General features: G+C 56.3%; 91 protein-coding genes and 5 pseudogenes (2 of these 96 only partly in view). 60 read left to right on the forward strand and 36 right to left on the reverse strand.

Going from position 1 to position 115343, the window contains the following annotated elements; translation table 11 throughout:
• The 3 genes and pseudogenes from FS819_RS19095 to FS819_RS19105 all read left to right on the forward strand — a co-directional run.
• On the forward strand, positions 1 to 1957 hold the 3' portion of the coding sequence (locus FS819_RS19095; RefSeq protein WP_197434036.1) for an amino acid adenylation domain-containing protein. 1055 nt of this gene lie to the left of the window's left edge; only the last 1957 of its 3012 coding nucleotides appear in the window; its start codon lies off the left edge, out of view; the stop codon is at positions 1955 to 1957.
• 90 nt (positions 1958 to 2047) lie between these two features.
• Positions 2048 to 2155, forward strand: a pseudogene (locus FS819_RS19100) (IS6 family transposase); the annotation flags it as partial.
• Positions 2156 to 2265: 110 nt separating this feature from the next.
• Positions 2266 to 2925, forward strand: coding sequence for an IS6 family transposase (locus FS819_RS19105; RefSeq protein ID WP_409050025.1), 660 nt, complete (start codon positions 2266 to 2268; stop codon positions 2923 to 2925).
• Positions 2926 to 3228: 303 nt separating this feature from the next.
• On the opposite strand, the gene FS819_RS19110 is transcribed toward FS819_RS19105, so the two are convergent.
• Complete coding sequence (locus FS819_RS19110; RefSeq protein ID WP_156547172.1) at positions 3229 to 4107, reverse strand: LysR substrate-binding domain-containing protein; 879 nt, start codon at positions 4105 to 4107, stop codon at positions 3229 to 3231.
• Positions 4108 to 4345: 238 nt separating this feature from the next.
• Between FS819_RS19110 and FS819_RS19115 the strand changes: the two genes are divergently transcribed.
• The 8 genes and pseudogenes from FS819_RS19115 to FS819_RS19150 form a co-directional block, all read left to right on the forward strand.
• On the forward strand, positions 4346 to 5563 hold the full coding sequence (locus FS819_RS19115) for a sedoheptulose 7-phosphate cyclase (RefSeq protein WP_197434035.1): 1218 nt from the start codon (positions 4346 to 4348) through the stop codon (positions 5561 to 5563).
• Positions 5560 to 6582, forward strand: a complete 1023-nt coding sequence (locus FS819_RS19120; protein ID WP_156547174.1) for an ROK family protein — start codon at positions 5560 to 5562, stop codon at positions 6580 to 6582. Before FS819_RS19115 ends, FS819_RS19120 begins: the two co-directional genes overlap by 4 nt.
• Positions 6579 to 7721, forward strand: a complete 1143-nt coding sequence (locus FS819_RS19125) for an alcohol dehydrogenase catalytic domain-containing protein (RefSeq protein ID WP_156547176.1) — start codon at positions 6579 to 6581, stop codon at positions 7719 to 7721. The genes FS819_RS19120 and FS819_RS19125 overlap by 4 nt, the downstream gene beginning before the upstream one ends.
• Positions 7718 to 8464: an SDR family NAD(P)-dependent oxidoreductase gene (locus FS819_RS19130; protein ID WP_081341718.1), complete on the forward strand. Its 747-nt coding sequence runs from the start codon at positions 7718 to 7720 to the stop codon at positions 8462 to 8464. Before FS819_RS19125 ends, FS819_RS19130 begins: the two co-directional genes overlap by 4 nt.
• Complete coding sequence (locus FS819_RS19135) at positions 8461 to 9303, forward strand: sugar phosphate isomerase/epimerase family protein (RefSeq protein WP_141748660.1); 843 nt, start codon at positions 8461 to 8463, stop codon at positions 9301 to 9303. Before FS819_RS19130 ends, FS819_RS19135 begins: the two co-directional genes overlap by 4 nt.
• 203 nt (positions 9304 to 9506) lie before the next feature.
• Positions 9507 to 10685, forward strand: coding sequence for an MFS transporter (locus FS819_RS19140; protein WP_156547178.1), 1179 nt, complete (start codon positions 9507 to 9509; stop codon positions 10683 to 10685).
• Positions 10686 to 10778: 93 nt separating this feature from the next.
• Complete coding sequence (locus FS819_RS19145) at positions 10779 to 11867, forward strand: MDR/zinc-dependent alcohol dehydrogenase-like family protein (protein WP_156547180.1); 1089 nt, start codon at positions 10779 to 10781, stop codon at positions 11865 to 11867.
• A gap of 125 nt (positions 11868 to 11992) precedes the next feature.
• A pseudogene (locus FS819_RS19150) lies at positions 11993 to 12644 on the forward strand (IS3 family transposase); the annotation flags it as partial.
• 51 nt (positions 12645 to 12695) lie between these two features.
• Here FS819_RS19150 and FS819_RS19155 read toward each other — a convergent pair.
• From FS819_RS19155 to FS819_RS19170, 4 genes and pseudogenes are all read right to left on the reverse strand, one after another.
• Positions 12696 to 13497 (reverse strand): annotated as a pseudogene (locus FS819_RS19155) (IS6 family transposase).
• Between the two features lie 275 nt (positions 13498 to 13772).
• Positions 13773 to 14933 (reverse strand): annotated as a pseudogene (locus FS819_RS19160) (Tn3 family transposase); the annotation flags it as partial.
• Between the two features lie 189 nt (positions 14934 to 15122).
• A complete protein-coding gene (locus tag FS819_RS19165) occupies positions 15123 to 16166 on the reverse strand; it encodes a DUF4158 domain-containing protein (RefSeq protein WP_234625129.1) in 1044 nt (347 codons plus the stop codon).
• 5 nt (positions 16167 to 16171) lie between these two features.
• The gene (locus FS819_RS19170; protein WP_156547187.1) at positions 16172 to 16795 is read right to left on the reverse strand and encodes a recombinase family protein; all 624 of its coding nucleotides are present in this window, start codon (positions 16793 to 16795) and stop codon (positions 16172 to 16174) included.
• Between the two features lie 280 nt (positions 16796 to 17075).
• Between FS819_RS19170 and FS819_RS19175 the strand changes: the two genes are divergently transcribed.
• The 7 genes and pseudogenes from FS819_RS19175 to mgrA all read left to right on the forward strand — a co-directional run bounded on the left by FS819_RS19175 (position 17076) and on the right by mgrA (position 25383).
• Complete coding sequence (locus tag FS819_RS19175) at positions 17076 to 17792, forward strand: IS6 family transposase (RefSeq protein WP_156547189.1); 717 nt, start codon at positions 17076 to 17078, stop codon at positions 17790 to 17792.
• Between the two features lie 268 nt (positions 17793 to 18060).
• Positions 18061 to 19140, forward strand: a complete 1080-nt coding sequence (locus FS819_RS19180; protein ID WP_156547191.1) for a nucleotidyltransferase family protein — start codon at positions 18061 to 18063, stop codon at positions 19138 to 19140.
• A gap of 219 nt (positions 19141 to 19359) precedes the next feature.
• Positions 19360 to 20076, forward strand: a pseudogene (locus tag FS819_RS19185) (IS6 family transposase).
• A gap of 212 nt (positions 20077 to 20288) precedes the next feature.
• Positions 20289 to 21692, forward strand: a complete 1404-nt coding sequence (locus tag FS819_RS19190; RefSeq protein WP_156547193.1) for an LLM class flavin-dependent oxidoreductase — start codon at positions 20289 to 20291, stop codon at positions 21690 to 21692.
• A 35-nt stretch (positions 21693 to 21727) separates the two neighbouring features.
• Entirely contained in the window at positions 21728 to 22996 is a 1269-nt protein-coding gene (locus tag FS819_RS19195) for an SfnB family sulfur acquisition oxidoreductase (protein WP_156547195.1), read from the forward strand.
• Between the two features lie 9 nt (positions 22997 to 23005).
• Positions 23006 to 24268, forward strand: a complete 1263-nt coding sequence (locus FS819_RS19200) for an SfnB family sulfur acquisition oxidoreductase (protein ID WP_156547197.1) — start codon at positions 23006 to 23008, stop codon at positions 24266 to 24268.
• A 71-nt stretch (positions 24269 to 24339) separates the two neighbouring features.
• The gene (mgrA, locus tag FS819_RS19205) at positions 24340 to 25383 is read left to right on the forward strand and encodes an L-glyceraldehyde 3-phosphate reductase (RefSeq protein ID WP_156547199.1); all 1044 of its coding nucleotides are present in this window, start codon (positions 24340 to 24342) and stop codon (positions 25381 to 25383) included.
• Between the two features lie 174 nt (positions 25384 to 25557).
• Here mgrA and FS819_RS19210 read toward each other — a convergent pair whose 3' ends face one another.
• The 4 genes from FS819_RS19210 to FS819_RS19225 are packed head-to-tail and all read right to left on the reverse strand — an operon-like array spanning position 25558 to position 30433.
• The gene (locus FS819_RS19210; protein ID WP_156547201.1) at positions 25558 to 26805 is read right to left on the reverse strand and encodes an LVIVD repeat-containing protein; all 1248 of its coding nucleotides are present in this window, start codon (positions 26803 to 26805) and stop codon (positions 25558 to 25560) included.
• 25 nt (positions 26806 to 26830) lie between these two features.
• The gene (locus tag FS819_RS19215; protein WP_156547203.1) at positions 26831 to 27874 is read right to left on the reverse strand and encodes a substrate-binding domain-containing protein; all 1044 of its coding nucleotides are present in this window, start codon (positions 27872 to 27874) and stop codon (positions 26831 to 26833) included.
• A 31-nt stretch (positions 27875 to 27905) separates the two neighbouring features.
• Positions 27906 to 28952 carry an ABC transporter permease gene (locus FS819_RS19220; RefSeq protein WP_156547205.1) on the reverse strand — a complete coding sequence of 349 codons (1047 nt, stop codon included), beginning with the start codon at positions 28950 to 28952 and terminating at the stop codon, positions 27906 to 27908.
• Positions 28952 to 30433, reverse strand: a complete 1482-nt coding sequence (locus FS819_RS19225; protein ID WP_156547206.1) for a sugar ABC transporter ATP-binding protein — start codon at positions 30431 to 30433, stop codon at positions 28952 to 28954. Before FS819_RS19225 ends, FS819_RS19220 begins: the two co-directional genes overlap by 1 nt.
• 370 nt (positions 30434 to 30803) lie before the next feature.
• On the opposite strand from FS819_RS19225, the gene FS819_RS19230 reads away from it, so the two are divergent.
• A complete protein-coding gene (locus tag FS819_RS19230; protein WP_156547209.1) occupies positions 30804 to 31850 on the forward strand; it encodes a substrate-binding domain-containing protein in 1047 nt (348 codons plus the stop codon).
• Between the two features lie 75 nt (positions 31851 to 31925).
• On the opposite strand, the gene FS819_RS19235 is transcribed toward FS819_RS19230, so the two are convergent.
• Positions 31926 to 33248: an O-acetylhomoserine aminocarboxypropyltransferase/cysteine synthase family protein gene (locus tag FS819_RS19235; RefSeq protein WP_156547211.1), complete on the reverse strand. Its 1323-nt coding sequence runs from the start codon at positions 33246 to 33248 to the stop codon at positions 31926 to 31928.
• Positions 33249 to 33591: 343 nt separating this feature from the next.
• Here FS819_RS19235 and FS819_RS19240 point away from each other — a divergent pair, with 343 nt between their 5' ends.
• The 11 genes from FS819_RS19240 (at position 33592) to FS819_RS19290 (ending at position 45736) form a co-directional block, all read left to right on the forward strand.
• A complete protein-coding gene (locus tag FS819_RS19240) occupies positions 33592 to 34605 on the forward strand; it encodes a sugar ABC transporter substrate-binding protein (protein ID WP_156547213.1) in 1014 nt (337 codons plus the stop codon).
• 71 nt (positions 34606 to 34676) lie between these two features.
• Complete coding sequence (locus FS819_RS19245; protein WP_156547215.1) at positions 34677 to 36230, forward strand: sugar ABC transporter ATP-binding protein; 1554 nt, start codon at positions 34677 to 34679, stop codon at positions 36228 to 36230.
• The gene (locus tag FS819_RS19250) at positions 36220 to 37281 is read left to right on the forward strand and encodes an ABC transporter permease (protein WP_156547217.1); all 1062 of its coding nucleotides are present in this window, start codon (positions 36220 to 36222) and stop codon (positions 37279 to 37281) included. The genes FS819_RS19245 and FS819_RS19250 overlap by 11 nt, the downstream gene beginning before the upstream one ends.
• Positions 37282 to 37288: 7 nt before the next feature.
• Positions 37289 to 38290: an ABC transporter permease gene (locus tag FS819_RS19255; RefSeq protein ID WP_197434033.1), complete on the forward strand. Its 1002-nt coding sequence runs from the start codon at positions 37289 to 37291 to the stop codon at positions 38288 to 38290.
• A gap of 84 nt (positions 38291 to 38374) precedes the next feature.
• Positions 38375 to 39454, forward strand: a complete 1080-nt coding sequence (locus FS819_RS19260; protein WP_156547218.1) for an LLM class flavin-dependent oxidoreductase — start codon at positions 38375 to 38377, stop codon at positions 39452 to 39454.
• Positions 39455 to 39623: 169 nt separating this feature from the next.
• Positions 39624 to 40460: a transporter substrate-binding domain-containing protein gene (locus tag FS819_RS19265; protein ID WP_156629721.1), complete on the forward strand. Its 837-nt coding sequence runs from the start codon at positions 39624 to 39626 to the stop codon at positions 40458 to 40460.
• A 147-nt stretch (positions 40461 to 40607) separates the two neighbouring features.
• Positions 40608 to 41354, forward strand: a complete 747-nt coding sequence (locus FS819_RS19270) for an amino acid ABC transporter permease (RefSeq protein WP_156547220.1) — start codon at positions 40608 to 40610, stop codon at positions 41352 to 41354.
• Positions 41351 to 42133: an amino acid ABC transporter permease gene (locus tag FS819_RS19275; RefSeq protein WP_156547222.1), complete on the forward strand. Its 783-nt coding sequence runs from the start codon at positions 41351 to 41353 to the stop codon at positions 42131 to 42133. Before FS819_RS19270 ends, FS819_RS19275 begins: the two co-directional genes overlap by 4 nt.
• Positions 42134 to 42145: 12 nt before the next feature.
• On the forward strand, positions 42146 to 42931 hold the full coding sequence (locus FS819_RS19280) for an amino acid ABC transporter ATP-binding protein (RefSeq protein WP_156547224.1): 786 nt from the start codon (positions 42146 to 42148) through the stop codon (positions 42929 to 42931).
• An 8-nt stretch (positions 42932 to 42939) separates the two neighbouring features.
• Positions 42940 to 44301, forward strand: a complete 1362-nt coding sequence (locus tag FS819_RS19285) for an MmgE/PrpD family protein (protein ID WP_156547226.1) — start codon at positions 42940 to 42942, stop codon at positions 44299 to 44301.
• 133 nt (positions 44302 to 44434) lie between these two features.
• Positions 44435 to 45736 (forward strand): LLM class flavin-dependent oxidoreductase, encoded by a 1302-nt coding sequence (locus tag FS819_RS19290; protein WP_156547228.1) that lies wholly within the window; start codon positions 44435 to 44437, stop codon positions 45734 to 45736.
• 84 nt (positions 45737 to 45820) lie between these two features.
• Here the strand turns inward: FS819_RS19290 and FS819_RS19295 are convergent, their stop codons facing one another.
• The 6 genes from FS819_RS19295 to FS819_RS19320 form a co-directional block, all read right to left on the reverse strand.
• Positions 45821 to 47002: an acyl-CoA dehydrogenase family protein gene (locus FS819_RS19295; RefSeq protein ID WP_156547230.1), complete on the reverse strand. Its 1182-nt coding sequence runs from the start codon at positions 47000 to 47002 to the stop codon at positions 45821 to 45823.
• A 51-nt stretch (positions 47003 to 47053) separates the two neighbouring features.
• A complete protein-coding gene (locus tag FS819_RS19300) occupies positions 47054 to 48157 on the reverse strand; it encodes an LLM class flavin-dependent oxidoreductase (protein WP_156547232.1) in 1104 nt (367 codons plus the stop codon).
• A 72-nt stretch (positions 48158 to 48229) separates the two neighbouring features.
• The gene (locus tag FS819_RS19305; RefSeq protein ID WP_156547234.1) at positions 48230 to 49951 is read right to left on the reverse strand and encodes an ABC transporter ATP-binding protein; all 1722 of its coding nucleotides are present in this window, start codon (positions 49949 to 49951) and stop codon (positions 48230 to 48232) included.
• Positions 49930 to 50712, reverse strand: coding sequence for an ABC transporter permease (locus FS819_RS19310; RefSeq protein WP_234624481.1), 783 nt, complete (start codon positions 50710 to 50712; stop codon positions 49930 to 49932). Before FS819_RS19310 ends, FS819_RS19305 begins: the two co-directional genes overlap by 22 nt.
• 62 nt (positions 50713 to 50774) lie before the next feature.
• On the reverse strand, positions 50775 to 51785 hold the full coding sequence (locus tag FS819_RS19315) for an ABC transporter permease (RefSeq protein ID WP_156547237.1): 1011 nt from the start codon (positions 51783 to 51785) through the stop codon (positions 50775 to 50777).
• Positions 51786 to 51809: 24 nt separating this feature from the next.
• Positions 51810 to 53462, reverse strand: a complete 1653-nt coding sequence (locus FS819_RS19320) for an ABC transporter substrate-binding protein (protein ID WP_156547239.1) — start codon at positions 53460 to 53462, stop codon at positions 51810 to 51812.
• Positions 53463 to 54206: 744 nt separating this feature from the next.
• On the opposite strand from FS819_RS19320, the gene FS819_RS19325 reads away from it, so the two are divergent.
• From FS819_RS19325 to FS819_RS19335, 3 genes are all read left to right on the forward strand, one after another.
• Positions 54207 to 57242 (forward strand): autotransporter domain-containing protein, encoded by a 3036-nt coding sequence (locus tag FS819_RS19325; protein ID WP_197434032.1) that lies wholly within the window; start codon positions 54207 to 54209, stop codon positions 57240 to 57242.
• Positions 57242 to 57769 carry an invasion associated locus B family protein gene (locus FS819_RS19330; RefSeq protein ID WP_156547243.1) on the forward strand — a complete coding sequence of 176 codons (528 nt, stop codon included), beginning with the start codon at positions 57242 to 57244 and terminating at the stop codon, positions 57767 to 57769. Before FS819_RS19325 ends, FS819_RS19330 begins: the two co-directional genes overlap by 1 nt.
• 236 nt (positions 57770 to 58005) lie before the next feature.
• Positions 58006 to 58668, forward strand: a complete 663-nt coding sequence (locus FS819_RS19335) for a LuxR C-terminal-related transcriptional regulator (RefSeq protein WP_156547245.1) — start codon at positions 58006 to 58008, stop codon at positions 58666 to 58668.
• Here the strand turns inward: FS819_RS19335 and FS819_RS19340 are convergent.
• Both FS819_RS19340 and katG read right to left on the reverse strand, forming a co-directional pair.
• Positions 58639 to 60258 carry an ATP-binding response regulator gene (locus FS819_RS19340; protein ID WP_156547247.1) on the reverse strand — a complete coding sequence of 540 codons (1620 nt, stop codon included), beginning with the start codon at positions 60256 to 60258 and terminating at the stop codon, positions 58639 to 58641. The genes FS819_RS19335 and FS819_RS19340 overlap by 30 nt on opposite strands.
• A gap of 525 nt (positions 60259 to 60783) precedes the next feature.
• Positions 60784 to 62967, reverse strand: a complete 2184-nt coding sequence (katG, locus tag FS819_RS19345) for a catalase/peroxidase HPI (RefSeq protein WP_156547249.1) — start codon at positions 62965 to 62967, stop codon at positions 60784 to 60786.
• 491 nt (positions 62968 to 63458) lie between these two features.
• Here katG and FS819_RS19350 point away from each other — a divergent pair, with 491 nt between their 5' ends.
• The gene (locus FS819_RS19350; protein ID WP_070163481.1) at positions 63459 to 63653 is read left to right on the forward strand and encodes a hypothetical protein; all 195 of its coding nucleotides are present in this window, start codon (positions 63459 to 63461) and stop codon (positions 63651 to 63653) included.
• Positions 63654 to 63790: 137 nt separating this feature from the next.
• Here FS819_RS19350 and FS819_RS19355 read toward each other — a convergent pair whose 3' ends face one another.
• The 3 genes from FS819_RS19355 to FS819_RS19365 all read right to left on the reverse strand — a co-directional run bounded on the left by FS819_RS19355 (position 63791) and on the right by FS819_RS19365 (position 66691).
• Positions 63791 to 64270: a NanQ anomerase/TabA/YiaL family protein gene (locus FS819_RS19355; protein WP_156547250.1), complete on the reverse strand. Its 480-nt coding sequence runs from the start codon at positions 64268 to 64270 to the stop codon at positions 63791 to 63793.
• An 88-nt stretch (positions 64271 to 64358) separates the two neighbouring features.
• On the reverse strand, positions 64359 to 65300 hold the full coding sequence (locus FS819_RS19360; RefSeq protein ID WP_197434031.1) for a dihydrodipicolinate synthase family protein: 942 nt from the start codon (positions 65298 to 65300) through the stop codon (positions 64359 to 64361).
• Between the two features lie 77 nt (positions 65301 to 65377).
• Complete coding sequence (locus FS819_RS19365; RefSeq protein WP_156547252.1) at positions 65378 to 66691, reverse strand: MFS transporter; 1314 nt, start codon at positions 66689 to 66691, stop codon at positions 65378 to 65380.
• A gap of 298 nt (positions 66692 to 66989) precedes the next feature.
• Here FS819_RS19365 and FS819_RS19370 point away from each other — a divergent pair, with 298 nt between their 5' ends.
• The 9 genes from FS819_RS19370 to FS819_RS19410 all read left to right on the forward strand — a co-directional run bounded on the left by FS819_RS19370 (position 66990) and on the right by FS819_RS19410 (position 77769).
• Positions 66990 to 68066, forward strand: coding sequence for a LacI family DNA-binding transcriptional regulator (locus tag FS819_RS19370; RefSeq protein ID WP_156547253.1), 1077 nt, complete (start codon positions 66990 to 66992; stop codon positions 68064 to 68066).
• Between the two features lie 520 nt (positions 68067 to 68586).
• Positions 68587 to 69582, forward strand: a complete 996-nt coding sequence (locus FS819_RS19375; protein WP_156547254.1) for an MsnO8 family LLM class oxidoreductase — start codon at positions 68587 to 68589, stop codon at positions 69580 to 69582.
• Positions 69583 to 69603: 21 nt separating this feature from the next.
• Positions 69604 to 70947 (forward strand): LLM class flavin-dependent oxidoreductase, encoded by a 1344-nt coding sequence (locus FS819_RS19380; protein ID WP_156547255.1) that lies wholly within the window; start codon positions 69604 to 69606, stop codon positions 70945 to 70947.
• 122 nt (positions 70948 to 71069) lie between these two features.
• Complete coding sequence (locus FS819_RS19385) at positions 71070 to 72281, forward strand: M20 aminoacylase family protein (protein WP_156547256.1); 1212 nt, start codon at positions 71070 to 71072, stop codon at positions 72279 to 72281.
• A 3-nt stretch (positions 72282 to 72284) separates the two neighbouring features.
• Positions 72285 to 72839: a GNAT family N-acetyltransferase gene (locus FS819_RS19390; RefSeq protein WP_156547257.1), complete on the forward strand. Its 555-nt coding sequence runs from the start codon at positions 72285 to 72287 to the stop codon at positions 72837 to 72839.
• Positions 72840 to 72884: 45 nt separating this feature from the next.
• Positions 72885 to 74651 carry an amino acid ABC transporter permease/ATP-binding protein gene (locus FS819_RS19395; RefSeq protein WP_156547258.1) on the forward strand — a complete coding sequence of 589 codons (1767 nt, stop codon included), beginning with the start codon at positions 72885 to 72887 and terminating at the stop codon, positions 74649 to 74651.
• 66 nt (positions 74652 to 74717) lie between these two features.
• Positions 74718 to 75656 (forward strand): ABC transporter substrate-binding protein, encoded by a 939-nt coding sequence (locus FS819_RS19400; protein ID WP_156547259.1) that lies wholly within the window; start codon positions 74718 to 74720, stop codon positions 75654 to 75656.
• 56 nt (positions 75657 to 75712) lie between these two features.
• Entirely contained in the window at positions 75713 to 76648 is a 936-nt protein-coding gene (locus FS819_RS19405; RefSeq protein WP_156547260.1) for an ABC transporter substrate-binding protein, read from the forward strand.
• A gap of 41 nt (positions 76649 to 76689) precedes the next feature.
• Positions 76690 to 77769, forward strand: a complete 1080-nt coding sequence (locus tag FS819_RS19410; RefSeq protein ID WP_156547261.1) for an LLM class flavin-dependent oxidoreductase — start codon at positions 76690 to 76692, stop codon at positions 77767 to 77769.
• A gap of 73 nt (positions 77770 to 77842) precedes the next feature.
• Here the strand turns inward: FS819_RS19410 and FS819_RS19415 are convergent, their stop codons facing one another.
• Both FS819_RS19415 and FS819_RS19420 read right to left on the reverse strand, forming a co-directional pair.
• Positions 77843 to 79165: an ATP-binding protein gene (locus FS819_RS19415; protein ID WP_156547262.1), complete on the reverse strand. Its 1323-nt coding sequence runs from the start codon at positions 79163 to 79165 to the stop codon at positions 77843 to 77845.
• Positions 79158 to 79883, reverse strand: a complete 726-nt coding sequence (locus FS819_RS19420; protein WP_070167919.1) for a response regulator transcription factor — start codon at positions 79881 to 79883, stop codon at positions 79158 to 79160. The genes FS819_RS19415 and FS819_RS19420 overlap by 8 nt, the downstream gene beginning before the upstream one ends.
• Before the next feature lie 242 nt (positions 79884 to 80125).
• Between FS819_RS19420 and FS819_RS19425 the strand changes: the two genes are divergently transcribed.
• The 3 genes from FS819_RS19425 (at position 80126) to FS819_RS19435 (ending at position 85256) form a co-directional block, all read left to right on the forward strand.
• Positions 80126 to 81202 (forward strand): efflux RND transporter periplasmic adaptor subunit, encoded by a 1077-nt coding sequence (locus FS819_RS19425; RefSeq protein WP_156547263.1) that lies wholly within the window; start codon positions 80126 to 80128, stop codon positions 81200 to 81202.
• The gene (locus FS819_RS19430) at positions 81199 to 84303 is read left to right on the forward strand and encodes an efflux RND transporter permease subunit (protein ID WP_234624480.1); all 3105 of its coding nucleotides are present in this window, start codon (positions 81199 to 81201) and stop codon (positions 84301 to 84303) included. The genes FS819_RS19425 and FS819_RS19430 overlap by 4 nt, the downstream gene beginning before the upstream one ends.
• A 176-nt stretch (positions 84304 to 84479) precedes the next feature.
• Positions 84480 to 85256, forward strand: coding sequence for a DUF3313 domain-containing protein (locus FS819_RS19435; RefSeq protein WP_197434047.1), 777 nt, complete (start codon positions 84480 to 84482; stop codon positions 85254 to 85256).
• Positions 85257 to 85354: 98 nt separating this feature from the next.
• On the opposite strand, the gene FS819_RS19440 is transcribed toward FS819_RS19435, so the two are convergent.
• The gene (locus tag FS819_RS19440) at positions 85355 to 86290 is read right to left on the reverse strand and encodes a helix-turn-helix domain-containing protein (RefSeq protein WP_156547265.1); all 936 of its coding nucleotides are present in this window, start codon (positions 86288 to 86290) and stop codon (positions 85355 to 85357) included.
• Between the two features lie 218 nt (positions 86291 to 86508).
• Here FS819_RS19440 and FS819_RS19445 point away from each other — a divergent pair, with 218 nt between their 5' ends.
• Together FS819_RS19445 and FS819_RS19450 are read left to right on the forward strand one after the other, a co-directional pair.
• Entirely contained in the window at positions 86509 to 87894 is a 1386-nt protein-coding gene (locus FS819_RS19445) for an NtaA/DmoA family FMN-dependent monooxygenase (RefSeq protein WP_156547266.1), read from the forward strand.
• A 58-nt stretch (positions 87895 to 87952) separates the two neighbouring features.
• A complete protein-coding gene (locus FS819_RS19450) occupies positions 87953 to 88462 on the forward strand; it encodes a flavin reductase family protein (RefSeq protein WP_234624479.1) in 510 nt (169 codons plus the stop codon).
• A gap of 226 nt (positions 88463 to 88688) precedes the next feature.
• Here FS819_RS19450 and FS819_RS19455 read toward each other — a convergent pair whose 3' ends face one another.
• From FS819_RS19455 to FS819_RS19470, 4 genes are all read right to left on the reverse strand, one after another.
• Positions 88689 to 90179 (reverse strand): MFS transporter, encoded by a 1491-nt coding sequence (locus tag FS819_RS19455; protein WP_156547267.1) that lies wholly within the window; start codon positions 90177 to 90179, stop codon positions 88689 to 88691.
• Between the two features lie 85 nt (positions 90180 to 90264).
• Positions 90265 to 91710, reverse strand: coding sequence for an acyl-CoA dehydrogenase family protein (locus FS819_RS19460; RefSeq protein WP_234624478.1), 1446 nt, complete (start codon positions 91708 to 91710; stop codon positions 90265 to 90267).
• Between the two features lie 188 nt (positions 91711 to 91898).
• A complete protein-coding gene (locus FS819_RS19465) occupies positions 91899 to 92420 on the reverse strand; it encodes a hypothetical protein (RefSeq protein WP_234624477.1) in 522 nt (173 codons plus the stop codon).
• Positions 92421 to 92900: 480 nt separating this feature from the next.
• Complete coding sequence (locus tag FS819_RS19470) at positions 92901 to 93524, reverse strand: TetR/AcrR family transcriptional regulator (RefSeq protein WP_156547268.1); 624 nt, start codon at positions 93522 to 93524, stop codon at positions 92901 to 92903.
• Between the two features lie 205 nt (positions 93525 to 93729).
• On the opposite strand from FS819_RS19470, the gene FS819_RS19475 reads away from it, so the two are divergent.
• Positions 93730 to 95019 carry a D-arabinono-1,4-lactone oxidase gene (locus tag FS819_RS19475; RefSeq protein ID WP_156547269.1) on the forward strand — a complete coding sequence of 430 codons (1290 nt, stop codon included), beginning with the start codon at positions 93730 to 93732 and terminating at the stop codon, positions 95017 to 95019.
• Positions 95019 to 96185 (forward strand): alanine racemase, encoded by a 1167-nt coding sequence (locus FS819_RS19480; protein ID WP_156547270.1) that lies wholly within the window; start codon positions 95019 to 95021, stop codon positions 96183 to 96185. The genes FS819_RS19475 and FS819_RS19480 overlap by 1 nt, the downstream gene beginning before the upstream one ends.
• A gap of 119 nt (positions 96186 to 96304) precedes the next feature.
• Here the strand turns inward: FS819_RS19480 and FS819_RS19485 are convergent, their stop codons facing one another.
• The 3 genes from FS819_RS19485 to FS819_RS19495 form a co-directional block, all read right to left on the reverse strand.
• On the reverse strand, positions 96305 to 97486 hold the full coding sequence (locus tag FS819_RS19485) for an OmpP1/FadL family transporter (protein ID WP_156547271.1): 1182 nt from the start codon (positions 97484 to 97486) through the stop codon (positions 96305 to 96307).
• Positions 97487 to 98021: 535 nt separating this feature from the next.
• Positions 98022 to 99452: a coniferyl aldehyde dehydrogenase gene (locus tag FS819_RS19490; protein WP_234624488.1), complete on the reverse strand. Its 1431-nt coding sequence runs from the start codon at positions 99450 to 99452 to the stop codon at positions 98022 to 98024.
• A gap of 20 nt (positions 99453 to 99472) precedes the next feature.
• The gene (locus FS819_RS19495; RefSeq protein WP_234624476.1) at positions 99473 to 100525 is read right to left on the reverse strand and encodes an MFS transporter; all 1053 of its coding nucleotides are present in this window, start codon (positions 100523 to 100525) and stop codon (positions 99473 to 99475) included.
• A gap of 527 nt (positions 100526 to 101052) precedes the next feature.
• On the opposite strand from FS819_RS19495, the gene FS819_RS19500 reads away from it, so the two are divergent.
• The 9 genes from FS819_RS19500 (at position 101053) to FS819_RS19540 (ending at position 110686) form a co-directional block, all read left to right on the forward strand.
• Positions 101053 to 102084 (forward strand): AraC family transcriptional regulator, encoded by a 1032-nt coding sequence (locus FS819_RS19500; RefSeq protein WP_070167932.1) that lies wholly within the window; start codon positions 101053 to 101055, stop codon positions 102082 to 102084.
• Between the two features lie 130 nt (positions 102085 to 102214).
• Positions 102215 to 103813: a xylulokinase gene (locus FS819_RS19505; protein ID WP_156547273.1), complete on the forward strand. Its 1599-nt coding sequence runs from the start codon at positions 102215 to 102217 to the stop codon at positions 103811 to 103813.
• Positions 103806 to 104459 carry a class II aldolase/adducin family protein gene (locus FS819_RS19510; protein WP_070167934.1) on the forward strand — a complete coding sequence of 218 codons (654 nt, stop codon included), beginning with the start codon at positions 103806 to 103808 and terminating at the stop codon, positions 104457 to 104459. The genes FS819_RS19505 and FS819_RS19510 overlap by 8 nt, the downstream gene beginning before the upstream one ends.
• Before the next feature lies 1 nt (position 104460).
• Positions 104461 to 105921, forward strand: a complete 1461-nt coding sequence (locus FS819_RS19515; protein WP_156547274.1) for an aspartate aminotransferase family protein — start codon at positions 104461 to 104463, stop codon at positions 105919 to 105921.
• Between the two features lie 7 nt (positions 105922 to 105928).
• Complete coding sequence (locus FS819_RS19520; protein WP_156547275.1) at positions 105929 to 106576, forward strand: hypothetical protein; 648 nt, start codon at positions 105929 to 105931, stop codon at positions 106574 to 106576.
• Between the two features lie 102 nt (positions 106577 to 106678).
• Positions 106679 to 107845 carry an alpha-hydroxy-acid oxidizing protein gene (locus tag FS819_RS19525; RefSeq protein ID WP_234624475.1) on the forward strand — a complete coding sequence of 389 codons (1167 nt, stop codon included), beginning with the start codon at positions 106679 to 106681 and terminating at the stop codon, positions 107843 to 107845.
• Positions 107846 to 108029: 184 nt separating this feature from the next.
• The gene (locus FS819_RS19530; protein ID WP_156547276.1) at positions 108030 to 109079 is read left to right on the forward strand and encodes an NAD-dependent epimerase/dehydratase family protein; all 1050 of its coding nucleotides are present in this window, start codon (positions 108030 to 108032) and stop codon (positions 109077 to 109079) included.
• A gap of 57 nt (positions 109080 to 109136) precedes the next feature.
• Positions 109137 to 109937 (forward strand): SDR family NAD(P)-dependent oxidoreductase, encoded by an 801-nt coding sequence (locus FS819_RS19535; protein ID WP_234624474.1) that lies wholly within the window; start codon positions 109137 to 109139, stop codon positions 109935 to 109937.
• A gap of 86 nt (positions 109938 to 110023) precedes the next feature.
• Positions 110024 to 110686, forward strand: coding sequence for an HAD family hydrolase (locus FS819_RS19540; RefSeq protein ID WP_156547277.1), 663 nt, complete (start codon positions 110024 to 110026; stop codon positions 110684 to 110686).
• 109 nt (positions 110687 to 110795) lie between these two features.
• Here FS819_RS19540 and FS819_RS19545 read toward each other — a convergent pair whose 3' ends face one another.
• The 5 genes from FS819_RS19545 to FS819_RS19565 all read right to left on the reverse strand — a co-directional run bounded on the left by FS819_RS19545 (position 110796) and on the right by FS819_RS19565 (position 115128).
• A complete protein-coding gene (locus FS819_RS19545) occupies positions 110796 to 112019 on the reverse strand; it encodes a DUF1501 domain-containing protein (RefSeq protein WP_156547278.1) in 1224 nt (407 codons plus the stop codon).
• A 3-nt stretch (positions 112020 to 112022) separates the two neighbouring features.
• Positions 112023 to 113597 carry a DUF1800 domain-containing protein gene (locus tag FS819_RS19550; protein ID WP_156547279.1) on the reverse strand — a complete coding sequence of 525 codons (1575 nt, stop codon included), beginning with the start codon at positions 113595 to 113597 and terminating at the stop codon, positions 112023 to 112025.
• Positions 113598 to 113673: 76 nt separating this feature from the next.
• On the reverse strand, positions 113674 to 114123 hold the full coding sequence (locus FS819_RS19555) for a periplasmic heavy metal sensor (protein ID WP_156547280.1): 450 nt from the start codon (positions 114121 to 114123) through the stop codon (positions 113674 to 113676).
• The gene (locus tag FS819_RS19560) at positions 114120 to 114557 is read right to left on the reverse strand and encodes a hypothetical protein (protein ID WP_156547281.1); all 438 of its coding nucleotides are present in this window, start codon (positions 114555 to 114557) and stop codon (positions 114120 to 114122) included. The genes FS819_RS19555 and FS819_RS19560 overlap by 4 nt, the downstream gene beginning before the upstream one ends.
• On the reverse strand, positions 114550 to 115128 hold the full coding sequence (locus FS819_RS19565; protein ID WP_156547282.1) for an RNA polymerase sigma factor: 579 nt from the start codon (positions 115126 to 115128) through the stop codon (positions 114550 to 114552). The genes FS819_RS19560 and FS819_RS19565 overlap by 8 nt, the downstream gene beginning before the upstream one ends.
• Before the next feature lie 83 nt (positions 115129 to 115211).
• Between FS819_RS19565 and FS819_RS19570 the strand changes: the two genes are divergently transcribed.
• Positions 115212 to 115343 carry the 5' portion of a hypothetical protein gene (locus FS819_RS19570; protein ID WP_156547283.1) on the forward strand. Its footprint extends 96 nt past the window's final position, so only the first 132 of its 228 coding nucleotides appear in the window; it begins with the start codon at positions 115212 to 115214; its stop codon lies off the right edge, out of view.

Here is a 115343-nt window from a genome sequence, read left to right on the forward strand (position 1 = left end):
TGATCTCGATGCAGACCGGTTCGTTGCGTCAGCAACCGGAGGCACTCTCGAATATCGAACTGGAGATATGGTTGAGGAGCGCTCGGATGGAACTTTGGGATATGTCGGAAGGAAAGATCGACAGGTTAAGCTCAACGGCTTCCGTATCGAGCCGGGCGAAATTGAACACGTCCTCAATGCCTTACCCGGCGTTGCTCAATCCGCGATAAAATTGGCCGAAGATAACCGGGCCAACAAGCGCCTCGTAGCCTACGTCGTCTCGAATGAGGCAATACAAGACACGCAGGCCCTCGAAAACTGGGGATCGGTATGGGACGCCTCATACACTCTACAGCGGGGATCTGGTTTAGCTGAGGAAACGGGATACACATCCTCCTTCACAGGTAAGCCAATCGAAGAGGAGGCGGTTAGAGCCTGGGCAAGCGCTACTGCAGACCGTGTTCTTCAATCATCTGTGGACAGCGTGCTTGACGTAGGATGCGGTGTCGGATTGCTTGGCGAGTACTTACTGAATACTGGCGTGTCAAACTATCATGGATGCGATCTGTCTGGCGCTGCCATAGAGGCGGCGCACGGTCGATTAACCGACCGCATCGGATCATCGCAGCGATGGACATTGAGTTGTGTGCCGGCACATGATCTCCGTGCGAACATGTCCAAGCCTGTTGATTTGGTGGTACTGAATTCGGTCGTCCAGTATTTCCCCGACAAAAGCTACCTGTCGCTCGTTCTGAGCGAAGCCGTCGATGCGTGCAGGACCGGCGGGAAAATCATAATCGGTGATATCCCTGCCGTCTCCCTCAGGCCCAGTATAGCAGCCGAAATGCGGCTTGCGCATCCTAAGCTGTCGGATGAAGTTTTCGCCAGCCGGGCGAACGAAATCGGCCGGGGGGAATTATGGCTCGACCCTGCTGAAATTGATAATATCGTCCGGAAGATGAAGCGTGTTGCTGCAGTCGAGATCGACTTACGTCTCGGCGATGGCGAAGACGAAATGACTCGCTTTCGCTACGACGTGATCTTGCATCTTGATACCGACGATCGCAAGCGTGACGACAGTGGAGAAGTGTTCAAATTTGATGAGCTTGCGTCAAGCGGCATCCGGCTGTCACAATGGCTTGCTTCCGCCCCAGGCTCATTCATACTGAAAAACATTCCCAATCGTCGTCTTCGCGCAAATCTGCCACCTTCAAACAACAAAATCTATGATGGGATTGCCAGTGACATTTCATATGTGGCCGCCGATTTTGGCCCTCATGAGATCCGGACCTGGGCGAATGAGAATCACCGTTCTGTTTGCATCAGATGGAGCGAACCTGTTTCGGGCGCGAAGATCGATATAGCCGTTACATCTCACGGCAGCGTTTCAACTGCATTTGAGAGCCCACGCCAGTCCCTGACCGACGAGAAGGATATAACACCGTTTAAGTGGTACGTCGACCGCGCACGCGACGAGAAATTTCGGGCGGCGCTCCTGGCCAGCCTTCCCCAATATATGGTCCCCTCGACATTCGTTTACCTTTCTCGGATGCCGCTCACCCACAACGGAAAGGTCGACTACTCGGCGCTACCGGTTAGCCTTTCTCCAACACCAATAAAAGCAACAAAGGAAATCACCGGAAGTGCGCGCGATCGTATCGCGTCCGTTTGGTCTTCCATCCTTGATGTTCCAGATCCGCCGCTGGATCGACCGTTTCTCGCTGCGGGTGGATCCTCGATTTTGGTGACTGAACTTGCGCGGCAGCTCTCAAGTATGTTCGGTGTGAAAATTCCGATCGTCGATTTCTTTGTCCATACCACTGTCACGTCGCAAGCCGCCCACATAGAGGGTTTGGTGAGTGGTACAACAGCCGGATCGCCACCTGAAGCAAATATTCATTTGCTAGCGCAAGCGGAGAGGCGTCACCAAGCCCTGGCTAAAGCCAGGTCGCGACGCAACGCCATCCACGAGGAATAGTTCAACCGGGCCTGTCGCAAATTTCTGCGCTTAACGGTATGTTGCCCATCGGGAGAGAAATTCCCGCTCCAGATGTTGTGGAGCGTAGCGATGATTGTGAATACGATTACCCAAAAACTGAAGCGTCAATCGAAGGATGATTTCAAAGGCAGGCATTTCGAGGCATGGCTGATCGTTCAAGCGATCACCTGGTATTTAATACCAAGTCTCTGACATGCTCACGCATCCTCGACTTAAAAAATTTCGAATATCTCAAATGCATCAAGGGCTTGAGATATTCGAAAGTGGTATACGAAGAGTCATTTTCAATGACTCTTCGTATAAGATATCCGCTGAGCTATCGAGATCTCGAAGAAATGTTCGAAGAGTGCGGCTTCGAGGTCATCACCGCACCATTCAACCGGTGGGTATTGGCTTGCGCGCCTGTCATCGAGACGCGTCTTCGCCAGTTCCGCCGGCCGCATTGCGGATCGGTTCGGATTGACGAGACCTACGTCAAGATCCGCGGCAAATGGCGCTATCTGTACCGAGCCATCGATAAGCATGGCAACCCGGTGGATTTCCTGCTGACCGCAAAGCGTGATCTGGACGCCGCCAAGCGGTTCTTCTGCAAGATGCTGAAAGATCAGCCCTTGTTGTCGCCGAATAAGATCGGCACAGATGGTGCCAATACCTTCCCCTCGGCGATCAAAGCGTCGGTTGAAGACGGGCTTCTAAATCCCGATCCCGTCCATTATGTCACCAAGCATCTTCAACAAGGCATTGAGAGCGACCATTTCCGTGTGAAGAAGAACATGCCGAAGATCGACGGCTTCCAATCTTTCAACACGGCGCGGCGAAGGATTGCCGGTTTCGAGGCAATGCTGTGGTTGAGGAAAGGCTTCGGCTTTTCCAGCGGCTGGACAGTTAACGATCAGAATGATCTGGTTGCGCGTCTCTTTGGACTTACAAAGGTTAACAAAACATGAAAGTGGCATCGTTCAAGGGATAGCCCCGACCTCTGTGGAGGTGTGCGACAAGCCCCGTGGCGCTGCTCGCCCAGAATCTCAAAAGTCAGACCGCTTGACGAAGTAGGTTGGGGAATTTCATTGCTATTTGAAATCTTTGCAACAGAGCCCTTAAAAGAACGCTTGCTTGTGGGAACCCGAAATCCGCTCAATGCAAAGCCTCGACGGCAGCGACCAAATAAACGGCCTATCAAAGACCAAATGATGACCTGTAGCTGAGCGCTGCACCGATGCGTCTCGCAATCAGATGAATGTCAAGGGTCATTAGATCTGTATATTTTTTAAGTAGTCAATTAACAATCGTTGGCGTAGAGAATACCTATGAGCATAAGGCCAAACCGCATGTATTGGCACCCTGGTATCTGTAATTTGATCGTCAAGGATCGTACAAAGTTCGCCCGTTTCCAGATGCATATTGATGGAAACAGCCGGTAAATAGGCTATTCCAGCACCTTTAACCGCAAGTTTTATACGAGTATCAATGTCATTGCATATAATTGAATGAGGAAGATCAAGTGAGCGCTTGCTTGCAAGCGGCCAAGGTTGAATTAAGCCTGAGTTTTTTGAGCGATAGTGTATCAGTTTGTGTGATAATAAATCATCTTCATTTACAATATTACCAAAATTACTTAAATAAATTGGACTTGCTACAATAACATTGACCATATCTCCTATTTGATGGCAGCGAACATTTCCATCTTGTTTGTGACCTATACGGAGAGCTGCATCAAAATTTTCGCCAACGAGATCAACAAATCTATCGGAAAAATCAAATTCGATGTCGATATTTTTGTATTTTTCTAAGAAACCATAAAGTTTATCAATAAATAAATTTGGCACCGGAGCTATGCTAATTCTAATTTTTCCATTCGGCTCCTGATTGGCAGAGTGCATTGCATTCTGCATCTCTTCAATCTCCTCAACGATCCGCAATGCGTGACCGAGAAAACGCTCCCCGTCATACGTTAACGAAATCCGCCTGGTGTTGCGTTGCAGCAATTGCGTCCCAACTGAGCTTTCAAGGCTTGTTACACGCTTCCCGACTGCGGACGCACTTAACCCCAATGCGCGACCTGCCGAGACAAAACTCCCCATTTGAGCGACTTTCACGAACACCGAAATTGCCGAGAGAGACTCTATCATACGTTACTCCAATCCTGCGCATTACAACCATATTAGGCATCAGAGTCCGGAGCTTCAAGATGGTTATGCTGCACGGCAATAAGTTGTAAAAGTGACCCGCGCCAAACAAGATGCCATCTAAAAGAGTGTATCTTGGTTTCAGGCTCTCAATTTCAATGCAATGCGCGGCATGCATATTCCTGTACGCTAACATACAATTAAATTAAAGAATTTCAGGATTGATCTTTAAGAGGTGCAAATGAACATCCAAACGTCTAGCGCAATTTCCAAGGATCTCAATTTACCCCTAGCAAAGCATAGCGATATTACTTGGCGTATGCATGCGACCCAAGATGTCAAATATAGTGTCTCCATTGTGAACGAAATTCTAAATCCAAACAATCCATCTCTGGCCCATGCGTGCCATAAGTACGTAAAATCTGGAGAAAAGACAAAACGATTGGTCGTAATTGACGAATTAGTTTATAATTTATATGGGGAAGAATTTAAAAATTACTTCAGCAATTGGAATTTTGATATTCGCTGGAAGATCATTATCGGCGATGAAATTAACAAGAATATGGATGCCGCAATTACCGTTGCTGAGGCGATGGCCGAGGCCGGACTGTTGCGGCGTGGTGAGGTAGTCATCGGAATTGGTGGCGGTGTTCTCTTGGATGTTGTTGGCTTCGCATCCAGTCTTTATAGGCGAGGCATTCCTTATGTTCGAATCCCGACAACGCTCATGGGGCAGATTGACGCCGGAATAGGAATAAAGACAGGCGTTAATCACGGAGACCACAAGAATCGACTTGGTACCTATTTTGCGCCGTCTTCAGCTCTTATCGATACCAGTTTTTTACGTAGCCTGAGCAAGCGTCATATCTCAAATGGCGTCGCTGAAATTATTAAAATGGCACTCATCAAAGACTTTGCTTTGTTTGAATTGCTCGACAATCTCTCATCTGAGATGACAGCCGAGCTATTTTCCTCCGATAATGCCATAATTAAAGAAATTATATCTCGCTCAATTGTCGGGATGCTAGAAGAGCTTGAGCCAAATCTTTGGGAAGCTGAATTGTCGCGTTGTGTTGATTATGGCCATACTTTCAGCCCATCGTTGGAACTTATAGCAACACCGGAACTCCTGCACGGTGAAGCAGTTGCCGTTGATATGGCCCTGTGCATCGCGTTGGCGAGAGGTAGGTCACTCCTCAGCGAGGAAGAAGCCAACAGAGCCATTGCGCTTATAGCCAAATCCGGCTTGCCCGTGAGGCATCCATCTTTCAAGCATGAATTGCTTGAAAAGGCTCTGTCCGATACGGTGAAGCACCGCGATGGCCAACAAAGAATACCATTGACTGATGGCCTCGGCGCGGTCACGTTCGTTAACGATCTGACCTCTGCCGAGTTGGCTGCGGCGCTTGAATTTCTTGATGAGCGTCAGCATATGTTCAGCCAAGCGATCACAGTATGACGCGCACAGCCACAGTGATAGACGTGGGGGGAACCCACGTCCGTTGGGCGAAGTGGAGTCCGGCGGGAGGTGTTTATGATCGACGCAGTTCCCCCGCGCCCAATTTTCGTCGTCACCCCGAGTTGTCAGGACTTCAGCTTCAGGAGCGGCTGATTAACTCGATTTGTGAGCTTGCGCCAGATCAGCCGAATTCGGTGGTAGCGATTTCGTTTGGCGCGGCCTTAAATCAACTGAACGGAACGGTGTATGCTTCTGCGCCATTATGGGGTGACTATGACGCGCCTCTCCATTTATCCGCTGCCTTGTCTGATAGAAGACCAGATGTTCAATGGCATGTGGTAAACGATGTGACCGCAGCGTTGCTGCATGTTGCGTCATTGCCCCTTTGCCGGCAAGATCGAAAGGTCATGTTGGCAACGATAAGCACCGGGATTGCGGCCCGCACGATTGATCGTTCCACAATGCGGATTCCCCTTGATGCCAATGGATTACAGGGAGAGATCGGTCACTTACCAGCGTCTGCAAATCTCTTCGCTCAGCCATTTGTCCTGAACTGCGATTGTGGCAAACAGGGCCACCTCGCGGCCTATTCGTCAGGCCCTGGCATCGAACGGGTGGCAAATATCCTGCGGGAACAATACCCACAGGATTGGGATAGGTCGTTGCTTGCCCTCCATATACAGGATGGCGCATCCTGGGAGCATGCATTCAAGGCTTCCGTCATCGCTGGAGACAGCTTGGCTACGAATTTGCTTGCCGTGGTGACCGCGCCCGTCGCAGATGTCCTGCGAACCGCGCTTTGTCTAGACCCAGATCTGGACCGGATTGTGTTGACTGGTGGTGTCGCAGTGGCGCTCGGCGACCACTACAGAAATGCAATTTTACAACATCTTAGCAATCAAGGTCTCTATCTGACCAGCAAGTATAATCCGAATTGGGTCGCGGACCGGATTGTCGTCTGGGATGCGGATTGTCTTTTTGGTGCAGGAATTGCCGCGCAGATGGCGGGCGCGCAATGACAGCTTCTCATCGCGCAGTGGTCAGGGCAAATGGCACAACCTCTGTATTGGATCGCCAAACATCTACCCCAAACGACCACGAACTGCTGGTGGCTCCACTCCACGTGGGGTTATGCGGCACTGATATCCAGATGTTGCGAGGACTTCGTTCCGACCCCACGCCTGTTATTGGGCACGAAGGGGTGTGCAGGGTTGTCGCAGTTGGCAATGATGCACCTGAATGGATCACTCCGGGAACTCTCGTCTGTATTAACCCTACTCACCGTGATGATCCATCCTTCCTTCTTGGTCACAATGTCGAAGGCTTGTTGCAGGAGCGGGTGCTTATCCCCAGCACTGCGGTGCTGGGTGGGCTGGTACTCCCTCTTAGCGAAGCCATGAACGCTGAAATTGCGACATTAATTGAGCCATTGGCAGTTGTTCATTATGCGCTGCACCTTCTCGCAGAGCACAAGCCGGATACAATCGTTATTTTCGGCGACGGTGTGATTGGGCAAATTGCAGCACGTGCCGCTACCGACATACTGGGCGCGGACGCGCGTATCGTGCAAGTGCACCACACGGCGAGGGGGATCGAATGGAGCGCCAACCATGCCGTTTCCACTGTTCATCGCATATTACACGACAAAGCGGGAGCACAATATCTGGCGAACCTCCCTTCGAATGCGCGAGTGGCGGTCCTCCTCGCGACACCAAGAGATGCAACCTTGTTATGCCTTGATACGGCACTTCAAAATATACGTGGCGAGCTTGCAATTAACTTACTCGGAGGCTTGCCACCAAACGCGGCGAGCCCGTTATTGCCGGAGGTAGACCTTAATGTGATCCGTGCTGCGAATTGTGCAGGTGCGCCAAACCCACCCCTAAGGTTCAGCCTGTCAACAATTACCGGCAAGACAGTATCCCTCATGGGTCACAGAGGCGTCGCCAACCGGCATCTCAAAGGTGCCGTTGCCGAATTGGCTGAGTTCCCATCACGCTATCAAGAACTCATTACACATGTCGCCACGTTGGACGAGGCCGCGACTATCATGCAACAGCTGGCGACGTCCCGAGACCGCATCGTAAATGGTCGCCGACTTATCAAATTGGCGGTGCAAATCGAACCGAAACAACGCAGACTAAGAGGTGACCTATGACTTCGCTAACAGGTCGTCGAGGCCTTGTTGTCGGTGGCTCTACCGGTATTGGCAGAGCTATCGCTGATGCTTGGTCCGAAGCTGGCATGGATGTCCTTGTGCTTAGCCGATCGCGACCGAGAGAGCAGGGCAAGTTACGTTGGTCAGCTATCGACTTAGCAGACCAAGTATCAGCCATTTCAGTGCTGGAGGAGGCAAGTAGAGAGCCGTTGCATGCGGTTAGTTTTGCTGCAGTGCATTATGGTGATCGACGCACGCGATTTTCCGAGACGCCATTATCCCAATGGCGTCAACAGCTTGAGGTAAACCTCAACGGAATGTGGCTAACGTTGGCAACGACGTTACCCGCACTGCGTAAGTCTGGGCCGGGTTTATTTTTAAATGTCTCTTCAGAGGTCGTTTTCAACGGTGGCCCAGGGCGTGCTGGCTATGCAGCGACGAAGACGGGATGCGCATCGTTACTTGAGTCGGTTTATCAGGAGGAAAATCCGGACGAAGTCCGTATCGTATCCGTGTTGCCAGCAGGCATGGTTGACTCGCCAGGTATTCGCCGTCGCCGTCCCGCCGACTTCGACTACTCCGAATACATGCGCCCCGATTGCTTCAGGTCAATCGCCGTTGAATTGGCCGAGACTGTGGGCGAGCATTATCATGGTGATAGTCTCATCGTAGAGGGTGATGGTAGCTGGCATTCTGTGAGAAAAGGCGTCCCCACATCGCAAACTGATCGGAGCCGCATGTGAGTGCCGTTCGCGTTGGCCTGGTTGATTGGCGATTACCCGTAAGCGGCCCACTTGCTGTGATGCTTGCTGCGCAGCTTGGCGTGGATGGCATTCAACTCGACCTAGGCGGTCCTCGTCGCGCACCGTGGTTGGACGAGCCAAAGCGGCTGCATGAACTCCAATTGACACTGGCTGGTTCGGGGCTGGTGCCATTGGCTATCTCTGCCAACGTACTCAATGATCTCGGGTTGACGGCAAAGGAGGGCACCAGTTTAGCCAACGATGTCCGAAACGTGATTATCCGCGCATTGAATGTGGCGGCTGAACTCGGCGTTGATCTTGTTTTTCTTCCAAGTTTCCGGCGCAGCGCCATCACCGATCCACCGACGTTGACAAGGACGGCGGAGATCTTGCGATGGGCATGTGACGAAGCAAGCCAACGGAAAATACTCTTAGCGACCGAAAATGTGTTGGCGCCAAAACAACTACGCACTTTGATGGCATTGGTGGACTCGTCAAATTTTCGAGTTGTACTCGATACCGGAAATATTTCGAACCTAGGCGCGGATCCAGTGGCCATTTTGCGCACTGCCGGCGCAGCCTTGGCCAGACAGGTTCATATCAAAAATACCAACGATCAGCAGCCACTACGCGCACCGGCCCCTGCCGTCTTGAACACGCTCGCCGAACTTCGTCAATCAAGCGTCCCCATTAATGCAATGATACTGGAAAACGACTATCGCAATGGCGAATTGAACCGCATCACGGCGGATATAGGCTGGCTACGGGACCAACTCGCCGCCCAATCGAACAATTCCATGGCCGCTTCACAGAACAAAATTGAAGCATCTGTTCAATAAAATAACCAACAGATTCAACACTTAAACAAAGTAAAACCAGGAAATCACATGTCGATTCCGCTTTATTACTTATCACTGTCGCCAGTCGTAATTTCCGAATTTTGACGCTCATTTTATTAAGGTGGCAATCCGCGGAACCATTTTCCCAGGGTTGCAGCTTGAATTTCAAACCCTTCAGTTTCTTTCGAATTTAGAGGATACCTATGCCCATAATTCTCTTTGCATTAATGCTTGGTGTGTTTTGCGTTGGTACCGCAGAGATTGTCGTTTCCGGGCTTTTGCCGATCGTGGCTAGCGATCTCTCTGTCTCCGTGCCTGAAGCCGGTCTACTCGTCACTGGCTACGCACTGGGAGTCACAATCGTTGGCCCGTTTGTGACCTTGTTCACCACCAACGTGCCGCGCAAAATGCTCGTGCTTGGATTGATGATACTGTTCGTCCTCGGCAACATTGCTTCCGTATTTGCCCCTGATTATCGTATGTTGATGTTGGCCCGCGTATTCACCTCCCTCAGTCACGGCACATTCGTCGCAGTCGCGTTTAACCTCGCGGCAAGTTTGTCGCCCGCAGATAAGCAGGGGTCCGCCATGGCAAAGATCGCTCTGGGTTTCAACATGGCAAACGCCGCTGGCGCACCATTGGGAGCATTTATCGGCCAAAATCTGGGTTGGCGTGCAACATTTGTCGCTATCATTTTGGTCGCTGTGGTTACTGTTGCTCTGATAGCAATGTTCATGCCCGCAAGTTTACCTCGCTCTAAACAAGCAAAAAAAGGGTCATTGCGCCAAGAACTTAGTGTATTAGGCCACTCAAATGTCCAGTTCGCAGTGGTGGCCACTGTACTTGCTCAGGGCGCAGTCTTCACTGCATCAACGTATATTGTACCGCTCCTGACCGACGTGAGCAATTTTAACCCAAATGCCATAGCGGCGTTGCTTGTCGTATTTGGTCTTGGTGCGGTAATTGGTAATTTTGCTGGCGGTCGGCTTGCAGACGGCAACGTTATGCGCGGCATCACCGTGGTTTTGACCAGCTTGACCCTGGTGCTGGCCGTATTTTGGCTGAGCAGCGTCACGCCTCTTCTGTCGGCCATCACACTATTCTTTTTCGGCGCTATTGGGTTTTCTATTATTCCATCGCTCCAGGCCCGCATTCAATCTGTCGCCTTGGCTGCGCCTACATTGGCCCTTTCGGTTAATGTATCGGCCTTCAATCTGGGTAATGGCCTGGGTGCCTGGTTGGGTGGGGCGGTCATTGGGCATGGGTTCGGTGTACGCGCAGTCCTCCTGGCAGCATCTGCATTGGCTGCGACAAGTTTAGCTATCATACTTTTGTCTTGGTACTTGGAACGTCGCAACAAACCAATCACCACAACGACGTGACAGAGTAACAATACCTCCACGCTCAGCGGCTTGGCGCGCTGGCGCGCGCCTTCCAAACCAAATTAGCAGCAGATTTGATTATTTGGAGTTTAAATGACGGAATTTCCATCCACTTACACAACTGCTGAGCTTGTCAGTGGAGCAGTTACCATCATCGAGAAAACCTTTCCTAGGGAAAGGCTCCTTGAAGACGTCGTTGTAATACGGCCTGATTACATAGGCATTTGTCGCGCTGACGTTAAAGAAATCGGTGGCTCCCGCGATATTCCAACTGATCGCGGTCCATTGTTCGGACATGAGCTTGTCGGTTCTGTGTCTTTTGCGGGAACTCAGAGTGGATTTCAAAAAGGTGATTTAGTGACATTCAACCCGAATATCACACCCATTCGCACTACTGGGTTTGCCGAATATGTGTTCATTCAAGGCACAACGGATCAACTAGACCAAGCCGTCGTGCGCGTCCCTGAGCCTGATATTCTCCAAAACGTTTGGATGCCTGAACCGTTCGCCTGTATTGTGCACGCGACCAAGAAACTACTGGAACTGACAGAGCTTGTGTCGTTCCACGGAAAGAAGGTCGGAATAATAGGTGCTGGCTGTTCAGGCATCATGTTTGCGATGTACGCGAAGCATCTTGGCGCTTCGGTTGTTGTGTTCAATCGTGGTGAAATGCGGCGCACCTTCGCGCAAGACCAAGCGCTTTTAACCAAGGAAGAAGTTCTTCCCCTCACAGAAATTGATAATCACCGCGATACATTTGATGTCGTCATTGTTGTTCCGACCATTGTGACGGCAGAGATTTTACTCGCCGCCGCGAATATCGCATCTCATCAAGGAATTCTGCATATCTATGGTGGCACGCGCAAGGGGGACCGTTTCCCCTCAACCCAAGTCGATATTGACACTATTCGACGGCAAGAAGGAGTTAGTGAGACGGAGTACATGGGAAAAGAAATTAAGATAGCTGGCGCCTACGGGTGCTACAAAGAAGACTATGAGGAAAGCTTTAGGTTGCGCTCAGAATACTCTACTCAATTTCCTCTGGAAAAGTTGATCTCGAAAGAGATAGTATTCGAAAAATTTTCTCAGCTTATTATGGATGTTGCGAAGGGAAATAAAGATTTCCCTGGTAAGGTTGTTATAAAAACCAATTCTACGGATACCAATATGATTAGGGTGTGAATCCGACGCCGTTGAAACGGGCTGTGTTGGACTTGCATCGGAAAAGTGTAGAGGTTTTCTTGAGTTGCAAGGGAACCGGAATGCCGAAGCAGAGGATTTTTACGAAGGAATTTGAGACGTAAGCTGTGCGCCTGGCACAGGCGAGCGGGCGGTCTCAGCGCGAGATCACCCAGGACCTGGGCGTCGGCCTATCAACGCTGGTGCGCTGGATCGGTCGTCGCCGTGATCAGACAATGGATGCGCCGACAGGGTCCAAGACCACGGAAGACATGGTGGCCGAACTGAAGCGTTTACGCCGGGAGAACGAAATCCTGCGGCAGGAGCGCGAGATACTGAAGCGTGCCGCAACTTTTTTCGCCAAGGAAGGAAGCCGATGAAGTTTCGGTTCACCGATCAGGCGAAAGAAGAATTCCCCGCATACCGTCTCTGCAAGGTTCTGGGCGTCAGCCAGAGCGGCTACTTTGCCTGGAAAGACCGGCCTGCAAGCCATCGCAGCCCGAGGACATGGTGATGCTGGCGCATGTGCGCTCGGCCTACGCCCTGTCTCACGAGACCTATGGCAGCCCACGCATGACGCGGGAATTACAGGACAGCTGCTTTGCCATCGGCCAGAGGCGAACCGCCCGGCTGATACGCGAGAATGGCCTGCATGGCCGGCAGAGGCGGAGGTTTAAACGCACCACGGATAGCCAGCATGCCTTCCCGGTTGCGCCTAACATCATCAATCAGGACTTCGCAGCAACCGCTCCCAATCAAAAATGGGGTGTTGATATTTCCGGCTCTGTTGCAAAGATTTCAAATAGCAACGAAATTCCCTAATGTACTTTGTCAAGCGGACTGACCTTCGAGATTCTGGGCGAGCAGTGCCACGGCTTCCGTGAGAGCGCCCGGTCCGACGCCAAAAGCCCGTTCAACGATGCGAGCTTCACCACGGATATCGCCGGTCAGGTTGAAAATCGCAGCCTGCCCCTTGCGTAAAGCCCGCATCACCTCGAATCCCTTGATCGTAGCATCGGCCGTTTTCAGCGTCTTGAATCCTCTCACGGGTCTGATCAGTTGTTTCCGCTTACCATGATCGGCCTCGACAACATTGTTCAGATACTTGACTGCCGATGGACCAACTCTTTTGGGCATTTGTCATTTGTCATTTGTCATTTGCCATTTGCCATTTGCCATTGGCCTTCAGTTCTGCGATCGCGATCCCATAGGTTGGTGCCTTGTCGGTGTTGATGACCGTTGGCTTTTCCCAATCTTTCAGGCCGTTCAGCGCCTTGCCCAGGAATCTCTTGGCCGCTTTGGAAGCGCGGGTCGGCGACAGATAGAAGTCAATCGTGCTGCCGAATTTATCGACGGCCCGGTAAAGATAGGTCCACTTGCCGCGAACCTTCACATAGGTTTCATCGACCCGCCAACTCGTCGATTGCGGGCGACGCCAATGCCAGCGCAGCCGCTTTTCAATCTCGGTCGCAAATTTCTGAACACAGCGATAGATCGTGGAATGGTCGACCAGCACGCCCCTTTCAGCCATCATCTGTTCAAGATCACGGTAGCTCACCCCATAGCGGCAATACCAGCGAACTGCCCAAAGAATGATTTCACCCCGGAAATGACGCCACTTAAAATCGCCCATCAAAAATCTCGCTAAAAATTGCCAGAGTCTTTTTTGAGCATCATCGGAATTTTTGCAACAGAGCCAGATCGAGTGCGTGGTTTTGTGCGAGGCTGAGATCCGACATGTGAGGCTCCATCCGGTGGCGGGGCCAATCCCCGCTCGATGGCGCCCGTTTGATCCGGACCTGGCCGCGGTCATCTCGGCGGCGTAGCCGGAGAGGTCGCAGCTTGCTCGCGAACCCCTTGCGGGTTGACCGTCCAAGGTCGGGACTGGATTAGGGATGCCAGACAAGAGAGCGACCCGGCGAGGCGCAACAGATCATCCCAGTGCTCCAAAATCAGCTTCATATTGATTTTGTTCGAGGCGAGTTCGTCGAGTATGCCATAGTGGACTTTCCCATCGACGCGCCAGAACCTCGCGCCGCCGACATCGGCGATGCGCGGGCTGAACTGGTAACCCGGCAGGTGGAATATTCCAAAAATCGTGTCTGTATACCCGGCAGTGTCGGTCATGATCTCCGTCGGCTGAAGTTCGGTCTCCTGTTCGAGAACGACGGCGAGGAGATTGAGGCTGTCGCGCAATGTGCCGGGGACGGTCACAGCATTGAGACCGGTGAACTGGTAGGAGGCAAGATTGTACCATGTGATGCCGCTCTCCTGCCCGAAGTACCGTGGATTTGGCCCGGAATGGATGGTGCGGACCGGTACGACGAAACGCAATCCGTCGGCGGAAGCAACTTCGCCACCACCCCAATGCCTTGCCAGCGGTACCGCGTTCTGAGCCGCGACGAGCGCGGCGTTGGCGATTGTCAGCGTCTCGGCGCGCAGAAAATTCTGCTTGACCCAGCTCAGCCGCGACCGTCTGAGCGCCGGCGCATCGAGACGGACCAATGGTTCGAATCCGGTGTTGGTCGCCTCCGCCACAAGCACGGCGCAAACGCTTGTCGCGATGTCCTCGGCTCTGGCGCTGCCTTCACTGGCATGTGTGAAGAGGTCGGCAAACCCCGTCCGCGCGTGCATTTCCAGGATCAGCTCAGGCAGATCGAGCCTGGGCAGTCGGGCATCGACTGCCATGCGGAGCGCGATCAGGCTCGCGGGCTCGTCGATCTTTTCCAGGCGCTCTACGGATAGGTCGGGACCGGCTGCGGTGCTGACGATCGTCACCGCCGTGTTCTCCGGCACCCTCCCGGCTGTTTCTCGGTATGCGAGATCGAGCCTGCGCGCCAATTTGCCGAGTTCCTCGTCGGCCGAGGCCGATACACCAACGGTGCGGCAGATCGCAGGTCGGGCGGCCTCCCACACCGCTCCCGATAGCAGACCCTTTCTCGGGTCGGCATAGCGAAGCGACCGAAAACGTCGCGTCGGCGGATTGCGCGGCGAAGCCCGTCGAGAACGCAGAGCCGGTATCCGGTCATGTCCAGAGAACCGTCCGGGTTCTTCAACTGATCCTGCCATGCTTTCGGCGCAAAGGAGATTGGCACCGGACCTGAGCGCTTGCGGCCGGAATGCACGACGCGGAGATATTCGACAGCTTCAAGCAATGACCGACCCGCTGGCGCTGCGCCGAGATCAAGACCGGCAAGCAGCGCCGGCGTATAGGCGATTTTGCGAGGATGCTTTCTGAGTTCGGTGAAATAGGTGTCGTCATGGGGCTCGGCAAGCGTCCCGACGCGCTCGGCCGCCGCGGAGCTTCAGTGCCGCGGCGTCAAGGTCCCGCAGAGAGCGTAGCCTGGCCTCCTTCGAGGCCGTCGCCGCTTGCGCGAACATCGATGTCGTGACTGCATCGAACAGATCAATCACATCATCTCCGGCTGATGCCTCCAGGGTCTGGATGAAGGCTAACAGCGTGGCGGCGCGCCGATCGGGTGGCAGACGCGCAACCGCTTGTGCCTTTGCTGCGACCGCGAAACGCGCCAAAGACGAAACTTTGCCCGGCGGCAGCCGATCGGTCGAGGGAAGCTCGTTGGTGATGGCACGAATTTCTGCCAGACGTGCAAGCGCGCGGCTGATTTCCCGGCCGCTCTGTATATACGGCCCGTCCCGCAGTCGATCGAGCGGGCTCTGCCTCAGGCTCTCCGGAACTTCCACAAGATTGTCGAGGCGCGCGCGCTGATCGGGCGTCAATGCCTCGATCAGCAAGCGATGCAGACGGGCGTTCGCACGCGTCCGCACCCTTGCCACGGCGCGTTCGAGAACGGATAGGCCTGGAAGCAGAACCTTGGCGTCAAGCAGCCAGGCGACCGCCCGGTCAAATATAGCCGAAGGTCGGTCCGATCCTGTCCAACACAGGGCATATAGGAAGCGGTTGCGCCGGAAGCCGACGCCGCGATCGGCGTCGGTTCGGTAGCCATAGCGCTGGCGAATTCGGATTGCATGTCGCCAGCGCCCCTCGCTTCGTGCATATTCGGCGATCAGTTCCTCATGGCCGGGGAGCGAAAGCTGGTGGGCGGTGAAGCGCAGGGCGGGGTCCGGCACCTCTCTCGGATTTTCGAGAAAAATCCCGAGCATGCGTAGCGATCCGAGCTGAACGGCAACACCCAGGCGATTGTGGTCGCCGCGGTGCGTGGCGACGAACGCGCAATCAACGTCGTCGAGATGAAAATAGCGGGCCAGTTGATCCGGCGTCGGCTCTCCAGTGAAGCGGCCATACTCCCTGGCCTGGCTTTCGGTCAGGAAACCAACCGGCATGGTCTTTAAACCTGTGCGGCAGTTTCGCGCTTCGCACGGCGCTTGGTGAGGAGTTCGTTGGCCCGTTCGCGCGGCTTTCCTTTCGCATCGACATAGGCATAGAGCGTCGACAACGACATGCCGAGCTGTGCGGCGACATCGCGCGCAGCATTGTCCTGGTCGGCCATCATCGCCATTGCCACTTTGAGTTTTTGCAGGGTCATCACACGCGGGCGTCCACCGGCTCGCCCACGTGCACGGGCCGCCGCCAGTCCCGCCATGGTGCGTTCGTATATGAGATCACGTTCGAACTCCGCTAGCATCGCAAAGATACCGAAGACGAGCCTACCGGTCGTGGTGGTCGTGTCCACGTCGCCGGTTAGCACCTTGAGCCCGATCCCGCGCTTTTGTAGATCACTCACCAGACCGACCACGTGAGGAAGCGAGCGGCCGATGCGATCGAGCTTCCATACCACAAGCGCGTCGCCCGCCCGGCTGATCTCAAGCGCCTTCGCAAGGCCAGGTCTTTCGGTGGAGCGCCCCGAGCAGACATCCTCGTAGATCTTCTCGCACCCGGCACGCTCCAGCCCGTCGCGCTGAAGATCGAGATTTTGCTCACTGGTCGAAACGCGCATGTAGCCAATTAGCATGTTCACTCCCCTACTTCATATTAACTTAGGCGAATGGGAGTTTATAGGCTATAGGTTTATGGATGGGTATTTATGAAATTCGATGGCTTTTCCGGCGGCTTTGCGATCGGCTCCACATCTTCGCATCAAACCGGGGTTTGTTGGAATAGCAGCTTGCGAGATCACTACCGACAAGCCGTTCGACATCAACGCACGCATCTATTTCGGTCAGGAGACCCCACGCCTCCGTTAGGCATCGTAACGTTAACCGGACATCGATCAAAATGTGGGATCTGGCTGCATGACCAGATCCAGCCGTGATCCCCTTTATCGTCGCCACCGATTTCCCGGCGGGGTGATTGCCCATGCAGTTTGGCTGTATTTCCGGTTTCCGCTTAGCCTGCGGATGGTCGAGGATCTGCTGGCAGCGCGTGGCATCATCGTCTCTCATCAAACCGTGCGGCTCTGGGCTGAGAAATTCGGTAGACATTTTGCCAATGATATCCGCAAGCGCTCAGCCGGCAGGCTCGGTGACAAATGGCATCTCGATGAGGTTGTCATCACCATCGGTGGAAGGAAACACTGGCTTTGGCGCGCCGTTGATCAGGATGGCTTTGTTCTCGACGTGCTGGTGCAAAACCGCCGCAATGCCAAGGCGGCAAAACGTTTGATGCGCAAGCTCCTGAAAGCCCAAGGCCGTGCGCCGCGTGTGATGATTACCGACAAACTACGATCCTATGGTGCAGCAAAGCGGGAGGTCATGCACGGCTTTGAGCATCGTTCTCACAAAGGATTGAACAATCGGGCAGAAAACTCGCATCAGCCCGTCCGACGACGGGAGAGGATCATGAAGCGCTTCAAGTCAACACGACATCTTCAGCGTTTCGTTTCCATCCATGACCCGATCACCAACCTTTTTCACATTCCCCGCCACGATATTCCATCCGTCCACCATCGCGAACTGCGAACAGCTGCCATGCAAGCATGGCACCAAATCGCGCGCCTTCACGCCGCATGAACTAATTCATCACGCCAAGATGTTGCGTTCAAGGCGATAAGTTTACAGTGCCGCTGCGATCGGTGTCGCTATTCTTAACCGAATGCTCGCCTGCGGACGCCCGAAATCCGCTCAACGCCAAGCCTCGACGGGAGCAACCAAATAAGCGTCCCATCAAAGACTGAATGATCACCTGTCGCTGAACGATGCACCAACGCCACATTTAATCAGATTTGCCAAAATCAACAAGCTATACTAGATTTGAGGAAATGTTATAGGACGCCTTCAGATGAAACAAATCGATCTCATGTTCCGGACGATGGTTGCGGAGTTGCAGCAACGGTCTTTCGATGCGCAATGGTCGGCCGACTTTCCGCCAACGGGACGTTTCGTCAAGATGACGGTGGATAATCGCGCATACTGGTATTTCGATCAGCCGAACGGAGAAGGCGGTCAGAAACGCCGATATGTCGGGCCCGTCGATGATGAGGAAATCACGGCTCGGGTCGAGACCTTCCGAGGCGAAAAGGACAATTACCAGAACCGCCGAAAGATAGTGGCGGCTCTCACTCGTGAGGCTGGTTTGGTTGCTCCTGATCGCTTCACTGGTGCGGTCGTTGAAACCCTTGCTGCGGCAGGTCTTTTCCGGCTTCGAGGTGTCCTTGTCGGCACGGTCGCATTCCAGTGCTACGCCGCCCATCTCGGTATCAGATTGCCAATGGCAGCGATCCTCACAGGTGATGCGGACCTCGCTCAAGATTATGCGATCTCCAGCGAGGTCGAAGATTCGATTCCGCCAATCCTTGATCTCCTTCAGGGCGTCGATCCGTCCTTCCGAGCACTACCCCATATTTCCGGTTCCCCTCACTCTAATGCATTCCGAAATTCGTCTGGTTATCGGGTCGAGTTCCTAACGACAAATCGGGGAGCTGAAGAATATTCGGACCAACCGGCTCAGATGCCAGCACTTGGTGGGGCTGCGGCCGAACCGCTGCGGTTCATGGATTTCCTGATCCGTGACCCGGTGCGAACGATTTTGCTGCATGGTGCCGGTGTCTCGGTCGTGGTGCCCGATCCATGCCGGTATGCCGTCCACAAACTGATCGTCGCCGGTCGTCGCCAGAATGATGCCGGGGGCAAGGCAAAGAAGGATAAGGATTTGCGGCAAGCTGGAATGCTGTTCGAGGCATTGCAGGAAACGGGCGAAGGGACAAGCCTGGCTGAAGCTCTTCGCGAGGCTTGGGATCGAGGTCCGTCATGGCGTATCTCAATCACGGCTGGTGTTGATGCGGTTGCCAAGCAATATCAACCCGCACTCCATCGAACCTTCGACATTCTACCCGCCGATGAAATAGAAAAGGCCCGCTGATCTGGCGGCCCCATTTGTATAGCAAGTTAGCTGATAGGCGTTGGTGCATCGTTCAGCGACAGGTGATCATTCAGTCTTTGATGGGACGCTTATTTGGTTGCTCCCGTCGAGGCTTGGCGTTGAGCGGATTTCGGGCGTCCGCAGGCGAGCATTCGGTTAAGAATAGCGACGGCATCATAACGTTAACCGGACATCGATCAAAATATGGGATCTGGCTGCATGACCAGATGTAGCCGTGATCCACTTTATCGTCGCCACCGATTTCCAGCCGATGTGATTGCCCATGCTGTTTGGCTCTATTTCCGGTTTCCGCTTAGCCTGCGGATGGTCGAGGATCTGCTGGCAGCGCGTGGCGTCATCGTCTCTCATCAAACCGTGCGGCTCTGGGCTGAGAAATTCGGCTGACACTTTGCCAACGATATCCGGAAGCGATCTGCCGGCAGGCTCGATGATAAATGGCATCTTGATGAGGTTGTCATCACGATCGGTGGCAAGAAACACTGGCTTTGGCGCGCCGTTGATCAGGACGGCTTTGTTCTCGACGTGTTGGTGCAAAGCCGCCGCAATGCCAAGGCGGCCAAACGTATGATGCGCAAGCTCCTGAAAGCCCAAGGCCACTCGCCGCGTGTGATGATTACCGACAAACTACGATCCTATGGTGCAGCAAAGCGGGAGGTCATGCACGGCGTTGAGCATCGTTCTCACAAAGGATTGAACAATCGGGCAGAAAACTCGCATCAGCCCGTCCGACGACGGGAGAGGATCATGAAGCGCTTCAAGTCAGCACGACATCTTCAGCGTTTCGTTTCCATCCATGATCCCATCGCCAACCTCTTTAACGTTCCCCGCCACGATATCCCATCCGCCCACCATCGCGAACTGCGAACCGAAACCATGCAAGCATGGCACCAAATCGCGCGCCTTCACGCCGCATGAACTAATTCATCACGCCAAGATGTTGCGTTCAAGGCGATAAGTTTACAGTGCCCTCATGACGAGTCCTCCGCATTGGCAGTGCGTTTTTCTCGATGGTCCAGCCAGACAGAAAAACATACCTTCATTTAGTGCATAAAAAACATAGATTAACTTCAATAACCGTCAATGTCTGCGATGCTGCCTCGGCATGTTTGCAGCAAAGGACGGCGCCGATGACCAGGACAATTCACTTCAACGCCTTCGATATGAATTGCGTCGGACACCAATCGCCTGGATTGTGGGCGCATCCGGATGACCGATCCTATACCTACAAGGATCTGGATTACTGGCAGAATCTGGCGCGTACCTTGGAGCGCGGGATTTTTGACGGCATCTTCATTGCTGACGTGATCGGCTATTACGATGTCTATAAAGGCTCCAATTTCCACGCCATCCAGCAGGCCGCGCAAATTCCAGTCAACGATCCGTTGCAACTGGCGGCTCCCATTGCCTTGGCGACAGAACATCTGGGCATTGGTATCACGGCGTCAACCTCGTTTGAGCACCCTTATACGTTCGCACGACGGCTTGCGACAGCGGACCACCATACGAAGGGCCGGGTAGGGTGGAACATTGTGACCTCCTATCTGGAGAGCGGTGCCAAGAATGTCGGCCAATCCGGCTTGAAGCGCCATGATAACCGCTATGAGATTGCCAATGAATATCTTGAGGTGATCTACAAACTGCTGGAAGGTAGTTGGGAAGAGGATGCAGTCATCCGCGATCCAAAGGGGCGGGTTTTTACCGATCCGGCCAAGGTTCATGAAATTGGCCATAAGGGCAAGCATTTTGATGTTCCTGGCTATGGTTTGACGGAGCCTTCGCCGCAACGCACTCCGGTGCTGTATCAGGCGGGGGCTTCTGGTCCAGGCAAGAAATTTGCCGCTGAACATGCTGAATGCGTGTTTGTAGCCGCGCCCACCAAATCGGTGCTGAAAGCCTATGTGGCCGAGATTCGCCAGCAGGCCGCTGCCGCAGGGCGTGATCCGAATGCCCTCAAAATCTACACGCTGATCACAATCATTACCGATGAGACCGAGGCAAAGGCCAAGGCCAAGTTCGAAGATTACCGGCAATATGTCTCTTACGATGGTGCGCTGGTGTTCATGTCCGGCTGGAGCGGCATTGATTTTGGCCAATATGCCCCAACCGATGTGATCCAGAAGGTGGAGACCAACGCCATCCATTCGTTTGTGGAGCATATCGCCGGAGGCGATAAATCCTGGACCATTGAAGAGCTTGCAAAATTCGGCGGCATTGGCGGGCTGGGTCCGGTGTTTGTCGGCGCGCCTGATCAGGTGGCCGATATTTTGCAAGAATGGGTGGCGGACACCGATGTGGATGGCTTCAACATTGCCTATTCGGTGACGCCCGGCAGTTTTGAGGATGTGGTCAACTACATTGTCCCGGAACTGCAAAAGCGTGGGGCCTATCCCACCGCCTACAAGCCGGGAACCCTACGCGAAAAGCTGTTTGGCCAAGGCCCGTATCTGCCGCAAAAACATCCCGCCGATCAATACCGCGATATTGAAGCATTCAAGCGCGCAAAGACCGCTCCGCTGGCCAACGCCAGCTGAATTCCCTTTCCAATTTCAAGCAACGAGGCACGATTATGGGTACCGTTACTGACACCAAGATCGACTACACCGTTCACCCGCGCGTCAATTCCAACGATCCGGTCGCACCGCGTCCGCGTCCAGCTACGCCTGCGCATATTGTTCAATCAGATGCTGAGGCCATTGAGATTGCGCAGCGTCTTGCCGAGCGTTTCAAGATTGGGGCCGCCTTGCGCGACAGGGAAGGCCTGCTACCGATCACCGAACTGGATGAATATTCCCAAAGCGGGCTGTGGAGCATCAATGTGCCAAAAGCCTATGGCGGGCCGGAGGTTTCTTATGCCACGCTTGCCAAGGTAATTTCTACCATTGCGACGGCTGATCCGGCCATTGCGCAGGTGACGCAAAACCATCTGGCAATCGTTGCAACCGTTGATCTGGATGGCACGGAAGAGCAGAAAAAACTGTTCTTTGGCTGGGCTTTGCAGGGCTTGCGTTATGGCAATGCCTTTTCTGAATTGAAGAGCAAGACGGTCGCCGATTTTGAAACCAAGGTTGTGTATGACGGCGACGACGTGATCGTCAACGGTGAGAAATTCTACACCACCGGTGCGCTTCTCTCCCATGTGGTGCCGATTGTGGGCGTTGATGAAACCGGGCAAGGCTATCTGGTGTTTGCCGACCGCGAAGCACCCGGCCTGACGGTGACCAACAATTGGTCCAGCTTTGGTCAGCGCACCACGGCCTCTGGCTCGGTGAAGATCGAAAATGTGCGGGTGCCGAAGGTGCGGGTTTTGAAAGTCACCTCGTTTGAGCATCCCACCGTCGGAGGGCCGGTGTCCCAAATCATCCAATCGGCCATTGATGCGGGCATTGCTCGTGGCGCGATTGATGACACTATCACGTTTGTCAAAACCCTCAGCCGTCCATGGATTGATAGCGGCAAGCAAAAGGCCAGCGAAGACCTGTTCACAATCGCTGCCATTGGCGATCTGAAAATCCGTCTGCATGCAGCGGAAGCTCTGCTGGAGATTGCCGGGCGCAGCATTGATGTGGCGCGGGCCAATAGCACGCTGGACACCGTGTCCGAGGCCACTATCAAGACCGGCGAATCCAAGGTGCTGACCACCGAGATCGCCATTCTCTCCACCAACAAACTGTTTGAACTGGCGGGAACCCGCTCGACATTGGCGGAACATGGTCTGGATCGCCATTGGCGCAATGCGCGGGTGCATACCTTGCATGATCCGGTGCGCTGGAAATTCTACCATGTCGGCAATTATTACCTGAATGGCGAGCATCCACCGCGCCATGCGTGGAACTGAGGCAGAGCAATGAGCACCACAGATCGTACACTCCACCGTCAGGCGGCTCTCACGGCTGGCCGCCCAGCGCCCCATATTCCGCCACGGCGTATCAAGGCGCATGTGATCAAGGATGATACTGAAGCCATTGCAATTGCCAAGGAATTGGCCCGTGACTTTGCCGTGGGTGCAGCAGAGCGTGATCGGCAGCGGCGTTTGCCAGTGGCAGAGATTGAACGCTTTTCGCAAAGCGGCCTTTGGGCCATTACCGTGCCAAAGGCCTATGGTGGCGCTGGCGTCTCGGCGGTGACGCTGGCGGAGGTGACGGCGATCATCTCGGCAGCAGATTCCTCCATTGGGCAAATTCCGCAAAACCATTTCTTTATGCTGGAAGCGCTGCGGCTATCGGGCTCTGATGAGCAGAAGGCGCATTATTTTCAGCGGGTTCTTGATGGAGATCGGCTGGGCAATGCCTTTACCGAAATCGGCACCAAAACCCCGGTGGATTACAAGACCCATTTTGCCGAACGTGATGGCAAGCTGCTGTTAAACGGACAGAAATTCTACGCCACCGGATCGCTGTTTGCTCATATCATTGTGGCCGTTGCCAAAGGTCCGAATGGACGTGTGCATCTGGTGTTTATTGATCGCGCCACGCCCGGCCTTGACCTGGTGGATGACTGGACCTCCTTTGGTCAGCGCTCCACCGGCAGCGGCACCGTGACATTTGACGATGTCGAGATCACGCCTTTTCAGGTGGTGGATCATGATGAGTTGTTTGATAAGCCAACACCAATGGGGCCTTTTGCCCAGATCATCCATTCGGCGGTGCAAGTGGGTATTGCGCGGGGTGCCTTGGCCGAAACCATTTCCTATGTCCGCGCCCATGCAAGGCCATTTTTCGAGCTAACCATTGAGCATGGCTATGAAGACCCGCACACCATCCATGCCGTGGGTGATGTTTCAATCCGCGTCCATGCCGCCGATGCGCTTCTAGCGCGGGCGGGGCGCATTCTGGATATTGCCACCGCCAATCCCACCGCGCAAACTGTGGCAGAAGCCTCTATCGCCGTTGCGGAAGTGAAAGCATTGGGAACCGAAGTGGCGCAATTGGCCGCTACCAAGCTGATTGAGCTAGGCGGTGCGCGCTCCACTTTGGAGGCTTATGGGCTGGATCGCTACTGGCGCAATGCCCGCACCCACTCGCTGCACGATCCGGTGCGTTGGAAATATCACCATATCGGCAATTTCTATCTGAATGATCAGCTGCCCCCACGCCACGGGGCCATCTGACGTTCAGATTTTCTATCCGCCGGGTGCATACCTCTGCACCCGGCCTTTTCTTGACCATAGGAAACCATAAAATGACCTATCAGCCTGATCCCAAGCGCTATGATAACGCCCATTTTCGCCGTACAGGCCGAAGTGGTCTGAAACTGCCAGCACTTTCCTTTGGCCTCTGGCATAATTTTGGCGATACCACGCCGGTTGAAACCCAGCGCTCAATCATTTTCAAGGCGTTTGATCTGGGCATTACCCATTTCGATCTCGCCAACAATTACGGCCCACCAGCGGGCAGCGCTGAAATCAACTTTGGCCGCATCCTGCGCGAGGATTTTGCAGGCTTGCGTGATGAGTTGATCATTTCCACCAAGGCAGGTTGGGATATGTGGCCGGGGCCATACGGTCGCGGCGGCGGCTCAAAAAAGGCACTGCTCTCCAGCCTTGATCAGAGCCTGACGCGGCTGGGTGTCGATTATGTCGATATCTTCTATTCGCACCGCTATGATGCAGAGACGCCCTTGGAAGAAACCGCCGATGCATTGGCGCAGGCTGTGCGGCAGGGCAAGGCGCTCTATGTTGGCATCTCATCCTATTCTGGCACCAAAACCCGCGAGATTGCAGCGCTTTTGAAAGAGCGGCAGGTGCCACTGTTGATCAATCAGCCTGCCTATAACCTGTTCAATCGCTGGATTGAAAAAGACCTGATTGATGCCGCCGATGAAGTCGGCGCGGGCATCATTGCATTTACGCCACTGGCCCAAGGACTGCTGACCAATAAATACCTCAACGGCATTCCAGAAGACGCCCGCGTCAACCGGCCCGGCGGTGATTTCCTGCGGCCAGAGCATTTGAAGGAAGAAAACATTGTGCGCGCCCGCGCCTTGAATGAAATTGCCGCCCGCCGTGGCCAATCTCTGGCCCAGTTGGCCATTGCATGGGTGCTGCGTGATCCGCGCGTGACCTCGGCGCTGATTGGTGCCAGTTCTGCCCGGCAGATTCAGGAAAATGTTGATGCGTTGAACAATCTCTCCTTCACAGCCGAAGAGTTGGCGGAGATTGATCGCTACGCAGTCGAAGGTGGCATCAACCTTTGGGAAAAGCCTTCACACGATCAAGTGGTGTAAGGGAAGATCGGGCCAATCGTCATACTCAACGTCACCCTCGGGCCTGTCCCGAGGGTCTGCTCCCTGCGATTATGTCACTGATCTTGATTGCTAAATTGAATGTGGCAGATGCTCGGCACAGGGCCGAGCATGACGTCGAGGATGGATTAGGGTGTCATCAATCCGCACATTTTGTCACCCGCCATATTCAATAATCTCCAGCCCCGCATTGTAATCCGTCGCATAAATCAGCCCATTGGCATCGACAAACACATCCGCTGATTGGATGACCTTTGGGCGACCGGGTCTGCGGTCGGTCATCGCTGTTGGTGCAGCCGGCACCAGAGCGCCAGTTTCAACCGGATGATAAGGATCGGAAATATCAAAGGCGCGGATACCCGCATTTTGCCAGGTGGCGAAAATCAGCGTGTCTGACACAAACGAGCCGGGGCGGTTTTCATGCAGGTTATGGGGGCCGAAATGGCCGCCTTTCTGGGTGTAATCGATCTCGTCAGGATTCGGGAAGGTGGAGATGCTGATAGGGTTCTCCGGCACGCGGATATCAAACACCCAAGTATGCTTGCGGCCATCTTCCTCATTGTCCAACACCGCCTCATCGGCCACCACCAGCAGACCACGCCCCGGCAGAGGAAGCGGAGAGTGCGTGCCGCCGCCATAGGGTGGTGACCAATTGTGGTGCTTGATCAGTTTCGGCGCTGCGTGGTCCTTGATGTCGAGAAGTGTCAGCCCACCATCGCGCCAGCAGGCATAGGCCGTGTCGCCATGCACCAGTGCGTGGTGGAGGGCATAACGCTTGCCATCTGCCCATGTGCGGCTTTCGCCTGCCGCCGTGTTCATGCCCGGCAGCCACCAGCGGCCAACCAGTTCTGGCTTGGTGGGGTCGGCCATGTCGATGGTCACGAAAATATAATCGGAAAAGCCATCCAGCAAGGCCGATGCATAGGCATAGCGCCCGCCAACATACCAGAGCCGGTGAAAGCCCACACCTTCCACATCCAATTGCCCGATCTTGCGCGGGGCGGCTGGCGTGGAAATGTCATAGACCGTCATGCCCGCCGTCCACGCCCGTTCACGCTTGCTGGCCGCCACGGCTTCTCCGACCGATTGGGTATAATAAGCCTTCTCGTCGGTAAAACTTTCCACATCGGCAAACAGATCAAGCGCGTTGATCACCAACAGCAGATCACCATGGGTTTGCAGATGGATGTTCCATGTGTTGGCGGGGGCCTGCACATAGTTCACGGTTTTCGGATGTTTCGGATCACGCACATCGATGATGGAGAAGCCCTGCGACCACGGATGCGCCACATAGGCATGGCCGTGATGCACCATCAATTGCAGCCCGTCACCGCGCCCGCCAATATCACTATGGCCGATCAGTTTCATGTTGCGGGCAAAGTCTGGCTTTGGCAGGTCTGTCATGGTTTTCAGCTTTCTCTGCCTTCGATTACTTGGCAACCGATGGAATCCACGCAGCCGTCGCAGCATCGCTCTTCAAAAAGGCCGGGAATTTCTGCTGCAGTTCCTCAATCGAGCCGATCTTGTTGTTCACCAGATCATCGCGAGTAATCAACGTTGGCTTGAGCAGCACGGAATGGCCAGGGTTTTGTCCAGCAACGGCAAGTGATACAGCGCGCACCGAAACCTCGCCCACTACGGCAGCATTGGTGGCAGCAGTCGCCACCCACGCGCTGTCTGGCTCAATCATCAGCTGAATATCGGCAGTGGAAATATCCACACCATAGATTTTGACCTTGCTGGACAGGCCAAGCTCATCAATCGCCAGCTTTGCGCCTTTGGCGAATTCATCCCATGGGGTGAAAATCACCGAAATATCCGGATTGGCGCGCAGCACGGCCTTGGTCTGGTCGGCAACGCTGGCCGGAACCGTGTCATTGACCACGCCCCAGACGGCTTTTTCCTTCAGGTTATGTTTTGCAACATAGTCTTTCCACACGGCATAGCGGCGATCCAGCGGGGCGAAACCGGCCACATAAATCGCACCACCGTTAAAGCCGTCGCCCTTGTCCTTAACGGCCTGATCCAGCACCAGCTTGGCCATATCGGCATCGCTTTGCTCGATTTGCGGAATGTTGGGATTGTCGAGGTTCACATCATAGGCCACCACCTTGATGCCAGCATCCAGCGCCTTTTGCGCCACATCCTGCAACACTTCCGGGCGGCCATTGTTGATGATGATGCCATCGACCTTCAGGTTGATGGCCTGTTCAATCAGCGCGCGTTCTGCATCATTGTCATTGCGGGCCTGCGAAACCGTGAGGTTAATGCCAAGTGCATCGGCCTGCCGCTTGACGCCTGCCTCAAAGGCTTGCAGCCAATCACCACCGCCGAGATAGCTGACAACGGCGATGTTGACCGTCTTCTTATCAAACGGTGCGGGCGCGCCCGCAATGCCAGCGGCGGAGGCCGTGGTGGCAAAAATCGATCCGGCCAGAAGAACTGCGCCAAGGGTGCGAAGAGACTTGATCATGTTGGTTCCATTCAGATGAGAAGGTCGATGTTTATGTGCGGGCGCGGCTGACGCCATAGGTGAGGGCAAGGGCACCAACCAGCACGAAACCCTTGACGAAATCCTGCGTGTAATAGGGGGCGTTGAGCATGGTCAGGCCATTGAGCAAAATGCCAACAAAGACAGCGCCAATAATGGTGCCCAGCACATTGGGACGGCGCAGACCCAGCACGGCAAAGCCGATGAGTGAAGCAGCCACCGAGTCCATCAACAGCGAGGCACCGGAGGAGACGTCACCCCTGCCAACCCGCGCCGCCACGATAATCCCGCCAAAGGCCGCCAGCGTGCCGGAGAGGACATAGGCAAATGTCTTGATCTTTGCCGTATTGGCTCCGGCCAGACGTGTTGCCACCTCATTGCCACCAGTGGCAAACAGCAACCGACCAAGACGGGTGCGCTCAGTCAGGATAAACAGCGTCACAGCCACGATGGCCAGCAGAATGACCGGGAAGGGGATGACGCCCAACAGGCTGGAGCGCCCGATGGTCAGAAACAGCGGATCATATTTGCCAGTTGCCGTTGTTCCATTGGGCAGAATGAGACCGACCGAAATGGAGCGCCCTGCGGTCGGGATCAATTGCAGACCGGACAGCAAAAACATCATCGCCAGCGTGGCGAGAAGATCGGGCACTTTGAGCTTGACGATCAAAAAGGCATTGGCAAAGCCAATCAACGCGCCAAAGGCCAGCACCAGCGGCACGGTTTGATAAGCGTTCAGGCCCAGCACAATCATCGCATAGCTGGATGCCATCACGCTAGAGGCTGCCACCGCGCCCACCGAGAGATCAAAACCGCCAATTGCGAGTGTCACCGTCACGCCTGCCCCAATGATAGCCACCACGGCAACCGCTTGCAAAATGCTCATCAGGTTGTTGATGTTGATAAAGGCAGGCTGGGCAAGGCTGAAGATAACAACCAACCCCGCCAGCAGAATGAAAACAGCACCGCGCCGGATTGTTTCCCGCACAAGGCTTGCCACGCTTTGGCGGTCATGCGTCGTTGAGAGCGCATCTTTGGGAATGTCATTCACCGTCGTCATCAGGCGATTTCCTTGTGGTGATTGACTGATGCAGAAGTTGGCGTCAGCTCAATCAGAGTATGTTGATCAATCAGCAAAATACGGTCGGCCACTTCCTGTGCTTCCTCGAAATCCGAGGTGGCAATCAGTGTTGCGCGATCTGCGTGGCTGCGAATGGTGGTGATAATGTCTTGCCGGGCACCGACATCGACGCCCTGAAACGGCTCATCCAGCAACAGCAAGCGGCTTTGCTCCACTTCCCAGCGGGCAATTACTGTCTTTTGCTGGTTACCGCCCGACAGCGACCAGACGGATGCGTCTGGACTCGATGCCTTGATGCCGAGCCGGGAAATGGCAGCTTTTGCATGCACGGTCTCCGCATCCGACAACAGAAAACCCGAGGGATACCAGCGTTTCAGATGCGGCAGGCTGATGGTGGCTGCCACGCTTTCACCCGGCCAATCGGCAGGCATCAAGGCTGAACGGTGACGATCTTCCGCCACAAGCGCCACACCGGCGGCAATGGCCTCTGCCGGGCTTTTGGGGGCATAGGGTTTGCCATCCAGCGCGGCTTCTCCCGCAGTAAATTGCCCCGCTCCAAACAGTGCAGACAGCAACCTGCTTTTGCCCGCACCAAGTACACCGGTGATGGCAACCACTTCGCCTTCGCGCACGGTGAGATCAAAGGGTTTGCTGGTGTTCAGCAGACGAATGCCACGCAAATCTAGCACGGGTTTGCCAAATTCTATGCGCCGATCCGGGCGCGCCGTGTTCAATGCGCGGCCAATCATGGTCTCAAGCGCTGCATCGAAATCAATCGGGCGGCTGAAGGTGCCGACATTGCGCCCGCCTCGCAGAATAACCACGCGATCAGCAAGGGCGGCCAGATCAGCCGTGCGATGCGAGATATAGAGAATGGCGATGCCACGGGCTTTCAAGCCCAGCAGAATGGAATAGAGGCGCTCTGCTTCCTGCGTCGAGAGGCTGGCGGTTGGCTCATCCAAAATCAACAATTCGGCCTTGTTGGCAAGGGCGCGAGCAATGGCCACCATTTGCCGATCAGCCGCCCCAAGGTCGGCAAAATCCCGATCCAGAGGCAGGTTGAAACCTGCATCACTCAAAATGCGCGCTGCCTCACGCCGCACGCTTTTGGTTGAGAGAAAAAACGGCTGACGGCCATCGACATAGTGATTGAGCAGCAGCGCATCGGCCACGCTCAAGCCCGGAATACCCACCACATCCGTAGACTGGTGAACCGTCACCACACCAAATTTGGCGGCCTCTGCCGGGCTTTGTGGGGCAAAAGGCTGACCCTTTAGTAAAATGACGCCGGAATCAGCCGATTGCACACCGGAGAGAATTTTCACCAGCGTGGATTTCCCGGCCCCATTTGCGCCCATCAGGGCAACAATCTCGCCCGGCTCAATGACCAGCGATGCGTCGATCAAGGCCTTGGTCGAGCCGAAGGAGCGGGAGATGTCTTTGACGTCAAGAAGGGGCATTGCGGGCTCACCAATTGTGTTGATCAGGTGATAAACCCTTGGTGACCGCCAGCAAGAATGGCAGTTTCAAACATCATTTAATATATAGAATAAATTTGCATAACAGGTGGATTGAACGATGCCTGCTGTGGTGTGCCGATCATTATACTGTCGCATAGCGCGATCGGAACTGGCATTTATCAACAATTGCTGGATTAGCCATCATCACAAACTCCCCGGATAAAATAACCGGAGAATGCGGTGTAAAGGGCAAAGAAATCTATTCTTGACTGAAATTTCACATATCAAAAATCTATAAATACGGTAGATTCTATTGATAATTATCCCTATGTGGCCCGCTTTGTGGCCTTTGTTCAACATGGGGAATCCGATGACATCGATCTTGCGCCTTCTGGCATTCACCGCTCTTACACCTTTGGTTTTAACGCACTCGACTGTTGCCGCTGGCATTGCAGGTGCACCTGCGCCGTTTGACCAAGGCGGCGTCAAGCTGGCGCTGATCAGCTATATCTCGGCTGGCGATTTCTTTCAGGCCTATCAAGCGGGCGCACAGGCGCAGGCCAAGGCGCTGGGGGTTGATCTGCGGATTTTCCCCGGTCGTCAGGATGCTGCCGAGCAGCGGGAACAGATTTTGCAGGCGATTAATCTCGGCGTGAAAGCCATTGTCATTGACCACGGCCTGCCGGAATCGCTCAGCGATGTCGTCCAGCAAGCGCTCGACAAGGGCATCAAGGTCGTGGCTTTCGATGTGAACTTGAACAACCCGAAAATTCCGCAGGTTGAGCAATCTGATCATAAGCTGGCCGAACTGGCGCTGGATCAAGCCATCAAGGACAATGGCAAGAGTTTCAAAGCCGGATATGCCTATGTGGCTGGTTTTGCGCCCTTGGATCGTCGCAACGAGATCTGGGACAAGGTGAAGGCTGCCAATAGCGGGATTGTTGAAAAAGCGCGTTTCGGCACGGTCAGCGACACCACAGCCACCTCCACCGCCGATCAGGCCAAAGCGGTGTTTCGTGCCAACCCGGATATTTCCGTGGTGTTTGCGCCCTATGATGAATTCGCCCGTGGCGTCAAACTCGCTGCCGCCGATCTGGGCATCAGCGCCAAGCTGAAAATCTATTCGGCGGATATTTCCACCGCTGACATTCAGGAAATTGTTGAGGATGGCAGCCCGTGGGTGGCAACCGCTGCCACCAATCCGGCAGTCGTGGGTGCCGTTTCCATCCGCGCTGCCGCCTTGCAGATTGCCGGCGAAACGGTGCCGCATCAGATTATTGTCGATCCGGTTCTGGTGACGCAAAAGCAATTGCGGGATGCCAACGTCAAGACCATCGAAGATTTGGCCAAGAAAATTCCAAGCTTCTCGACAAGCTCTGCTGTCACGGCAAACTGGATTCCGTCTGCTGCTTTTTGAGCACCTCCCTCCCAAGCAGGCTCTGCGCAGACAAAAACGGAAGCACCTCTCGGTGCTTCCGTTTTCCATGTTTGATCAGGCTGCCTTGCTGTTCTGCTCGCCAGAAGATGCCGCATCGAGACCACGTTGGATATCGGCGATGATATCATCGATATGCTCAATGCCGATGGAAAGGCGCACATAGCCCGGCGAAACGCCACTTGCGGCCTGTTCTTCGGCGGTCAGCTGGGAGTGGGTGGTCGAGGCCGGATGAATGGCGAGGCTGCGGGCATCACCAATATTCGCAACGTGATAGAGCAATTCGAGCCCGTCGATGAACTGACGGCCAGCGTCCAGCCCGTCTTTCAGCTCAAAGCCGACAAGGCCTCCATAACCACCCTTGAGATATGTATCGGCCCGCTCGCGCCATACGCCGCTCTGCTGGGATGGATAGATCACCTTGGCGATTTCCGGCCGCTTGGCCAGATAATCCGCAACGGCTGCGGCGTTTTTAACGTGGCGCTCAATGCGAAGCGGCAGGGTTTCAATGCCTTGCAAAATCTGGAAGGCGTTGAAGGGCGAGAATGCAGCCCCGAGGTCACGCAGCAGGGTAACACGCGCCTTGATGATATAGGCAATCGGTCCAAGTGGCTTGGTGGCTTCGGTCCAGATGGCGCCGTGATAGCTTGGATCAGGCGTGTTCAGAGCTGGTTGGCGCTCCTTGTGGGCTTCCCAATCAAAATTGCCACCATCAACAATCAAGCCGCCGATGGACGTGCCGTGGCCGCCAAGATATTTGGTGGAGGAATAAACAACCACAGCAGCGCCATGATCAAAAGGCCGCGCCAGCAAGGGGGCGGCGGTATTGTCGACAATCAGCGGAATGCCGAATTCCCGGCCAATGCTTGCCACTTCGGCAATGGGGAAGACCGTCAGTTTCGGATTGGGCAGCGTCTCGGCATAATAGGCGCGAGTGCGCCCATCCGTGGCGCGGCGGAAGTTTTCCGGATCAGTCGGATCAACAAAACGAACCTCGATGCCCTGATCTTTCAGTGTGTTGGCAAACAGGTTCCAGGTGCCGCCATAAAGATCAGTGGAGCTGACGATATTGTCGCCAACTTTGGCGAGATTCTGGATCGCGACCGCAGATGCCGCCTGACCGGAGGCAAGCGCCAAAGCCGCCACGCCACCTTCGATGGCTGCAATGCGCTGCTCAAGCACATCCACGGTAGGGTTGCCGATGCGGCTATAGATATTGCCCAGCTCTTTCAGGGCAAACAGATTGGCCGCATGCTCCGTATCCCGGAACTGAAAAGACGTGGTCTGATAGATCGGAACGGCGACAGCTCCCGTCGTCGGGTCGGCGCGCCAGCCGGCATGAAGGGCCAGCGTTTCTGGATGCAATGGTTTGCTGCTCATCTATAACTCCCGTCCTGTGTTGAATTTCCGCCAGTCACCGCCCTGCATTTTTGCTAGGTCTTTGGCCTCTGTGACGGTTGCATGATGGAATAATCCATCGATTAAGTAGAGAAATATTCTTCCCTTCTTTCGACACCGCTTAGAAATTGCGCCTGAGGGAAGAGCCGGTCGTCTGCTGCCTCTTAACGTCTGATCGAAAAGCTGGCTGGGATGATCGCTGCGACATTTCGGTGCTGATTGGGTCTGTTTTTCCCACTTGGTTTATCAAGACGCAAAATCTTTTCTCGGCCAAACAGCAAATAATTTTACTCTATAGAAAAACTAGACAACCGGAGAAGACGACATGTCGGGCGACGAATTTAACACTGAAATTGGACGGCGTCAGCTCATCAAGCTCTCGGCCTTTGCTGGCGCAGCAGTTGCGGGGGCAAGCCTGCTTGGTGTCAATGCTGCCCACGCGGCAGATGAAGCTCTCAGCCTGAAGGGCAAACGGATCGGCATCAGCACGGCAGGGACCGACCATTTCTTTGACCTCCAGGCCTATAATGCCCAGATTGCCGAAGTGAAGCGTCTGGGCGGCGAACCTCTTGCCGTCGATGCGGGCCGTAGCGATGGCAAGCTGGTGGCTCAACTCCAAACCCTGATCGCGCAAAAGCCGGATGCCATCGTGCAATTGCTCGGCACCTTGACGGTTATCGACCCCTGGCTGAAACGGGCGCGCGACGCTGGCATTCCGGTTCTGACCATTGATGTCGGCTCCAGCCATTCGCTGAACAATTCGACCTCCGACAATTGGGGTATCGGCAAGGATCTGGCCCTGCAACTGGTCTCTGACATTGGCGGTGAAGGCAATGTCGTGGTCTTCAATGGCTTTTATGGCGTGACGCCCTGCGCCATCCGCTATGACCAGCTTGTCAACGTCATCAAGTATTTCCCGAAGGTCAAGATTATCCAGCCGGAACTGCGCGACGTCATCCCCAATACCGTGCAGGACGCATTCGCCCAGATCACCGCCATTCTCAACAAATATCCGGAAAAAGGTTCGATCAAAGCCATCTGGTCCGCCTGGGATATTCCGCAATTGGGGGCAACCCAGGCGCTGGCGGCAGCCGGGCGCACGGAAATCAAGACCTACGGCGTCGATGGCAGCCCCGAAGTGTTGCAACTTGTGGCGGACCCGGCTTCGCCTGCCGCCGCAGATGTTGCCCAACAGCCCGCCGAAATTGGCCGCCAGGCCATTCAGAATGTGGCTTTGTTGCTGTCCGGCAAGACCTTGCCGCGCGAGAGCTACGTGCCAGCCCTGCTGGCCAATAAGCAGACTGTCAACGAGGTCACCAAGAAGCTCGGGATCGGCTGATCGCCAAGGCACGGTGTTGGAACACGACAGTTTATGCCAGGTCGCCAAGCGACTTTGCGAGGGACATTTTCATGCGTGACAGACAGCCTGCGGATGGCGATGCAATCCGCTTCCATGGCATTTCCAAACGGTTTGGTGGGGCAAGAGCGCTTGCCGATGTGTCTTTTGGCGTCCGCGCTGGAACGATCCATGGGCTTGTCGGCCAGAATGGTGCGGGAAAATCAACCCTGATCAAAATTCTCGCCGGTCTTCACCGGCAGGATGACGGAACGATCGAGATCGACGGAGTTGGAAGACCGGATCTGACGCCGCCGCTGGTCGAAAATCTGGGCATCCACTTCATCCATCAGGATCGTCTTCTGGTTCCATCCTTCACGGTTGGTGAGGCCTTGTTTCTGGGGCGCGAACCGAAGATTGCCGGGACGCCATTTCTGGATCGGCGGGCGATGAAACGCCAGGCACAGGCGATTTTGCAGGACTATTTCGGCCTGAGCCTTCCGACCGGTGCATTGATCGGCGAGCTGACCACCGCGCAAAAGCAGATCGTCCAGATCACACGCGCGCTGCTGGCCAAGCCCAAGGTTCTGGTGTTCGATGAGCCGACGGCGGCGCTGGTGCGGCGCGAGGCGGATATGCTGTTTTCCCTGATCCGGCGGCTGCGGGATGAAGGGGTGACGATCGTTTATATCTCGCATTACCTGGCTGAAATCGAAGCGCTTTGCGATGACGTGACCGTGCTGCGCAATGGGGAGGTGGTTGCCAGCCGCTCGCTTGCCGGTCTTTCAGCAAAACAGATCGCAACCCTGATGGTGGAGCGCGACATTGCCGAGATGTTTCCAAAACCGGTCGTTGCCAAGGGTGAGCGCCTGCTGGACGTTCGTGGCTTGACAGCTGAAGGCCGGTATGAGGACGTGTCTTTCAACCTGCACCGGGGCGAAGTGCTTGGCATCACCGGTCTTTTAGGCTCCGGTGCCAAGGAAATGTTGCAGACACTGTTTGGTCTGGAAACCGCAGGCTCGGGCGTCATTGAAACGGGCGAGACGGTGGTGTCATTTGCAAATCCTCGCCAAGCCGTGTTGCGCAATCTGGCGCTTGTTCCGGAAGACCGGCGCGGTAATGGCGTGGCCCTGGACCTCACGGTGGCGGAAAACACCACGCTTGCCAGTCTCGACCGTTTTTCGAGGGCGGGTTTTCTGAAGACCGGTCTCGAAAAGACTGCTGTGGACCGGCTGATCGGGCAATTGCAGATCAAGACGGCAGGCCGCGATGCGCCGGTCCGAACCCTGTCCGGTGGTAATCAACAGAAGGTGGCGATTGCAAAATGGCTGAGCCGTCAATCGGAAATCTATCTTTTGGATGAGCCGACTGTTGGCGTCGATATCGGCGCGAAAGTCGAAATTTACCAGCTTATCGGTGAACTCATCGAAAAGGGTGCTGGCGTCATCATCTTGTCGTCCGACCTGCCGGAACTGGTTGGCATAACCGACCGGATTCTGGTGTTTTTCCGAGGCCGGATCACGGCGGAACTCACATCGAGCCAGACGACGGCGGATGCAGTCTTTGCCGCTACAACCGGCTCGGATGCCGCGCCGGGGTCGAAGGAAGGATTGTGCCATGTCGGCTGAGGTCAATTCCGTTTCGATTGGCGTGAGGTCGCCGACAGCCACCGGAATGCGTCACCACGGCTCGTCCCAGGGAGGCGAACTTGTCCCGCGCCGCAATGGTGCGGCCCGGAGTGCTGCCTGGCTGCTACGGACCGGGTCCATACTCGGAATCCTCTGCGTCTTCCTGTTCTTTTCGCTGACGGCGCCCTTCTTTTTCAGCCTCGGCAATCTGGGCAATGTTCTTGCGCAATCGGCCATTCTCGGGTTGCTGGCCTTCGGGCTGACGGTGGTGATCATCGCGGGCGGTTCGAATGTCGTGACGGGCGGGATCGATCTGTCGCTGGCCGCCAATATGGGCCTCAGCGCCGCGGTCTATGCCAGCCTTGTGCAGTTGGGATGGAGCGATGGCATCGCCGTTTTGGGGGCGTTGGCCACCGGATTGGTCATCGGTCTCGTCAATGCATTGGCTGTTGTCATTGTCGGTATCGTGCCGCTTCTGGCAACGCTTGCGGTGATGAATGTGGTGGCCGGTCTCGAACTGGTGTTGACCCAAAACACCGTCATTCCTGCCTCCACCGATTTTCTCTCACTGCTTTCAGCCACAGGGCCATTCGGTCTGCCGGTGCTGGCCTATGTTCTGCTGGGGGCAGCCTTGCTGGTCGGAGCTGTCGTCCAATATACCCCGCTGGGATTGAGGCTTTACGCGGTCGGTGAATTTCCGGAAGCAGCAAGGGCGGCGGGCCTCAGGGTCAAAACCCTGACGGCAGGTGCCTTCATCGCGGCGGGTCTGCTGGGCGGTATCGCCGGTATCCTCAATACGTCCTATCTCAGCGGCAGTTCCACCGGCGCTGGCGATATCTTGCTGCCCGTCGTGGTGACCACGCTGCTGGGCTCGGTGTTTTCACGGCGGCTGGTGCCGACCATTCCCGGTACGCTGGTTTCGGCGATCTTTGTCGGTGTGCTGATCAATGGGTTTCAACTGCTCAATCTGTCGAGCACATTGGTGGCTGGCGTCCAGGGCGCGCTGATCCTTCTGGTCGTCTCGGCCACCACTTTGCTACGCAGGAGGTAGGGTCATCATGTCAACGGTTGACACCAAAACGCAGACGGCTGGGGCCTTGGCGTCCGGTTACCTGCGGATCGGATATCTGGTGCGCTATGCGCTAATCCTTGCCATCCTCGCGGTCATCGCGATATTTTCAACGGTGGCGCCAAGCTTTCTGACGGGCGCCAACCTGTTGAGTGTGCTGGTCAACAATGTTGCATTGCTCGCCATCGTGTCGATTGCGATGACCTTTGCCGTTGCCTCCGGCGGCATCGATCTTTCGGTTGCGACGGCGGTGGATTTTGCCAGTTTCACCTTTGTCTCGCTGGTGCTGGGTGGTGTGCCCGTCGGCTTCGCGGTGCTGGCGGCAATCTTCGTCGGCGGACTGGTCGGTGCCTTGAATGGTCTGTTGATTTCGGCAATCGGCATCTCACCGTTTCTGGCGACGCTTGGAACGCTGTTCATCGGCCGCAGCGTGCAGCAATTGCTGACCAATGGCGGCAATCCGGTCTATCTGTCCCAAGCCGCCATTCCGCCAGGCTTTTCCTTCATCGGGCATGGACACTTGTTCGGTGTACCTGTGCCGCTGGTCGTAACGCTGTCGCTGATTGTTTTGACTGGTGTGCTATTGTCAATGACCCGTTTCGGGCGGGTCCTGACGGCCATCGGCACCCAGGCCAGCGTGGCGCGCTATTCGGGCCTGTCTGTCGCCTCAGTTGTTGCGAGCGCCTATATTCTGGCCGGGACTATTGCCGCAATTGCTGGCATCCTTTTGACGGCAACAGTCAATGTCTACATTCCGTCATCCGGCAATGCCTTCCTGCTGAATGCCATTGGCGCAACCTTTATCGGCACCACGCTCCATCCGTTGCGCCGTCCCAATGTGGTTGGCACCGTGCTTGGCGTTCTGCTGCTTGGCCTCGTCTCGAACGGGTTGCTGCTGTCCGGTTTGAATTTCTATTGGCAGCAGGTTGCAACGGGCCTTTTGATCTTTTCGGTTCTGGCCTTGAGTTCTAAGACGGGGCGCCCGTCTTGATCGCAAACACCATGATCGCAAACACAATCGCCAGTCGATGGGCGCGCGTTGTCGAACCGCATAGTCCAAAAACCGAATGGATGCATGACCAGTAAGACTGAATTTCTCTGGTATGTCCCCAATGACGTCAAGGCAGGTCATCGCGGTGATATCGCTGGCGAGGATCATAACAGCCTTGACAGCTTGACTGCACATGCCAAAGCCCTGGAGGATCATGGCTGGGCAGGCGCACTGATTGGCACCGGTTGGGGACGGCCGGATACGTTTACGGTGGCAACGGCACTGGCCGCACGCACCACCCGGTTCGAACCGTTGATCGCCATTCGGCCCGGCTATTGGAAACCGGCCAATTTCGCCTCCGCAGCCGCAACGCTTGATCATTTGAGCAATGGTCGCGTCCGCGTCAATGTGGTTTCGGGCAAGGACGATCTTGCCGCCTATGGCGATAGCGAAGGCGATTCCGCTCATCGCTACGCCCGCACCGCAGAATTCATGCGGCTTGTGCGCCGGCTATGGACCGAAGAAAATGTCAGTTTCGAAGGCGCGCATTTTCGTGTTTCGAATTCCACCGTGGAACCACGGATCAGGCCAAGAGAAGGGCGTCCGCATCCAAAGCTCTATTTCGGCGGCGCATCGCAAGCGGCTGAACATGTCGCCGCCACCCAAGCGGATGTGCAGCTTTTCTGGGGAGAGCCGCGTGACGGGGTCCGGGAACGGATCGACCGATTGAAGGCGCTCAGCCGGACATTGGACCGCGATCTTCCGCCATTGGAATTCGGTCTCAGGATCACCACCCTGGTCCGTGACACTACGGAGCAAGCCTGGGCCGATGCTCAGGCCAAAGTGGCGGAAATGGCAAAAACCAGCGGCGCTGGCTGGCATGACCACAAGCGGGAGGTGGCGATCGGACAAAAGCGACTTCTTGATCTTCATTCCCAAGGCGAGGTGCTGGACGAAAACCTTTATACGGCGCCCGGAAAATTCGGCGGCGGTGGTGCTGGAACGACCTGGCTCGTCGGCTCCGCGCAGGATGTCGCCCGCGCGCTTTGTCGTTATCGAGATGTCGGGATCAGCCACTTCATTCTGTCCGATACCCCTTATCTTGCGGAAATCGAACGCCAGGGAAAGCAATTGCTGCCCTTGTTGCTGCCGCCTCAAGATTGACAGGATTGTACTCCTGCCAAGCATGCGAAGCCAGGCAGGCATAAAGAAAATTCTACTTTAGTCGTAATCTCCGGTAGACCGATCCTTGATGACGCCGTATGGAAGAACGCCATTGCTCGTGATCGGTGCGGCTCTTCAATACGGTGTCGCCAAAATAAGGAGCCTCGCCATGCTTGCCGCAACCATGACCAAGACAATCTTCGGGATTGTCCTCTCGATATCCGCCCTCGTCGCAACCCAAGCCTCGGCCGATGCCACGCTTGACCGCATCAAGGGACGTGGCAAGCTGACGGTCGGTGTTATCCTGTCTGGCGCACCCTTTGGTTATATCGATCCGAAAACCCAGGAGCAGAAAGGGTTTAACGTCGACATCGCCCAGGCGCTGGCCGATGATCTCGGCGTCAAGCTGGAAACGGTGACAGTGACGCCACCCAATCGGGTGCAGTTTCTTCAGCAGGGCAAGGTCGATATCCTGATCGCCAATATGCAATATACCGAGGACCGCGCCAAGGTGCTGGATTTCGTGCCGACACCTTATGATCGCAGCGGCGGCGCTGCCGTGGTGCGCAAGGATAGCGGTCTGAAGGATTGGGCGGACCTGAAAGGCAAGCCGGTCTGCGTCTCGCAAGGGTCAAACTATACCCAGCCGCTGATCGAGGAATATGGTGCCATTGTCAAGGCGCTGCCGAGCCAGCCGGAATCGCTGCTGGCGTTGCAGGGCGGCAATTGCGTGGCGGCTGTGCATGTTGGCGCAACTGTTGGGCTGTTGTTGCAGGATCGTCCCGAAGAATGGAAGGATTATGCCATTCCGTTCCCGACCGAACTGGTGCCCTCTGATTCCGTCATCTGGCTGCGCAAGGGTGAGAAAGATACCCAGGCCGCCCTCGACAGTGCCGTCAAGAAATTGCATGTTTCCGGAAAATTGCTCGATTTCGCCAAGTCCAGCCGCCTGCTGAATACCGACTATCTCGAGCAGGAACACAAGGCGCTCGCCACGACCAAGTAAGACGAAGGCGCGAAGATGTAGGCCACATCTTCGCTTTCAAATGATTTCGACTATCTCAAATGCAGCTCATGCTTGAGGTATTCGGAAACAGAATACGAGCTGCTATTGAAGGTGGAGTTCGTATCAGCGGCTCAACGGTAGAAACACATGCAGGATATCAATCTCACCGATCTGTTCGTCCGTCTGACGGGCAGTATCGGTCTTAATTTTGAGTTCCTGGCAACGGGATATGAGGCGCAAATCTGGCGGGATGGTTTTTTGACCACGCTTTATCTGGTGGCCTTGCTCATTCCCGTCAGTCTGCTGTTTGGTCTCATGTTTGCGGCCTGCCTGACATCAGGCCGGTCATGGCTTTCCGCGCCAGTCCGGGCATTCGTGGAAGTGACCCGCAATACGCCGACGCTGGTGCAGTTGATGTTCAGCTTTCTGGTGTTGAACACGGTTGTGTCCAATCTTGTCGGCGGTGCGCAGAACAATCCGCTGACGCCGTTTTTCTGGGTGGTTGCGGTGGTGGGCCTGCATGTGGCGGCCTTGCATTCCGAAGCCATCCGCGCCGGGATTGAAGCCGTACCAGCTTCGACGATTGAGGCGGCGCGCGGCATTGGCTTTAGCCAGTTTCAGATCCTGCGTTACGTCGAGGTGCCGCTGGCCTTTCGGGCCTCGCTACCGGCCATCGTCAACAACCTGATCAATCTCGTCAAGCTGACGACGGTCGGCAATGCGATTGCCGTCAGCGAAATCACCTATGCGTCGATCATGGTGTGGACGCAGCGTGACAATGTCATAGAGTTGATGATCGTTATCCTGGCCTTCTTCAGCCTCATCAATCTGGTAGTCGCCCGCGTCGGCCTTTGGGTAGAGCGCAAGCTTGCCATTCCGGGATATGGGCTATGATGTCGCCAATGCTTCAGAACCATGCGGGCCGCAGCCCCGCGCTGCGCAATATCGGCCTTGTCGCCTTGCCGCTGGCAATCCTGGTCTGGGCGTTGGCCGATCTGTCGCTTGGCCGCGAACTGCTGCAATGGCTTCCTTATCTCGGCTCCGGCTTTGCCATGAACATCGTCATCAGTCTGTCGGCGATGACGCTTGGAAGCGTGCTGGGCATCCTGCTCGGCATGCTGCAAATGGTGCCATTCCGGCTGGTCCGCTACCCGGCGGCGATCTATGTGCAGGTGTTTCGCAATGCGCCGCATCTGGTGCTGATCTTTGCGACCACCTATATCTTTCCTTTCGAGATCATCATCTTCGGCAACTATCTGTCCTTTCCCGATTGGGTGAAAGCTATGGTCGGCCTTGCCATCCCGGCAAGCGCCTATATCGCCGAAATCACCCGTGGCGCCATCCTGTCCATTCCGACCGCGCAATGGGAGGCGGCACAAGGCCTGGGCTTTTCGCGCTGGCAGGCGCTGCGCTGGATCATCCTGCCGCAATGCCTGCGCCGGTCGCTGCCGCCATGGATGAATGTGCTTGCCTCGATCACCATGGGGACGTCGCTGGCCTCGCTGGTCGGCGTCCATGAACTTCTCCATGCCGCCACCGATGCTAGCACATCCGTGCGCCGGCTTGATTTTACCGTCATTGCCTATGTTGTGGTAATGGCCGCCTTCTTTGCGCTTTGCTACCCGATCGCCCGTCTGACCCGCCGCCTGGAGCGCCGTTTCAAGGCGGCCTGAGGATTTGAGAGAATGATTGCAAATACCGACAATGCCATCGTCCGTTTGGAAGACGTACACTTGTCCTTCGGCCAGACGCAGGTGCTGAAGGGCATCGACCTGACGGTCAACAAGGGCGATGCCGTGTCGATTATCGGTCCATCTGGCTCGGGCAAATCCACCATCCTGCGCTGCATCAACGCGCTGGTGACGGCCCAAAGCGGCCAGATCACCGTGGCGGGGACGCGCGTTGACCAATTGACCAAGGAAAGCGAACGCATTGCGCTGCGCAAGCGGGTCGGCATCGTCTTCCAGCAATATAATCTCTTTCCGCACCTGACGGTGCTCGACAATATCATGCTTGCCCCGACTCGCATTCTGGGGACGGAAAGGCGCGAGGCGGAAAAGGTTGCGCGCGAATTGCTGGACAAGGTGCGGCTTGGCGAAAAGGCCGATGCTTATCCGGGCCAGCTCTCGGGCGGGCAGCAGCAGCGCGTGGCGATTGCCCGGGCCTTGGCGATGAAACCCGACCTCGTGCTGTTCGACGAGGTCACCTCGGCGCTCGATCCTGAAACGGTCGGTGAGGTCTTGTGGGTAATCCGTGACCTGATCCGCGATGGCATGACCAGCATTCTCGTCACCCACGAAATGCGTTTTGCCGAAGAGATCAGCGACACCGTGGTGTTTACCGAGAATGGCCGCATCGTCGGCCAAGGCTCGCCGGAGCAGATCTTCCATAAGAGCGACAATGCGCGCATCCGCCAGTTCGTCGGTGGGTTGTCGGGCCGGGGTACGGTGCGCGAAGGCGAAGGCATATAGGAGCCGCCATGACGACGACCACAGCCGCGCCACTGACCAGCGCTTTCGCACGGGCAATTGTGCAATATGAGCCTGACCGTGATAGTGCGGCTATGGCTGCGGCCCGCACGGCGATCATTGATTTTCTGGCCTGCGCGATTGCTGGTGCAGGGGAGCGGACAACGGCTATCGTCGCAACCGCACTCGGCGGGAGTATCGGCGGTGACGCCGTTCTGATCGGCAGCGCGCGTCGCGTCGATCCGCTGGTTGCCGCTGTCGTCAATGCCTATGCAGGCCATGTGCTTGATTATGACGATGTCCATTCCAGCGTGCGCGGCCACCCGACGACCGTGATCATTCCGGCACTGCTTGCCCTGGCTGCGGAGCGTGATTTTACCGCAGATGCAATGGTCGCATCCTATGTTGTCGGGTTGGAGGCCATGGCGCGGCTGGGCTTGTCGCTTGGTTCCCGGCATTACGAAAACGGTTTCCATGCCACCGCGACCCTCGGCACGGTTGGTGCTGCTGCGGCGATCTGCCATGTGACGCAGGCATCACCGGAAGAAACAGCGGTGGCGCTTGGCCTTGCCGCAACGCAATCCTCCGGCCTCAGGTTGCAGTTTGGTTTCGATGCCAAGCCCTATCATGCCGGCATGGCGGCGCGATCCGGCCTGCTGGCGGCGCGGCTGGCCTCGGCAGGTTTCGGGGGCGCGCCGGATTTCCTCGATAATCCGGTAGGTTTTCATTCCGCCTATGCCTTCGGGGCCGGGCATCCGGAAACCGTGGTTGAGAATTGGGGTGCGCCCTGGCAGATCGTTTCGCCCGGCCTGACGCTGAAAGCCTATCCCTGCTGCACGGCCAGCCATCCGGTTGCCTCCCTCGGCATAGACCTGCATCGCGAGGGCCTTGCCGCTGACGCCATCGACATGATCACCTTCACCTATCCGCCCGGTGCAGATGCCGCACTCGTCGTCACCAAGCCGACGAATGGGATCGAGGCACGCTTTAGCCCGGAATATGTCTTTGCCGCCAGCCTGATCGACGGCGCCTTGCGGCTCGACCATTTCGATGAGCGACCTGTAGAGCCAAGGTTGATGGCCCTCGCTGCCCGTGCCGGTCGTCGGCATCAGGAGAGTGCGCCCCGGATGTCGAGCGATCCGACGACGCGATTTGTCATCCTCGATATCGTGCTGAAAGACGGCGGTACCATCCAGCGCCGGTTCGACGGCCTGCCAGGGCTTGCTGATCCAACCGACAAATTCCGCGAGGCGACTGCGGCGGATGCCTCCTTTGCCGAAATCCCTTCGCTCGTCCGGCAAATGAGCAGCAGTGCCGATCTGCGCCGCCTGCTTGCTCTTATCAACCAGGACGTCTCCAATACCCGTAATTGATGCCAGAGTTTGTCCGGGAAAAGTGGAAACCGGTTTTCCCGAAAAGACAAACGAAAACAAAAGAAACGAGAGTCTGTCTGGTTCAATCTGAACCTGACAGACTCTAGACCCAAACGCGACGAAAGACTGTGCCATGACCCGCAAGAGAGAAATCCACCTCGGCCTGTTTCTGCAAGGGGCTGGCCACCATGTGTCCGGCTGGCGGCATCCGAATGCGGAAGCCGGCAGCGAAAATTTTGACCTGCTGCGTCGCGTCTCGCAGCTCGCCGAACAGGCGAAATTCGACATGGTGTTCCTGGCCGACGGGCTGACGAGTGGCGTCGATGCGCATCCCTCGACCATTGCCCGGTTTGAACCGCTGACGCTGCTGGCCGCACTTGCCATGGTGACCGAAAAGATCGGCCTTGCCGCAACCGCCTCGACCACCTATGGCGAGCCCTACCATGTTGCCCGCGCCTTTTCCTCCATTGACCATTTAAGCCAGGGGCGCGCCGCCTGGAATATCGTCACCACATCCTATGCGCGGACCGCCAATAATTTTTCCAAATCGCATCCCGGCCATGACGAACGCTACGCCGTCGCCGAAGAATTCGTCGATGTGGTGCGCGGCCTCTGGGACAGTTGGGACGATGATGCCTTCATCAAGGACAAGCAGAACGGGATCTATGCCGATCCGAACAAGGTGCATCTCCTCGACCACACGGGCAAATATTTCTCGGTCAAAGGTCCGCTGAATATTCCACGGTCTCCGCAGGGCCATCCAATTCTGATTCAGGCCGGCTCATCCGGTCCAGGACAGGATCTCGCCGCCCGGACCGCTGATGTGGTGTTCACGGCCCAGCAAAGCCTGGATGAAGCACAGGCCTTCTACAAAAGCCTCAAGGATCGGGTCACCGGGTTTGGCAGGCATCCCGATGATGTCGCGGTCATGCCGGGTTTTCTGCCGGTCATCGGCCGCACGGCAGGGGAGGCTGCCGACAAACTGGCCGAACTCGACCAATGGACGGAACTGAAAAGCGCCATGCCGCTGCTTGAGGAGCGGATCGGCCATAGCCTTGCCGATTACGATCCTGACGGTCCGCTGCCGGACCTGCCGATTTCCGACCAGCTGCGCAGCCGCGCCGAACTGCTGACCGCGTTGGCTCGCCGGGAGAATCTCACCATCCGGCAACTGGCCCTGCGGGTTGCTGCCGGGCGGGGACATCATATCGTGCTCGGCACGCCCGAAGATATCGCCGACCGTATGCAGCAATGGTTTGAAACACGCGCCGCCGATGGTTTCAACATCATGCCGCCGTTCTTCCCGGAGGGACTGGAGGATTTCACCCGTCTGGTGGTTCCAATCCTACAGGAGCGTGGCCTGTTTCGGACAGATTATAGCGGCGTGACATTGCGCGATCATCTGGGCGTATCCCGGCCAAACCTGTCTTCTTGATGAGGTGAGGCTTATACCAAGGCGAGGATGCTCACATATCCTCGTCTTGGTGGCATTCCCAAACACCTTGCTTATACCATGCTATCAGGCGGTTTTCAGGATGGACTGTTTTGCGACAGGGTTTAGCTGTGTTGCTTCCTGGCGCTGCCAGCGGTCAAACGCCGCACGGCCGAGGATCGACAGGGAGGTATCTTCCTGCGGAGCATGAACAAGCACGGCCTGAATGTCACGGAAGTGGCGCTCCAGCCCGATATCGGCGTTAAGGCCCGGATTGCCGATGCCACGCACGGCGATTTCCACGGCGCTCCGCAACTGGCGGCCAGCGATAAGCCTTGCACGCATCAAGCGTTCCGCATCGTCTTGCCCGGACAGAAGCGCATCGAAGATAATCTGGCGCGCGCCGCCGACCAGCAGGTCGATTTCGCCCGATAGCGTTATGAACCGTTCGGTACGGGCGATGGGATGGCCGAGATTGGTTGGAACACGCTGATGGGCGAAATGGTTGAAGGCGGCTTGGGCCGCTTCGGCAACCCCAAGATAGATCGCTGTCAGTGCAAGCGTGATTGCCGCATGGCCGCGATTGTCCTGCTGCGCGATTTCTGTCCCGGTCAGATCCAGAACATTTTCGAGGGGTATTTCGACATCTCTATAGTCAACATCATGCGAGCCTGTCGCCCGCATGCCGAGACTGTTCCAGTTTTGGATCACACTTATGCCGGGCAGTCCGTTCGGCACAATAAAGGTTCCGACGCGCGTCGGCGTTTCGTCCGTATGCGCCCAGACCAGGAAATGCGTGAGGCCATGCGCACCGGTTACGAAACGCTTGCGACCGGTGATCGACCAGCCCGTCGAGGTGCGGCGGGCACGTGTTGCCGGCAGGCCGCCACGGGCTGGTGATCCAAGCTCCGGCTCGACCCGGGCCGCGTTGAGCAGCAAGGGGCGCTGTTTTGCCTCGGCCAGCAGTCTTTGATAGAGATCTTCCGGCCAATGGTTTCTTGAGGCTTGGCCGAGGTGATTGAAGAGCGTCATGGCGCTGATCAGGGCAACCGATGGGTCGCCACGGCCAAGAGCCGCCAGAATATGAGCGGCATCGTAGAGCGTCCCACCCTGGCCGCCATATCGTGTCGCAACGGTGCTTTCGAGAAGCCCGCTTTCATGAACGGCACGAATGCCCGCCCAGGGAAACTGTCCGCTGCGGTCGGCATCCGGCGCGGCTTCTGCAACGATCCGCACGGTTGCGTCGAGCAGGGTTTGATCATGGGCCATGGTTTTGAAGCCTTTTGAATGTCTGTCTATAAAGCCGCCGGGTGACGCTCATCACGCGGCGGCCTTCTTCCTGGCCTCTTCGCGTTCACGGATGCCTTCGCGAACCAGCGGCAGGACATAGCGACCATAATCCACGGCATCATTGTAGTTGTCATACCCACGGATCGAGATCAGATCGGCGCCGAGGTCGATATAATCAAGTATGGAATCGGCGATGGTGCGAGGTGAACCGACCAAGGCGGTGGTTGCGCCGCTGGCGTTTGTGGCTGTCACTGTCGGATACCAGAGAGCCCGGTCGTGAACATCGCCGCGTTTGGCAATATCCAGAAGACGCTGTGAGCCGACATTGGCTGGAGGGGGCGCGGACAAGGGTGTTCTGCTAAGGCCTTTCTCGCGGTTTTCGTTCAGTGTGTCGAGAATGCGATGCGCTTTCTGCCAGGCCAGTTCGTCCGTCTCGGCAATGATCGGTCGGAATGTGACCCAGATTCGCGGGCGGTCCTTGCGTCCGGCCTTGGCCGCCTCCGCATAGATGCGGTCGATCTGTTGTTTGGTTTCTGCCAAAGGCTCGCCCCAAAGGCCAAAAATATCGCATAACGAGCCGCCGATCCGATAGGCAGCATCCGACGAGCCACCGAGCGAGATCGGGATCAGGCCGTTGGTCGGGCGCACGGCACTGCGGAACTGTTTGAATTGGTAGTATTTCCCATCGAAATCGAAGGGTTCTGTCGAGGTCCAGGCCAGACGCAGAATGCGGATATATTCTTCCTGGCGCTCGTAGCGTTGCTCCTTGGTCAGGAAATCACCCTCGCGGGCCTGCTCCTCATCACTGCCGCCAGCGATGAAATGGACGACAACGCGCCCACCACTCAACTGGTCCAGCGTTGCCAGCGATTTTGCCGCAACGGTCGGGTAGATGGTGTTCGGGCGCAGGGCGACAATGATCTTGATCTTCTTCGTATGTGCCAGAATGGTCGCGCCGAGCGTGAAAGGATCAAAGGAAGCGGAAGAATAGGGGATTAGTGTGTAGTTGAAACCGTAATCGTCCAGCGCCCGCGCGTAGCGTTGCAGGAAATCGGGATCCACCGGCGCATCGGGGATGGGGCGAAGATCATTCGATCCGTTGGCGAAACTTGCGCTAATGAATTCAGCGGCCATTCTGTGCATACTCCATTTGGTTTCGAGTCTTTGGTGAACGCTCTGCTGAGGTCTTGTCCTGCGCGGTTGCGATCACGCGAGTTCGTCCTGTTTGAAAACAGCGCGGATACCCGAGCGCGTCGCGTGGGTGCTACCTGAGGGGATCGAAGCCAGCAGCGACCGGGTATAGGATTGGCGGGGAGTGTCGAAGACGGCTTTGACGGTGCCGTGCTCGACGATGCGTCCGCGATGCATGACCGAGACGGTATGGGCCAGCTGGCGCACCAAAGCGAGATCGTGGGAAACGAACACATAGGTCAGACCCAGATTGGCCTGTAGCGTCAAAAGTACGTCAACAATATCGGCCTGGACACTGACATCGAGCGCTGAAGTAGGCTCATCCAGCACGATAACATCCGGCTTCAGAACCAGCGATCTGGCAATGGCGACGCGCTGGCGCTGGCCACCGGACAGTGCGCCTGGCTTGCGGCCAAGCAGATGCTCGCCAAGTCCGACATTGGACAGGGCTTCGCGCACCCGCTCGCTTCGCTCTCGCGCAGTGCCGATCTTGAACCGGTCCAGCGGCTCGCGCACCAGATGCTCGATTTTCCAGGTGGGATCGAGTGAGGTGAAAGGGTTCTGGTAAACGAGTTGAAGATGACGCCAAACGGCTCGTCTGGACTGAGGCTTACTGCTTGAAAACTGCTCACCGGCAACCGAGATCTGCCCGCTATCGGGGTCTTCAAGGCCCAGCAGCAGCCGGATCGTCGTTGTCTTGCCAGAGCCGGATTCGCCAACCAGCGCGTGTGTGGTACCTGATGGCACCGAGAATGTCACGTTATCGACAGCTGTCAGGGATTTGCCATCGACCGTGAAGGTCTTCGTCACACCTTTGACCTCGATCTTGGCCCCAATCTCAGCAGCATTGTTGAGGTGATGAAACCCGCCATCGCGCAGCTTGGCATAGCGGTCAGGATTGAGGGCGGGAACATCGGCATGCAGCTTTCTGGCATAGGCCGAAGCTGGTGCGGCAAAGACAGCCTGAGTATTGCCTGCCTCCTGCACGACGCCATCCTTCAGCACGACCAGCTTATCGGCTCGCTCGGAAGCGATTGCCAGATCGTGGGTAATCAGCAGGAGGCTGATATCCAGATCGTGCTGGAGCCGCGCCAGCAGGTCGAGAATGCGTTTCTGGATCGTAACATCCAGCGCCGAGGTCGGCTCATCCGCCACCAGAAGGGCCGGACGCGGCAACACGGCAAGGCCGATCAGCACCCGCTGAAGCATGCCGCCTGACAATTGATGCGGATAGGAATCGTAGACGCGAGCGGGCTTGTCGAGGCCGACATCAGCGAATGTGTCCAGGATCAGCGCTTTGCGGATGGCTTTGTTCTGTTCGCCAAGAAGCGCTGCAGCTTCCATGGCTTGCGCACCAATGGTGCGCACCGGATTGAGCGCGTTGCCGGGATCTTGCGGGACAAAGCCGATGGCGCGTCCACGCAGAGGCCGGAACTGACGCTCGCTAAGGCTCAAGATGTTCTGGTCATTGAACTCGATTGTCCCCGTCGCATGTCCGCCTTGGGGTAATAGCCTCAGGATGGCCCGGGCGATGGTTGATTTGCCTGAGCCGGATTCTCCAATCAAGGCAAGGCTCTTGCCGCGGCCCAGCTCGAACCCGACAGTCTTCACGACTTGGCGAGCCCCATAGGATATCGACAGGTCTTCCACCCGCAACAGAGAAGTTGACGGCTGGAGCGCTGGAGAACCGGTTGCGAGGCCGGGAAGGGTGGTGTTCAGTCTGTCTTGCGGAGCCATCGGCTGATCCTGTTGACGGAGAGGACGGTTGCGATCACGGCGAACGCAGGTGCGTAAACCAGCCACGGCCATTTGAGGTAATCCTTGCCGATTGAAATCAGCAGACCCCAGTCCGAGGCAGGTGGCGGATCGCCATAGCCGAGGAAGGCAAGACCGGCGATCACCAGAATGGATAGGCCAAATTGCAGGACGGCAAGCGTCAGAAGCGAGCGTGACGCATTTGGAAACACGTGGCGTAGAAGGATATACCAGCGTGACCCTCCCAGCAGAAACGATGCCTCGACGAAGGTCGCTTGCCGGGTTTTGATCACCTCTGCCCGCATCACCCGGGCAAAGATCGCCACGGCGGAGACGCCGGTCGCGATTGCGGCATTGGTGGTGGTGAAGCCGAGTGCGGTGACGACGATGATCGCCAGCAGGAAACTGGGAATCGCCAGCAGCATATCGACCAGGCGCGCCAGCACGATATCGACCCAGCCTCCGAGAAAGCCGGCCAGAAGGCCAATGAGGCCGCCGACGACAACGCCAATGACAACCGCGATCAGCGCACTGGTCACCGAAGACGCCGTGCCATAGACGACGCGCGCGTAAAGGTCGCGCCCGAGCTGGTCTGTGCCGAACCAATGCTGTGCGCTGGGTGCCAGCAGTTTTTGAGCGGGAACGCCGATGACCGGGCTATGGCTTGTGAACAAGCCGGGGGCGAGCGCCCAGGCGATCACCAGTGCAATGACGGCGAACGAAATGAACACCGTTGGCGGCATGTGGAATGCCGACCAGTTTTTAGTTGTCCGCAAACCTTTGTCTGTAGAAGAAAAAGCGATCGTCATATCGTCACCGCACGAGAGGTTTCGGTAGAGCTTGTCTCCTCAGCGGAGGTGCGAGGCCTTTGGACGCCAAGCAGTTTCACACGCGGGTCAAGCAGGGGATAGACGAGGTCTGCAATCAGGTTGACGAGAACAAAGGCCACCGCTGCCAACGAGACGACCGCCTGAAGAACAGGCAGATCCTGTGTTGTGACCGAGCGCTGCACCAGGCTGCCGATGCCCGTTCGCCCAAAAACCGTTTCGGTTATTAGCGAACCACCCAGCAACTCGCCGACGGTCAGGGCGATCACTGTGACCACCGGCAAGGATGAGGGCTTCAACAGGTGTTTGAAAAACATCTGCGCCTGGGAAAGACCTCGACCCCGCGCCACAGTGGCATAGTCCTGGCTCGACTCATGATCGAGATTTGCAATCAGGACTTCCGCTATCTGGGCGGAGACGGGAATGCCGAGTGCAATTGACGCAAACAGGGTTGCCCAGACACTATCCGCTTCAATGACCCGGAAAATGCCCAGCTGGAAGCCAAAAATATGGATCAGGGCCAAGCCGATTACGAAATTGGGGACCGATAGAAACAGGGAGGGAAACCCCCGCAGCAGGCCCTGTCCGAACCGTTTTGGCAGGAACTGCGTGCCGTAGGCAATCAGCAGCGCCAGGACAAGCGCGAAGGCAAGGGCAGTCGATGCAAGGATAAGCGTTGAGGGCAGGACTTCGGCAATCAGCGCCGCCACCGGGCGGCTGGAGCGCATCGACAGGCCGAAATCGCCGGTGACGAAGTGAGCGAGCGATGTCCACAATTGGACCGAAATCGGCTTGTCCAATCCCTGGGCGGCGATGATCTCGGCAATCTCCGTCTCGGTGAAGCCGTTTTGCGGATCGCGGAGGACAGAAGTGACCGGGTCGCCCGGCAGAATACTGACGACCACGAACGTAAAGACATAGGCCATCAGGATGACCACAAAAGCCTGGGCCAATCGTTTTGCAGCATATGTCACGTAGGCGTTGCGCATGCCGGGGCCTCCTCACATTGCTGGTTATTGGCTGATTTTTGCGGTGTAGTAGCTGGCATAGGCAATGCCGTTATAGACCTCACCCGAAAGCTTCGGGGACTGGACATAAATGCGCTGAACGATCTGCGTGCGAGGGATGAAATACCCTTGCTCGATGACGTATTTCTGTAGTTCGTTCAGCAGTGGATCACGCACCTCTAAAGAAGGGGCACCTGCAATTTTATCGCGTAGCTCATTGATCTTCTGGTCGCTCTGATCCAGCGCGAACCAGTTCTCGCCATTATTAGCATCGGTCAGAATGCTGGCCACGGTGCCGGCATCAATAAAGCTGCGGGTGACCTCATAGGCCGGGACCGCAGGGCCTGCGAACTTGACCTTTTCAGTGAAAGTCACCACGTCATAGGTGCGGATATTCACCTTCCAGCCGATCTTGCCGAGTTGTTGGGCGATCAATTCATCCACTGCCTTCGACGTGGCAAGATAGGGGTTGGAATAAAGCGTCAGCAGAAGCGGCTTTCCATCCTTGGCGCGGATGCCGTCGGCGCCTTTCGTCCAGCCTGCGTCATCCAGCAGCTTTTCCGCCCTGGCGGGGTCGTAGGCCAAAAGCGCGCTCTGGTCGGTTGCACCAGGCACATTGCTCTGGATGAACGAGGTCGCCAGCTTCCAATCAGACGTATAGACGGTGTCGATGATTTCCTGGCGATCAATGCCAGACTGGAGGGCTTGGCGCACCCTGACATCATTATAGGGCTCAAGCTTGGTATTCACCGCCCAGCCGTTGACGAAACCGAGATAGCGCGGCGTAGCAACGGTAAAGCCCTCGTCCTTGAGCGACTGCAACTCCTGAGGCGAGGCATTATAGGCAATGTCGGCCTGGCCGGATTGTACCGCCGCAACCCGAAGTGATGGTTCGGAGACCAGTTTATAGGTGATGCTATCCAGAAACGCCGGTCCGGTATGGCCAACAGCTGCTGGTCCCCAATTGTAATCCTTGCGCTTCACCAGCTTGACGAAATCGCCTTCCTTCCAGGCTTCAACCACATAGGGGCCGCTGCCAGAGGTCTTGCTGAGGTCTGCCTGCTGTGTCGCAGGTTGGCCGATGGTTTTGGAGGAAATCAGGATCGAGCCGTGATAGCCGAGGGTGGGAATGAAGCCGAGCGTCGGCTTTTTGAAGACGACTTTCACTGTGGAGGGATTAATCGCCTCTGCATGATCGTAGGTCTTGGGAAACAGGCCGATTGGGTTGATGCCTTCGCTCTTGCGGCCAGCATACCAGATGTCGAGATTTGCAACGACAGCCGCCGCATCAAGTGGCGTTCCATCGGAAAAGGTCACGCCCGTTTTAAGGTGAAGGGTGAACTCGGTGGCGCTTTCATTCTGTTCCCAGCGCTCGGCAATCCACGGGCTCACTTTGCCAACGGCATCGACATAGACGAGCTTGTCGGCCACGTGGCCCCAGACATGCCCCTGGAAGCTGGAGATCGCGCTGTTGTTGGGGATCCAGGTATTGCCCAGCGAGTCGATCAGGAACGTAATGTCGCCGCCATCCTTCGCATTGCCCGCGCTATGGGCGGGCTTCAAGCCAATCGATGCCACAAGCATGGAAGAGAGAATTGCTGAAGCGCCAAGCAGCAACCTGCGCCGGGAAACAGCCAGAGAATTGGAGTGTTTGATCATGAAATAGGTCCTGGTCGGTTGGCGTCTTATGTTGGCAGTGACAGGCGGCCTCGGTTTCGGAGGTTATGTTGAGTGTGGGCGCAAACAGGTGGCGCGCTTTGTTGCTGCGATTGTCACGATGCGTTCCTGCCTTCATTGGTGAGGCGCTATGACAACAAGCTAGACGAGCATAGAAATCAGCGGAAGATTTATCATTCTTAATCTATCGATTTTATAGATTTAATTATTCAACCACTGTGCCAGTGGCTTGGTTTTTTTCCTCTCTCAATGTGATGAAGAGAAATGAGGACGTTCGCTACAGCGCATCAAGCGGGTGCGATGGCCAGATTATTGGCGCATGGCTTAAGGCCTCTCGCGGTTTTTAGGGTTCACTTTTAAGGCCCAAAACCGACCCGTTTTTACCAGATCGAAACCTCAAGAATTCGGCTTCAACACAGGCCCGGACATGCAAAGGTCGATCGCTCCGCAAGATTTGATGTCGCGTATAGCACATCTGCACTAATGGCCTCTGCTCTGTTTCTGTGCTGAATGCGACATAGACATGTCGACAAATAATAAAAGCAATATTGTTATTGTGGAAAACAATTTTGCTTTGAAATGTTCACTGGAATACGGGGCGACGTAATGATCAAGACATCCAGCAAGAATTTTGACAGTATACTGTTAAAAAACAATAACATATTTCCTGGAATCGTTAAATACCTCTCAAAATCGCTTGTTTTCCCATCTATTACTGTAACGGCCGTGATTTCCTGTTCAGGCGTCAGTCTTGCTCAGGATGTCGTGCTTGATAGCGGTAACACGACCTGGACGAGTGATACGCTGGTCGATGGTGATCTCTATGTCGGTTATAACAACAAAGACATCGGCTTGACGATTGCCAATGGCGCAAAAGTGTACAGCACAAATGGTTACGTAGGCTACCGGACTGGTAGTTCGGGGACTGTCACGGTGAGCGGTCCCGGTTCGTCCTGGATCATTCCCAGGGTCAATTACGTCCTGGCAAATGATATTACGGTCAATCAAAACGGCACTCTCAATATCGAGAATGGCGGTAATGTCGACGCGAAACATTTTACGTTTGCCAGCACGTCGCAACTGAATGTGACCGGAAATGGCTCGACCTTGACAGCGGACCGCATTTCCAATTCCGGAACGGTCCTTGTCGGGAATGGGGGCTCGATCAACGCGATCGACGCACAGTTCGATGGCCTCCCGGCGGACGGCACGGATAGCAGCCTTGCGACGTTTGTTGTCCGCGGCGCTGGTTCGAAGGTGACGAGCACCGGAACTTTGACGGTTGGCGCAAATGCAAGCATTGAAGACGGCGGTGCTATCGTCGCCCAGGATGTTGGAATCGGCACAAGCGGCAGCTTTCAGAATTTCGTGGTCACTGGCGCCCAATCCCGCATGGATGTGAATGGGACTTTGACAGTCAATGGTGGCTATGCCCCTAACTCGAATATATCCATTGCCGATAGCGCCAACTTGAATGTCAAGAACGGCATCACAATGGCGACCGGCGGTCACTTGACGATTGGCGGCAAGATAGATCTGGGAAATCTGGCCCTTGGAGGGGAGCCCAAAGGCCAAGCGGCTGCCGCCGCCGGCTATATCAATCCCGACGCCGTGATTTCCTTCGGTTCATCCGAGAGAGCATACCTGAATTTTAACCACACCCAAACCGGCTATGTCTTTGCCAATGCATTGACCGGTGACGGAAACATCAAGTCGATGTCGGGCGAAACAATCCTCACCGGGGATCTCAGCAAGTTCGAGGCCACCGATAATCTCGGCGGAATCATTGTCGATGGCGGCAGTACATTGGTTTTGGCGAGCAATCTGGGAACAGGTGTTACCAATTACGACAATGTCTTCGCATGGCAAACGAATATTGATGTCAAGAACGGCACCTTCAACGTCAAGGCGGACACGGGCGCTATCAGGAAGAACTTCCTTGGAAGCGAGTATTTTTCATCGAATATCGATGTCTGGGGCGATCGGAATGCCGGCAGTGCATTCGGACGGCTGATCGGGTCTGGAGCCGTCGGTAATGTCACGCTGGAAAAGGGTGCACTGATTTCACCCGGAAATTCCGACAATGCCATCGGTACCTTCACGGTGAACGGCAACCTCTCCTTTGGTGAAGGTTCGGCGTATGATGTCGACATCGCAGGAAATGGCGCGAGTGACAAAATCGTCGTTCAAACCCTGAAGGCATGGAGCGGAACCGATGCCCAGAATAATCCAACCTATGTGGATAGCGCGGGTAAAACCTCAATCGCTAACAATGTTTCCGTGCAGGTGACAGCTCTCGATGCTGCAACCAGCTACCAGAATGGCCAGACCTATACGATTCTGTCATCGGCTGGCGGTATCCAGGGGCAATTCGCTCAAGCGATTTCGAAGTCGGCCTTTCTGGATGTGGCATTGGCTCAAACGTCAAACCAGGTCGATCTGACCATCGCAGTCAAGGATACGGGTACGCCTAACCCCGGAACTCCTAATCCCAGCAATCCTGATCCGGGAACCCCTAATCCTGGTACGCCTAATCCTGGTACGCCCAATCCGGGTAATCCCGATCCGGGAACCCCAAACCCCGGAACACCCAACCCTGGCACCCCATCGCCCGGCCTGTTCGATTCTGTTGCGGTAACCGGCAACCAGCGCAATGTCGCTCGGGCTCTCAATACCTTGCAGCAGAGCGGGCAGTCGCTTGCGCTCTATAACAGCCTGTTGCCGTTAAGTGCAGAAGAAGCGCAGCATGCTTTTGAAGCCCTGTCTGGCGAAGTGCATGCATCTGCCTTGGGAACGCTGGTTACCAGCAGTACGCTGTTGCGCAATTCGGTGAACGACCGGATGCGGGCATCGTTCAACTCGGTCGCCTCGCGTCCTACGCCAGTCATGGCCTATGCTGACGGTGAAGACAGATTTGGTACGGCTAACAAGGATATTCCGCTCTTTACGGCCTGGGGCCAGGGCTTCGGCACATGGAACAGCATCGACGGCAACGGCAATGCCGCAGACCTGAGTTCGTCCACTGGCGGTTTCGTGGCAGGTCTCGACGTTCCGGTCTCCGCCGATTGGAGAGTGGGTGCCGTCGGCGGCTATAGCCGCTCCAGCTTCGATGCCAATGACCGCTCATCCTTTGGCCATAGCGACAATTATCATCTCGGCATGTATGCCGGAGCGCAATATGGTGAATTGTCCTTCCGCTCAGGCCTTACCTATACCTGGCATCAGGTGTCGACCAATCGATCCGTGGCATTCTCCGGTTTCAACGACCATTTGAAGGCTGATTACGACGCTGGCAGCTTCCAGGCCTTTGGTGAACTCGGTTATCGCATCGATGTCAGCACCGTGGCTTTCGAGCCCTTTGCCAACCTCACCCATGTCAATGTTCAGAGAGACGGCTTCAATGAGCGTGGTGGGATTGCTGCCTTGTCGAGCCCGAGCGACAGCCTGGACACGACACTGACGACCCTGGGCTTACGCGCCTCTTCCGATTTCATGCTGGGCGGCTATATCGCAAAAGCCAGAGGCATGCTTGGCTGGCAGCACGCCTTCGGTGATACCGATCCAACCTCACGCCTGGCATTTGTCGGTAGCCAGAGCTACGTTGTTTCCGGTACACCTCTGACCAAGGATGCTGCTGTTGTTGAACTCGGCATCGATGTCGGGCTCAGCGATACCGCCACGATCGGCATTGGCTATTCCGGTGAATTCGGCAGTAATGAAACCTCAAACAGCATCAATGCAAAGCTGGATGTGCGTTTCTGATGAAGATCGCTAAAATTGTTGCGATCATGGTGGCCGCTGCTATGACGTCCACCGTCGCTTTTTCACAAGACAGCAATGGTCGCCCCGATGCTCCGTCTTCGCTTTCCGAAACCTATGAGGACTGGACGGTTGCCTGCGCAAAGCGCAACGAAAGCCGTGTCTGCACGACGTTTCAACGACAGGTGCAGCAAAACGGGCAGCAGGTTCTTGGCATTGAACTCACGCCTGCCACCGACAAGAGCATAAAGGGTTCGCTCGTTCTGCCTTTTGGGCTTGACCTGGATAAGGGGGTCGCATTTGCGATAGACGACACGCCACCTGGCAAGTCCTCGCGGTTTTCGACATGCGTTCCCTCCGGTTGCCTCGTATCCCTAACCTTTACGGATAAGGGGGCTAACACATTGAAAAGTGGTAAATCGTTAAAACTCATTGCTTACGCTTATGGGGCAGGTACAGAGGTTCCGTTCACGATTTCCTTGAAAGGTCTGGCAAGCGGGCTCGACAGGATCGCCGTCCTGTCGAAGTGAAGGTGTCGCATATGACACAAAGGACACGCCCGGCTGTTTTCATCCGACAGGAGTGGACATTCAGCGATACGCGTTGTGTAGTGCGAAGAGTCATTGAAAAAGGACACGTCGTATTCCCTTTGCAAACATCTCAAGTGCCTGATGCATTTGAGATATTTGCAATGCCTTCCAGGCGAGGATGCGCAGGCATCTTCAAGCCTTGGTATAAATGGAGATGAAGCGGATCATAAATTTATATGACTGACGAATTCATTATTATCGCTGATGATCACCCGATATTCCGGGAGGGCATTTTCGCTTTGGTTCGGCAACTTTTGCCGCATTCAAAAATTGCGTCCACCGACACTCTCGAAGCCGCTCTTGAAATTGCAAGAGCCAATCCTTTCCCGCCCAGCATGTTCATACTGGACCTGTTTTTTGAGGGAAACAGTATCGTATCGAATTTGCGCGCGCTTCGCGAAGAATTTCGCCTGGCGTCGATCGTCGTGGTCACCATGGCCAGCGACAAAGCTTTGGTCGATACCGTCATGAATGCCGGGATCAATGGGTTCATCAATAAAGCAGCCCTGCCGGATGAGATAAAGGAAATCCTGCGGGCGGTTCGCGAAGGTGACGTTGTCGTTCAGGTGCCAGCGTCGACAAACGCCATCGCCAGTTATGTCAGCCCGACGCTAAGCCAACGCCAGCACGATGTTTTGCATCTTCTTGCCGAGGGCAGGACCAATAAGGAGATTGCGATCATTCTCGGCATTTCCCCTTTCACGGTTCGCATCCATGTCTCGGCTATCTTCCGCGCACTTGGCGTGGCGACCCGCGCCGGGGCCGTGACCAAGGGGATTGCAATGGGATTGGTGCCGACCTCTGCTGGCTCATCGGAACGGAACTCCGATTCCAGGTAGCAGGATTGCCGAGCGAAGCTCGGCGGGGCGAACCGGCTTCGAGAGGATCGGTATTTCACTGTCGGCGATATCCTCGATCACTCTCGCGGGAGCGTGTCCCGTCATCACCACAGCTGGTACTTTCCAACCGGCAAGCTGGCGCACCTTGGCGATACATTCCGTGCCTGTCATGCGTCCGCCGAGATCAAAGTCCGTTATCAGCAGATCGCAATGGTGCAGCACGGAGGGGATCGCTGTTTCTGCCTGAACCGTACAGCCCCATTTGCGCAGCAGGCTGGCCGTGGCAAGCAGCACGGCCTCATCGTCTTCAACAAGCAGCACGCGCAGGCCATGAGCCGGATTGGTAGCGGATGGCGCTATCTGCTCCGCGCTCAAAACCTTCATGGGGACGGCAATCTTCAATCCCGATACGGAGATCGCCGTTCCCGCTCCGACGACCGACCGCAATGAGACCTGCAACCCCATGAGGGTGCCGAGGCGCTTGACGATTGCCAAGCCCAGGCCGACCCCGTCGACATCCTTGTCACCCCGCTCACGGACCTGATAAAACTCTTCGAATATGCGAAGGTGATGCTCTGGCGCAATGCCGGGGCCTTGGTCATAAACCTGAATGGTCAGGCTGCCGCCCCTGCGGCGGCAGCCGATCAGGATTTTACGGCCCCCGGCATATTTAATCGCGTTGCTCAGGATATTTTGCAGAATCGTATTCAGCAGAGACCGATCAACCGCAACAAATTTTGTGCAATTGACGAGCCGTAGCTGTGATCCGGCTTTCTGTGCGGCCTCCATATTCTGATCGACAACCTCATTGAGAATATCGGCAATCGCTACCGTTTCCATCTGCGGGATCAGTTTGCCACTGTCCAGGGTGGAAATATCGAGCAAGGATTTGAACAGTCGTGACACGCTTTGCAGCGATCGATCGATATTGTCGACCATCGCCAGTTCTTCCTGTTTCAGCCCTGCGTCGCGCAAGCAAGCCGTAAACAGGCTGATGGCGTGGATAGGTTGGCGAAGGTCATGGCTGGCATGGGCAAGAAACCGCGATTTTGACAGGTTTGCTTCCTGCTCGGCGGCATAGGCAGTTTGAAGCCGAAGCAAGAATGCCAGCGTGTAGGATGGGGCCAGAATTGCCATCATTATGAATGTCAGCACGACATAAGGGTTCTGCTGCCAATAGACATTGAAATAAGTGGCGATTGCGAAAGAACTCAACGCCAATGCCGTCGCCGGAAGCAAATGCTTGGGGCCGAAACGTAAGCCGCTGACAACCGTATGCCAGACGACAAGTGCTGCAATCGGGAAAAGTGGCGCCCCGCCGACGGACATCGCAAATGTCGTGAACGTATAGTCGAGCAGCGTAACCACGGTTCGCCGCAGCATGTTGACGCCTGGCCGCAGAACGATCCACAGGAGCAGCAGGAAGGAATAGGGGATGTAAATCGCAAACAGCCAATAGAAACTTTGCCCTTCTGGAGGCGTGGCACCATTTGCGACCAGGGGCATGACATAGGCGGCGGTTATGAAAATAACGGCAATGCGCATGATTGCCTGCGCCCGTTCGGTATCGAATGAGGCATCGTTGCGCATACCGAAAAGCCGAATAAAACCGTTGGATCTCAAATTATTTTTCCGTCTGATTGACTCTACAATATCCGCTCTGGTGGCATCCCTTGCCCAATAGATATCCCTTTAAGAGATGAATGGCGCAATCCGTCGCAGCACTGTCCAGAAATTCTGAGCGTGCTTAGTCCAAGGCGGTGCTGTTTCCTTGACGCCGCGGTTCCTGTTTAACCCTTTGTGCAATCAGGATTCAATGGCGGCGTAACGTGACGTGTTATTGTACCGGAGGAGTATAGCTTATCGGGGAGGGTACGCATGGTTTGCTCAATGCGTCTTCAATTGCCGCAAAGGCCTTTCCGACTCAGCAATCCGTATCCACTCGGCACTGCATCGAGCGGTGCGCTTGGTTTTGAATGTGGCGCGGGTATGCAAAGGGGAGGGATGCGATAAGGCGCTGCATTTCGCAAAGGCGGCATCGCCACGAGGTCCGGCTGGGGGTGCCAGTAATCTGACGGGACGCGGCAGATGCCGCGTCCCGTTCAATGTCATTGATCAGACCAGATCGAAACGATCGGCGTTCATCACTTTCGTCCAGGCTGCAACGAAGTCTTTGACGAACTTTTCCTTGATATCCGACTGCGCATAGACTTCCGCCAATGCGCGAAGCTGGGAGTGCGATCCGAAGATCAGGTCGACGCGGGTCCCCGTCCAAAGCAGTTCGCCGCTCTTGCGATCTCGCCCTTCATAGACGCCCTCCTTGCCTGCAACCGGCGCCCACTGCGTGCGCATGTCGAGCAGGTTGACGAAGAAATCATTCGTCAGCGCCTCGGGATTGCGAGTAAGGACACCGTGTTCCGGCTGTCCGGCCTTCAACACGCGCAGACCACCGATGAGAACGGTCATTTCAGGTGCTGTCAGGGTCAGAAGCCGTGCACGGTCAACAAGCGCTTCTTCCGGCTTCATGAATTGATGCCCGCTCAGATAGTTGCGGAAAGCATCGGCGCGTGGCTTCAATGCATTGAAGGAGGCGACATCGGTCTGCTCCTGCGAGGCATCTGTCCGGCCTGGGGTAAACGGAACGGTCACATCGTGACCGCCAGCCTTGGCTGCTTTCTCGACGCCTGCTGCACCGGCAAGCACGATCAGATCGGCCAGGGAAATCTTTTTGCCGCTAGATTGGGCAGCATTGAATTCCTGCTGGATTCCTTCGAGAACGCTAAGGACCTTGGCAAGCTGCGCCGGGTGGTTGACGTCCCAGTCCTTCTGCGGAGCAAGACGGATACGGGCGCCATTGGCACCGCCGCGCTTGTCAGAACCCCGGAAAGTCGAAGCCGATGACCATGCTGTCGAAACCAGTTCCTGCACCGAAAGACCAGACGCCAGAACCTTGGCCTTCAGATCGGCCACATCCCTATCGTCGACAAGCGGATGATCGACGGGAGGAATGACATCCTGCCAGATGAGATCTTCTGATGGCACTTCCGGACCGACATAACGAACCTTTGGCCCCATGTCGCGGTGGGTCAACTTGAACCAGGCGCGGGCGAAAGCGTCAGCGAACTGATCGGGGTTTTCCAGGAAGCGGCGCGAGATCTTTTCGTAAGCCGGATCGAACCGCAGCGACAGGTCTGTCGTCAGCATGGTCGGAAGATGCTTCTTGGACGGATCATGGGCATCCGGGATGGAGGCTTCGGCGTTCTTTGCCTTCCACTGATGGGCGCCAGCCGGGCTTTTTGTCAGTTCCCATTCGAAGTTGAACAGGTTTTCGAAGAAGAAATTGCTCCAACGGGTCGGGGTTTGCGTCCAGGTAACTTCCGGTCCGCCGGTGATCGTGTCTGCGCCGAAACCAGTGCCGAACTTGCTTTTCCAGCCCAGGCCCTGATCTTCAAGCGCGCCGCCTTCCGGCTCGGCACCGATCAAAGACGGATCGCCCGCGCCATGCGTCTTTCCGAACGTGTGACCGCCAGCGATCAACGCGACGGTTTCCTCGTCGTTCATTGCCATACGGCTGAACGTTTCGCGGATGTCACGGGCTGCAGCGATCGGATCTGGATTGCCATTGGGGCCTTCCGGGTTGACGTAGATAAGGCCCATCTGCACGGCGCCAAGCGGCTCGGACAGCTGGCGTTCGCCACTGTAGCGTTCATCACCCAACCAGGTGCCTTCCGGACCCCAGAACAGCTCTTCTGGTTCCCATGTGTCGGCGCGGCCGCCAGCGAAACCAAAGGTCTTGAAGCCCATGGATTCCAGGGCGACATTGCCGGTCAGAACGAAGAGATCGGCCCAGGAAATCTTGTTGCCGTATTTCTGCTTGATCGGCCAGAGCAGGCGACGTGCCTTGTCCAGATTGGCATTGTCCGGCCAGCTGTTGAGCGGCGCGAAACGCTGCTGCCCGGCGCCTGCGCCGCCGCGGCCATCGGTGATGCGATAGGTGCCTGCGCTGTGCCATGCCATGCGGACGAAGAGGCCACCGTAATGGCCGAAGTCGGCTGGCCACCAATCCTGAGAATCGGTCATCAACGCATGGAGATCACTCTTCAGGGCTTCATAGTCGAGCTTCCTGAATTCTTCGGCATAATCGAAGTCAGGGCCCATTGGATCGGCGATCTTGTTCTTTTGGTGAAGGATCTGCACATCGAGCTGTTCAGGCCACCAATCGCGATTACCGCGACCCTTCGCGCCAGCTGCCCCATGTGCAACCGGACATTTTCCACCAGTTTCAACCTTGGTATCCATAGGATTCTCCCTTGATATCCTCATACTTTATCCACTCAGGGGCATCTTCCGTCGACCATTCAATTTCGTAGTGTCGACAATGTGCTCTCGTATGACGGCTCGCCCGATTTTAACCGGGAAATGGCATAAAGGGCCTGACGGAAATTATCCCTGGCATCTTCATAGAGGAGGTCGATGTTAAATTTAAGTTGGATTTATTGATAGGCACGATAAGCAAAACCTATCAGCGGCGTTATGTTAAAACTGCTCCGTTCTTTTGCAACCAGCGTGATCAGAATTGGTTGTTCCCAACGAAATGCGTTCGGCTGAAATTTCCGTTTGCCGCTTTCCACCCTCCGCGTTATTGAGCACGACAGGGGGTATCGGGGGACTTCACACCTATGGACAGATAGCTTCCGCAGGTCGGCATTCGGCAGGCTGCGGACAGCATGCGCCAGAAAGTTGGTTTGTGCATCGAATAAAAACCAAACCGGTGCCTGAAATGAAGAAAGATGATGAACATGCTGTCACTCCCCGCCATTCTCGGTATCTCCCTCGGCGCTGCTGGTTTTGCAGCCTTCAGCCGAAAGAACAAACCGTGGAGTGCTCTTAAAAGGATCGGTTATTTTATTGTGGTGGCGATCGGAATTTTGCTGGTCATGCTGGCTTTGAATTTCGGACTCTACTACTCCAATCGCGTTTCCTGATCGGGCAAGGCACTGGTAAAGCCGCTATAATAATGCCGTAGAGCCTGTCTGGTTCAGCATGAACCTGACAGGCGCCTAATCAAATCTCGAAGATGCTCACGCATCCTCGACATCATCCGCTTGGATCATCGGAAACATTATTGAGAAGCCAGTAGCCTGGAGTCGATCTTGATGACTGCTTTGCGGATCGCCAAGGGGGCTCCGATCTCGCAGCAGGGACGGTGAAACTCTCCCGGGAAGAACACGATGAAATCGCCGGCGCTAAGCTCCACAGAGTATTCGCTGGGTCGTGCGGGATAAAAGGCGATATCCTGGGTCTCCAGCCGGTCGTCAATCGGAACAAGGTGAGGGTCGGGAAAGGCCACGCCATAGGCTTCCTGTCCCTCAAGCAGGATCTGGATATCGATATAGCGGCGATGAGCCTCTGGACGAAGCTGGTTGGCCGGTTTGGTCGACAGTTCCTGGATCAGCAGGAAAATGTCCTCTCCGTCGATCTCATGTCGCCCGGTAGGCAAGCTGGATAGATCGAGAGCCGTGACGGCCTCCATGGCGCGGATGAGGCAGGCTGGCAAAGTGGCGCGGTAAAATTGCCAATGATGAAGGGAGCCGGTGATCATGGGAAATCTCCTGAAATGTTAGGGAATGCGGGTTGGAGCCGAGATCAGAATACATTTGGCGCTTCTGATCCCGGTGACGGCACTCGCCTCAGAGTTTGGCAATCTGCGCACGAAAATGCTCGGTGCCTTCAACGATTTTATCCAACACAGCATCCAGCGCCCAGAAGCGCTCACGAATGTCATAATCAATCACCCGGCAGCGAATGCTGTCAAACGTGCCGATCCGCTGGTGGTAGAGCTTGGCAAGTGCCGGATAGCCGAGGGCCTCCGAAACAGCTGACAGCACAAGAAAAGTGGCCAGTTCGTCAGCCAGTTCTGGATGCTTTTCACCCTCGCGCCACAGCCAGTTGTAGAGATCGGGATGGAAATTGGTGAAGACGCCGTTGAAACCCGGCACGCCTGCCTTCATCGCATCCCAGGCAATGGCAGCATTGGCATTGAGGATTTTCAGCGGTGTGCCTTTGGTCAGCCCCAAGCGACGCTTGACCGTATCAAGATCACAGCTCACGTCCTTGAGCATGATAAAACGACCGGTATGGGCGCAATAGGTCAGTTCCTCATCGCTCAGCAAACGGCGATAGGGGGCCGGGCACTCGTAAAGACCAAGCGGCAGGTCCTCCGGCAGCACGGATAAAAGCGTGTCCAGTGTTGTCTTGAAGGCAGCTGTGCCTTCTTTCTTGGGGTCGAGATGGTTGGTCACGAGGATCAGCCCATCTGCGCCAACCCGGCTCATGGCCTGCAATTCCTCAATCTGCGTGTCCAGATCGTCGCTGATATGGCCGGACACAACGACTGGAAGGCGACCAGCTACCTTTTCCACCACGAAACGACCCAGCGCCACACGCTCATCCAGCGACAGGAACATCATTTCGCTGGACTGGCAGACTGCGAACAAAGCCCCGGAGCCATTGGCGACATACCATTCGATGAGGCGTTCCAAACCGGGGTAATCGATCTGCCCATCCTCAAGAAAGGGCGTGAGCATGACGGGAATAATGCCTTGGATAGATTGAGCTTTGCTGGTCATCATCAATGTCCGTTATTGGATTTCGAATGCGCTTTCCGGGATCTCCCGGAAAGCGGTATGTGAGGAAAAGGCGGTTGGCCTCATGACTGGTCCATCGGTTCACGAACCAGGAAGAAGTAGCTGGCGGCACCCACAAAGGCGATAGCAGCACCCGTCAGCAAGGCAGGCACGAAAGACGAGTATTCCGCAATGAAACCCGTTGCGATCGGAGCCAGAGAGCCACCCAGGAAGCCGCCAAAATTCTGGAGGGAACCCAGCGACGCCACTCGGTTTTTTGGAGCAACGGCTGTCACCAGCGCCCATGAGCAGGCAGAGGCGGCATTGGTGAGGAAGATCACCACGGAAATGCAGAAAATCGCAATGTTATTGTCGGCAACCAGCGCTGCGGGAACCGTAAAGGCAGCCATGCCAAGCATGGCGATGACAACAGGAATGCGACGACCACGGACCGGTGAAGCCGCCGTTTTCTTAATGATCTTGTCCGACAGCCAGCCAGCCACGAGGCAACCGATAAAGCCGCAGAAGAATGGCACGGAGGCCATGAAACCGGTGCGGGCAAGGCTCATATGCCGCTCGTTGACCAGATAAGATGGCAACCAGCTGAGATAAACCCAGTTAAGGTAAACATTGCCGAAATAGCCAAGGATCATGCCCCAGGTGGCGCGATAGGAAAACAGCTGGCCCCAATCGGCAAGCGTCACCTTCTGCTGCTTTTCTTCCGTCTCCGAAGAGAGGTACGAGCGTTCCTCTGCGGTCAGCCCCATGTCCTTTGGATCGCGATACAGCAGAAACCAGAGCACAGCCATGACAAGGCCAGCGGCACCGGTGATGATGAAGACCCAGCGCCAATCCAGAACGATCAGAAGCTGGGTGAGCAGCAAAGGCGCAATAGCTGTGCCCAATGGCGATGCTGAATTGAAGATGCCTGTGGGCACGCCGCGCTTGCTCACCGGGAACCAGTTGCTGACAACCCGGGCAGCCGACGGAAATTGCGGCGCTTCACCAATGCCCAGACCGATACGGCTCAGGATAAACTGGGTAAAGGACGTGACAAAACCTCCGGCGGCCTGGGCCAGCGACCAGAACACCAGACCGAAACCCAAAAGGCGACGCGGTCCGAGACGGTCCACCATTGCCCCAACCGGAAGCTGCGCCAGCGCATAGCTCCAGGAAAATGCCGAGAGCAGCAGGCCCATTTCACCGAGGGTCAAGCCCATGTCTTCGGTGATCCGATGATTGGCAACCGCCAGCGTCCCGCGATCCATGTAATTGATGACGCCAGCCACCACCAGCAGGCAAAGCGAGGTGATCTGCATGCGCCGGACACGGGGCGGTGCTTTGGCTTGGGTCGACCCCAGTGGAGCCGAGGGCTCGGAACTGACAATGGTGCTCATGACGTCTCTCCTCCTTGGATGTCCGTTGCGGTTGGAGTATCCCGCGTCGCCTGTGGATTACCGTGCTGTGGGGGTTGAAAGGTGTCCCGCATGGCAATCGCAAGCTCCTCCCCGCGACTGTATGTAAGCGCTTACATGAGATTATTTCAAAAATCTGTCAACGGTCTTTTTCTTTCAAAAAATCAATGTGTGACTTTAAATCGGCTTGTATCGAGCCAACTTGATAAGGGGCGCCATTTCAGACTGGCGATTTTCGAGCTAACGAAGACATACGACAACTTGCGCAAGCGGAGACGCAATGACAGAAACGCCTGATCGGCCCACAACCCCTCTGAAACGCACCCGTGAAGGCAGCGGCAGGGCAAGGCTGGAGGAGGTTGCGCGCAGGGCTTGCGTTTCGACAGCCACGGTTTCTCGTGCTTTCAACACGCCCGAAAGGGTTTCTCCTGAAACACGCGAGCGCATTTTCTCGACCGCAAAGGCCCTGGGTTGGGTTCCGAATGCCGCTGGCCGGGCGTTGGCATCGAACCGCACCCATATTGCCGGTGTCATCATCCCAACGCTGGACAATGAAATCTTCTCCCATCAGGTCGGTGCAATGCAGCGGGTGTTTGCCGAACACGGATTGAACCTTCTCATCGCCTGTTCGAATTACGATCCTGAACTGGGTTTCCAACAGGCAAAAGCCATGATCGAGCGCGGCGTGGAGGCACTGGCGCTGGCGGGCGAATCCCATCCTCAGGCGCTCTACGACAATCTGGACAATCTCGGCATTCCCTATGTGCTGACCTATGCTTATCGACAGGGCGCCTCGCATGCCATGGTGGGCTTCGATAATGCCGCAGCCTTTGCCCGGATGACCGATTATCTGATAGGCCTTGGCCATCGACGTATCGCTGTGGTCATGCAGCCTAAAGACAATAATGACCGCGTGGTCGCGCGCCTCAGCGGTATCACAACCGCCCTTAGTGCAGCAGGATTGGAACTTTCGCCCGATCATTTGATCAGTGACAAGGCCAGTCTGGATTTTGGCATCGAAAGCGCCAAGCGGCTCGCGCAAGAGCCAACGGACATTCGTCCGACTGCGATCATTTGCGGAAATGATACTCTGGCACTCGGCGTGCTGATGGGTTTGGCACAGATGGGAGCAAGCGTTCCGGGCGATTTTTCGGTGACGGGTTTCGACGATCTGGAACTCTCGTCTCGATTGTCTCCGGCACTCACCACGATGTCTGTCGATAACAAGGAAATCGGACGCATTGCCGCAGAACAACTCGTTCTGTGTCTTGGAGGCGAGATAACCTCGCCTCAATCCCGGGAAATATCGGTCAGCTTGCATATCCGGGAAAGTACAGCGGCCCCGCCAACGAGATAGACTGTATCAGGGGGCCGGGTGACAGACTTACCAATCGATGGTGATTGCCCGGAGCGTCCAACGATACAAACAGGATGGCCGGTCTATCTGAACCGGACAGACTTTAGCAGCAGAATCGCCGTTATGGGAATGGGTGACAATTTGTTTGCCCTGTGGACCGGTCTGATTGCCAATTACAATCTTACCATGCCGATTGAATGCTGTTCCAGCTGATGCCAATATCGGATGCTGAGTAATTTGGACCTTCGCCCGTGCTCACATCGGTAACGAGCGAGCCAACTTGATCGGTTCTCTGTTGAGTTTGGAAACTTGCCGGCGGCTTCTACCATGCAACTCCATGGCGCAGCTCTGGCCCTCAACACAGTCAATGCCGCCTGTCGTCTCTCTTAAACGGTTTTCCACACCCTCCTTTTCCCTTGCAATTTTCTACCATCACGGGAAAAAATGAAAAACCATTTCTTATAAAACATTAAATCTACATATTTAATGTATAAATAAGAATTGGAGCTGACGATCTACCATGACCTATGCCCTTAGCCTGCTTGACAAAAGCCCGGTCGAACCGGGTGCTGTTGCCGCCGATGCCTTGAAAGCGACGGTCGCTCTTGCCCTGCGCGCCGAAGACCTTGGCTATCGGCGCTTCTGGCTTGCGGAACATCACAACCTGCCGACGCTTGCCAGTTCGGCGCCAGAGGTGATGATTGCCTATCTCCTGGCCAGGACGTCGCGGCTCAGAATCGGTTCCGGCGGCGTCATGCTTCAGCATTACAGCGCCTATAAGGTTGCAGAAACCTTCAATCTGCTGGCAGCGCTGGCGCCGGGCCGGGTGGATCTGGGTGTCGGCAAGGCACCGGGCGGATTTCCCTACGCCATCCGCGCTTTGCAAGCGGGCCGGAAAGCGGCTGCCCCTGCCGATTTCGAGGAACAGCTTGAGGATTTGAACCGCTATCTGCTGGCTGATGCCGCTGCTGCCAATGCCTTGCTGGCAACGCCGGTGCCGCCCGTTCCGGCAGAGCGTTTCCTGCTTGGTGCCAGTGTCGCCAGCGCAAAGCTGGCCGCGGCAAAAGGCTGGACGCTGGTGTTCGCCGGTCATTTGAATGGTGACCAGCACAATCTGCAGGAGACCTTTGATGTTTATCGTCGTGAGACCGGTGGCAAGGTTCCCGTTCTGGCTCTGGCCGCTTTGGCTACCGACACGCAAGAGACGGCGAGAAGCCTGGTGGCTGACATCAAGATCTTCAAGGTGATTCTGGCCAATGGTCAAAGCGTCAATGTCGGTAATGCCGAACAGGCTGCCGAGTTTGCGTGCCAGTCCGGCGTGTCGGATTACCGGGTTGAAGAAAAGACCCCGCATGTTCTGGCAGGCACGGGCGAGCAAGTCCGAAACGAGCTTGATGCCCTTCATGCCACGCTTGGAGTGAGCGAATTCATCATCGACATCCCCGTTGCGCAGTCGGCTTTTCGGCTCAATGCCATTGAGTTGATTGCCGGTTCGCGCCTGTCTCTCGCCGCCTGATTTTTAGAGAAAGATGTTCTCATGAGCAAGAAATCCATCAATTTTGGCGTGATGTTGCACGGTCCGGGCGGTCACATGAATGCCTGGAAACATCCAAGCGTTCCCGCTGACGCCAGCGTCAACTTTCCCTTCTATGTTGAAACCGTCCGTAAGGCGGAAGCTGCTGGTTTCGCCTTCGCCTTTGTCGCCGACGGACTGTATATCAACGAGCATTCCATTCCGCATTTTCTCAACCGGTTCGAGCCGATTGCCATTCTCTCGGCACTGGCCGCATCCACCTCAAAAATCGGGCTGGTCGGGACGATTTCCACCTCCTATTCGGACCCGTTTACCGTTGCCCGGCAATTTGCCTCTATTGATCATATCAGCGGCGGACGGGCCGGATGGAATGCGGTGACCACGCCGCTGGAAGGCTCCGGCCGCAATTATAGCCGCGAACATCCCGAGCACTCGCTGCGCTACCAGATTGCCGAGGAATATCTGGATGTGGTCAAGGGCCTCTGGGACAGCTGGGACGATGACGCCTTCGTGCGCGACCGCGATACGGGTGCGTTCTTTGACCAGAAAAAGCTGCATCGGCTGGACCATAAGGGCCGTTTCTTCCGCGTCGAGGGCCCGCTCAATATTGGCCGCTCCCGGCAGGGTCAACCGGTGGTGTTTCAGGCGGGGTCTTCGGATTCAGGCATTCATTTGGCGGGCAAACATGCCGATGCGGTCTTTACCAATGGCGCGAGTTTCGAAGAAGGGCAGGCCTTTGCCAAGCAGATCAAGCAGAGCGCCATTGCCCAAGGCCGTAGCGCCAGCGATGTGCTGATTTTTCCCGGCATCGGGCCGATTGTTGGTGCCACGCAGGAAGAAGCGGATGAAAAATATCGGGCAATCAGCGCCTTGGTGACGATTGAAGAAGCATTGCTGTTTTTGGGTCGGTTCTTCGATCATCATGATTTCCGCCAGTATCCGTTGGATGAGCCTTTCCCGGAGCTTGGCGATATTGGCAAAAACAGTTTCCGCTCCACCACCGACAAAATCAAGAAAAACGCCAGGGAAAAGGGCCAGACCTTGCGCGAAGTGGCGCTGGAAGCTGCAACACCCCGCAGCTCCTTTGTCGGCACACCCGACCGGATTGCTGATGAGATTATTCGCTGGGTCGATGGCGGTGCCGCCGATGGTTTCATTCTGGGCTTTCCGGTCATCACGGAAGGACTGGATGACTTTGTCGCCCATGTGCTGCCACGTCTTGAAGCGCGGGGCTATTTTGATCGCAACTTACAGGGTGACACGTTGCGCGATCATCTCGGTCTGCCCTTCCGTGTAAGCCGCTATGCGGTGAAATCAGACGATCAGACAACACGGGCAGCCAGCTAGAGCATTCCTGCGTTTCCTGGAAACGCATGAATACTCTACCTCTTTTTTAACGCATTTCCGGACGCAAAACCGCACTGCACTTTTGCTGGAAATGCTCTAAGCGCACCAGCTGAAAGCAACCCATGAACATCGCCATTGACAGCCCCCTGATGCAAGACCGGGGGCTAAAGAAAATCCGTGCCTATCTGGATGAGATCATCGCCTTTCGGCGGGAACTCCATCAAAATCCGGAATTGGCCTTTCAGGAAAAGCGCACCAGCAATCTGGTCGTCTCCTATCTGGCCTCCTTTGGCTATCAGGTGGAGCATGGCATTGCTGGAACAGGCATCGTCGCCAGTCTGAAAAAGGGGAGTGGCAGCCGGATCATCGGTCTTCGCGCCGATATGGACGCCTTGCCCATTCACGAAGCGACAGGGCTTGCCTATGCCAGTCGTACCAAAGGCGTCATGCATGCCTGCGGCCATGACGGTCATACCGCGATCCTGGTTGCAGCGGCCCGCTATCTGGCCGAGACGAGTGAATTCGATGGCACGGTTCGGCTGATTTTTCAGCCCGCCGAGGAGATCGGCGCGGGCGCGAAGAAACTGCTGGCCGAGGGCTTGTTCGAGCGCTTTCCCGTTGATGCGGTGTTTGGCCTGCACAATTGGCCGGATGTTCCCGCCGGTCATTTCGGCTTCGTGCCGGGTCCGGCCATGGCCTCTGTCGATCAGGCCCATATCACAGTGGTCGGCAAGGGCGGCCATGGGGCGGAACCGCATCGCGGCGTCGATCCGGTCCTGGCGTCAGCCTCGCTGATCACCGCCCTGCAAAGCATCGTGTCGCGCAATGTCGATCCGCGGGAGATGGCGGTGATTACTGTCGGCTCGATCCATGGCGGTTCGGCGTCCAATGTCATTCCCGAAAGTGTCGAGCTGAAGCTGACAGTGCGCACATTCAACGAAGATGTCAGGCAGCAGCTCAGCGAACGCATCCCGGCACTGGCGCGTGCGCAAGCCGAAAGCTTCGGGGCGAGGGCGCAGGTCGATTATCGCTTTGGTTTTCCGCCCGTTCTCAATCATGCCGATGAAACCGCCTTTGCTCGCCAGGTGGCACTGCAAACCTTCGGTGACGACAAGGTGATCGCCGATTTCAAACCGCGCACCGCAAGCGAGGACTTTGCTTTTCTGCTGCAAGCGCGGCCCGGCAGCTATCTGTTTGTCGGCAATGGCGACAGCGCTCCGCTGCACAGCGCGAGCTATGACTTCAACGACGAGATCATTCTGCCCGCCGCTCACTACTGGGTGCGGCTGGTGGAGAGCTACCTGTCATCCCCGGCTTCGGCCAAGATTATCTAGAGGATGTGCACCGCCATGACCGATACCTTCGTTTACACCTCGCCGCTCGATCCCTTGGCCAAGCCGCTGATCGACGATCTGATCCGTGAATATGACGGTCGCTACGGGACGTTTTTCAGCGCGGAGGGCGCGGTCGCGGAAATCAACCGCTATCCTGCGGAAGCCTTTCAGCCACCGTTCGGCAATTTCCTGCTGCTGCTGCGCGATGGCCAGCCGATCAGCGGCGGTGCCTTCAAGTTCTATGACGAGACCACCGCCGAGTTCAAACGCATCTGGACCCATCCCGATTACCGGCGCCAGGGGCTCGCACGTATCGTGTTGGCCGAACTGGAAGTCCAGGCGGCGCGGCAGGGCTATGGACGGATCTACCTCACCACCGGCTTTCGCCAGCCGGAGGCGGTTGGGCTCTATTTGAAAAATGGCTATAGCGCCCTGTTCGATCCGGCGGTCGATCCAGAAATCCATCGTACACTGCCCTTCGAGAAGGACATCCGCCATCTCGCCGTAGGCGATGAAAAGCCGCAGCTTCGCCCGGAGCGCCGCGCCGTCTCAGTATAGTTCTTCTCAACCTTTCAGCCCACCCTCTTCAGAAAGGACGGCGCCATGGCTCTCACTTCGGACTTTCCAGGCATCCGGCATGTGGATGTCGCCAGCGATCAACCCCATGATCTTTCGCGGTTGAAGGTCGTTCCTGCCCGCTACCCGGCCCGGATTGTTGGCACGGTGTTTGCGGCGGTTGTCATCATTGCAGCGCTCTATTCCACCTTTACCAATCCACGCTGGGGCTGGAGCGTGTTTGCACAATGGTTCTTTGCGGAGCCGGTTCTGGCCGGGCTTGGCCGGACCCTGTTGCTGACTGTGCTGGCCACCATCAGCGGCTCGGTCCTGGGGACGGCACTGGCGCTGGCGCGGGTGTCGCGCTCACCGCTGCTGTCTGGCCTGTCCTGGGGCTATATCTGGCTGCTGCGCTCCATCCCGATGATCGTACTGCTGCTGGTGCTCAACAATCTCGGCTATCTCTATGAAACCATTCACATTGCCGTACCCTTTACCGGCCAGGTGCTGGTGGATTACCCGACCGTGCAATTGCTGACGCCATTTGCCGCCGCCTTTATCGGGTTGACGCTCAACCAGTCGGCTTTCTTTGCCGAAATCGTTCGTGGTGGCATTCTCTCGGTCGATCAGGGCCAGTTGGAGGCGGCGGCTGCCCTTGGCCTGCCGCGCCGTCGCCAGGCCTTCAGGATTGTGCTGCCGCAGGCAATGCGCACCATCCTGCCGACCGGTTTCAATGAGATCATCGGCCTGGCCAAGGCCACGTCCATTGTCTATGTGCTGGCGCTGCCGGAACTGTTCTATACAGTCCAGGTCATCTATCGCCGCAATCTGGAAGTCATTCCGCTGCTGATGGTCGCCACGGCCTGGTATCTGGTGATCATGACGGTGCTTTCGGTCGCCCAGCACTATATCGAACGGCATTTTTCCAAGGGTGCGCTGCGCAATCCGAAGCCCTTGCCATTCCGGGCGTTCTTCGGGCGGGCGGCATTGACAACGGTGTCAGCGGTGACGGCCAATCGCCGGTCTGCCCTCAAGGATTTGACCGCGCTTCGCCAGGGCGGTGTGGTGCGCATCCAGAATGTGTCGAAGAGTTTCGGTCATCTCAAGGTTCTGGATGGTGTCGATCTGACGCTGAAAGCCGGAAGCGTCACGGCAATTCTTGGCCCCTCTGGTTCTGGCAAATCGACGCTTTTGCGCAGCATCAACCATCTGGAGCGTGTCGATCACGGCTTCATCTCGGTCGATGGCGAACTGGTCGGTTATAACAGACGCGGCAATGTGCTTTACGAGTTGAAGGAGAAGGACATCCTGAAACGCCGCGTTGAGATCGGCATGGTGTTCCAGAGCTTTAATCTCTTCCCGCATCTGACCGTGCTTGAAAACCTGATCGAAGCGCCGATTGCTGTGCTTGGCCTGCCACGCGACGAGGCCATTCTGCTGGCCCAGGACCTGCTGGCCCGTGTCGGCCTCAGCGACAAGATCCATGCCTATCCCCGGCAATTGTCCGGCGGCCAGCAGCAGCGTGTGGCGATCGCCCGGGCGCTGGCGCTGAAGCCCAAGGTTCTGCTGTTCGACGAACCGACCTCGGCGCTCGACCCTGAACTGGTGGGGGAAGTGCTCGATGTGATCAAGGAACTGGCGCGCACCGGTACGACACTGGTGATCGTCACCCATGAAATCGGCTTTGCCCGTGAAGTCGCCGATACGGTCGTCTTCATGGAAGGCGGGCGCGTGCTTGATGTCGATACCCCAGAACGGATCTTTAGCCATGCCGCTCACCCGCGCACCCAGGAATTCCTGGCCAAGGTGTTGTGAGCGCCCGCACCGAAACTAAAACTGAAACTCAAACCCATCACCCCCACTTTCTGACTGGAGAGCAGCATGACATTTCGGAAAATCCTGCCGGGCCTGGCCCTGGCCGCATTCACGGCATTGGCCGCAGACAGCGCCTTGGCTGCTGATAAATTCGATCTGAGCCCTGACATATCGAACCGGGTGCGGGCCGAGAAAAACGAGGCGGCCATTGCAGCGATCAAGCCCGGGTTCAAATTCACGACGCCAGGCAAATTCACGGTGGCTGTCAGCCCTTTCGATCCGCCGGTCGTCACTTATGCATCCGATGCCAAGACGATCGTTGGAGCGGACCCGGATCTTGCCCAATTGCTGGCGGATTCGTTGGGATTAGAGCTTGAAATTGTCCCGGTCGCCTGGGCGGATTGGCCGCTCGGCATTGTCTCGGGCAAATACGATGCTGTCATCAGCAATGTCACCGTGACGGAGCAACGCAAGGAGAAATACGATTTCTCAACCTATCGCCGTGATCTGCTTGGCTTTTACGTCGCCAAAAACAGCCCGATTACCGAAATCAAGGAACCGAAGGATGTCGCGGGTCTGAAGCTGATTACCTCCTCCGGCACCAATCAGGAAAAGATCATTCTGGACTGGGATCGCCAGAACGTCGCTGCTGGCCTGAAGCCGATCGAGGTGCAATATTACGAGGATAGCGCCGCCAGCGATCTGGCGCTTCAGTCGGGACGTGCCGATGTGCGGTTCAACACCAATGCCAGCCAGGCCTATGGTGCGCTGATCAAGGGCAACACGCGGCTGGTCGGCAATGTCAACGGCGGCTGGCCGTTGACGGCAGATATCGCCACCGTGACCCGCAAGAATGCGGGACTTGCCGATGCCTTGACCATTGCCACAAACGCTCTGATCAAAACCGGCAAATATGGCGAGGTGCTGAAGCGTTGGAACCTGACGGCGGAAGCCATTCCGGAAAGTCGCACCAATCCGCCTGGCCTGCCGAAGAGCGGTTCGTAACCCCGCACAGCTTTGGGGCGGTCATCAGCTCCGCCCCATATTTTCAGGAGGTTTCCATGGATTATGCCATGCGGCGGATAAGCCGGGCTCTTGCCGCCTTGATGCTCTTACTGCAAGCGGTTTCGCCGGTTTCGGCCGAACCCTTCGATCTGTCGCCGCAGCAGCCGGGCCGCCTGCATGTAGAACAGGATGCAAAGGCCGTAGCCGCTCTTCCGTCGAATTATAAATTCGTCTCCCCTGGAACCCTGACAGTTGCCGTTGCAGTCGGTTCTCCGCCGATTGCGGCCTATGCAACGGATGCCAGCACGGTGGTTGGCTTCGATCCAGATCTTGCCCTTCTGGTGGCGGAAAGCCTTGGTCTGAAGCTGGACCTTGTTTCGGTCGCCTGGGCGGATTGGCCGCTGGGACTTACCTCTGGCAAATATGATGCGGTTATCTCCAATGTCGGTGTCACCGAGCAACGCAAGCAGAAATTCGATTTCTCCACTTACCGGCATGGGATGCATGGCTTTTACGTCAAGAACGATAGCCCGATCACGGTGTTGAAAGAGCAGAAGGATGTCGCCGGTTTGCGGATCATCGTCGCCTCCGGGACGATCCAGGAGCGGATACTTCTGGAATGGGACAAGCAGAACAGGGCAAACGGCTTGAAACCGCTGGAACTGCAATATTACGACGACGAGGCCGCCGCCGATCTGGCGCTGCAATCGGGCCGGGCCGATGCCAATTTCGGACCCAACGCCATGCAGGCCTGGCAGGCGGCAACGCTGCACCGCAAGCGGCTGGTGGGTACCGTCAATGCCGGCTGGCCGTTGACGGCGGATGTCGGTGTCACCACCCGCAAGGGCAGCGGTTTGGCGGAACCGATTACCCTTGCCATCAACGATCTGATTGCTGGGGGGACATATCAGGCAGCTTTGGCGCGCTGGGGTCTTTCCCATGAGGGCCTGACAGAATCGCAGGTCAATCCGCCCGGCCTGCCAAGTTATTGAAGGCTCCGATGATCATTTCTCCCGCATAAAAGGACCGTTGCATGGCCATTGCGATCAATCATATCGGTTTCTTGATCCCGGGTAATTATCCGGAAACCGACCCTTTGTCCGGCCTTGAAACCACGCTGAACCTGTTTGAATTCGGCGAACAGCTCGGCTTCGACTCGGCCTGGGTACGCCATCGCCATCTGGAGCCGGGCATTTCCTCTGCGGCGGTTTTCCTGGCTGCCGCCAGTCAGCGGACCCGCCGGATCGAGATTGGTACGGCGGTCATCCCGCTGGGCTATGAAAGTCCCTTTCGGCTGGCGGAAGATCTGGCGCTGGCCGATGTGCTCTCCGCTGGCCGGTTGAATATCGGGGTTAGCGCTGGCCTACCCGCCCATCTTGAACTGATCGGCAAGAAGGTGTTCGATGGCGATTGGACGAGCTATGATTTTTCCCATAACCGTGTTCTGCGATTGATCGACAATTTGCGCAGCGACTATCTTGGTGGCGAAGATACAAGGTTGAAAACGCCGTTCGGTCCGCAGCGCCCCCGGCTGCAACCGCATGCGAAAGGGTTGATCGACCGGATCTGGTATGGCGGCGGTTCCATTGCTTCGGCCAGATGGGCAGGCAGCAACGGCCTTAACCTGCTGATCGGCAATGTCACGTCCGGTGAGGACACCGACAATTTCTATGAGGCGCAGGCCCGGCAACTCAGTCTTTACCGAGCAGCAGGCGGGGCGGCCAGCCGGGTGGCGCTAGGCCGGGTGATTGTGCCGCTCGACAATGCCGATGCTCCGACCCGGCGCAAATATCTCGATTTTGCCGCTGGGCGTCTGGAGCGAACGCTGCACCCGAATGGGGAGCGCCGTACGCTTTTCCCGCGTGATCTGGTTGGCAGTTCCGACGATATTCTCGAATGGCTCCATGCCGACCCGATCCTGAGCGAGGTGACGGAGCTGCGTCTGGAACTGCCCTATGAGTTCGAGCAGGACGAATACCGGCAGATTCTACAGGATTTTGGCACCAAAATTGCGCCGGAACTGGGATGGCAGGCCCGTAATGAAGATGGCACGCAAGCGCTTGGGTCTGCGCTGGATCACAGCCATACGCGGAGCGCACGCCGGACCCATTGAGGAAAAGCCCTTCACCATACGGTAAGAAGGGTCATTTCCAATACCATTCCGTATCACGCATCTCAAGACGTCCCTAAAGCGCGAGCTGGGGTATGTCGATCCGGACAATAAGGCCCGTCGGGTGATTGGACAGCAGCGTAATTTTGCTCTGATGGGCATGTGCTATATCTGCGACAATCGACAGACCCAGACCAAAACCGGCGCGTTTGCTACGCGAAGCGTCTCCTTTGAAAAACGGTTCGAAAACCTTTTCTCTGAGATCTTTGGGAATGCCTGGTCCGTCATCGATCACCAGGATCGAAAAAACCGGGCCATTGACCTGGAGTTTGACGAGGATGGTCTTTCCAAACTTTGTGGCATTGTCGCAAAGATTGGTGACTGCCCGCATGATTGACAGCGGTCGGCAGTTGGCAATCAGCTTGTTCGGCCCCTGATATTCGACATCGAAGCCTATGTCTGAAAAATCACTGCAAACGGTTTGCAGGATGCTCGCAACATCAACGCGTTCAATGCCTTCGGTTGCAAAATCATCACGGAGATAGTTCAGGCTTTCGGTCAGAAGATCATCGATATGATCGATATCCGTCAGCAGGGCTTCCCGCAAGGCACCGGCCTCCATGCGCTCCGAGCGCAATCTGAGCCGCGTCAAGGGAGTGCGAACATCATGGCTAATCCCCCTCAGCATTCGGGTCCGGCCATCCACCATGATGCGAATACGATTTCGCATGCCGTTCAGCGCACGGGCAAGCAGTAGGATCTCAATCGTGCCGCGCTCCTCGAAAATCTGGGAGCTATTGTTGATATCCGACTTTATCGCCGCCACGGATATTCTCTTTATCGGTTCGGTCACCGCCCTGATCGCAAAGGCGAAGAAAAAAGCCATCAAGACGACCACCGCGATAAAGTAATATGTCGTCTGACTGAGAAACGAAGTCGTCAGAATCGTATCGGGAAGACCGAAAAATATAACCATTGTCTGGTCATCCACTTTCTCGGCAAACACACGACGGCCATCCAGAAACGCGCGCCAGCCGCCAAGGGGCGGTTCCCCGTCAGGCGGAAACAGAAAATCGACAAATGTCTCGGCAAAACCCTGGAACTCGGGGGAGGTCTTGAACTTGTCAGCCAGCGATATCGGTGCAAGCGAGACCTCCAAGCCTGCGCGTTGCGCGTTGGTTAGAATGGAGGTGCGTTCGTCAGGAGAGGCCTGTGCCAAAACAAGCGCGAGGGTCCTGACCTGTGTGGCGGTGCTTTCCAGATTGGGGATGGCGTAATCATTTTTCGCGACATTTTCCAATGTCCTGCCTGTTAAGATGACGGTGACCAATGCCAGGAGAATGATGACGGTGATTTGGCCGCGAAGGGTTCTTGGTAATGCGCGGAAATTCCTAGACATGAACCTCTTCCACGACAGCAGTGAAGACATAGCCACCCAAGCGAACCGTTTTCAAAAGCGCCGGGTCCCGCGGGTCTTTTTCGATCTTCTGTCGCAACCGGCTGATATGGACATCAATGCTGCGTTCGATCGGGCCTGCCAGGCCCGCATGGGTCGCGCTCAGCAATTGCTCCCTGGTCAGCACGCGTCCAGGGTTTTGGCAGAAGGCCAGCAGCAGATCGAACTCATGGGTGGTCATCGCAACGCGAGCGTGGCTTGGATCGTGGATCTGCCGCCGGGCAGGATCAACCTGCCATCCATCGAAGCGGAAAAAGCTTTTCCGTAAACTGTCTGGCCGTTGAGATGTCACTCTGGAGCGCCTGAGAAGACCTTTGATCCGTGCCGTCAACTCCCTGAGAACGAAAGGCTTTGTGACATAGTCGTCAGCGCCGATTTCCAGACCGACGACACGGTCGATATCGCTGCTTACCGAGGTCAACATCAGGATGGGAATATCGCCGCTGCCTCGAAGCCGCCTGCAGATGCTAAATCCGTCCTCTCCGGGCAGCATCACATCGAGGACGACGAGATCGAACTCCAGTGCACGCATCTTGGCGTCCATGTCGGCGCCATCCGCTGCGACCTCGACGAGCATTCCTTGCTCGTTGAGGCTATCGCGGACCATGCCGGCAATCTGCTCGTCATCTTCTACAATCAGGATCTTGGGCGCTTCCGACATCGCTTATCCATTGTTGCTTGTAAAAAGGGTCGCTTCCCCTTCAAGACATTCTCTTACCATAATCGTTTCAGGCTTCGGACGTCTTATATATTAAGATTTGTTGTACTCGACCGGACCTGACAGCAGGTCTTTAACAAAACTTAACAGAATGAAACACCCAACCGATCATCCATGTGGGAGAGAACGGCAGTCAATCTGCTGCCTCTTTCACCGGAGGCACGCCAGCAAACACTGGAGTGCACATGCTGAGACGAATGATCCTATGTACCACAGGCGTTTTTGCCGTGCTTCTAAGCGCCTGTTCGGATGAAGCCAGCACGCAAAAGACACCTCGCGCCATTAAGGCGGTCACAGTCAAATCGGAGCTTGTCGGGGAGGTCTTTCGCCAGACCGGCGAGATCCGTCCGCGTTATGAAACGCCGATGAGCTTCAGGATCGACGGACTGGTGGCTTTTCGCGTCGAGACGGGATCATCCGTGAAAAAGGGCGATGTGCTTGCAACAGTAGAAAAGACGCCGGCCTTGATCAACGTCGCGTCCGCATCCGCGCAAGTCGATGAGGCAAAATCGGATCTGGCACTGGCGGATTTGACCGCAGCCCGTAACTGGGAACTCATTGGCAAGAATGCGGTATCGCGAGCTCAGGTCCAGCAGAGCGATGCCAATCTGCAAGCGGCGAAGTCAAAGCTCGAAGTCGCCGCCGCGACTTTGGCGAGCGCACAACAGAACCTCTCCTATACGGATCTGAAAGCGGGACGAGACGGTGTCGTTTCAGGCGTCTCCATCAATGTGGGCCAGGTCGTGACCACAGGGCAAACGGTTCTGACCCTCAGCTCCGACACCGAACTCGACGCCGTCTTCGACGTGCCTGAACAGATGTTGATTGAAAACCTGAACGAAAGCGACGTGGAGGTCAGCCTGTTGTCCAATCCGACCCTGACCGCCAAAGGAAAGGTTCGTGAAGTCACGCCTTCCGCTGACGCGGCGACGCGCACCTACCGGGTCAAAGTCACGCTGGATGGTGCCTTGAGCGGCGCGCCTCTGGGCGCTGCGGTTGCCGGCAAAGTAACCCTTTCGCCAAAACGTCTTTTCAAGGTTCCGGCATCTGCACTGACCAGCCGGGGGCAGGACCAGGCGGTTTTCGTCTACCTGCCGGAAACCAGGACACTCCAGGTTCGCTCGGTCAAGATCGAACGATATGGCGAAAACGACATGCTCATTTCAGAAGGACTGGCCGATGGCGACATCGTCGCCACGGCCGGGGTGAGCAAATTGCGCGATGGCGAAGCGGTTACTGTTGAGAAGGGGGCGCAATCGTGAGCGAACAATCACCCCAGTCGCGTGCCCGGTTCAATTTATCGAAATGGGCTCTTGGCCATCAGTCATTTGTTATCTTCCTGATGTTTGCCGCGATCATCAGTGGCATCCTGAGCTATCAAAAGCTCTCGCGCAATGAAGATCCACCATTCACCATCAAAACGATGGTCGTCGGGGCGCGTTGGCCTGGTGCCAGTGCCACAGACACTGTGAACTTGTTGACCGACAAACTCGAAAAGAAGCTCTCCGAGACGCCGCATCTCGATTATACCCAAAGCTACACGCGGCCCGGCCAGTCGGTCATCATGGTGAACCTGCGTGACGACACGCCGCCCGCTGAAGTCGATGGTATCTGGTACACGATTCGCAAGAAGATCTCGGATATCACCTCGACATTGCCCGAAGGGGTCGAGGGGCCATTCTTCGACGATGAATTCGGTGACACCTATGGAAGCATTTATGCTTTCCGGGCAGAGGGGATCAACCAACGTGAACTGCGCGACCGCGTGGAGGCAATCCGTGGTGAAATCCTGTCCTTGCCAGATATCGGCAAGGTCAACATTCTCGGCACCCAGGACGAGCAGATCGTCATCGAATTCGCGCAGAGCAAGCTTGCCAGCCTGGGTATCGATCCGTCTGCCGCAATCGAAGCCATCAGAGCCCAGAATTCCGTCAATCCGATTGGAACCGTCCGGACCAGCGAGGAAAAGATTTCGGTTCGTGTCACCGGAGCCTTTGCCTCCGAAGACAGCCTGAAAGATATAACCTTAAAGCTTGGCAGCCGATATTTTCGGCTCGACTCCATCGCGACGATCTCCCGCACGATCACCGATCCGCCTGCCGCCTCGGTGCGGGTAAACGGAAAGGAGGTCATTGGTCTGGCCGTTTCGATGGCAAAGGATGGAAACCTTCTCTCTTTCGGCAAGGCCCTGAAAGATCGCATGCACGCGATTGCCTCCAATCTTCCCTACGGGATCGAGATGATCCAAGTCGCGGATCAGTCGGCAGTCGTCAAGGATGCCGTCAACGGCTTCATGAAGGTTCTGGTGGAGGCGATCGTCATCGTGCTGGCCGTCTCTTTTGTCTCCCTGGGGGCAAGGGCCGGGTTGGTTATCACCGCCTCCATTCCCATCGTTCTTGCCCTGACATTCCTGGGTATGGAATTGACCGGCGTCGGACTTCAGAGAATTTCGCTGGGCGCCTTGATTATCGCATTGGGCCTGCTGGTGGATGATGCGATGATCACCGTCGAAAGCATGGTCTCCTGCCTTGAAAAGGGCAAGTCGCGTCTGGTTGCGGCAACCCATGCCTATGAGACCACCGCATTTCCGATGCTGACCGGCACATTGGTGATGATCGCAGGCTTCATTCCGGTGGGTTTTGCCGCCTCAAGTGCGGGAGAATATACCCTCTCCCTGTTCATGGTGATCCTGATTGCTCTGTCGTCCTCCTGGATCGTTGCGGTACTGTTTTCGCCGATCCTTGGCACCTGGATATTGCCCCGCAGCCTTGCGCATACCCATAAGAAGACGGGTATCGTCATGGCCACCTATCGCAAAATACTGGGCTGGAACCTCAAGCATCGGTGGCTGACGATCCTGTTGGCAACTGCCGCTTTTGCCTTGTCCCTCGCTGGGCTCGGGCAATTGAAACAGCAGTTCTTTCCGGCGTCCGACAGACCGGAACTGCTGGTCAGTCTCACGCTTCCTCAAAATGCATCGCGGGCCGCGACAGACATTCGTGCGCGCGAATTGGAAGCGATCTTGCGAACCGACCGCGACATCGATCATTTCATCACCTATGTCGGTTCAGGCTCTATTCGCTTTTACCTGCCGATGGATCTGCAACTCGACAACGACAATGTCACGGAAACAGTCGTCGTCGCCAAAAGCGTCGAAAAACGGGAGAGTGTCCGCCGCAAGATCGAAGCTGTGCTCAATGAGCGGTTTTCGGATATCGTCACCCGCGTTTCGCCTCTTGAACTCGGTCCTCCCGTCGGATGGCCGCTGAAGTTCCGGGTTTCCGGGCCGGATTATCAGCAGGTTCGTGCCCTGTCGACAAAAGTGGCTGCGATCATCGGTCAAAATCCAGATACCCGCGACGTCAATCTCACGGCTGGCGAACCGCAGAAAAGCGTGACGATCAAGGTCAACCAGATCGAAGCGCGCACATTGGGTATGAGTTCGGAATCCATCGCCAGTGAGATCGCGGCGGTCTTTTCGGGATCGAAAGTCACCACGGTTCGCGACAAGGACAAACTCGTTGATGTCATGGTCAAGGGCGTTGAAGCTGACCGTAACTCGGTCTCGACCATCGGCAATCTCGAACTGCGCACCGGCGATGGAAACTATGTGCCGCTTCGGCAAGTCGCTTCGGTTGCCTACGGGATGGAAGACCCGATCATCTGGCGCCAGCAAGGAAAGCCGATGATCACTGTTCAGGCTGACGTTGAAAAGAATGCGTTGGCTGCCATGGTCGCCGAGCAAGCCGATGCCCAGCTCAATGCTCTGCGCGCGGAGCTTCCCATGGGTTACTCTATTATTGCCGGCGGCATCACGGAAGAATCCGAGAAAGGCAATTCGTCGATCTACGCCGTTATTCCTGTGATGCTGTTTGCCATTGCAGTTCTGTTGATGGTCCAGATGCAGAGCTTTTCCAGAATGGCCTTGGCTCTGTTCATGGCCCCATTCGGCCTCATCGGCGTGGTCGCAGCCATGTGGCCGACTGGTACGCCCATGGGTTTTGTCGCGCAACTTGGTGTCATCGCCTTGTGCGGGATGATCATTCGCAATGCCGTCATTCTCATTCAGGAGATCGATCAGAACGTCGCACTTGGGCAAGCGCCCAAAGACGCCATCATCGCGGCCGCGATCCATCGCGCCCGTCCGATCGTTCTGACCGCCTGTGCCGCGATTCTCGGGATGATCCCAATTGCCGCCGAGATTTTCTGGGGCCCCATGGCCTTTGCCATCATTGGCGGGCTTGCCGTGGCAACCGTGCTGACCCTGACGCTACTGCCTTGTGCGATGTCGTTGCTGCTGAATGCCGAACAAAAGGCGCGATCGAACGATGATCCGAACGGCAAAGCGGACGCTCAACCGTGAAGATGATCGCTCGACATCTGCCGGAAACACAATTTCGAAAAACCATCCATTCCCCTGCTATCCATTCCATGAAAGTCACGAAAATGAAGACGCATCTTGCCGATAGCAAAGCTCCCAACTCACCCGTTTTCCATGTTCATTCCGCCAAGGGGAAGGTGGCGGGTCTCCTTCTTGTGATGGTATTGGCTGGGTGTAGCTCCGTTCCGCTCACTCAGTCCGGTACGCTGTCCTCCTATAAAGGCTTGGGTCCTGTTGAAGGTCACGTCAGCAAATCACGGAGTTTTGCTGACACCCCGGCTATAGTGGCGGCGCAAACGGTTTCCATTTCTCCCACACGGTTGTCGCCGCTGGCCTCTTCGAGGCTCCATGACGCCGGGAATGACAGGCTGGTCTCCAATGCTCTGGATCGCGCAATGTGTATCGATCTCAGTGATAAATACCGGGTTGTTGCTCCCGGAGAGGCGGCTGATCTCACCGTTCACGCCGTAATAACCGACATAGTGCCGACCAGCAAAGCCGTGGCGGGCCTGTCGACCGCAGTCACATTGGGAACCTCCTTCGTTCTTCCCGTGGGTGTCCCACGTCTGCCAATCGGCCTGGGAGGTCTTGCTGTCGAGGCGGAGGCGGTTGACGCAAAAGGTGCTCAACGAGCGGCCATCGTCTGGTCCCGCGGTGCAAATTCCATCACCAATACTGCGCGTGTTTCAGAAGTCGGTGACGCCTATGGCCTCGCATCGTCATTTGCCAGCCAGTTCTCAGAGATACTGGTAAAAGGCCGTCAATCCTCCGGTTTGGACCTTTCCTTGCCCTCAGGCCAAAAATTGAAGTCGCAACTGGGTGGAAAGCCCAAAAATGCGGCGTGTGAAGTGTTTGGGCGGGCACCGGGTCTTCGCGATGTTCTGGCCGGAGCCGTTGGCGCACCACCGTCCTGGACCGATCGCCCGGCCAAGTGATGTTGACCCTGCGGTTGAGTGAGGCGGGCGGGCGTCTTGTTCGTAGCTTCCGACAGAAGCGGCAGATCACACCACATAGACGGCGCCACAAGCGCCGCCTACTGTCCCCGATAATCGCGAGGAGCCACTCCGAAATGGTGCCTGAAGGTTTTACTGAAGTGCGAAAGGTCGTTGAAGCCCCAACGGAACGCGATTTCACTGATTGAGATAGTGGCCTCAGCACGAAGGTCGTTGGCGCATCGCTCCAGGCGCCGCTTGAGCAGCAGGCGGCTGAAGGTCTCGCCGCTCTCCTCCAGAAGACGGTGGACGTAGCGGACCGATATTTTGAAGTGCTGCGCCGCTTTGGCGGGGGTCAGTGTGGGGTCTGCGGCATGCGCGCCGATAAACTGAATAACCGACCGTGAAAGTTGCGATCTGAGTGTCCCACGGGCGCGGTCTTCTTCGCTTGTGGACACGCCTGCCGTCATGGCGACGAGATCGACAATGTGATTTGCAATCGGCGTCGAGGCAGATCCAATGTGTTCGGCATTCTGCGCAACGGATTTCAGATAGTCGATGGCGACGGACGCTATGGGATGCGCACTGGTAAAGCGGATTGCCGTCTGCTTGTCTGCCTGTTTCAGCAATGGTTTGAGCATGGCTCGCGGGATGCGGAAGGAATATTGGGTCCAGTCATCGCTACAGTAATCGTTGAGATAAGGCTCGGTTGAGTCCACAAGCGAAAAATCACCTGGTTCCAGCAGCGCTTCCCGGGAGCCTTGCATCATCCGGCACTGTCCCTTGACCTGAAGATTGAGAAAATAGACCTCGTGCGGCATACGGCTGATATCCAGGCGTCTGCGATGGATCTTCTGCCGGCTCGAGGAAATGGTTGTGACGTTGATGCAATCGAGAAGATTGGCCTTAACCTCTCCCTTGAAGCGCTGCTCACCCTCAAGAATGGGATTGAGGGCAATATAGGCTTCGCACAGAACCTCCCGCCAATAGGGAAAGCGGTCCCGCTCCGGCATTTCGTTCGCGTTCCAGACTGCCATGCCATCGCCTCCAGGGGGCACTATTCGCAAGATTAGAAGCAATTATCATGCCAGTCATATCATGGGCCCCGCAAACGCCAGTGTGGCGAATTCGAAAGGCTGACGGCCTTCCTGCACGGTCAGCATAGTCGGTGTTCACTGTCAGCCAAGACGCAAGCGGACCTGTCTCATAGTCTTTGTCCTGGGAGGAGCAACAAAGATCAACAGGAGCAGCAGACATGCGCAAACGGCTTATATTCAATTGCTTCACGATGAACGTTCCCTCGCACATCTACCACGGGACATGGCGACATCCGAAAAATCAGCTCGCCAGCTTCAACGAGTTCGAGACCTGGTCAAAGCTGGCGACAAAACTGGAAGAAGGGCGGTTCGACGCAATGTTTTTCGCGGACATTCTCGGCATTGATCCGGCCTATGATGGCAAGTGGGATGCTTATTTCCAGCAAGGTCTTCATATGCCTTGCAACGACACCTTCACCTTGTGCGCGGCTCTTGCGGGGGTGACGAAAAACCTTGGTCTGGTTTTCACTAGCTCGATCCTGTCCGAGCATCCGTTCGCGTTCGCAAAGAAGGCCTCGACCCTCGACCATATTAGCGGCGGCCGCATCGGTTGGAACATCGTCACAAGCGTGACGGACAATGCCGCCCGCAATTTCGGCTATGACAAGATCGTTCCGCATGACCAGCGCTATGACTGGGCGGACGAATATATGTCCGTTCTCTACAAGCTCTGGGAAGGCTCCTGGGAGGACGGCGCGATGATCGCGGACCGTGAGAGCGGCGTGTTCAGCGATCATACCAAAGTGCATCGGATCAATCATGTCGGAGAGCGTTACAAGGTGCAGGGGCCGCATCTGGTCAGCCCCTCTCCGCAACGGACGCCGATGCTCTACCAAGCAGGGGCCTCCAAGCGTGGCAGCCAGTTCGCGGCGCAGCATGCGGAAGGAACTTTCGTTCTCTATCCGAATGTCGACGGTGCCCGGATCGGGATTGCCGGCACCAAGGCGGTGGCGGCGCAGATGGGGCGCGGTGCCGAAGACCTGAAGTTCATTCAGGGCCTGTCTTTCGTCGTCGGCAGCACGATGGAAGAAGCGGAGCGAAAGGCTGCGGAGATCGACGAATGGGTCAGCTATGAAGGCCTTGCCGCGCATGTCAGCCGCGACATGGGTGTCGATCTCTCCAATCTCGACCCTGACAAGCCGGTCGATGAGTCCGGTCTCGATGGCCTGCAGGGTTACGCACGCATGATCGAGATGGGCAAGCCAAATGGCGAAAAGGCCACCGTCAAGGAGGTCGCAAACGCGCTTTCCTACAATTGCCGCATTGTCGGCACGCCGGAAAGTATCGCCGACGAATTGGCGCTTTGGCAGGATGCAGGTGTTGATGGCATTAACATGATCTGCCAATTGCATCCTGACACCTATATCGATTTCATCGATCACGTCACGCCGGTCTTGCAGGATCGTGGCCTTGCCCAGCGTGACTATGCCGAAGGCCCTTTGCGACAAAAACTGTTCGGTCACGGCCCGCGTCTACCAGATAACCATCCCGGGGCGGCACATCGCGGTGCGTTTTCCCAATCCGCTCAGGCTGCTGCTGAATAATTTCGCAGGGGAGCCTGCCGATGCTGGGCTCCCCGCCTATCAACTCTGGAGGGATGGAATGTCTGAAATAATCCATATGGGGGCTGCGGATGACGTGCAGTTCAAGGACGCAATGGCTATGATGGCCGCAGCCGTGAAAGTGGTGACAACCGATGGTCCCGCCGGGCGGGCGGGTCTGACCGTAACCGCTGCCTGCTCGGTGTGCCAGGAGCCGCCACGACTGCTGGTCTGCGTGAACGTGACCGCTTCGGCGCATCCGTTCTTGCAGCAGAATCGCAGGCTAACGCTGAACATCCTTGCCGCCGACCAGCAGGATGTCGCAATGGCTTTTGGCGGCAAGGTTGCGCAGGAAAAGCGGTTTGATCTTGGTGAGTGGACTGAGGACGACCTTGGGCAGCCATCGCTTCAAGGTGCATGCGCGCGCTTCACCTGTTCTGTGCATGAAACGATGCAGTCAGGCACGCACACGATCTTCATCTGTAATGTCCATGTCGCATCCGGTGACAAGGACAAGCTGCCACTGATCTATTTCGACCGCAACATGATGCCGCTTGCAAAAGTGGCGTAGTATCAAAGTCTTGAAAAGAGCTCAATTTTATCAGAGGTTTGAGATCTTTTCAAAGGAATACCAGGAGTCATTTTCAATGGCTCCTGGTATTATGTAATAAGCCGTGCTGCTGGGGTGGCCCGATCTAGGGACTGGTGCGGGACAAAGACAGCCGTTCTTCAGGCAAATCCAGGCACCCATCCGGTATCAACAACGTCCTCTCGGGACCTACCAGACATGGCTAGGGTCATGAGGTCGTCGCTGTTGCCCGATCGGGAGCTGGGTCTACCGAGGGCTGATGGAGCACCCATGGTTTCGGATATCTCGGAAGCATGGCGGCGAGAATGACCGCGACCAGGGCGATTGCAGTCAGCATCAGCAGTGGACCGACGTAGCTGCCCGTACTTGTCTTGACCACACTGACGAGGAATGGAGCCAATGCCAGGGCCGGGGAGGTGATTGCGAGGCTGAGACCTTGCAGGGCGGCGAAGGATTTCAGTCCGAAATACCTGGCGATCAGTGTCGGACCGAGAGTGGATTCTGCGCCGGTTGCGAAGCCAAGAAGCGCCATGGACAGGTAGAGAAGCGCAGGATTGCCGCTATTGACGAGGGCAAGTGCCAGACCGATCGGCACCGTCGCCAGGAGAACCGCGACCACCCATGGATGGTTTGCCCGATCCAGGACGGCTCCGGCGGCGAGCAGCCCGATAACCGACGTGCTGAAGCATAAGGACAGCGCGAGAGACACGGTCGCCGGATCGATACCTGTCTGGCCGTAGAAGTCCACTGCGTTCTGGCGCATGGCAATCGGCCCTGCGGCGGCGAATGCGATGAACAGCGTGATCGAGATCCAGGCGCGTGTCGGAATTGCCTCCTTGAACGGGACGCCGGGCAGATTGACATCCACGGTCTTCGGCACTTCCGCAGCCGTGCTCACCTTCGGTTCGGAGATAAGCCAAAAGGCCGCTGGGATACCGATGACGGCGATCGCGACTGCGATCACATAATAGGCGCCGTTCCAGCCGAGCCCGGCATATATGCCGGGGTCGATGGCTGCAACCATCGCTGCGGATTTGGATGGGTCTTCAGTGCCCATGCCCGGCATCATTGGTAGTGACACCGGCGCATTGCCGTTTACAAGCCATTGGAACAGGGGAGAAAAAATTGCGCTGAACAGGCTGGATGCGACCCCGATAAGACCGAAACCGACGCCCCTGTGCTTGGGGAACCACTCGGAAATCACCTTGAACGCTATACCCAAACTGGACCCGAATCCAAAAATCGACGCGAGAACGAGAAGTATTCCCATCAGCCAGAGCTTGCCCGCAGCAAGTGGTATGATCGCCGTGACAAGAGCGTAGAGGATGATCCCGGGAAGAGCGACGCGTCGGGCACCCAACCGATCAACCCATTGTCCGGCGAAAGGCAGGACGAGCGGACCGATAATCAGCGGCAAAGCGACAAACATCAGCATAGCTTCCGGCAGCGGTGTCCCGGTTTTCATCGCGAATGCGGGCACCACGAACGGAGTGAGTGCCGAGAGGCCAGCCGGCCCCATGGCCACAAGAAGAAGACTGCCGATAAGTGCGGCTTTTGCTTTGCTGGGGGCCTTTACGAAGTCGGCGATATACTGTTTCCAGCTGACTTTCGGCGGAGCGCCATCGCGCGCCGGGATTGTTCCACTTGAATAGGGCGTAGCGGGAAGCCCCTTCGCCATAGATAGATCCGTTTGAGACATCGGAACTCCTTGAACTCAGTGAAGGCGGACGCCGACGGTGATGACCGCGCTATCCGAAGTTGATGATGGCGATCGGTAAGGAGGCTTAACCTCGCGCGGGTGTTGTTCCTGGTGGGGGCGTCATGCCTGGTGGTGGGGCCATGCCTGCTGGAGGTGTCATGCCCGGTGGAGGCATATGCGATGGACCCTTACCAGTAGGAGGTGAGCCTGGAGGAGGTGAACTCAGGGCGGCAATCATCGGGAAAGGTTCGAGACCGAACATGTCGCGTCCGTTGATTTCGGCCATTGGATCGATCCGGAACGCACCATGCGTCGCCAGCACATGGATATCGCGCAAGGCGCGTTGCAACGGATTGCTGAGGACGACAGCGGACGAGCCAAGGGCGAGTAGGAGCCCGTCGACCACGCGCAGGCATTCATGGATCTGGTGGACGAGGTCCATGGTGATCTCGGGTTCGTTCCAGGGGAAAAAGTCTTCCCCTGCAATCGCACGCCGGTCGATTTCGTCGGCGTGGCGCCAGAGCACGGCATTCGCTCCGTTGACAACGGCGCGCGCCTTACCGGCAACCATTTGGATGGAGGCCATTTCCGACATCGTCTTATAGGGAAGGTTGAAGGGTGGTCGCTTCTTTGCCTGTTCGAGGAAAGAGTCGAGGGCACCTTGCGCTATACCGATCGCCAGGGCCGCGAAGGTGCATGTCATGGCGACCATGCCGCCAATCGGGCTGTGTTTGAAGGCTAGCCCGGAATATTTGCCCTTCAATGAGTCCATCACCCGCGGCAGGTCATTGGTGTGAACGACGCGGTAGTCGGGAACAAAAATTTCCTCGTCGGCCCGGACGCTGTTTGAATTTGTCGCTTGCAGGCCCATGACATGCCAGTCATCGACGATTTCATATTGGTCGCGTGACAGGATACCCATGGCGCGCAACCGCGCGCCGCTTTCCGGGGCGTCATATTCGAACCCGACGGCTCCCCAGGCAGCATGTTTGCAACCGCTGCCGAAGGACCATTTCCCCTTCACCATGTAGCCTCCGTCGACCTTACGGCCATCGCCAACCTTTGGCGCGAAGACGGTGGCACCAAACATGATTGGCCCAACCCAGTCTTGGATGCCGGCGAAGACTTCGTCGCGGGCCTTTGGATCGAAGCCCAGAGCGTTTCTGGCTGCGCTCGAGACGATCACAAGCCAACCGGCGGACGCATCGCCCTGGCCGAGCGCTTTGACGATTTCCGCAGCATCGCGTGCGCCCAGTGCATAGCCTCCAAGCTCGGTCGGAATGGTGATCTTGAAGGCACCAGAACGATCGACGGCCGCGAGCGTCTCTGGCGCAAGCGCGCCGAGCTGTTCGCTCTCAGCCGCATGTTTGCGCAACAGCGGCAGCATCTCGAGGATGTCGTCGCGTATCCGGCGCCCAACCTCGCTGAGATACGGCGAGTCTGGAAATTTCGGTTGGTGAGGAAGGCCTCCTGCCAGCGGTGGAAACTCCGGAGGAAGACCCCCTACAGGTGGTTTGTTTTGCAAGGTCATCGGTTGCTCCACGTTACGAGAGTCTGTCAAGGTCATATTGAACCGAACAAACTCTCGGTTCTCTTGGTTTCGTTTGTCTTTTCGGGAAAATCGGGTTCCACTTTTCCCTGACAAACTCTAATCGGCGATGTCGGCGAAGCCGGCCACAATGCGTCCTTGGAGCCGGGCTGCGATCGAGTTCGGTCTTCTCAATTCCCCATCGGATTCTGACCGGGGACGACCTTGCGGAAGGTGCTCCAATGTTCCGCGATCTTGCCGTTGTGGACCCGGAAGACAGTTAGGATGTTCCACTCGTAAACCGCACCCGGCACGACCGGATCCGGCGCGAGTTCACGCATCATGAGGCAGCCGACCTCTCCGTCGAGAATGACGCTCACCACGGGCGGCGGCGTCGAGCCGGCGATAGGCACCAGTCGGAACTGCTCGATGAGTTTTTCACGGCCATTGCCGAATGCGTTTGGGTCGTGCTGAATGTAGTCCTCGGCGATGTACTTCGTCATCACCTCAACGACCCGCTCTTTCACGACATTGTCGCGGACGATCCTGGAAAGATCGGCTTCGAACTCGATCAGTAACCGCTTGATCGCTGTGCGCTCTGGCGATGGATCTGCCGCGACCGCGGCTTTGAACTCTTCGTTATCAAGCCAGTTCGTGTAGATAGCGGGGTCGCTGATCTCAGCGATGCCGTTGACAATTGTGAATCCGCTCACTGTCTTGGGTCCTTTATTTCTGGTATTGTAAGGCGCTAAAGCGCAATGACGACATCTAAGTCGGCGCGCAAATCCGCTCACCGTGACACGGTGTCGGCATATAGAGTAATGATTTGTCCTAGGCTTTTCGCGGACGTCGCGCTTCAATCCGGTCAACGGGCATTTCAGCTGAAGGGCATCGCCGGACAACGCACGGCTTACCAAGCATAGGGCGCATATTGCGCGACTGTATGGACATTTGAACTCCTCCTTTGATTGATCGCACCCAAAGGCGCTTTTTAGATCAATCCCTCCGAAACTGATCTAAACGGTACAGTACAGAAATGTCAAGCGCTTTTTGCCAGCGTTGCTCCTTGCGAAAACACCGGCGAGCCGAGCGTTTACTGGTGAGGCTATGGGTGTTCCGACATAGACATTGTCCCCCCTCTGGTGTCCATCAGCTTACTGTCAAATCACAGAATGGCTGACCGACTCCAGTTGTTATAGCTGTTCGAATTGGTTGAACCGGCCACGAACAAGACGTCGATAATCATCAATGATCACGGCGCCTTTTTCTTCATTCTCATGCAAGGCCAGACGAATTGCAGCGCTGGCGAGCTGGAATAGCAAATAGACGGCGCGCGCATATTCCTGCCTGCAACTTTCCGCCAGAAAGCCCTGTGTACTCCGACTGAACTGATCGGCCTGCCGGAGGGTTTCCTGGATGTCGAGGTCATGCAGTGCCTTGTCAGCATGGACGGCATCGAGCAGGTCCTGCACAGCAGGGTCGCTCCGGACGCGATTATAATAGAAATCAACGATCATTTCCGCCGCATCGCCAATACCAGAGGCATCCTCAATGTCCTGAAGAGCCGTATCGATGACTTCGCGGGTTCCCTGGGAATATCGTTCAAAAAGCGTAGCGATGACTGCGGTTCTGTTTGGAAAGTAATGGTAGACGGTCGCCAGAGACATGTCGCTTGCCGTGGCAATGCCGCGCATGGTGACAGCAGCGCTGCCTTTTTGACCAATCAGCTCCATTGCTGCCGAAAGGATATCGTCAATACGGTCTCTGCTGCGCTCCTGGCGGGGCTGCCTCCGCAATGTCTTTTGGTCGCTCGTCATAGCGTGCTCCGCTTTCGAGTTGACAAATTTGTGACATACGCCAAAGTAAAAATTGACACAGTGTCAGCTTTTCTCAATTACGATAGCAAATGGGCATGCTGGCGCACAGTGAGAAAGCAGAAATGATTGGGGTTACATAAAAATGGCCTTAAGGCCCGCCGGTCGGTGTGGCCGAACAAGCCTCCTATAAACAGAGGAAGTTACGATGGTTTCAGGCGAAAATGTATCGTGGAGCAATTGGTCAGGCACCGTTGAGACCCAGCTGAAAGCAATTCTTCGTCCCAGCACGAATGAAGAGTTGAAGAATACCATCCGCTCGGCGCCAGGACCGCTCCGGCTCGTTGGCTCGGGCCATTCATTTACGCCGCTTGTCTCGACCCCTGGAACGATCGTCGATCTGTCGGCTTTGTCCGGTTTGATCGATTATGACAGTGACGCCCTGACCGCAACGATTGGAGCGGGTACCAAGCTGAGCGATCTGACGGAATTGCTCGCCGGGCTCGGTCAAGCGCTGCCCAACATGGGCGATATCGACAAGCAGTCTGTCGCCGGCGCGCTTGGTACCGCAACGCATGGTTCGGGCCTTAGCCTGGGGGCTTATCACACGCTGTTGAAAGGCATGCAATTCATCGATGGTCGCGGCACGCACCGGGAATTTATAGCCGGACGCGATGACGAGATGATCCATGCGACCGGCGTGACGCTTGGTAGTTTCGGAGCCTTGACTGCCGTTACCTTTCAGAATGTACCGGCTTATAATCTGCGCCGCAAGCGGACAATGATATCGATTGGCGATACGCTTGAAAACTTCGAAAGCTTGATGTCAGCCCATCGATCGGCAGAGATTTTCTTTGTTCCCTTTGCCAATCATGCGCTTTTTCAGACACTGGATATCACTGACGAACCGGGTGATTTTCAAGTGACCTCGGAGGACGAAGACGGTCTTGCGACGCTGAAGAAACTCAGAACCTTTCTGCGATGGTTTCCCGGCTTGCGACGCAAATTGATCGGCAATGCCATGGCGAAGCTGTCCGACGAGGAGGCCGTGGGTGAATGGATGAAGGTCTATGTCACCGACCGCCAGACCAAGTTCAACGAAATGGAATATCATCTGCCGTTTGAAGAGGGAGCCGGCGCTCTGGCAGAGATCATCGAACTGATTGAGAAGCGCTTTCCGGAAATCTACTTTCCCATTGAAGTCCGCACCGTCAAAGGGGACGAATTCTGGCTCAGCCCCTTCTACAAGCGTGACACGTGTTCCATAGCCATTCATCACGGCATCGGTGAAAATCCGGCAGCGTTCTTCCTTGCTGCGGAAGCCGTGTTCCGTAAGCGGGGTGGGCGACCGCATTGGGGTAAATTGCATAACCTGAGGGCTGCCGATCTGGTCGGCATCTATCCGCGATTTAAGGATGCAATGGAGATCAGATCAGAAATAGATCCAGAAAATCGCTTTATCTCGCCTTACATGGCGACGCTGCTTGGGGTGCGATAATGGCTGAAGCCGACTATTTCCGGATGCTCTCCGAAGCACTTTCCCAGGCCGACCTGTTTCGTCCCGTGCTTGTTGTCGATCGAGATCGGCTCGATGCAAATATTGCCACGATTGCACGCGGTCTTGCGCCGGGTCTTGGCTTACGGGTCGTCGATAAGTCTCTGTCATCGATCCCATTGCTTGAGCGCATTCTGACGCAAGCCGGAACGATGCGCCTGATGAGCTTCCATCTGCCGATGACCTGTGCCGTATTGGAGGCGTTCCCGAAGGCAGAAATCCTGTACGGGAAACCGCTTCCCACAAGAGCGCTTGCGGCGTGGATGCGGCTCGCTTCTCCGCATCTGGTCGCGGATCTTCTGCGCCGCACCGTGTTTCTGATCGATAGCCCGGACCGGCTCGATCAATATGCGGCACTGGCGCGCGAAGCGGGGCAAACAATCAGAATAGCCTTTGAGACGGATACCGGCATGCATCGCGGTGGGTTCGAAACGCCTGATGCGCTGGCTGCCATCTGCGCCCGTGCCGTTCAGCAAAAGGAATTGAGAATAGAGGGGCTTGTCGGCTATGAGGCGCATATCCCGGAGGTTGCGCGTCTCATTGGAGGTGCTGCGGAACAGGAGAAAGTTGTCTCGCGTATCAAGGCTTTTGTTTCGGTCTTTCCGCATGGCGCATGTACCATCGTCAATACGGGAGGCAGTAAAACCGCGCTCTCCTATCATGATGCCGGTGCCGCGAATGAAGTCTCCGTGGGCTCGGCTTTCCTGAAACCGACGGATTTCGACATGCCCTCTCTTCAGGCCGTGCAGCCTGCCGTGTTTATTGCCACGCCCGTGTTGAAAGTGGAGGAGGTTCGCCTGCCGGGGCCTCCGCTGCTGACAAGCCTGATGCAAGCGACAGGTCTTTTCCCGCGCAAGGGGTGTTTTCTCTATGGCGGCAAGTGGATGGCCAAGCCGGTTTTTCCCAAAGGCATGCGGGAAAACAGGATCTGGGGGCTTTCATCCAATCAGCAGTTAATGGCTCTCCCTTACGACAGTACCTTAAAGCCAGATGATTTTGCTTTCTTTCGCCCAACCCAGAGCGAGGCAGTGCTGCAACATTTTGACGGAATTCATGTTCTTTCAAAAGGCCAGATAATAGAAACCTGGCCCACTCTTCCGCCCGGTTGACAGGGCGCCCGGTTGACAGGGTAGGCTTGTGATATTTTCAGGCACCGGTTCCATTTCAGTTCCGGTGCCTTTTTAGTCTCGTGGCTTATAAATCTCATTCAAAATTGCCATTGGCATACTCAGAATTCGATCAGATAACCCAACCCTACCGCGACGGCCCAGTCATGCTTGGCGGTAGCATCATAGGTCGCTCCGGCGCTGACGCTCTGTGAACCGGCAGTGAGGTAAGACACGGAGGTTCCGAGATCGAATTTACCGAATTTGGTTTTGTACTCTGCGCCTAATCCGAGGGACCACGTGTCGGTGGTGATATCTGCTCCGGTTCCGACGCCTTCATCCCAGGTTACGTTGATGGTTCCAGAGAGTTTTTCTGTAAATTCATGACCTACACCAATCTGCACCGTATAGCCGTCCTTGTAGTTGAAGGCCTTGTTGCTTGTGCCAAGCCCGGTGACGTCATATCTGAAGTTCTGAAGAACGCTCCAGTCTGTCCAGGTCAAGGAACCGTAAACTAGCCAACCCGGCGCTACGCCGGTCTGGGCAGACAGCTTGATCGACTGAGGCAGGGTTCCGGTTCCATCAGCCGGCGCCGTGTCTGTCACACCGGCGGCGGCGGCAAGCGCTGAGGGCGTAAATGTCCCTTCCGCATCGTGCGACACCTGCGACCGGTACATGATCTGAAAACGCATGGCATATTCGGGAATGTCGTAAGCGGCGCCCACTCGGTAGCCTAAAGCACCGTCATCCTTCAGTCGAATGTTACCGTAAAGGGTATTTTCCTTGTACTCGAAACTTTCCAGAAAGACGCCGCCGATCATGTAAAAGCGGCCCGGCCCTGCGTCCACCCGCACATCGCAGGTCGCACCATATTCATCCGTCGAAAACTGCATTTTTGAGGTGGGATTGACGAGTGCCAATCCCTGACTCACAGCTGTGGTATATTCGGCGTTCTGCGCCTCGCTTCCATACGTTGCAGAGGCGCCAAATGGTTGCGTATACGTCAAAGCGCAGGCAATACCGGAACCAAGCGTTGCCTTGACGGCGGCGCTTGGTATCCAAAACTCATCCGAATAGGCTTTATCAGAGGCACGTGCGCCGTTCAGGGTTGAAAATGAGCGGCTTGGTGAGACATATATAGCTCCGCTCCGTAAACTATAGTTTCCATCCGTAAAGAGAATATCAGTGTCGGCCTCGCCGCGGCTAAAGCCGCCCGCGACTGCAACGTAAGGCACAAACGATATTGCACCCACCCATATTGCCAGCGCAAATTGAGGCACTCGCCAAGAATATTGACTGCTCATTTCGTTCCCTTTTTTTATGTAGCATCGACGACATCGAGTTCCCGAAATTATTATTTCCCAGTTTTCGGTTTGATGCTTTCCTGCATTCTCAGTATCGATCACCCCCGGTATTGTTTAGGGTGCTATTCATTCGGTGCCGGTCTCGATTGATGTCTTTAAACAGGTCGTTTCCTCCAGCGGAGGGATGGCCGAACTGCAACATATCAAAGACCGGTAATTTGTTGCTTTCTCCCTCGTCAAAGCGAACTGAAATTGCTCAGCATATGGCGGATCCCCAATTTGATGACGATAAATTGGACCGCGTTTCCATCAAGGGAAAACCTGGTCATATTGGTGTCATATGAGGCCAAGTCTTACCTAGCGGACAGGACGATGCTGCTTGTCTGATATCGGGTTCAGATGCTTGCTCCAACCAATGACGCGGCAAGGCCATGATCAGTCTTCAAGGAAACCGATAGCTTACGCAGAAGTCTGCCGCAGTGGATCCTATATTCACCGGCATGACACGAAAAATTATAGAAAATGACGCTTCATATTAGTCGCGTATCATGAACCTGGCCAGCAATTGCGCCAAGCGCCCGTAAGGAGGCATAGCGAGGCGTGCGGGGTTGAAAATACGGACTTTTGCAATGCCTCGGGCATGGGAAAAACGCTTGAAGCCCTCATGGCCGTGATAGGCCCCCATGCCGCTTGGTCCGATGCCGCCAAAGGGCAGATCATTTTGCGTGATATGCAGCAGGGTGCCATTGATGGTGACATTGCCGGAAATCGTATTCAACAGTGTTTTTTTCTCGGTCGCCCGGTTTCCAGTGAAGATGTAGAGCGCCAGAGGACGCGGGCGCTCGCGGACAAATTTCAACGCTGTGTCAAAATCCTCATAGGGAATAAGGGGCAGGATTGGTCCGAAGATTTCCTCCTCCATCAGCAAGCAGTCGGCAGGCGGATCGATCACCAGCGTGGGTGCGATCACGCGCCCTTGAGAGGGCATGGCGATATCAGCAGTGATGAGTTTGGCCCCACGGGCGCGGCATTCCTCAATGCCCTTGAGCAACCGTTCATGCGCTCGAGCCCCGACAAGGCTTGAATACTGTTCTTGCCCTGCGTGTTGTGGCCCCGCGTGTTGTGTACCCGCCTGTCGTGGATAAAAAGCCTCTGCCTGAGAGATCAGCGCGGATGCAAGGTCTCCAAGTTTTGATTTTTCGACCAGAACATAGTCCGGTGCAATGCAAGTCTGGCCCGCATTCATCAGCTTTCCAAAGGCGATGTCACGGGCTGCATCGGCAATAGGATAATCCGGGGCGATGAGTGCGGGCGACTTGCCGCCAAGTTCCAGGGTGAGCGGTGTAAGGTTAGCAGCTGCTGACGCCATAACCTTGCGACCCACCGCCGTTGAGCCGGTGAAAATCAGATGATCGAACGGCAGGGCAGAAAAGGCTGCGGCAATCTCCACCCCTCCTTGGATAACGGCAACCTCCTCCGGGGAGAAATAAGCTTCGACGAGCTTTGAAAGAAGAGCCGATGTTTCCGGCAGCAATTCCGAAGGCTTGATGATCGCCCGGTTTCCGGCGGCCAAAATGTCAATCAGCGGTCCAAGGGCCAGCAGAAGCGGATAGTTCCACGGCACCATAATACCAATCACCCCGAGCGGCTGGTATTGAACCCAGTTTGAAAGCTGCAGAAACTCAATAGAGCGTCCACGGCGTTCGCGTTTCATCCATCGGCGTAGATGAGACCGTGTATGGCGAAGCGCGCCCATGAGCGGAGCAATCTCCAACTGCACCGTTTCATGATCGGACCTATGACCAAAATCCCGCGAAACCACATCGCACAGCGCTTGCCGGTTCTCCTTCAGCAATCGGCCGATCCGGTTAAGGCGGTCCCGACGCAAGGATAGTGACGGATAACTGTCATGCTGGAAGGATTGACGCTGGCGTTCCAGAATAGACTGGAGAGTTTCAATGGCCATATCGAACAAGTTTCACTCCGCTATTTATTGACGACAGTCGCTGGAAAGCTACGGTGGAGATGGCCAAAGATGATTGCTGCAAAGATCGCCGCGATTGCCAGTGGCAAGAGACAGGACCAGGCGAAAAGGCTTGGATCGTAACCTTCAAAGATTGGCCCGGCAATTGCGGTTCCCATCGTGCCCCCCAAGACGGCGACCACTAACGTTCGTGACATCACCGACCCGTCGGGGTCGTTTTCGGTCAGTATACCTGTGATAAACGGGGTCACGATATAGAAACCGATATTAACCAGAACCTGTGTCATGACGAAAATCAGGGGTGTTAGCATGGTGAACAGGAAATAGATCGACATCGCCATGATCAGGAAACCCAGCAGCACGGCTGGCAGTCTTTTGGCCTTGTCATGGGTGAAGGAAGGAATGATCGCTCCCAGGAAGCCTACCAGCGATGATAGGGCGAGATAGAAGCCAACTTCACCATTGCTCAGCCCCACTTTTTCCCCCACATAACCGCAGACTGCCCATTGCGCCGCCTGCACCCCATAAACGAGAAATACAACCATCATTGCAAGCAGCATTTTCCCATTGTTGAGTTTGGTATGACGGCTTGCCACAGGAAGTCGGGAAGAGCGCCTGGCGACGAAAAAAACAAGTGGTGCCAAGATGACGGTAAACGCCCCCAGCATGAGAAAGACAGGCGCTCCGGCGTCGGCCGGTGGCATCAATGATACCACAAAAAGCAGCAGCCCCATGGCGGTTCCGCCAATCAGGCTAAGCGCGCCCCAGTATCTCTCGGCATTGGCAAGCGAGGCGAGGCTCATCGAAACGAGGCTGAACAAGGCGCCTTCCCCCAGGCCGGTTGCAAATCTTGCAGTGGCAAGACTGTAAGGGTTTTGAAGCCAGAAACTCAGTGCTTCTCCGGCTATGACCGCGACAATGCCGCCAATCGCTACTGCTTTCCATGATCTAAGTGCCAATTTGGCTAGGAATATCCCGTAAAACGCAATGCCTGCGAGTTCCGCGCTGGCGACGATTGTCGCCATTGCTTCGCTATAGCCGGTCAGTTTGCTCATCGACAGAACGACGACGGGCATGACCATTGTCCCATTCAGTGCTACCGCATAGGCGGCACTCAAGCCGAGTATCCATAAAAGCATCGTCATTCTCCCAGAGAGCTTGCCCCTCAGAGAGGTTGGTCCCTAGAGAGGCCGGGTCGCTTTTCGCTTACCCAATGTTCCGCCTGTTATTATTGTCCGGCCCTTGAAGAGCGCGGTGAAATTCAGAATAGGAGGACGACACCGCATCACAAGGGAGTTCGGGGACACTGTGGTATCATATCCGGCCAATCTATCTCCCAGGACATCCCCGGCATTGACTGTCGTCATGGAGGTGTCTTTGTATTTCATGCTCCGCGCAGCGGATATACTCGGCCCGAATGGACAACAGTATGCGGAGGTATATTGTACAGTTGGGGTAAATGCCGCATGATACCCGCTATTTCCGGTCATAACCGGCTCTGTTGAAGGAGAATTGAGCAGGAAGCCGGCATGGCTGGCGCGGGGGGGAATGGACGTGGAGGATAAGTCATAAGGGGGGTCTGATGAAGACAGTCGATGCGCGTTACGTGACTGCCAATATCCCGGCGTTTCTCATTCGTAGCCTCGTGATGACGCTCACGGATTTTGGCCTCGACGCCTCGCGATTAACGGCTGGCCTCGGCATTCCCATGGAGGATCTCGCCGACCCAGCCTGTCGGGTTTCTTTTCGCCAGGGACGTGAGGCGATCCTGCGCGCCATGAAAATGACCAGGGGCAAGGCGCTTGGATTGGAGACCGGGATTCGTGAAAAGATTACCTCTGTCGGCCTTGTCGGTTATGTGATGATAACGGCAGCGACTGTGGGTGATGCGGTTAAGCTTGGTCTCGACCTGCAAAAAGATACCGGCAGCATGCTGGAATTCGACACCAGGGAAAGCCCGGAGGGTGTCGTCGTCACGGCAGCGAGCCGTTTTCACGATCCCGACATCTATGTTTTCCTGGTGGAAGAGGCTTTTGCCAGTTTCATGGGGGTCGCACACGGTCTTGTCGGGGAGGGCTTCAAGCCGGTCCGGGTCGATTTTGCTTATCCGGCGCCAGCGCATACGGAAGCCTATCAACGGGTCTTCGGCTGTCCTATTCGATTTGGCCAGATGGAAAACGCGTTCATCTATGATGCCGCCTGGTACAAGCAACCGCTGCTGACGTCCGATCCTCTTAGCCACCGCCAGCTTCTTGAATTCATGGCTTATAACCGGGCCCGAAGCCGCGAGGCAGCCGAAATTATCGAATCCGTCGAAAGGGTTCTCCGGCAGAAACTGCACAGTCGCACGCATATTTCCAAGGTGGCCCGTGCGCTTGGTATGAGCGAGCGCACCTTGCGTCGCAGACTTGCCGAGAGCGGGGTTTCCTTCCAATCGCTTCTGGATGATCTTCGCAAGAACCGCACGCTCGAACTGTTGGGCAACAGGAATATGTCTGTCGAGCAGATCGCCTTTGCGGTCGGATTTTCGGACCCTCATAATTTCCGGCGCGCCTTCCGACGTTGGACCGGCACCACGCCCGGTGCGCTTCGTGCGGATCTATCGCCTATTTGACCGGTAAAGACCCCTCAAAGGACAGCTTCACCGCTACGCAAAAGTCGGGTTTTTCCCCTATTATAGGTGCAATATCCAATAAAAATGGGGAGCGACCTGGATTATATCCAGGCTGCATGCACGGCAAGAGATGGCCAAGTCTGACCAATATATTTTATCGATCGATCTTGGCACCAGTGGCTGCAAGGTCGGATTGGTGTCGATTACCGGACACGTAGTTGCCTGGGCATTTCGGCCGGTTCCGCTCCAGGTTATCGATACGATCGGGGCAGAGCAGGACCCCTCGCAGTGGTGGAACGCCTTCATCGAGGCAAGCCAGGATGTGCTCCGCCAGAGTGCGGCATTGCGCCAGAATATTGTTGCGATCTGTTCATCCACCCAAGGTGAGGGAACCGTTGCCGTTGACCGTGACGGCAATGTGCTGATGAATGCGATTATCTGGCTCGATATGCGCGGTGCCCGCTACCTGAAGAAGGAAATGCGGGGGGCAATGAAGGTCGCGGGCTATGACGCGATCAAGTTGCAGAAATGGTTGAGGCTGTGTGGCGGCGCCCCGGCTTTGTCCGGCAAGGACCCAGCGGGCCACATGTTGCTGATCCGCGATGCTTTCCCTGATATTTACGAGAAGACCTACAAGTTTCTCAACGTTCTCGATTTCTTCAATCTGCGGCTGACGGGCCGGTTTTGCGCCACGCAGGATTCCATTCTCACCTCCTGGGTGACTGACAACCGCGACGTCAACAATATCCGCTATGACGACGGGTTGATCGGTGCCAGCGGCATCGACAAGGCGAAATTCCCCGATCTCGTCAGGTGTACGGATATCGTTGGAACCCTATTGCCTTCCGTCGCAGATCTGTTGGGCCTGTCGCCAAAAACACCGGTCGTTGCCGGTGCCATCGACAATTCAGCCGCCGCCATCGGCGCTGGAACGCTGGCCGATTATGACGCCCATCTCTACATGGGGTCATCGTCCTGGATCTCGGCGCATGTGCCTTTCAAGAAAACCAGTGTGATGGACCAGATCACATCGGTTCCTTGTCCGGTTTCGTCGAAATACCTGATGATCGCCATGCAATCGAGCGGGGCGAGCAATATCGCCTTCCTGAAGGATCGGATCGTCTTCCATGACGATGGCCTGATCGATTCCGAACCGACCCCGGATACCTACAGGGTTCTCGATGAGATTGCCGCCCGCACCCCTGCGGGAGCCGCTGGCATGATGTACCTGCCCTGGCTTTTCGGCGAACGCTGCCCTGTAGATGACCCGACCCTTCGGGCTGGGATCTTCAACATGAGCATGGAGCATAACCGCGAGACCCTTGTCAGGGCCGTCTTCGAAGGCGTGGCGCTCAATACACGCTGGATGATGAAGCCGGTCTCCCGGTTTCTTGGCCGCAGGCCCGAGGCAATCACCATGATCGGCGGTGGCGCGATGTCGCCTGCCTGGTGCCAGATCTTCGCGGATGTTCTGGGCGTCCAGATCCGCCAGCCGCATGATCCGATGAAGGCCAATGCACGCGGTGCGGCCTTCATCGGGGCTGTGGGTCTCGGCCTCATACAGTTCGACGAGGTCGCGCGGCATGTGGTGATCGACAGGATTTACGATCCCGATCCGGCAACGCAGCGGCTCTATGACGAGCGCTTCGGTATCTTCACGGAACTCCATCGGCGCCTGGCGCCGCTTTACAAACGTCTAAACGGATCAAAGGGCAAGATTCATGGCTAAATTCATGGCCCAGCGGCAGGAAATTGCCGATATGAGCCGCTATTTCGCGGATAATGGCTATTTTGCCGGAACCGGCGGCAATATCGGCGTCCGCGTCGACAGAAAATTGATGGCGGTTACTCCCTCGGCCTCCGACTACTACACGGTCGAGGCGAAAGACGTGGTGATCCTTGATATCGAGACCCTCGACATTGTCGAGGGCGACAAGACGCCGACCATTGAAAAAGGACTGCATGCCAGGATGCTCCTTATGCATCCTAACCGTCATGCCAGTGTTCATACACACCAGCCGATCGCAAGCGCCGTCGCGCTGCTACATGAAAAACTGCCTTGGCCAAGGGGCAGCGATCTCAACGAGCTTGGTCCCCACGTCGCGCTTATTCCCTACAGGCCGTCGGGCACGGGAATGCTGGCTAAAATTTTTGCGAAATCTCTGCGGCCCGACATCTTTGCGTATCTTCTGGCCAGTCACGGCGTCATCTGTGCGGGGGCCGATCTCAAAACCGCTGCGGGCATGATCCGCAAAATCGAAGCCGCTGCCGCCGCCCATCTGCGCGAACGCATCAACAAACACGTCAATCTGGATCGGCAACTCCAGGCGTTCATTCTGAACGTTCTGGACAAGGCTGAGACCAAGGGAGCTTGAAATGAACATGGCAGCTCGTAACTCGGAACTCTCCTACAGCATCAGTGCCTGGCCTGATAACAAAGACCTCATGGACCGGCTGAATGCCCTGCTGAAGCAACCGCCCAAAGGCATTTCCAAGTCCAATATGCCGAAGGTGCTCGATTATTTCGAACAGAAATGTCAGACCTCCAAGGCCTGGGCTGCACGGGCGGCTGAGGTTATTCCGGGTGGTGTCCAGCATAACCTCGCCTTCAATTATCCGTTTCCCATTGCGGCCACCAAAGTCGATGGCGCCTATATGTGGGATGCGGACGGCAATCGCTATACCGATTTTCTGCAGGCGGGCGGACCGACATTGCTTGGCTCCAACTATCTGCCGGTGCGCGAAAAAGTGCATCAACTGATCGATGAATGCGGTCCGGTGACGGGCCTCCTTCACGAATACGAATTCAAGCTGGCCGAGATTATCCGCAAATATATGCCGGGCATTGAAATGTTCCGCATGCTCGGCTCCGGCACGGAAGCCTGCATGGGGGCCATCCGTCTGGCCCGTGCTCACACCGGCAAGAAATGGGTGATCAAGGTTGGCGGCGACTATCATGGCTGGAGCGACCAGATGGTCTACGGCATGCGTGTGCCCGGTACCGGTCGGCGCGAAGCAACGGGCATTCCCAAAGGCGTCACCGGTTATACTCAGGAAGTCTTCCCCAATGAGATTGGTACGCTCCGGCGCAAGCTGATGCTGAACCGTATTCGCGGCGGCACGGCAGCGGTTATTCTTGAACCTCTGGGGCCAGAAAGCGGCACGCGGCCTGTGACGCCCGAATACAACCGCGAAGTTCGCAAACTCTGCGACGAATTCGGCGCCTTGCTGATCTTCGATGAGGTCGTCACCGGTTTTCGTGTCGGCATGGGTGGCGCTCAAGGTTATTTCAACGTGAAGCCTGATATTACCGTGTTCGGCAAGTGCCTCACCGGTGGCTATCTGATGGCAGGCGGTATTGGCGGTCGCAAGGACATCATGATGACGTTGGTCGGGGGTATCGGCACCTCGAGCAAGCGCGCCTTCGTCGGCGGCACGCTTTCGGCCAATCCGCTGTCTTGCGTTGCTGGTTATTATGCGATCGAGGAGATGGCGCGCACCAATGCGCCGGTTGTTGCCGGACGAGCTGGCGACCGGCTGGCCAAGGGCTTGAAGGAAATTCTCAACCGGCTCGGCCTTCCCTATGTGGTCTACAATATGGGCTCCATCGTCCATCTCCAGACGTCCGCTGTGCTGTTGATGAGCATGCGCAACCCGATCAAGCTGATGCGCGAGGCCAATCCCCGTAAACACCTGATGGAAGAGATGGGGGCAGCCTATATGGCCCACGGCATCCTGACCCTGGCGGGTAGCCGCATCTATACCAGTATGGCGGACACCGATGAGGTGATCGATGATGCCCTTGAGCGTTTTGAAACCGTTTTCCGTTTGGTGTGACATGCTTATGAAAGTCAACACTGCATATATCGAGGCGGCTCTGGGCCGGGCGGCGGCCCGTCTTGCGGGAAAAGGGCTTCTCAAACCGGGCGATTTGCTGTCGCAGCGGATTCCCGAACAAAATGCCTTTGTGGCTGTCCGGATCAACTCCGGACAGGACGTGCCCGATGAATTCGAATGGACAAGCCTTTCCGCGCCGCCGCGGGACTTGCATCACCGCATCTACCGGGCCCGGCCGGATGTGGGTGCCATTGCCTCGGGCGGGTTGACCTGGACATCAGCACTGGCGCGCCTCGACCTTTCCCTGCCGGCGGTGTTCGATGAGCAGATCCGTCACCTCGGCCTTGAGGCAAAACGTTTAGGCATGTGCTCGACCGATGACCCGACGAAGGCCTTGTCGAACGGTGCGAACGCCTATTGCCTTGATGACATGGCGCTGTGCTTCGGCATGGGGCTTGAGCGCCTGCTGCTGAATATCGAAATCCTGGAAAAATGTGCTGAATGCTTCATTCTCGCGCAAAGTGCCACGGTCAAGGTCAAGCAGATCCCATGGCTCATCAGGTTCATTGCCAATGGGCGTCTGAAGAAAGATCAGAAGGAGGCGGCAGACCGGCATCTTCGCGGAGAAAGATCGATCATGAAGGCTGGATACTGACTAAAGCGCGACAGAAGCAGTCATCATCAGGCGTATAAGCTGCTGTCATGTCGCGCCCCGATACCATTGCCCCAATACCAGTACCAATGGGAGGAGAAATTGGTGCAGCAAAATTTTGGAGACTTTCAAAATGAGATCTATCTTGCCGGGTTGAGTGGCAAGATGCCACTCTTGCCAGTGGATTTCGCCGGTTTGGAGGCACAGGCGAGAGAGACTATGTCACCCTCCGTCTGGAGTTATGTTTCCGGTGGCTGTGGCGATGAGTTCACTCAGCGCAACAATGTGGAGGCATTCAACGGTTATGGCATCGTTCCGCGCATGTGCAACGGCGCGGCAAAGCGTGACCTGAGCGTTCCTCTGTTCGGCAGGACATTGCCAGCTCCGGTCTTTCTGAGCCCGATTGGTGTGATTGGCCTTTGCTCCGCCGACAATCATGGTGATCTGCGTGTGGCCGAAGCGGCCGCGAAAACCGGCGTGCCGATGATGGCTTCGACGCTATCGCAGGATCCGATGGAAGACGTTGCCAAAGCGCTCGGTAATGCGCCCGGTTACTTCCAACTCTATACGCCCCGTGACCGTGATCTTGCCTTGAGCTTCATTTCGCGGGCGCAAAACGCCGGATTTGAAGCCCTGGTCGTGACACTGGATACCTGGGTGACAGGCTGGCGACCGCGTGACCTGAACTCCGCCAACTTTCCGCAGCTGCGGGGGCTTTGCCTTGCCAATTATGTCAGTGATCCCTATTTTACCAAACGGCTGAAGAAGCCCGTTGCGGAGGATCCGGCTGCGGCGATCTTCGAGTGGGTAAATATATTCGGCCACATCATGACATGGGAGGATCTGAAATGGATCCGGGAGGCGACACGTCTGCCCATCGTCCTGAAGGGAATTTGCCACCCGGATGATGCGCGCCGCGCAGCCGATACTGGCATTGACGCAATCCAATGTTCCAACCATGGCGGGCGGCAGGCCAATGGCGGGATCGCGGCCATTTCCATGTTGAACGATGTTATTCGGGCAGTCCCGGATATGCCCGTCCTGTTCGATTCGGGGGTCCGAAGCGGTACCGATGTTGCCAAAGCGCTGGCGATGGGGGCGGCGGCTGTGGGTATTGGCCGTTCCTACGCTTATGCGCTGGCGGCTGGCGGCACCGAAGGCGTCGTGCACCATTTACGATGCATGCTGGCGGAAGCCGATCTTCTCATGGCTGTCAATGGTTATCCTGCGATTGCCGACCTGAGAAATGCCGGGGTCCGTCAGACGCGTTAAACCTCTTCGATCCTAAACACGGCGTCCACGTGGCGCTGCCTGTTTTCTTTGTGACAAAGCACGATCTGAGTCGGGTCTTTTGCGGTCATTTTTTGATCAGCTCAGGCCAAGCCGGAATCAGCATATTTCGAACCGTTTCTTCTATCTGTTACGATCATACCCATAAGAAAAACAGGGGTTCAGAATGCAAGAGACCATGCTCGTCACGGGCGGGAGCGGATTCGTTGCCAGCCATCTCATTCTTCAACTTCTTGAAATGGATGCCACTGTGCATACCACGGTCAGAAGCCTGCGCAATGTGGCCAAGACCAGGCCGTTGACCGATATGCAGGCCCGCTTTCCGGGGAAGTTGACGCTCTATGAGGCCGACCTTTTGAGCCCTGGTTCTTTCGATGCGGCAATGGCTGGCTGCGCGATTGTTTTCCACGTCGCATCGCCTTTCAAGCTGCCGGAAAAAATCAAGGACGGACAACGCGAAATGGTGGAGCCAGCCCTTCAAGGCACCCGCAATGTTCTTGGCAGCGTCAACAGGACTGAAAGTGTCCGGCGCGTGGTGATGACATCGACGATTGGCGCGATTTTTGGCGATTACATCGATGTCCGGTCGATGAAGAATAACACGGTTGCCGAGGACTATTTCAATACGTCGAGCAATGTTCAAAACAATCCATACCATTTTTCCAAGGTTCTGGCGGAAAAGGAAGCCTGGAAAATCCAGGGGGAGCAAAACCGCTGGAGCCTGACGACTATCAATCCCGGCATGATCCTAGGCCCTTCCTTGACGCCCGCCTCTGAATCCGGCTCGCTCTTTCTGCTGGACGAGATGTTCAAGGGATATTTTTTCTACGGCATGCCGGACCTCAGTCTCGCATGTGTGGATGTTCGCGACGTGGCGCAGGCCCATATCCGGGCGGCGCTGAACCCTGACGCAAAGGGGCGTTATATTCTCGCGGAAAACCATACCCGGACCTTCCTGCAAATCGCCGGCTATGCACGCCGGGTTCATCCGAAGCCCTATCTTTTGCCCTCCTGGCAGATCCCCAATCTTGTGGTTCGGTTGATCGGGCCGCTGTTTGGCCTGACGCAGGCATATATGACGAACCATCTCGGCATTCGCTTTGCTCTCGATAACAGGCGCAGCCAGTCTGAGTTGGGCATCGCCTACCGGCCATTCGAGCAGACGATGGCGGATCACTATCGCGGTTGGGCGCAACAGCGTCGCGCGATGGCGTAATTTCCCAAGCTGAAGCCGATTTAAGGAATGATGCAGTCATCAGGCAGGAGATTAATCATGCATTTTTCAGGAAAAATTATTTTGATCGTCGGCGCTTCCTCCGGCATGGGGCGGCTGCTTGCCCTGCGGCTTGCAGGCGAGGGTGCCAAGGTGATCGTTACGGCGCGGCGCGAGCCGATGCTCATCGAACTGTCCGAGGATATCCGTAGCGCCGGCGGCGATTGCCTGGCCATCGCGGCTGACGCAACCGATGCGGCGGCCGCCGCCGAGGTGGTGAAAACGGTGATCGATCACTATGGCCGGATCGACATGATCTATCTGAATGCTGGTGGTGCGCCAGCCCTGGATATGCGGCTGATGAGCGCCAGTGACGTCAATGCCTGCATGCGTTTGAATTACGATGTCGTGGTCAACTACCTCTTCCCGGTTTTGAAGCAGATGATGCGACAGGGCGGCGGCTATGTCGCCCATACCAATTCGTTAGCCGGGTTTCTCGGCGTGCCGCTTCAAGGCCCTTATTCCGCAGCCAAGGGAGCGGCGATGCTGCTCATTGACACCTGCCGCATCGAATTTGCCCGCTATGGCATCAAGTTCACCACCGTTTATCCGGGGTTTGTCGCCACCGAGGCAACGGCTGGTGATGGGATGCCTGCGCCTCTTGAGATTTCGGCGGACAAGGCCGTTGAGCACATTCTGTATGCGCTGAGGAATGAGAAGGCGGATTATCTGTTCCCTTTCACCATGCGCTGGTTAATCCGGCTGGCCCATATTCTGCCCAAGCCTCTAACGCTCTGGATTTTGGGCAAGTCGATGCCGGTCTTGCCGGAGATTGGCCACACGCAAATGATATCGACCTGACCGGCGGTTTTCGAGTGCCTCACCACGGGACGAATACTGCATCGTCCATCAAAGCCGACACATCAACAATGAGGTAATGCATCCTGATGCAAGACATCGAATCTGCTGTTTTCGATCTTGATGAAACATTGCTCAACTGGGATTCAACCGCCGCCTGGATTCTGGAGCGGGTGCGGGGATCTGGCTGGCGCTATGTGCTGGCGGCATTGGCATTGCCTTTCGCCGGTCCATTGATTGTGTTTCCGCCGCTGCGGCGTTGGGGAACCTCGGTCTTTCTCTGGATCACCACGTTCGGACTTTCCGAACATGCCTTGAAGGCCTCTTTCGCCCGTTTTGCCGACAGGGTTAACGCAGGCAAACAGCCAAGGCTAGCCTGGCATGATAAAGGCCTGGCCGAGCTTCGGCATTATTTGAACCAAGGCAGTCGGGTGGCCGTCGCAACCGGAGCGCCGCTGTGGATTGCTGCGCCGCTTGCAGCGTGCATCGACAGTCGTATTCAGGTGGTTGGATCGGGATTACACCGCGTTCTCGGTGGCTGGGTACTCAGCGATCATTGTCGCCATGAACGAAAATGCATAGCGCTTGGCGGTATTGGATTTAGCGGCAGATGGACTGCGGCCTACACGGACAGCTTTGATGATCTGCCGATTTTAATGCGGGCGACACGGGCGTTTGCCATTAATAGTTCCTCCAGGAAAAGAAAGAAATTCGACGCCAACGGATTGAATATTCAATATTTAAATTGGTGAGCCGTTGTTTTGATGACGCAATGGGGAATAGGAAGATTCTTTTTAGATGAATCTTCCTATCAAGACTCCTGGGATGTCTGCCAGACTCTCGTGCTGACCACTTCTCCTTTTACACGATGAGCCCCTTCATGGGCTGAACACTGTCCGAGCCTGGAAACACAACACTGGCCAGATGACCGGCACTGGCACCGAGAAGATCGACCGCCATGCCTTTGATGACGGCGCGGATGTCGGTGGTGGCGGCCAGATCCCGGCCTTCGAACAGTTGGTTCTGCTTCAGCCCCGGCCAGTCGGTGATGACGCGGCCACCCCGCACGGCACCGCCAGCGAGGAAGGCGGTCGTGCCGGTGCCGTGATCGGTTCCATCAGTCCCGTTGATGCGTGCCGTGCGACCGAATTCGGTCGCGACGATGATCGCCGTATCCTTCCATGCGGGTCCAAGTTCCTGTTCGAAGGCGGCAATCGAATTGTCCAGGCCAGCCAGAAGCTTTGCCAGCCGGTCGATTTCCTGTGCGTGGGTATCCCAACCCTCAAAGGCGAGTGCTGCGACACGCGGGCCATCTGGCTGGGCCAGCAACCGGGCAGCGCCGCGGGCCATTTGCTCCATGCCGTTCGGGTCGCCGGGGCCGCCTTTCGACTTCATGTCGAGGCCGGATGCGATCTTGCCGGTCTGGATGCCTTCAATCAGAAGCTTCGAGAGCATCGGGTCCGTACGGCCATAAAGATCCATCAGGCGCGGCGCGAGATCGCCGTCAGCGGGTCGGAGCACGGACGGCGCCCAGCCGAGCACCGGTGCCTTGCCGCGAATGACGAGGGGTGCGGTTGCCCCGACAGACAGCCCTTGCACGCGTTCTGCCGCACCGGGAGCGATCTTGTCGCCGGCTGGCAGTCCTTCAAGCAGGCGGTTCATCCAGCCGGTTTCGACATGTCCGGGCGTCGGAAAACCGGACTCCAGCACATCCTGTCCGTCGAAATGCGAGCGCTCACGATAGGCGGTGGCACTGGCATGCACCACGGCGGCCTGATTGGCGCGGAACAGGCGTTGGAAATTCGGCATCGAGGGATGCAATCCGAAAAAGCCGTCGAGCGGCAGCACTGGCTTGTCTCCATCCAGCCTCAGCGCAATCGACTGGCGCAGGCCTTCATAATCGGGATCGCCGATCGGCGGCACGGCGGTCAGCCCATCCAGCGCGCCGCGCAGGATGATGGTGACGAAGCGGGGATCGCGCCCGCCAGCCGCATGGGCAAAGCGGGGCATGAAGGCCCAGGCAAACAAGGCACCGGATGTGCCGAGAACGGCGCGGCGGGTGGGGGAGAGGTTTTCGCACAGCATGGTTCAGCGCCTCTGAAATTCGGGGGAAAGGAAGGCAATCGACAGGCCCTGCGGTCGGGTTTCCGCCCGGGAAATCGCTTGCAGGGTGTCGGCGGTGAGAAGCGGCCCCAGCCGGTCACCGGCAAAGGCACGGGGGTCGATCTGACCCTGGATCTGATGGGCAAACAGGTTGGCCGCATCGATACGGGTCGCCAGCGATTCCGACGAGGCCCAGGCATCGGTAACGTCGGAAAAACCGTTCGGACCGGCGGGGTTCCACAGTGGCTGGCCAAGCGCGTTCAGCATGGAAATGATCTGCTCCGGCTTCGGCCTGATCCCGCTGGTGCGCAGCATCGCCGCCACATAATCCTGTGGCATGCGCATTTTCGTCAATGTCGGGTTCCAGGCTTCGTCTGCATCGACAAGGGCAGTATAGACAGCCGAAAGATCGCCGTGCGACTTGGTATAGGCGGCGGCCAGTTTCGTCACCAGGGCCGGTGGCGGCTGGTCGGCGACGAAATAGCGGACAAGTTTCATTGCGATATGTCTGGCCGTTGCCGGGTGGCGGGCGAGGTCGCGCAAGGCGGTGCGGCCCTGTTCCACATTGCCCTCGGCATAAGTCATGCCCATCACCGTGTGGTCGCCCGGTTCATGGGCATTGGCATTGAAGATGAATTTGCCCTGGGGGCCTGGACGCTTTTCATCGCGGTAGAAAGTCCAGCCGGTGATGATCCGCGCCAGCGACGTCACATCTGCCTGGCTATAGCCGCCATCGACGCCGAGCGTGTGCAGTTCCATGATCTCACGGGCCAGATTTTCATTGAGGCCCCGCTTGCCATTCTTGTTGGCGGGCGAGGTCGGGCCGATCGATTGCTGGTTATCGAGGAAAACCAGCATGGCCGGGTGGGTTTCGACCGCCAGCAGCATGTCTTCGAACCTCCCAAAGACATGCGGACGGATGGCCTCCCGCTCGAACGCGCCAGCCAGAATATGCACTTCGCCACCCTTGCTGATCGCCACCGAAAAATGGTTGGCCCAGAACATCGCCAGCCGTTCGCCAAAGCCGATCAATGGTTGGTGGATCGTTCCGTTGAAACGGGCATCAGCTTCCGCAAGCAGGATCTGCTGCGGAAAATAGGGACGCTTGGAAACCGGCATGTCCGGCTTTTTGTCCATGGACTGGGGTTGGGCCTGGGCCTGGGCCTGGGATTGTGGTTGTGGTTGCGGCTGGGGCGGCATGGCCCCCGCCTGCATGCCATTGCCCTGCATAGCATTGCCTTGCATGCCAGCAGCTTGGGACGGGCCACCCGCGCCCTGCATCGCATTCGCGCCAGCCATGGCCGCGCCCGCCATTGCACCGGCTGCGGGTTGCTTGTCGCGTTCGGCTTTGACCTGTTTTTGGTATTCGTAGAGCGCTACCAGCAGATCGGAACTGGAGCGTAATTGCGCGCCGACAGGCGTTGGCACCGCACGCTCCGTGATCTCTTCCTTTAAGAGATCGCGGGGGGCATCCTTGATGGCGGTGATCCCGCCATCCGCAGCGCCAAGGCCGAAGCGCCAGAGCGCCAATGCGGCATCGACATCGTTGGAATTGGACATGGCCGATATGAACTCCGTTTCATCATCGGCCTTTCAACGTCGCTATAGGTTCAAATCCGTCGCTTTTGAAATATGATCATTTCGTGGCAGGCCGTGGCGCCTCCCGCTGGATCAATCCGTCCGCCAGACGGCGGCGTTCATCGACCGACAGGGTGGCTACGAAATCGATCGCCTTCTGCTCGGTGGCGGCCCGCACAGCATATTCGGCCTCGCGGGCGCGTTTCAGCGCATCGGCCAGCGCCACACTGTCGAGATCCGGCTTGCCCATCAGGGCTGCGGCCTCGACGCGTGCTTGGCGTGCTTCAAGCCCGGTGGAGCGCACGTCACGGCGCGCATCGTTCAGGGCTTTTTGAAACTCGCCGCGCAATTTTGAAGGCAGTTGTTCGCCCGCCAGCGGCAGACGTGAGGGCGGGACCGTGGCATTGTCATAGAGATAGAAAAAACCGGCACCGGCCAGGGCGCAGATCAGGAAGGTGTTGAGCACCAGAAGGCCGATGGCCAGCCGCTTGAAACCATGTTCCGTCATCGTATCTCCTGAGCGATCTCGCCTTCGGTCATGATATTGCCAAACGCCGTCGCGGTATCGGTCATTGGGATCTGGGTGGGCGGCGCAACTATTGCAACCGCCAGCGCACCGGTCAGGCCGCCCGCAAGGCCAACGCCGAGAAGTCCCGCGCCGACCAGCCAGCGATGCAACCTGCGGCGCAGCGTGACGCGCTTGTCTGCCGATTGCAGGATGCGGCCTGTCAGGGCAGCGGACGCAGAGGGTGGGGCTGACAGGGCGAGAAACGCATCCAGGCGGGACGCCTCCTCCACCATGGCGCGACCGGCTTCGGTTGCGGCAAAGATGTCAGCCGCATCGCGCCGGTCTTCGGGCCAGCGTTTGCGGTCGCCGCCATAGGCTTCGACAAGCGCGCGAAACCGCTTCGCATCCATGCCTTGCTTGCTGTCGTCACTCATTACCATCTCCGTTCAGCCCGTCGCTGGTCAGACCATCTCCGGTCAGAGTCTTCTGCAAAGACCGCCGCCCACGCGCCAAAAGGCTTTCCAGCGCATCGACGCTGATCTGCATCACACTGGCGGCCTCCAGGTTCGACATGTCCTGGTAGTAAACCAGGACGATGGCTTCCCGTTGCCGCGGGGCGAGCGCCTGCAAGGCCGCATTGACCCGCTGGCTGTCTGCTTCATGTCCCGTCAGCCCGGCATCGGGCAGAGGCGCTTCGTCCATCCGGTCCGGGGGCTCGGCCATCAGCACGTCGCGCCGCTTGCGCAGCCGGTCGTAGCAAAGGTTGATCGCTACGCGGTGCGCCCAGGTATCGAAGCGGGCACGGCCCTGCCGCCAGCCTCCGGCATGTTTCCAGATGCGCAGAAAGGTTTCCTGCGCCACATCCTCTGCCTCCGCCGGGTCAGCGAGCATGCGATTGGCAAGCGCCAGAAAGCGCGGCAGCTTGCGCGCCACCATGGTCCGCATCGCAGCCTGATCGCCCGCCGCAACTTGTCTGACCAACTCTTCATCGGGATCGTCGGTCATATCCTCTTCACCGCAATCCATTCACCGCAACTCGGGCAGCTCCAAGGACACGGCTGCTCTGTTTTGCCTCATTGGAGGTCAAAATGCGCAAGGACCTGGGAAGCATCAAGGTGAGGCGGATCAAATTTTCTCCCGAAGATGAGATAGGACAGCTCAGTCGATGGATCTTCAACGCGGGAGAAACGCAATTCCGTCGCTCATTCAGAGATTTTTTT

The organism is Allorhizobium sp. Av2 (assembly GCF_021462805.2).
GTDB lineage: Bacteria > Pseudomonadota > Alphaproteobacteria > Rhizobiales > Rhizobiaceae > Allorhizobium > Allorhizobium vitis_G.

Bases quoted from the DNA above. Each gene is read 5' to 3' on its own strand.
- FS819_RS19165 (WP_234625129.1), bottom strand. From the start codon at position 16,166: ATGCCGGTTGGTTTCCTGACCGAAAGCCAGGCCAGGGAGTATGGCCGC.
- FS819_RS19175 (WP_156547189.1), top strand. From the start codon at position 17,076: ATGACCAGATCCAGCCGTGATCCCCTTTATCGTCGCCACCGATTTCCC.
- FS819_RS19330 (WP_156547243.1), top strand. From the start codon at position 57,242: ATGAAGATCGCTAAAATTGTTGCGATCATGGTGGCCGCTGCTATGACG.
- FS819_RS19270 (WP_156547220.1), top strand. From the start codon at position 40,608: ATGCAGGATATCAATCTCACCGATCTGTTCGTCCGTCTGACGGGCAGT.
- FS819_RS19500 (WP_070167932.1), top strand. From the start codon at position 101,053: ATGAAGACAGTCGATGCGCGTTACGTGACTGCCAATATCCCGGCGTTT.
- FS819_RS19220 (WP_156547205.1), bottom strand. From the start codon at position 28,952: ATGACGACGGTGAATGACATTCCCAAAGATGCGCTCTCAACGACGCAT.
- FS819_RS19490 (WP_234624488.1), bottom strand. From the start codon at position 99,452: ATGGCCATTGAAACTCTCCAGTCTATTCTGGAACGCCAGCGTCAATCC.
- FS819_RS19140 (WP_156547178.1), top strand. From the start codon at position 9,507: ATGCCCATAATTCTCTTTGCATTAATGCTTGGTGTGTTTTGCGTTGGT.
- FS819_RS19170 (WP_156547187.1), bottom strand. From the start codon at position 16,795: ATGCTAATTGGCTACATGCGCGTTTCGACCAGTGAGCAAAATCTCGAT.
- FS819_RS19315 (WP_156547237.1), bottom strand. From the start codon at position 51,785: ATGCGCAACGCCTACGTGACATATGCTGCAAAACGATTGGCCCAGGCT.
- FS819_RS19195 (WP_156547195.1), top strand. From the start codon at position 21,728: ATGGGTACCGTTACTGACACCAAGATCGACTACACCGTTCACCCGCGC.
- FS819_RS19180 (WP_156547191.1), top strand. From the start codon at position 18,061: ATGAAACAAATCGATCTCATGTTCCGGACGATGGTTGCGGAGTTGCAG.
- FS819_RS19445 (WP_156547266.1), top strand. From the start codon at position 86,509: ATGCGCAAACGGCTTATATTCAATTGCTTCACGATGAACGTTCCCTCG.
- katG (WP_156547249.1), bottom strand. From the start codon at position 62,967: ATGGATACCAAGGTTGAAACTGGTGGAAAATGTCCGGTTGCACATGGG.
- mgrA (WP_156547199.1), top strand. From the start codon at position 24,340: ATGACCTATCAGCCTGATCCCAAGCGCTATGATAACGCCCATTTTCGC.
- FS819_RS19510 (WP_070167934.1), top strand. From the start codon at position 103,806: ATGGCTAAATTCATGGCCCAGCGGCAGGAAATTGCCGATATGAGCCGC.
- FS819_RS19385 (WP_156547256.1), top strand. From the start codon at position 71,070: ATGAACATCGCCATTGACAGCCCCCTGATGCAAGACCGGGGGCTAAAG.
- FS819_RS19230 (WP_156547209.1), top strand. From the start codon at position 30,804: ATGACATCGATCTTGCGCCTTCTGGCATTCACCGCTCTTACACCTTTG.
- FS819_RS19440 (WP_156547265.1), bottom strand. From the start codon at position 86,290: ATGGCAGTCTGGAACGCGAACGAAATGCCGGAGCGGGACCGCTTTCCC.
- FS819_RS19290 (WP_156547228.1), top strand. From the start codon at position 44,435: ATGACCCGCAAGAGAGAAATCCACCTCGGCCTGTTTCTGCAAGGGGCT.
- FS819_RS19295 (WP_156547230.1), bottom strand. From the start codon at position 47,002: ATGGCCCATGATCAAACCCTGCTCGACGCAACCGTGCGGATCGTTGCA.
- FS819_RS19355 (WP_156547250.1), bottom strand. From the start codon at position 64,270: ATGATCACCGGCTCCCTTCATCATTGGCAATTTTACCGCGCCACTTTG.
- FS819_RS19260 (WP_156547218.1), top strand. From the start codon at position 38,375: ATGACCAGTAAGACTGAATTTCTCTGGTATGTCCCCAATGACGTCAAG.
- FS819_RS19380 (WP_156547255.1), top strand. From the start codon at position 69,604: ATGAGCAAGAAATCCATCAATTTTGGCGTGATGTTGCACGGTCCGGGC.
- FS819_RS19245 (WP_156547215.1), top strand. From the start codon at position 34,677: ATGCGTGACAGACAGCCTGCGGATGGCGATGCAATCCGCTTCCATGGC.
- FS819_RS19450 (WP_234624479.1), top strand. From the start codon at position 87,953: ATGTCTGAAATAATCCATATGGGGGCTGCGGATGACGTGCAGTTCAAG.
- FS819_RS19455 (WP_156547267.1), bottom strand. From the start codon at position 90,179: ATGTCTCAAACGGATCTATCTATGGCGAAGGGGCTTCCCGCTACGCCC.
- FS819_RS19560 (WP_156547281.1), bottom strand. From the start codon at position 114,557: ATGAGTGACGACAGCAAGCAAGGCATGGATGCGAAGCGGTTTCGCGCG.
- FS819_RS19210 (WP_156547201.1), bottom strand. From the start codon at position 26,805: ATGACAGACCTGCCAAAGCCAGACTTTGCCCGCAACATGAAACTGATC.
- FS819_RS19370 (WP_156547253.1), top strand. From the start codon at position 66,990: ATGACAGAAACGCCTGATCGGCCCACAACCCCTCTGAAACGCACCCGT.
- FS819_RS19545 (WP_156547278.1), bottom strand. From the start codon at position 112,019: ATGCTGTGCGAAAACCTCTCCCCCACCCGCCGCGCCGTTCTCGGCACA.
- FS819_RS19285 (WP_156547226.1), top strand. From the start codon at position 42,940: ATGACGACGACCACAGCCGCGCCACTGACCAGCGCTTTCGCACGGGCA.
- FS819_RS19550 (WP_156547279.1), bottom strand. From the start codon at position 113,597: ATGTCCAATTCCAACGATGTCGATGCCGCATTGGCGCTCTGGCGCTTC.
- FS819_RS19390 (WP_156547257.1), top strand. From the start codon at position 72,285: ATGTGCACCGCCATGACCGATACCTTCGTTTACACCTCGCCGCTCGAT.
- FS819_RS19400 (WP_156547259.1), top strand. From the start codon at position 74,718: ATGACATTTCGGAAAATCCTGCCGGGCCTGGCCCTGGCCGCATTCACG.
- FS819_RS19375 (WP_156547254.1), top strand. From the start codon at position 68,587: ATGACCTATGCCCTTAGCCTGCTTGACAAAAGCCCGGTCGAACCGGGT.
- FS819_RS19340 (WP_156547247.1), bottom strand. From the start codon at position 60,258: ATGCGCAACGATGCCTCATTCGATACCGAACGGGCGCAGGCAATCATG.
- FS819_RS19470 (WP_156547268.1), bottom strand. From the start codon at position 93,524: ATGACGAGCGACCAAAAGACATTGCGGAGGCAGCCCCGCCAGGAGCGC.
- FS819_RS19365 (WP_156547252.1), bottom strand. From the start codon at position 66,691: ATGAGCACCATTGTCAGTTCCGAGCCCTCGGCTCCACTGGGGTCGACC.
- FS819_RS19530 (WP_156547276.1), top strand. From the start codon at position 108,030: ATGCAAGAGACCATGCTCGTCACGGGCGGGAGCGGATTCGTTGCCAGC.
- FS819_RS19110 (WP_156547172.1), bottom strand. From the start codon at position 4,107: ATGATAGAGTCTCTCTCGGCAATTTCGGTGTTCGTGAAAGTCGCTCAA.
- FS819_RS19435 (WP_197434047.1), top strand. From the start codon at position 84,480: ATGGTATTGGCTGGGTGTAGCTCCGTTCCGCTCACTCAGTCCGGTACG.
- FS819_RS19275 (WP_156547222.1), top strand. From the start codon at position 41,351: ATGATGTCGCCAATGCTTCAGAACCATGCGGGCCGCAGCCCCGCGCTG.
- FS819_RS19555 (WP_156547280.1), bottom strand. From the start codon at position 114,123: ATGACGGAACATGGTTTCAAGCGGCTGGCCATCGGCCTTCTGGTGCTC.
- FS819_RS19305 (WP_156547234.1), bottom strand. From the start codon at position 49,951: ATGGCTCCGCAAGACAGACTGAACACCACCCTTCCCGGCCTCGCAACC.
- FS819_RS19395 (WP_156547258.1), top strand. From the start codon at position 72,885: ATGGCTCTCACTTCGGACTTTCCAGGCATCCGGCATGTGGATGTCGCC.
- FS819_RS19280 (WP_156547224.1), top strand. From the start codon at position 42,146: ATGATTGCAAATACCGACAATGCCATCGTCCGTTTGGAAGACGTACAC.
- FS819_RS19360 (WP_197434031.1), bottom strand. From the start codon at position 65,300: ATGATGACCAGCAAAGCTCAATCTATCCAAGGCATTATTCCCGTCATG.
- FS819_RS19520 (WP_156547275.1), top strand. From the start codon at position 105,929: ATGAAAGTCAACACTGCATATATCGAGGCGGCTCTGGGCCGGGCGGCG.
- FS819_RS19145 (WP_156547180.1), top strand. From the start codon at position 10,779: ATGACGGAATTTCCATCCACTTACACAACTGCTGAGCTTGTCAGTGGA.
- FS819_RS19115 (WP_197434035.1), top strand. From the start codon at position 4,346: ATGAACATCCAAACGTCTAGCGCAATTTCCAAGGATCTCAATTTACCC.
- FS819_RS19235 (WP_156547211.1), bottom strand. From the start codon at position 33,248: ATGAGCAGCAAACCATTGCATCCAGAAACGCTGGCCCTTCATGCCGGC.
- FS819_RS19190 (WP_156547193.1), top strand. From the start codon at position 20,289: ATGACCAGGACAATTCACTTCAACGCCTTCGATATGAATTGCGTCGGA.
- FS819_RS19335 (WP_156547245.1), top strand. From the start codon at position 58,006: ATGACTGACGAATTCATTATTATCGCTGATGATCACCCGATATTCCGG.
- FS819_RS19420 (WP_070167919.1), bottom strand. From the start codon at position 79,883: ATGTCGGAAGCGCCCAAGATCCTGATTGTAGAAGATGACGAGCAGATT.
- FS819_RS19120 (WP_156547174.1), top strand. From the start codon at position 5,560: ATGACGCGCACAGCCACAGTGATAGACGTGGGGGGAACCCACGTCCGT.
- FS819_RS19300 (WP_156547232.1), bottom strand. From the start codon at position 48,157: ATGGCCGCTGAATTCATTAGCGCAAGTTTCGCCAACGGATCGAATGAT.
- FS819_RS19535 (WP_234624474.1), top strand. From the start codon at position 109,137: ATGCATTTTTCAGGAAAAATTATTTTGATCGTCGGCGCTTCCTCCGGC.
- FS819_RS19495 (WP_234624476.1), bottom strand. From the start codon at position 100,525: ATGAGCAAACTGACCGGCTATAGCGAAGCAATGGCGACAATCGTCGCC.
- FS819_RS19200 (WP_156547197.1), top strand. From the start codon at position 23,006: ATGAGCACCACAGATCGTACACTCCACCGTCAGGCGGCTCTCACGGCT.
- FS819_RS19265 (WP_156629721.1), top strand. From the start codon at position 39,624: ATGCTTGCCGCAACCATGACCAAGACAATCTTCGGGATTGTCCTCTCG.
- FS819_RS19125 (WP_156547176.1), top strand. From the start codon at position 6,579: ATGACAGCTTCTCATCGCGCAGTGGTCAGGGCAAATGGCACAACCTCT.
- FS819_RS19350 (WP_070163481.1), top strand. From the start codon at position 63,459: ATGATGAACATGCTGTCACTCCCCGCCATTCTCGGTATCTCCCTCGGC.
- FS819_RS19320 (WP_156547239.1), bottom strand. From the start codon at position 53,462: ATGATCAAACACTCCAATTCTCTGGCTGTTTCCCGGCGCAGGTTGCTG.
- FS819_RS19415 (WP_156547262.1), bottom strand. From the start codon at position 79,165: ATGTCTAGGAATTTCCGCGCATTACCAAGAACCCTTCGCGGCCAAATC.
- FS819_RS19480 (WP_156547270.1), top strand. From the start codon at position 95,019: ATGGCTGAAGCCGACTATTTCCGGATGCTCTCCGAAGCACTTTCCCAG.
- FS819_RS19240 (WP_156547213.1), top strand. From the start codon at position 33,592: ATGTCGGGCGACGAATTTAACACTGAAATTGGACGGCGTCAGCTCATC.
- FS819_RS19255 (WP_197434033.1), top strand. From the start codon at position 37,289: ATGTCAACGGTTGACACCAAAACGCAGACGGCTGGGGCCTTGGCGTCC.
- FS819_RS19215 (WP_156547203.1), bottom strand. From the start codon at position 27,874: ATGATCAAGTCTCTTCGCACCCTTGGCGCAGTTCTTCTGGCCGGATCG.
- FS819_RS19405 (WP_156547260.1), top strand. From the start codon at position 75,713: ATGGATTATGCCATGCGGCGGATAAGCCGGGCTCTTGCCGCCTTGATG.
- FS819_RS19515 (WP_156547274.1), top strand. From the start codon at position 104,461: ATGAACATGGCAGCTCGTAACTCGGAACTCTCCTACAGCATCAGTGCC.
- FS819_RS19485 (WP_156547271.1), bottom strand. From the start codon at position 97,486: ATGAGCAGTCAATATTCTTGGCGAGTGCCTCAATTTGCGCTGGCAATA.
- FS819_RS19250 (WP_156547217.1), top strand. From the start codon at position 36,220: ATGTCGGCTGAGGTCAATTCCGTTTCGATTGGCGTGAGGTCGCCGACA.
- FS819_RS19310 (WP_234624481.1), bottom strand. From the start codon at position 50,712: ATGCCGCCAACGGTGTTCATTTCGTTCGCCGTCATTGCACTGGTGATC.
- FS819_RS19130 (WP_081341718.1), top strand. From the start codon at position 7,718: ATGACTTCGCTAACAGGTCGTCGAGGCCTTGTTGTCGGTGGCTCTACC.
- FS819_RS19425 (WP_156547263.1), top strand. From the start codon at position 80,126: ATGCTGAGACGAATGATCCTATGTACCACAGGCGTTTTTGCCGTGCTT.
- FS819_RS19540 (WP_156547277.1), top strand. From the start codon at position 110,024: ATGCAAGACATCGAATCTGCTGTTTTCGATCTTGATGAAACATTGCTC.
- FS819_RS19105 (WP_409050025.1), top strand. From the start codon at position 2,266: ATGACTCTTCGTATAAGATATCCGCTGAGCTATCGAGATCTCGAAGAA.
- FS819_RS19225 (WP_156547206.1), bottom strand. From the start codon at position 30,433: ATGCCCCTTCTTGACGTCAAAGACATCTCCCGCTCCTTCGGCTCGACC.
- FS819_RS19410 (WP_156547261.1), top strand. From the start codon at position 76,690: ATGGCCATTGCGATCAATCATATCGGTTTCTTGATCCCGGGTAATTAT.
- FS819_RS19475 (WP_156547269.1), top strand. From the start codon at position 93,730: ATGGTTTCAGGCGAAAATGTATCGTGGAGCAATTGGTCAGGCACCGTT.
- FS819_RS19565 (WP_156547282.1), bottom strand. From the start codon at position 115,128: ATGACCGACGATCCCGATGAAGAGTTGGTCAGACAAGTTGCGGCGGGC.
- FS819_RS19505 (WP_156547273.1), top strand. From the start codon at position 102,215: ATGGCCAAGTCTGACCAATATATTTTATCGATCGATCTTGGCACCAGT.
- FS819_RS19460 (WP_234624478.1), bottom strand. From the start codon at position 91,710: ATGACCTTGCAAAACAAACCACCTGTAGGGGGTCTTCCTCCGGAGTTT.